The sequence below is a fragment of the Salinivibrio sp. PR932 genome, from assembly GCF_001996125.1.
Classification (GTDB): domain Bacteria; phylum Pseudomonadota; class Gammaproteobacteria; order Enterobacterales; family Vibrionaceae; genus Salinivibrio; species Salinivibrio proteolyticus.
Genome location: NZ_MUFM01000009.1, coordinates 1 through 115,343 on the forward strand (window position 1 = coordinate 1; position 115,343 = coordinate 115,343).

Here is a 115,343-nt window from a genome sequence, read left to right on the forward strand (position 1 = left end):
ATATTATTCTGAATTAATGGCTTAATTGTGGATTAAAAGACCAAATTATTACCAATGTTTAGATTGATTGGATTGYTTGCAAAATGATGTAACTACCACATTTTCGTTCATGGCATGTTGACATATTGTTACTCCAAGAATCACATTTTTGATGATATCTTTTTCATCTGTTACATACCTCACCCAGCCAATCTCAATAGAACGAGCTAGCTCACAGTCACCAGTCGAAATCACACGTAGCGTGATCAAATCATGAAATGAGCGGCTGGCCCCAATCAGCACAATCACTGCCAACGCCAGACCGCAAAACGCCGCAACCGAACACACAATAAAAAGGAGTGTGCAATGGGTGAACCTATTATCATTGATTGCGATCCGGGACACGATGATGCCATCGCGCTGGTGATGGCTTGTGCACTCGATCAGCTCACTATTAAGGCCATTACCACCTGTGCCGGCAATCAGACGCTGGATAAGACGCTTTACAACGCTAGACGGATCCTCACCTTATTAAATCGCCACGACATTCCTGTCGCAGGGGGAGCCCATAAGCCTCTGCTGCGTGACCTTGTGGTGGCGAATAATGTCCACGGTGAGTCAGGGCTTGATGGCCCTGAACTCCCTGCACCCGCGATGGACGCTCAACCCGATAATGCCATCAGTGTGATGGCACGCGTGTTAGAAGCTAGCCATCAACCGATAACGGTCGTCGCCACCGGTCCACTAACCAATGTCGCACTGCTGCTTGCGACTTATCCGCACCTAGCCAATCGCATCAAGCGTATCGTTCTCATGGGTGGAGGGGCCACATTGGGGAATTGGACCCCCGCTGCAGAGTTTAATATTTATGTTGACCCTGAAGCCGCTCACCGTGTGTTTCATTCAGGGATCCCTATCACCATGTTTGGCTTGGATGTGACCCATCAAGCCTTGGTCAAAGATGCCGACGTTGCCACTATCCGCGCCATTGATAACCCCGTGGCACAGACCGTCGCGGGGTGGCTGGAATTCTTTATGCGTTATCACCGCGATCCCAAGTGGCAACTCGACGGCTCGCCCCTCCACGATCCTTGTACGATTGCTTGGCTTATCAAGCCTGAGTTGTTCGATTGTGAATCCGTATGGGTGGATATAGAAACACAAGGCAAACTCACCACCGGAATGACTGTGGTTGATCGCTATCGAGTGACCGGTCATGCCGCTAACGCTGATGTGGCGATGAAGATCAACCGTGAAGGCTTTATCTCGTTACTGTGTGATTGTCTAACCCAATACAGCCAATAGGCGTACACAAAAAAGCGCGGCAATCGCCGCGCTGTCTATTCGGTATAAGTCATCATGGTCGCGCCAACCGCGCGCATCGACGACTAATATCGTGCCGTAACGCTCACGCCGCTAAAGGCGGTATAACCATTTAGCATGACATGATAACGACCCTTCTGGGTGCTCTGCACGGTGCACACTTCACTGTTACCATAGTTGTATGGACGACAGTCCCAGCTCGATAGCGTAGGTTTGGCGCCATAGCGAACATATAAGTCTGCATCACCCGACCCTCCGCTGATATTCACGCTAAGGCGCTGACCGGCTTCTACATCCACGTAGAAAAAGCGTTGCGCACCTTGCCCACCAGAGATGCCCGTGACCGGCTGACCATTTTTAAGCTTATCTTTAGGATCCGGCGTTGGACCACAATCTGGCTCACAGCTACTGTCAGCTTGGCTATAGAGCAATTTGTTAACCGTTCCGCGCGTGTCACTAATCTTACCCACACTGGCACGGTTGCTAATCAAGCTTGCTACTTGTGCAGGAGATAGGTTGCTGTTTTCTTGCAAATATAAAGCCGCCACGCCCGCAACATGAGGGGTCGCCATCGAAGTCCCGCTGATGGTGCGGTAGCCACCGTCATACCACGCTGACTTGATTTGAGAGCCCGGTGCGAACACATCGACACAGCTGCCCCAGTTTGAGAAGCTTGAGCGGCTATCGCTGCTGGTGGTAGAGCCCACGGTGACACCGCTTGGCTCACGGGCCGGTGAGCTGTTACATGCATCGGCATTGGAATTCCCTGCTGCCAACATAAAGCTCACACCCGATTGCACGGCACTGGCAACCGCTCTATCCAGTGCGGTTGATACACCGCCACCCAAGCTCATATTTGCCACTGACGGTCCACTGGCATTGGCTGCCACCCAGTCAACCCCGCCAATCACGCCGGACGTTGAACCTGAGCCGCTACAACTAAGGACTCTCACCCCAACGATGTCGACATTTTTGGCGACACCATATTGGCTTCCCCCGATAGTACCGGCCACATGGGTACCATGACCGTTACAGTCTGAGGCGTCATTGTCGTTATCAACAAAATCATAGCCAGAGCGAGCACGACCGCCGAACTCAACATGTGACGTTGTCACGCCAGTATCAATGACATACGCCGTCACACCTGTACCATCAAAGTTGGTACTGTAATTATTATCCAAAGGCAAGTTACGTTGATCAATGCGATCCAACCCCCAAACTGGATTGCTCTGGTTCGCGTTTGGGGTGATTACCGGGTCCAAGGAAATCGTTTTATCTTGTTCGATAAAATCAACTTGTGAATCCATGCGTAGCGCACGCAATTGCTCTGGTGTTAATTTGGCCACGAAACCACTCAGCGAGCGATCAAACACTTTCTCAACCTTAACCGCATGTTGGTTGACCATGCTGGAAACCGTTTGCTGTGTGAAGGTTTTTAACGCTTGTGGATCATCACTGAGTGTCATTGGTTGCTTAAACACCACAATGTATTGGTCCTCAATACCCTGCTTGTCTGATGCAACCACTAATGGAGCTAGCGTTTGCTGCTGAGCAATCGCTTGTTTACCGTCCTCTTGTTTTGCGAGCACAGAGGGTGAAGCAGTCACGAGTGCAGATGCGATACAGCAGCTAAGAACATGCTTTAACATATTGTATTCCTTACAATGGTTAAACGTAGAAAGTCATAATTGCCTACAAAAAACAACAAGCACGCTTATAAAGCTATGCATCAAAAAGCATTTTTTCTGCAGTGGGATTTGCTTTATTTGAGTAATCAATCAGCATTATTGACTATATTATTATTTACAATTTATTTAACTTTTTGTTTACAGTGAAAATTCGCACGCTCGATGCAGATCTTTATGTCTCACATGTCAGACAAATTAGATCTATTATTTTTGACATGATGCACAAATGAGATGAAATCTGATTCATTCTCGTATACAGAGAGTGAGCATTACCCAACAAAAAAGCCAGCGGCTAAGCGCTGGCGAAGAAAAAGGTAACAACTTGATTTAGAGAGGGTTAGTTTGGTTCTTCATGAATTAATACGCCGCCTTCGAGCGCGCCCACAAGAACATTGGGGACACTTGCGTCTTCAGACGTCACTGCAACACGTGTACCGGGACCAATCGCAGAGATAGGAGCTGCCATCATAAGAGGACCCAGCTCCTTGTCGTAGCACAACTTCCATGATGGTGCAGCGGCGGCGTGATCATTGGCGTAAAGTCGACATTTGTTTCTGTCCGGATCAATTAAACAATCCAGCCCATACTCAATGTCATCATAAAAAAACGACCATTGATAGTAGCCTGCATTAACACTGCAGGGCGTCTTGATAAAGCTTAAGGCCTCATTGGTGTCTTGAGTCAGCGTCAGGAAACGCTGCGCATCCGGCACCATCGCTAAATAGCCTAACGATTGTCCGTTAACATCGGCCACGGCGAGCTTTACTTCCTGCTCAACCATCGCGCGCTCATGATCGCCAATGTCTGGCAACATGGAATCGGGTTGTACTGAAAACGCCATTGTGTCGCTCCTTTGGTTGCTTCGCACCACTTTTAACAGTTATGTAACAACCAAAGATATAGATCAATTTCTCAGAAAAGTTTAGGCCGCTGCGCGGACAAACGATACTCCAAGCCATATCCTTCGAGACATCGCTCATTTCTCAAATAACGGCTTACACCTTGGTACAACAACGATTGCAGCCAATAAGAGACAGTATCCTGTCGCGCACAAAGCAATTAACAGCAGCAATGTCCAGTCTGCAACACCATTAAGCATGGAAAGTGATGAACCGGTTAGAGGTGGCGCACTGAGAGCAACAACAACACCAATGACACCACAAAAAAAGAGGGAACGCTTAGCGCTATCTAACGAAAACCGACGGAAAACGATCGCCGCCAGGACAGGCATAGCCACCAGTAATAGCAACCACATCCAGTAAGGAGAAAGAGAGTATAAGAATACAGTAATTACGGCATCAAGCGTCATGACGTGCACCTCCGTTATATTTTACCATCAAGCATTGCTTGATAGGCCGGTAGCAACATTTGCTCTTTCATTACCCAAGCCATCCAGGTTTCTTCTGTTGGACTAATAAAAGGAAACGAAGGCAGCAATGTCCCGCCATAACCAAATTCGGCTAATATTGCTTTACCAAACCCCGTGATAAGTGGGCAGGATGTGTAACCATTAAATTCAGCCTCCAAGGGCTTATCGTTTAGATAACTAATAATATTGGCTTCAACAACCGGTACTTGCTTTTTCACACTCGCGGCCGTTTTCGATAGCGGAATACCGGTCACATCACCAACCCCAAAGACGTAAGGAAACCTTGGGTGCTGCAACGTATATTGATCCGCCGCCATCCACTCGCCTTGATGAGGACCTTGGTCCCAAATAAGGTCGCTATGCTTAACCACATCAGGAGCACTCATTGGTGGGACAACGTGAATGTAATCATATTCTTCTTCTATCGTCTGGCCCGTGCCTAAAAGCGAGAAACGTGCTTGTTTATGCTCAGCATCAATTCCAATTAACTTCTTCTCGTCAGCAATCTCGACACCCTGCTCGCTAAAGCGTTTCATCACAAAGTCGTTATAAACAGGAATAGAGAACAAACGCTCTTTAAACGGTGTGGTAAAGCTCACATCAAACGCCTGACGGTGACCGCTTTGTTCAAGACGAGCAAGCGAGGTAAACGTCATTTTGAGTGGAGCACCTGCACACTTAATAGGTGTATCCGCCAATGTGAAAATGGCTTTGCCCTCTCCCTTATCCATAAACTGCTTAAAAGCCATATCAGTGGCTTGTGCACCTGCCGGGCCGGGATAAACGCTCCCAATACCACGCTGACCCACGAGAGACTCCTCCATCCCCTCTATGAGGTGATAGTTCAACTGCGTACCCATAGCGACAACTAGTATGTCGAAGCTGAGCTTGACACCATCCTCGAGTTCAACTTGCTTCTCATGTGGCATCAGGGATACAGCATTCTGTTGATGCCAGCGAATACCTGTTGAGAGCCACTCCTCCGTCGTGGAGATAAGCTGTGACGCTTTCCAAAGGCCGGAAGCGACCAACGTTTGTCCAGGTTGATACAAGTGCTGTTTTCTTGCGCCTACTAGACTGATGTTTCTTGCCGGGAGACGCTGCGCTAATCGATTAGCGAGTGCGATACCTGCCGCGCCATTTCCCACAATGATAATCTTGGCTTGGCTTTGTGCGCGAGAAGGTACGCTGACAGGAAGCATGGTGAGGGCGCCGGCTCCCGCCAGTAATTTAAGAAAATGACGGCGTTCTGAAATAGAATTCGAACGTACCATAAGCTAACCAACATTAAGTAAGTAATAACTTAATTAGTAGTTAACAAATAATGTATGCGCAATATCTCCAAGCATAAATTTGAAACCAATAGGCTATTACCGCATCAGCCACCAGCGCATTAAGCGTTTGTACCAGCGGTTGTACGGCGGTTTGACTAAAAAGCTGGTGTCCCATTTATCGCGGGTGAGGACGGTTTTACTGTGGCTAAAGGTGTAAAAGCCTTCAATACCGTGGTAATGCCCCATGCCGGAATCGCCAATGCCGCCAAAAGGCGCATCTTCGGCAGCAACATGAAACAAGGTTTCATTAATCCCCATCCCGCCGGCGTGAAGCTGTGTGGTGACTTGCGTGCGTTTCTTCGCATCATTGCTCATCAAATACAAAGCGAGCGGTCGCGGGCGCGCCTGAATATAACTCAACGCCTCAGAGAAATCTTGATAGGTAACCACAGGCAGAAGCGGACCAAAAATCTCTTCTTGCATCACCCGCATATCATCGGTGACTTGGGTCAACAACTGGGTCGGCCAACGTCTTTTTTCTGCGGTCGGCATGGTTTGCTGGTCGAGTGCACACCAACGACGCGCTCCCTTATCAAGGGCATCTTGGAGCGTTTCTTGTAGCCGTGTCGCTTGAGTTTGATTAATGATCTGGCTGTAATCCGGATTGGTTTCAAAGTCAGGGTATAGAGCTCGAAATGCCCGTTGATAGGCGTGGATAAAGGCCTCTTGGCGATGCTCAGGGCAAAGCACATAATCGGGAGCAACACATATCTGCCCGGCGTTTAAACACTTACCATAAATGAGCCGCGACACAGCGATATCCATGTCAATCTGATCATCAATAATCACCGGTGACTTGCCTCCCAATTCGAGGGTCACTGGTGTCAAATTATCGGCTGCAGACAGCATGACTTGTCTTCCAACCTGGGTTGAGCCGGTAAAAAAGAGGTGGTCGAACTCTAACTCGGTAAAACGGCGTGATACTTCAACTTCCCCTTCAATCACAGCCACTTCAGTTGGGCTAAACACCTCAGCGATTAACGCGCGTAATACTCGATTGGTGTTAGGCGTGAACTCCGAAAGCTTAAGCATTACGCGATTGCCGGCCGCCACCGCGCAAATCAGCGGACTCACGGCCAGCATGATCGGAAAATTCCAAGGCACGATAATCCCAACTACGCCTTTGGGTTGTTGATGCACCACTAATTGCGTTCCCAGCAGAGTTATCCCGGTACGCCGCTTTTGCGGCTTCATCCATCGTTTTAAACGACGACGGGTGTAATCAATCTGGTGTAGCAGAGGCAGAATGTCGGCTATTTCCGTATCAACGGGCGCTCGATAGCCATAATCATCACTCAAGGCTTGTTGTAACGCAGACGATTTTTGCTTGATGGCCTGACGCAAGCGCAGTAGCGCATCTCGCCGATGAGGGTAATCTAAAAATGGTACTTGAGAGGCCTGCGCTTTCTGCGCGTCGAACGTCTCGCGCATCGTTCTCACATCTTCCAACCATTGAGATCCTGACTCCGTCATTCGTGTCTCCTGATTATCAACATTACTGCCCTCATCACTCATTGATGACACAGCCAACCCTTTCACGCAATAGCACGTGCTCCTCCATAACGAGTGTTCACTTTCACATCACTCAATAAAACAGATCGATATCATGATAATGATCACAATAGATCTTATTTTTCCTTATTTTTTGTGAGGGATAACGAAAACGCAACAAAAAGTAACACGCATTTCACGACTCGGCTATAACATACGCCTCGCCTAATAAATAAGACAATAAGGTCCACTCACTTAAACAGCCTGAGTGGGAGTCATCACTGTCCCGACAACATACCAATGAGCCAATTAAAACGATGAAACGATCCCAAGACATTACCGATGCAGTTGGCAAAACCTTCTCGATCCGTGTCAATGGCGAGACGGTTCCTGCCATCGCTGGAGAAAGCGTGCTAAGCACCTTGCTTGCGAGCAATATCCGTGCGCTATCTAAAAATGATTATGGCCGATTAGCGAGTGCCTATTGCGGCATGGGCGTGTGTCATTGCTGCACGCTGGAAATCAACGGCCGCCATAAACAACGTGCGTGCCAAGTCGCCGTTCAGCCGGATATGGATGTCCGCACTGAAGCCAACATTGTAGTTGAGAGCAAGGATCTTGAACGCAGTACCGTCGAGCAAGGAGAAACCCATGTCTAAACCTGTTGTTATTGTTGGTGCTGGACCTGCCGGCTTGTCTGCCGCGGTCACACTGGCCAAGCACAAGGTTGCCAGTATTATTGTTGATGAAGCGCCCAAACCCGGTGGCGTCGTCTACCGTGGTCCGTGGCGAGATGCTGACGCGCTGCCTCACTTGGATGACAAATGGAAGGCCACTTCACAATCCCTGCGCGAACAATATCGCCAGCATCAGGATTTGATTGACCTACGTAGTTTGACACGGGTACTGGGGCCAATGGCGGATCAACACCTCCTCACTGCTCATGAAGACACGCTATCAACGATTGACTATGAGCAGTTGATCCTCGCCACCGGTTGCCAAGAGCGCAGCATTCCCTTTCCCGGCTGGGATATGCCTGGGGTGATGCTTCTCGGGGGTATCCAACTTCAAATAAAAAGCGGCTTGGTGCGTCCCGGTCACCGCTGCGTGATCACCGGCACAGGGCCTTTGCTCGTCTTGGTTGCTTGTCAGCTTCACAAAGCCGGTTGTGATATCGCGGGTATCTATGAAGCGGCGCCATTCAAAGACTTGGCACGTGAAACACTCGCCCTCCTCAACCGTCCACAGCTCGCGCTAGATGGCCTCTCGATGATGATGTATCTCAAACGCCACCATATCCCGATGCATTACGGTTGGGGCGTAGTCAAAGCCTCGGGTGACCCCCAAGTCGAGCACGTCACGGTAGCCCCCTACAGTAAAGACTGGCACCCAGATGTTAGCCGTGCTGAAACCATAAATGCTGATTTGCTTGGTGTGGGTTACGGCTTTGCGGCACGCTCTCAGCTTGCGCAACTAATGGGACTAGATATGCAGTACGATCACATGAGCGGGGCGATCCCCGTGGTGGACGAGTGGCAACGAGCCAGTGTCGACAATGTTTACTGCGCCGGTGATACCGTGAAATTTGCCGGCGCAGAAGCCGCCATGTTGGAAGGAAAGATTGCGGCGTACTCCGCACTGAAGGCACGCAATATTTCAATGCCTAATCTTGACAATGAGTTTAAGGCTCTACGTCATCAGCTCGAAAAGAGCTACCGTTTCCGTAAAGGCTTTGATACGGCAGGCTACCGTCGCCCAGGCCTGCTCAGTTTGCCGGAAAAAGACACAGTGATCTGTCGCTGCGAGCAAGTGAAAAAGGCGGACATTGATAACGCCATCAATCAAGGCGTCAAGGATGTGATTACGTTGAAAATGCGTACCCGCGTTACCATGGGTGACTGCCAAGGAAAAACCTGTGCGCACTACTGCTACGACCGACTCAATGAGAGCACGACGTCGCCTCAGCCTTTGATTCGCCCTCGATTCCCACTCGACCCTATTCCTTTTGCTGCGTTGGAGGATGACGCATGAAACAGTACGACATCGTAATTTGTGGCGGCGGCGTGATCGGCGCATCGGTGGCTTACCATTTAAGCCGCGAGCGCGACTTATCCATCGCGGTTGTCGATTATAAATACCCCGGAAACGCCTCACGTGCGTCAGCCGGTGGCCTATGGGCGATGGGCGAGTCAACCGGCCTTGGTTGCGGCGTTATCCTGTTTAAAACCCTTTCTAAGCAGATGCAAGAAAGCGGCGAAGGTGGATCACCAGAGATCAAACCGCACATTATGCCCAAACCCTTCTTCGATATGGCGATGCTGTCTAACCAGCTCTATCCGGCATTGTATGATGACCTGATGACGCATCACGGTGTGGACTTTAAGTTTGAGCGTACCGGTCTGAAGTTTGTCATGTTTGATAAATACGACAAACTCTATGCCGAGCACATTGCGGCAGCCATACCTGATCGCCAAGAGCATGTCCGCTGGGTGTCTCAAGAAGACCTTCACGCACAAGAGCCTAACGTGTCGCGCGCTGCCATTGGTGCGATGGAGTTTGAGGGGGATCACCAAATCAACCCCTATCGCCTCAACGAGGCCTATTTGGAAGCAGCACGGCAAAACGGTGTCGAGCTATATCTCAATACCAAAGTTACGGGTGTGGTGAGACAAGGTAACCGCGTTGTCGCGGTTGAAACAGAAAACGGCAAGCTAGGTTGTGGCACCATGATTAACGCGGGTGGCGCATGGGCGGAAAAACTTAGCTTGTGGGCGACGGGCATGCCAATGCCTGTCTTCCCAGTCAAAGGCCAAGTGATCGTCTCCGAGAAGCTACCGAAGCTTTTAAATGGTTGTTTAACCACCAGTGATTGTTACATCGCTCAAAAAGATAACGGCGAAGTCTTGATTGGCTCAACCACCGAAGAGCGTGGTTTTGATACCACCACAGACATCAAGTACATCAAGCAGCTGGCACAAGGCGCCATGAAGTCTATCCCCGAGCTGAAAAAGATGAATATCAAGCGCTGCTGGGCAGGCTTGCGTCCGGGCTCACCTGATGAACTGCCAATTCTTGGTGCAGTGCCGGGTATTGACGGTTACCTCAATGCATGTGGGCATTTCCGTACCGGTATGTTGACCTCTGCCATCACCGGAAAGGTGATGAACGAAGTGGTACGTGGTCTACCAACGACCATTGATCTTGAACCCTTCTCCTACACGCGCTTCTTGAATGACCAAGGAAAAATGATCGGTAACTATCATCTTGAAGTCGCGTTACCTTAATTCCAATTACATGGACCCAACCACTAAAGCCTGCCTCAGTGCAGGCTTTTTTTGTTACTAAGCTGTAACTTAGCGCTGATTTCCAAGCCGAATTTAGCGTGATAGACCACAGAACGCCGTTCGATTATTTGGCAAATATTGTCGCTTTATTGATCACAGGCTTATACTGGATTTATCGCTGTGTTTGTCAGCAATCTTCGCTGTTATCGATAGGAAATGTGGTAGGCATGAACGACGAGCCATCAAAAAACGCAATACTGACGGAAAGTGGCACTAACGAGCTCGAGATCATCGAGTTTCACCTTATGAAACAACTTCCGGACGGCAGTACAAAAACCTGTTACTACGGGATTAACGTCGCCAAAGTCCGTGAAGTTATTCAAGTGCCTGAAACAACCGATTATCCCAATGCACAGCCTCACATGATTGGCGTGTTTTCTTCTCGTGAAAAACTCACTCCCTTGATTGATCTCGCAGGCTGGCTAGGGGTGCCAACCCGCCCAGAAAAAGACAACAAGTTTGTGATTGTCACCGACTTTAACAACATGACGAATGGGTTTTTGATCGACAGTATTAGTCGCATTCACCGTATCTCGTGGGAAGCGGTGGAGTCACCCAGTCAATTCCTAGAAGCTGGAGAACAAGACTGTGTGGTTGCGGTGGTTCGCAAAAACAACAACCTCATCATGATTCTTGACTTTGAAAAAATCATCGCCGACATCAACCCCGAGTTGAGCATGGAAAAATATGACGTGACCCAAGACCGCAGCGTCAATATTTCCGAAACCAGTGCGAAAAAGCGAGAAGCAAAAACCGTATTGGTGGTTGATGATTCTGCCTTTATCCGCAGCCTGATCGAAAATACGCTACGTTCAGCGGGCTACAATATTTTGTCTGCGAAAGACGGTGGCGAAGCCTTTGAGAAGCTGATGGAGTTTGAGAAAATTGCGAAAGAAGAAGGTGTGGCGATCACTGAATTTGTGGATGCCATTATCTCAGATGTCGAAATGCCACGCATGGATGGTATGCACTTGGTCAAGCGCTTGCGTGAACAAGACACCTACAAAACCATGCCTATCGTGATGTTCTCCTCCATCATGAGTGAAGACAACCGCGCTAAAGCCTTACAGCTTGGTGCCAATGACACCATTACCAAGCCAGAAATTGGTCGCATGGTCGGACTGGCAGATAAGTATATCTTTGGTGCCCCACTCGACGATTGATAACGCGAGTACTCGCCTACCACGCCCGTGGCTCTCACCGCAACAAAAAAAGGCTGCCGTCAAGGCAGCCTTTTGATTATTCAATTAATTCAAAGGTTAGTGGCTTGTGATCCGCTATGCGACTGATAACGTCGGCCATTGAAATAGGCCTTTGCGGCTTGGTTTACCTTCGGCGCCAACAGTAGGCCAGAGACCATGGTCGGCACCGCCATCAATCCGTACGCTCCGATCAAGAACAAGAACACCACATCTAGCGACACCACTGCCCCCAGCACGACCAGTGAGAGATACAGATACTTGTAGTACTGGCCGGCTTTTTCACCGAACAAATACACAAAGCACTTATAGCCGTAATACCAGAAGGTAAAGACGGTGGTAAAAGAGAGGATCAGCACTTGTGCCGCTAGCAACCACGCGCCTGGTGCACCAAACGCCGCTTTGAAAGCCGCCATGGTCAAACTCACGCCTTGCATGCCCTCAGCTTGATCGAGCACACCAGTGACGAGAATGACTAAGGCGGTACAGCTACAAACAATTAAGGTATCGATGATAGGACCCAAGCTCGCCACCAAACCTTCACGCACAGGCTCATTGGTTTTCGCCGCACTGTGTGCCATGACTTCAGTGCCAATCCCTGCCTCATTAGAAAAGGCACCACGACTCACACCGATGATGATCACACTTAGTACTCCACCAAACATCGCATCCGGTGAAAACGCACTGGTAAATATAGACTGGAACACACCGGGTACACGTTCCGCATTGAGCGCCAACGCGGCTATCGCCATGACCATATAGCTTCCCGCCATCAAAGGCACCAAAGCCCCAGCGACGTCAGCGACACGCTTAAGGCCACCCCAAATCACCATGCCGACGAACACGGCGAGAACAATGCCCATTCCCCACGAGAAGGCACTGCTCTCTAACCAAGCGACCCCCGGAAACAGTTGAGTTTGCACCACAGCGCCGAGTTGGTTGATCTGAAATGACGGCACAAATCCCATCAAACCTGCAATGGCAAACATCACCGCCAACCATTTAAACTTCGGGCCCAACCCATGCTGAACCGTATACATGGGGCCACCGTGTACATTTCCCTTGGCGTCTTTGTGGCGGTACATGACTCCCAGTGTGCAGGTGTAGAACTTAGTCGATACCCCCAGTAACGCGGTAAGCCACATCCAAAAAACCGCCCCCGGTCCCCCCGCACTCAGCGCCAACGCGACACCCGCGATATTGCCAAGACCTAGCGTACCGGACAGTGCTGCCGCTAAGGCTTTGCGATGAGATAAATCACCATGACCGCTGCCATCATCCACTTTACCGGTTAATAGCTTGACGCTATGCGCCATATAACGAAAAGGTGTGAGCTTTCCGTATAGGGTGAAAAACAATCCGCCACCGACCAGTAAGATCAGCATCGGTTTTCCCCAAATAAAGCCTACAAAGGCATTAATCCATTCTTCAATCATGTCTCGCATCCTTTCTTGATGCTTGGCTAATTACTTTGCTCTCTAGACTCCGGCCTAGTCGATGCACGCCAACCAGCAAAATAATTAGACCATAAAGCAATAAATTCTTACTGGCGTGACTAAAAACCCATCCAAACTACGGCGAAATCCGTAATTTCGCGACAAAAACCCGGCCAATACGTGACTTATATCTCATTAGCAATGCACTGAGGTGAATAATTACCGTAGCACTTTGATTTGAACACAAATAAATAAACCGACCCGCACCTAACCAAAGCAACACGGGCACAAAACGTTTAACCTTACTTTTCGCCGGTGTTTAGCCCCAGTGCCATTCGCTATACTTCGCGCGTCTTTTGAACCCACAATCCATGCACTGGATTTACGCTCCAGCCAGCAAGAGGAAACAACATGTCCGCCTACGTTATTTGTGCGCTTTATAAGTTCGTCACCCTTGATGACTACCAAGATCTTCGTACCCCGCTGCAAGAGGTGATGGAAAAAAACCAAGTGCGCGGCACGCTACTGCTCGCTAAAGAAGGGATTAACGGCACCGTCGCCGCCCGCCGCGAAGGCATTGATGCCCTGTTTGCTTGGTTTAAAAACGATGCTCGCCTTGCGGACATTGACTACAAAGAGTCTTTTGAAGACAGCCAACCTTTCAATCGCACCAAGGTAAAGCTGAAAAAAGAAATCGTCACCATGGGTGTTGAGGGGATTGATCCTCGCCATACAGTCGGTACCTACGTGAAGCCGACGGAATGGAACGATCTGATTAGCGATCCTGAGGTGCTGGTCATTGATACACGGAACGACTACGAAATTGAAATCGGGACCTTTGAGCGCGCGGTTAACCCTCACACCGAAAGCTTCCGTGATTTTCCCGATTATGTAGAAAAGCACCTCGATCCAAGCAAGCATAAAAAAGTCGCCATGTTCTGTACCGGTGGCATTCGGTGCGAAAAATCAACGGCCTTTTTGAAGGAAAAAGGCTTTGACGAGGTCTATCACTTAGAAGGTGGGATCCTAAAATACCTCGAAGAAGTGCCTGAGAGTAAGAGTCTTTGGAATGGCGAGTGCTATGTGTTTGATGGCCGCGTGGCGGTAAATCATTCGCTCGAGAAAGGATCGTACGCCATGTGTAATGCATGCCGCCTACCGATCACCAAAGCCGATATGGAAAGCGAACACTATGAGCAAGGCGTATCCTGTCCGAAATGCTATGACAAACACACCGAGGAGCAGAAAGCGCGTTTTCGTGAGCGCGAACGCCAAGTGCAACTGGCTCGCGAGCGTGGAGAGCAACATGTGGGCGGCGAAGCAAAACATATCATCGAAGCGCGGCGTGCGATGAGAAAGCAAAAGAAACAAGCACAGAAGAAAGACGTTTAATCAGTCCATAACTGATACGAGACTTTACACGGCACGCAATGGTAGCGTGCCGTTTTCGTTTCTATCTCCTCTCCTGCTAAGCTATAGTCGTCATTGGCGATACCTAAGCGAATCATACCGATACGCACACGGATGGCCTGCAAGGAGAACATGTGATCGTTGGCCCACTCTACGCGCTCATCGGCGCTGCGCTCGTTTTAGTGACGGTTTGGACACCTTGGCTTGCTCTCGATGTGCTGCTGCTTTGGAGTGGCATCGCCTTTATTGCCGTCAGTTTTGCATACTGGCGTAATCAACCGCGCCTTTTTCGCAAGCGATACACTGGCCAACTCCCAACCCTCATCCATGGACTATTTGCGCCATTTTTCGTTTGCACGCACCTTTATAATCGCTGGGCACGTCATCGTGATACCGAGCCTGCTATTCAAAAAATTGCATCCGGGCTTTATGTTGGCGCGCGGCTGACGCGTCACGATCTGAACTACATTCAAACTCAAGGCATTGGCGGCATTTTGGACGTGACCGCTGAATTCGAGAGCTTAAACAGTTTTAGCGAGACCCGTGAAATCAGTTACCTCTCGGTGCCTGTCCTCGATCATGCGTATCCTTCCCGTAGCCAATTGATGCGAGCGTTGCAGTGGATCCATCAGCAACGCATGCGTGGCGAGACCGTGGTGGTGCACTGTGCGTTAGGCCGTGGTCGCTCTGTGATGGTGGCTGCGGCATATTTATGGGCCCTAGAGCCGGACAAAAACCTCAACAGCGTACTAAACAGCATCCGCTCAATACGTCCCAAAGCTCAGCTTAATCGGCGCCAATTTCGGGCACTATCACGCTTCCAGCAAGACGGTGCATTAAGACTTGATCGACCCATTGCTTGGATTATCGCCAACCCAGCAGCGGGTGGTGGTAAGTGGCAAAAGCACAAACGGTATATTCAAGACTATTTAGGCGAAGGCTATCGCGTGGTGGTCCATCATACTCGCCACAATCGACGTACCTATCAACTTGCGTGTCGCGCCGTGGCACACCATGCCGATGTCGTGATTGCCGCAGGCGGGGATGGCACAGTCAATGCGGTAGCGCGTGCGCTGGTCAACACCGACACGCCGCTCGGGGTACTGCCCCTTGGCACCGCCAATGCGCTTTGTCATGCACTTTGGGGGATCAAATCGAAATTCCTCAGCATTGATGCCGCTTGTGAGGTGATTCTCGATGGCATCCCTAATCGCATCGACACCGCACGTTGCAATGGCCGTGTCGCGTTATTGGTTGTAGGTGTTGGCTTTGAGCAACAAATGATCCGCTATGCGGCGCGTGAACAAAAAAACCAAAGTGGGCAATGGGCCTATTTGCAAGGGTTACTGGGTGCGGCAAACCAAAATGCCAAAATGACCTTATCGATTCGTATCGATAAGCAGCCGTCTCAAACCATTGAAACCACCAGCATGGTCATTGCCAATGCCGCCCCAATGACAACCTTACTTGCCCAAGGCCGTGGTCAACCGAATCACGCGGATGGCAAGCTCGACGTCACTTGGTTGACCCCATCGGCAACCAAGACTGGTGCGGTTCTCTCGCTCGCTGAGCTCGCCCTTACCAGCTTACTCGATACACCCGTCGGTCGCTTCACACATCACCAACAGGCGACCCATGTCGCCGTGCGCTTTCCGCATACCACCGACTATGTCATCGATGGGGAAATTTATCGCGACCGCAAGCTCGACATTCGTATTCAGCCGCGATCGCTATCGATCCTTTCTCCCGCTGTTGAGGACGAAGAGACTGAGTGATACTGATTCAGTTTGTTGTATAGCGTTTTCGGACTAATGCCAAGCACTTCAGCCGTGCGCGTTTTATTGCCATCACAACGTGCCAAGGTTTGGGTAATCGCTATACGCTCTAGCGCGTCTAACGTCAGCGATTCGGGTAACATGATCGCCGTCGATGAGTTGGTAGGCGTGATCACCGCTTGCGGTAAGTCATCGGGCAAAATCGTCTCAGCACAAAGCAAATAGCCATGCTCAATCGCATGCTTGAGTTCGCGAACATTGCCGGGCCAACGGTGGGCATTTAAGCGTTTTATCGCTTGAGGGTCGATCCCCTTCTGGGTGTGGAATTGATGATTGAGTTCGGCCAAAAAATGGGTCGTCAGTGCTTCAATGTCTCCCTCTCTCTCCCGAAGGGGTGGCACATTGACCACAAACTGAGCTAAGCGATAGTAGATATCTTCACGCAATCGTGAGGATGCGATTGCTTGTTGTGGGTCGCGGTTAGTCGCCGCGACAAGACGAACATTGGCGCGTTGATTGTGTGTCGAGCCCACTGGGCGATATTCTCCGGACTCCAACACACGTAGCAACTTTACCTGTAGCGCTTGTGGCATTTCGGTGATTTCATCAAGAAAGACGGTGCCGCCTTCCGCTTGATGAAAAATACCCGCGTGATCTTGGTGTGCCCCTGTAAATGCGCCTTTCACATGACCAAACAACTCGCTCTCTATCAACTCAGGGCTTAGTGCCCCGCAGTTAATCGCCATAAAGGGGGCGTTAGGGTCACAACCTAATCGATGTAAGGTTTTCGCAACATGCTCTTTACCCACCCCACTCTCGCCAACAATCAATACGTTAGCACCGGTTGGACCCAGCCGTTTTAAGACTCGATACAAATGCCGCATGGGCGATGAACTGCCGAGCAAGTATCCGAACTGGTTCGCTTGACTCGTCAATATCGGTTTAGTCGCTCGACAAGATTGTCCTTGCTGCATCAGCGTGTCATCGATGAACGCCTGAATCAACTCGGGATCCACGGGCCGCCGAAAAACCGTCGCGACACATTGTTGCGCCTTGGCATTCCAGTCGGGATGCGGGTCCCCGCGGCTGAGTAAAAGCCACTCGGTGTCAGGCGATTGTTCCATCCGTTGCCAGATAAGCTCCGCATCGTCTCCCAATTCATCAAGATCACACACCACCAGATCCGCAGGCGCGGCTTGCCACGCCCGAACTCCCTGCTTAACGTCCGTAACTCGTGTGGTGTCGGCATCTGCCTGACGCAATATGTCGCTCATCCAGTTTATATCTTGCTCGCTTAACAAAAGAGCGACAGAAATCCGAGACATCACCGAGCCTCCTTGATGGGTGTTTGGTTACCGTGCCATAGGCGGACGGCTCTCTCAACAATGAAAGTCATTTTTACAGGTTTATCTGTAAAAATTACAGATCCATTGACTTGAATCTCAGCAAGCAAAAACAAAAACTATTTATTTTTCAGGTAATTGAAATGTTGGCATGGCCTTCGCAATAGATTCTTTCAGCAACACCACGAGGTTGCTCAAATTCATCAAATAAGGAGGGTTCAATGAAGACGACTCTGCAAGGTCGATTTCATCCTTTATTTGTCGCAATGGGGTTTGCACTTGCACTGGGTGCCACCAGCGCGCATGCAATCAGCAACAATCAATGGCAAGATCAAGCCAAAGACGCTTGGATTGACGGTAAAGCTGAAACCATGCTGTTGGTAAACACAAACCTCAATAATTTCGATATCGACACAGATGTAGAGCAAGGTGTGGTGATACTCACAGGTCAAGTGGATACTGAACTGGATAAAAGCTTGGCCAGTGGATTGGTCGAAAAAATAGACGGCGTGTCCGGGGTTAAAAACGAACTCACTGTCTCGCAACAAGCAAGCCAAGCCGCCGATCTCGGCCAGACCGTGGTCGATACCAAAATTGCGGCGTCACTGAAGACAAGTTTGCTACTCGACCCAGACATCAGCGGCACCAACATCGAAGTGTCTGTTGATGATGGCGTTGCCACACTCTCTGGCGAGGTGAGAAGCGATGCGGCCCGCGATTTAGCCATATTAATGGCGGAAAACGCACAAGACGTGGAACGTGTCGTTGATAATCTTGAAATTACCGGAAATGCATAAGCAATGACGTTAAGCGTCATCAAATGCCACTGACTTAACCGAGGAGGTGTTATGCGCCGCCAAGAGATGATTGATAAGTTCCATGAACGCTTACACAGCTGGAACCAAGAAATTGATAAACTTGAAGCAAAAGCTGATGTTGCCTCCGCGCATGCAAAAGCGGAATATCGCGAAACCATAGAGCATTTACGCGCCCGCAAAGCACAAGCGAAAACGCGCATCGATGAATTGCAAGATGCGAGCGATGAAGCATGGGATGAAATAAAACAAGGGGCAGAGCAAGCTCTCGGTTCGCTGAAAAGCGCCTATGACTCTGCCAAGCAGAAATTCTAATCTGCCATGAAAGCAATAAACGCCGCTCCTCGGGGGCGGCTTTTTTATGTCGCTATGTTAAGGTGAGCCTTGTTGAGGGCAAGGAGGAACAATCATGCAGGCTCCCGCACTGTTCATAGCGATTTTAAGCGTATTTGGCGCAATGTGTGCCATTCAATTTGGCGCTTCGTTTGCCAAACAGCTATTTCCTCTAGTGGGTCCTGTGGGCACATCAGCATTACGTGTCGGCTTTTCGGCATTGCTACTCTGCCTCGTCTTTCGGCCTTGGCGCCAATGGCCGCGAGGCCGACATTGGCGAGCCATCATCGTCTACGGCAGTTGTCTTGGCGGCATGATGTTACTGCTCTATCTAGCCATCGAACGGATCCCGCTTGGCATTGCGGTAGCACTTGAATTTACCGGCCCGTTGCTCGTGGCGTTGCTGTCCATTCGACGGGCGCGAGATAGTCTGTGGGTTATCTTAGCGGTGGGCGGGGTCATCACCCTCTTACCCGATCTTTCTGGTGTGGATGCACTTGATCCGATTGGCGTCGCCTACGCGCTTGCTGCGGGTGGCTGCTGGGCAGGCTACATCCTTTTTGGCCAAAAAGCAGGCAACCTTGCACCCGGTGGTGGTACGGTGGCATTGGGTATGAGTATTGCCGCTTTGTATCTGGTGCCAGCCGGTTATATCGCGACCGATGGCGCCATTTTGCAATGGCATTTATTGCCTTTAGGGATTGCTGTCGCGTTGATCTCTAGCGCCATCCCTTATTCGTTAGAGATGATTGCCCTTCGTAATATGCCAAAGCAAACCTTTAGTGTCATGATGAGCTTAGAGCCTGCCGTGGCAGCGATGGCGGGCTTGTTGGTGCTCGACGAACAGCTTGCGCTTCGTCAGTGGCTCGCCATTGGTATGGTGATCACCGCATCACTCGGCAGCACATTATCGGCAAGACGCTCACGCACCCATTAAACAAATAGGCCAGCCGACAGGTGCGTAAACTAAAAAAGGTGCCGCCATGGCACCTTTTTCATCTTAGTTCGAGTCTTGTTGCAATCCAGCCGTGTTAGCTCGCTGCACTGAGCGGCACGGTACGCACACTGCCTCGCTGTTGCTCAATATAATCCGCAATCGCGGCTTGTTGTTCTTCGGAGAGATACAAGCCAAGTTTGGTACGACGCCATAATGCATCTTCGGCATGCTGAACAAACTCATACTTAATCAGATAGTTGAGCTCAGCCTGATACACACCGTCTGCAAATCGACGACCCATGTCCGCTTCGCTTTGACACCCAGCGAGCATTTGGTGTGTACGTGTGCCATAAGTATCTGCAAAACGTTGTGCCGTCACTTGCGCTAACCAAGGATAACGCTGCATAAACGATGCTGCCAACTGTTCGCGTGTGCAGCTAAAGTCGCCGCCCGGTAGCGCACCATTTGCGGTCCAAGGCTGACCCATCTTGTCAAAGAAAGGCGCCAGTTTGCGCATGGCTGACTCTGCCAACTTCCGATAAGTGGTGAGTTTACCACCGAAAATCGACACGAGCGGCGCTTGATTGCCCTGTTGCTCCAATTCAATGGTGTAATCTCGCGTGATCGCCTGCGGTGAATCAGACTCATCATCACACAATGGACGCACACCGCTATAGCTCCAAACGACATCGTCTCGAGATAACTGTTTGGTAAAGTGCTGGTTAACCACATCGACCAAGTAATCCACTTCGGCATCATCAATTTTCGCCGCACGCGGATCGGCTTTGTGCTCCACATCCGTGGTACCAATCAGCGAGAATTTATCCAGATAAGGGATCACAAACACAATGCGACCATCGTTGTTCTGCAAGATGTACGCCTGTGGGTCTTGATGAATGCGTGGCACCACAATGTGTGATCCTTTGATCATACGAATACCACGCGGTGATTTCTCGTGCAGGCTATCATCATAAAACTGCTTAACCCACGGGCCTGTCGCATTCACCAAGGCTTTCGCTTTACGCTCGAATCGCTCTCCCGTGTGGGTATCTTCTAAGGTGACACGCCAAATCGTATTCTCACGCTCTGCCGCGACCACTTGGCAATAGTTACGGACTTCGCCGCCTTTCTCGCGGGTGTATTGTGCATTTAGCAATGTCAGGCGCGCATCATCCACCCATGCATCCGAGTATTCGAAACCAATCTTCATTTCGTCTTTCATATACCCAGTTTTGGCCAGATTCACTTTATGGCTGCTGGGCAACGTAGAGCGTTTACCAAGATGGTCATAGAGAAACAGACCACAACGAATCATCCACGCGGGACGTAAATAGGAGCGGTGCGGCAAACGAAAGCGCATTGGGAAAGCAATGTGCGGCGCTTTGTTGATCAAGACTTCACGTTCGGCCAAGGCTTCAGACACAAGGCGAAACTCGTAGTGCTCTAGATAGCGCAAACCACCGTGGATTAGCTTAGAGCTTGCAGAAGACGTCGCTGACGCAAAATCTTTTGCGTCGTACAGGCCGACGTTCAGACCACGGCCTGCTGCATCGGCTGCGATACCCGCACCATTGATGCCTCCTCCGACGACCAGAATATCGAGTAAAGTTTCGTTATGAGTAGTTGGCGTAGTCATTGTTAGTCGACCTTGTTCCTTTTTGAGCGAACGAACATTTATTTATGGGTTTAACTGTATATCAACTTTCGTTTTCGGTCACTAAAAATGTTCGAAAAAAACCTATCGTCTGTGACTAATGTAGAATAATAGTTAACAGCCTGAATGATATGTAAACTAAATACCGGCCTATTACGTAGCGTCGAACGCATTTTGACGGGAAGGTTGTCTATATCAGTCTGTTTTTGTAGACGTTAAGGCATGCATGAGAATAGCGAATGAAATGATAAAAAAAGGGCGCGAATGCGCGCCCTTGAGGAGAGGTGACGAGGATTAATCTTCGTCTTCGTTGTGCAGCGACGCCCAAGCTTGCGCACATTTCACCGCGCGTTTCCAGCCACGATAGCGACGGTTACGTTTTTCTTCGTCTTGATGAGGCTCAAAGCTTCGATTCAGTTTCGCTTTGTCTTTTAGCTCGTCCAAGCCGTCCCAGAAGCCTACAGCCATACCGGCAAGATAAGCGGCACCCAGTGCGGTGACTTCAGTCACTTCAGGGCGATGCACTTCGGTATCCAAGACATCGGCTTGGAATTGCATCAGAAAGTCATTCGCCACCGCACCGCCATCAACGCGCAGTGCTGCAAGCTTGATCCCCGAATCTGCTTGCATCGCATCCAACACATCGCGTGTTTGATAAGCAATACTTTCCAAGGTAGCTCGGATAATATGGTTAGAGTTAACACCACGAGTTAAGCCAACGATAGTCCCTCGGGCATATGCGTCCCAGTATGGCGCGCCAAGACCGGTGAACGCAGGCACAACATAGACACCGTTTGACGTATCGACTTTGGTCGCGAAGTATTCAGAGTCATGAGCGTCTTCTAACACTTTTAGCTCATCACGGAGCCACTGAATCGAGGCACCGCCCATAAACACCGCCCCTTCTAACGCATAAGCAGGTTCGCCTTGTGGACCACATGCAACCGTCGTCAGCAAGCCGTGATTGGAAGTGACTTTTTCTTGACCAGTATTCATCAGCAAGAAACAGCCCGTCCCGTAGGTGTTTTTCGCTTGGCCAGCCTCAACGCACATCTGACCAAACAAGGCCGCTTGTTGGTCACCTGCAATGCCTGCAATCGGGATCCGCGTACCGCCTTTACCCCCGATGTTGGTTTGACCGTACACTTCGGAAGAGCGGCGTACTTCTGGCATCATTGATGCGGGAATACCCAGCTCATCCAACATTTTTTGGTCCCAACACATGTCGTTGATGTTAAACAACATGGTTCGAGAGGCGTTGGTATAGTCGGTAACATGAACACGGCCTTGCGTCATCTTCCAGACCAGCCAGGTATCAACGGTACCAAACAGCAACTTACCGGCTTCAGCGTCTTCACGGGCTCCTTCAACGTTGTCCAAGATCCACTTCACCTTGGTACCAGAGAAGTAAGGGTCAAGCACCAACCCCGTATTATCACGGATATAGGACTCAAGCCCACGACCACGCAACTCTTCGCAGATCTCAGCGGTACGACGACACTGCCAAACGATGGCGTTGTAGATAGGCTTGCCCGTTTCCTTATTCCATACCACCGTGGTCTCACGCTGGTTAGTAATACCGATACCGGCGATTTCATCACTGCGGATCCCGGTCTTACCTAAAACTTCAATCAGCGTTGAACTTTGCGTCGCGTAGATCTCCATTGGGTCGTGCTCAACCCAACCTGCTTGCGGGTAAATTTGGGTAAACTCGCGCTGAGAGACACCGACAATGTTCGCATCATGATCCATCACTACAGCGCGGGAGCTAGTGGTGCCTTGATCAAGGGCGACGATGTACTTTTGCTCAGACATAATATGATCCTTTTGTTCTCTGTTATTTTAGTCGGTTTGGCGCCAATCGGCGCCATCCGTATTATTTATGCATTCACTTCACGGGCGTCAGTTTCTTTCGCCTGCACCAGTGCTTCTTCATCGTCTTCACACTGATTTGGAATCGTGCAGCCGTGACCCGCTTGAGGTAGATAAGGCGCGATCGCTTTTGGATACAACCAGCCACCGAAGCAAGCACCTAGGATTGGCGCAACGATGGGAACAATAAAGTAAGGAATATCACGCGCACCGGTTAGGGCGTAATCCCATCCAGCTAGGTAAGCAAAGAATTTCGGACCGAAATCACGCGCGGGGTTCATGGCAAACCCGGTCAATGGACCCAGTGAGCCACCAATAACCGCAATCAGGATACCAATCAGCAATGGGTTCATGGGCCCACGCGCGGCACCGTTGTTTTCATCACCTAACGCCAAGATGCCGAACATCAACACGGCGGTAATCACAAATTCGACGGCCATCGCGCCCATAAAGGAAATGGCAGGATGTGCATAGGTTGAAAAAATCCCCGCAGTGGCTAGCGCTTCAGGGCTACTGCGTACAATGTTATTGGCCAGCTCATACTCGACAAAGAGGTTGCTATAAAGGCTGTAGACCAGTGCCGCCGAGGCAAAGGCACCGAGCATTTGTGAAACGATATAAGGCACGACCTTGCTTTTTTCAAAGCCGTGAAAAGCAGCCAGTGCAATGGTGACAGCCGGGTTGATGTGCGCGCCCGACACCCCTGCGGTACAGTAAATGGCAATCGCCACCCCGAAGCCCCACACAATACTGATTTCCCATTGGCCGAAGTCGGCGCCTGTCAGTACCAGGGCGGCGACACAGCCCACACCAAAGAAGATGAGCAAGCCCGTGCCGATAAACTCGGCGACGCACTCTCCTAATAAAGTCGACGCTTTTCTGTTCATGATGATTATCCTTGTCACTGTTAGTAGGGTTACACGTTCAAAACCACACTAACATTTTGCACACTCTCATCATCTCGAAAACAAAATAACAACAAAAATGAGCGTTCGAGCATATATCGATGAATTGTTGCTGACATTTTTGTTAAGCACATCATCATTTGAGCAGGTTCGCGCACAATTTGAGCAGATCGGAGGAGTGGGTAATGTTAACGCCACGTAAAATCAGTCAACATCTCACCAAAAGAAAAGGAGAGCCGAGGCTCTCCTACTCACGGTGCTGAAAACACCATGGTTTATTGATCGTCCGATTTGGACAAGGCTTGCTGCGCCGCATGGCCAATCGCATCGATATCGGCATTGTGCGAGGCTAAAAATCGCTCAAACAAAGGCATCAACGCGCCCATCTTTTCGTCAATGGCATCTCGCACGGTATCAACCACCACTTGCGTGCCGCGTTCAATTTCAACATTGATCGCTGTTCCCGCCTGTTTGGCCTCGAAGGTTGTCATCCTGCGCGTCTCTGGGATCAGCCACACCTCGAACCAACCATCGTTTTTATTGACGTCAGATACCGTCAAACTGGCCCCGTTGAGCGCAATGTAGCCTTTCGGGAAGATGTACTTCATCCATTCATGAGGCACAGAGACGCGAATGCGATAGTTATCGTCAATCTGTTGAACGTCTAGAACGGTAGTATTGAAATCAATATGGCCAGATAACGGGTGCCCGCCCACTTCTGCCCCTTCTTTGGCCGCGCGTTCAGCATTAACCATGTCGCCCACGTCTACCGCTTTTAATGTGGTGACGGCAAGGCTTTGCAACATCACATCAAACCGTACCAAGGTTTCATCAAGCTGCTCAGTAACCGTTAAACACACACCATCGATAGCGATGCTTGCACCAATTTCAAGCCCCTCGCAAAATCCAGCGGGGAAGCGGATATCCAGAGTTCGTAATCCACCCTGATCGCGGCAGCGCTCAATGGTCGCGACCGCTTGAATAATCCCAGTAAACATAGCCGTTCCTATCGTTAATTTTGGCTCATCATACTGCGAAGTCGCTGTATTCGCCACTCACTCAATAAGTGATAATCACTATCATTAGCATTGCCAGATTGACGAGTTAGGCGTATAGTGCGCGCTTTTATGCGTCAGTAAAGTTTTATGAGCATGCAGTATCCTCTTTTACGTTTTGCCATCTTGGCAGCGCTTTCCATGAGTGCCCAAGCCGCGAGTACCGACGGCACATCTGTTCCCAAAGAGATTGAGACCGTCAAAGTACAAGGCGAGCAGCTAAAGCACCCAATTACCCTTATCTCCCCGGGAAAATCCACGTTAGAGCTGGATGATATTCAACGCGAACAAGCCCACAACATCGGTGAGCTGGTAATGAAAATGCCGGGCGTATCACTTGATGGTGGCGCGCGCCCGGGTAGTGAACGCATTAATGTCTGGGGATTCTCACACCCTTCCGCGCTCTCGATCCGTGTCGATGGCGCCCCCGTCGGCTTTCAACAATATCGCTATGGTAGCTTTTTTCTTGACCCTCAACTGCTACGTTCGGTACGCCTTATCAAAGGCGACCATAACGTTCGCGCCAGCCTTGGCGCTTTCGCGGGCAGTTTTGTGATGGAAACGAAAGAGGCCACTGACTTTCTTGATCCAGATTCGTCGATTGGCGCCATGGCGCAAGCGGGTTTCAACAGTGTGAACCATCAATGGAAGCGCAGTGTCACCACCTATGGTGCGTCTGACTCTGGGTGGTCCGTGCTATTGCATGGCTCTCGACGTGATGCCGATGATATCGAACTAGGCAACGGTGATGTCTTTACCTTCTCTGGCTACCGTCAACACAGTTTGCTGGGTAAAGTTCGCTACCAATCCGACGCGCACAATATGATGTTCAGCCATACGCGCTATGATGACCAAGGGCGAAAACCGTGGGCAAACCGACGGGGAGCCATGCCATCGGTAACGCCCTACAAAATTAAAAAGTATGGTAGCTACGATGCCGCGCTATTTGCCGCCTCAGTGGACAATCATTATCGCGAATACACCAGCACCTTAAATTACCACTACCAGCCTTATAATGATTACATTGATACCAGTGTCGTCATTGCACACTCACAGAATCATCGCTATTGGGAACGCCCGGATAGTACCTATCACTCTTACATCACAACAGGCCAATATGGCCACCAAGTCTGGTTATCTTATGAGCGCTGGTTTGCCGAGCTAACCAATACCAGTCACTTCGGTGATCACGAAGTCATGGTGGGGGCGCAGTACCAGAACCAGGACAGAAACTCGCACGTTTACAACCATACTTATCGCAAAAAGCCAGAAAAGAACTATGGCTACTTTACGCCATCCTTTGAGCCCTCGGGCGAGCAACAAACCGCCAGTGTGTTCGTTCAAGATAAGTACTTTATTACCCCAGATCTCGAACTCACCGCATCACTGCGCTACAGCCATATTCGTTCTCAAGGGGTACCAAACGCCGCGCCAGACTATAATGACCCATCCGTTGGACACGATTACAGTGCGGTCTCACACCAAGGTTGGGAGCCGCGTATTGCATTAACCTACGATCTGAGTCCAGCCACGCAAATAAAAGCGGCTTATGCCTATGGTTTGAAGGCACCGACCATTGATGAGCTCTACACAGTGCAGTTTTCGAGAGCGTCTAAGCGCGCTGCCACCAGCCGCGATCTCTCAGTCACACGTATCAATGCCTATTTATTGGGCGTATCTGATAAGCGTCAGAATGCCTTGTTCGAAGGGGATCACCTAGCAACAGAGGTGACACTGTTTTGGAATGATGTCATTCATGACGTTGCGCAGCGTCGTGGGGTCAATGCGACCAAACAAAAAGAAGGCTACTACACCAATCTCGACGGACTCTATACTTACGGGTTTGATGCGCAAGTGCAGTATCGTCTCAACGATTGGTTTACAGATGCCTCTGTCTCTATGGTGCGCGGCAAACACAAAGGCTCGCTACGTGACAGTACCGGCGACGACGAGTATTGGTATGACAACCCGCCCCTCAGCGCCTCACTCGGCGTGGGCCATCAACTAACCGATACGATTGAAGTTGCATGGCAAGGCCAATACTGGGATGAGCAAGACCGTATCCCAGAGAACCCCTCACTGCATACCGCCAATGTAGAGAGCGACGCCTACTTCTTCCAAAACCTCTATGGAGAATGGACACCGCGTGACGACTTTACGCTACGCGCCACCATCGCTAACCTGACCAATCAGTATTACACACCCTACCTGTCTGCCGGTGTGCCCGCTGCGGGACGCGATGTACGCATAAACGCCACCATTAAGTTCTAGCCTATCCTTCACCGCGAGATAACCGAATAAAAGCCGCCTGCGTGGCTTTTATTCGGTTGGACCAACATCAACGCCTTTAACCTGATAAACCTCATGGTTTATTTTGGCTCCAAATCACGGTATTTATAACGCTTCTTTACCTCCCCCGACTTATTCGGAGGCAACACATGACGACCATTGCCGTATTTAGTGCCAAATCTTATGACAAGGCCGCCTTTGCTCATGCTAACCAAGCGTTTGGTTACACACTCGACTTTCATGATTTTCAGCTCACCGCCAAAACCGCCAAAATGGCTCAAGGGGCGGAGGCGATTTGCGCGTTTGTTAATGATGATCTTTCCCGCCCTGTGCTAGAGATTTTAAGTGACGCCAATATCAAACTGGTGGCGTTGCGATGTGCTGGCTACGATCGCGTCGATCTGGAGGCTGCAAAATCGTTGGGGATCACCGTCGTTCGCGTGCCCGCCTATTCTCCCGAATCGGTCGCAGAGCACACGGTGGGCATGATGATGTGCTTGAACCGACGCTTTCATAAAGCCTACCAACGCACACGCGATGCCAACTTTGAACTCGATGGCTTAGTCGGGTTTAACTTTCACGGTAAAACGGCTGGGATCATTGGTACGGGTAAAATTGGGATCGCAACGCTGCGGATCCTAAAAGGGCTTGGTATGCGTTTGTTGTGCCACGATCCATATCCTAACCCCCTTGCGATTGAGCTCGGTGGCGAATACGTCTCGAAAGAAACACTGTTTGCCGAAAGTGATGTGATTTCTCTGCATTGCCCGATGTCCAAAGACAACTATCATCTACTCGGCGAGCGTGCTTTTGCTCAAATGAAAAAGGGAGTGATGGTGATTAATACCAGTCGCGGTGAATTGCTCGATTCGGTAGCCGCTATTGAAGCCCTCAAACAAGGCCGTATCGGTGCGCTTGGTCTTGACGTGTATGACAATGAACGGGAGCTATTTTTCCAGGACAAGTCTAATGATGTGATTGTTGATGATGTATTCCGTCGCCTCTCTGCATGCCATAACGTGTTATTTACCGGACACCAAGCGTTTCTCACCAAAGAAGCACTGCACAATATCGCAGATACCACGCTCACTAATATTCATACCGTCCTGAACGGCGAGTGCTGCGAGAATCAAATTGCAGACGTCGAAGATCGCAGTGACTAACTTGCGCTGAGAACTCAACCTCATGAAAAAATAAAGGCCTGAATCATCAGGCCTTTTTAGAGTTGCTGTGATATCTAGGAAACTACATCGCTTCCATAAAGATTTTGGCGATTTCCTCATGCGTCGCTTGCTTCGGATTGGTGAAACCACACGCGTCATTCAAGGCGTTTTTGGTCAACACATCAATGTCTTCTTCTTTGGCGCCGAGTTCGCGCAAACCAGCAGGGATCCCAACATCGGTCGCCAATGCTTGAATGGCTTGAATGGCGGCTTTCGCACCTTCCTCCGCATTCATACTCTCTGTATCGACGCCCATTGCCGTGGCAACATCCCGTAAGCGCTCGGCACACACTTGCGCGTTGTAGCGTTGCACATGGGGTAATAGAACGGCGTTACACACCCCGTGCGGCAAGTCATAAAATCCACCTAATTGGTGCGCCATCGCATGCACATAGCCCAAAGACGCATTGTTAAATGCCATACCCGCCATAAACTGTGCGTAGGCCATCTGCTCCCGCGCCTCTAGGTTTTGGCCGTCAGCCACTGCGGTGCGCAGGTTTTCTTGAATCAGTGTCATTGCTTTCAGTGCAACTGCGTCAGTGATCGGCGTAGCGGCGGTCGATACGTAAGCTTCAATCGCATGGGTTAATGCATCCATGCCGGTCGCCGCCGTTAATGACGCCGGTTTAGCCAGCATCAGCTCAGGATCGTTGACGGAAATAATCGGGGTGGTGTGTTTATCAACAATCGCCATCTTAATGTGGCGCGCTTCGTCTGTGATAATACAAAAACGCGTCATTTCTGATGCGGTACCCGCCGTCGTATTGATCGCAATCAGCGGAAGTTGTGGCTTAGCAGACTGGTCCACGCCTTCATAATCACTGATATGACCGCCATTGGCTGCCACCAAAGCAATACCTTTGGCGCAGTCGTGCGGCGATCCACCCCCTAAAGAGATCACACAGTCACATTGGTTCGCTTGTAAAAGCGCTAACCCTTGTGCCACGTTTTCAGTAGTTGGGTTGGGCTGTGTGCCATCATAGACCACACAATCGACTTCTCGGCTATCAAGCAAAGCGGCGATTTGCTTTACCACACCAATTTGATTAAGGACTTTATCTGTAACGATAAGGGCTTTTTTAAATCCATGTGATTGAATCGCGTCTGCGGCTTCAGAAAGGCAACCTGCGCCCATAAGGTTAACAGCAGGGATAAAGAACGTGCTCGACATGACCATTTGCTCCTTTAGTCGGGATCATTGCGGCCCAGACATGACAGGGCCTTTTATGGGTTTTGTTGTAACACGCTGTTTGCTCATCACATTTTGATCCAGCGCAATTTGCACGGCAGGTTGCAGGGAAAAGAAGACAAAACTGAGAACTCTGTCAGTGGTCTTCTGTTAAGTGTTTAAAACACCGTCACTAATTCATAAATTTGACACTTTCTTGAAGAAGAGTGTCTAAGCTGAAGTAAATTAAACTGACCACCGTTTGGTTATAGTGAGAAAACAATGGGAATGAAATGCAAACTAACTGCGGTTGCCGTACTGACCGCATCACTGGCCCTCACTGGTTGTGAGTCGATGTCGAACACCCAAAAAGGCGCGACAATTGGCGCGATCACTGGGGCCATCGTGGGCAAATCGACATCGAACCATAAAGGCAAACGTGCCTTTATTGGCGCAGCTATCGGTGCCATTGGCGGTGCAGCTGTCGGTAATTATATGGATCAGCAAGAGCAAGCATTCCGTGAAGAATTGGCGGGCTCGGGCATTCAGGTAGTGCGTGAAGGCGACAATATTCGCTTGATCATGCCCTCAAACATTACGTTCGGGTTAGATCAGGATGCAATTGCGGCCGATTTTTATCCTAAGCTCAATGCCATTGCTAATGTGATGCGCAAGTACGACAAAACCTTCTTGAGCATTGAGGGTCACACAGACGACACGGGCGCAGCGGCCTATAACCAGCGTTTGTCGGAGCGCCGTGCCATGAGCGTCAAACGCTACCTCGCCAGTCAGTCGATCGACAATGCACGTTTGTACACGTCCGGTTTTGGTGAGACACGTCCACTGGTTGCGAACAACAGCGCGGCAAACCGTGCGCTCAACCGCCGTGTTGAGATTCAGATTGTGCCAAACACGCAATAAGCGCGACGCGATTTATGACCGCCCTCACGCTCCAGTTGAGGGCGGTCATAACGGCATCAAAGCGCATCAAGATTGGCAAGCAATTCATCCGCATGCGCCAAAATCTGGCTTTGCTGCGTCTCTGACATCTTATCCCAATTTCGATACGGCATGGCTGTGCGTGGGTTACGGGCAAACTTGTCGCGATGACGCGCCATGAAATGCCAATATAGCGCGTTGAATGGACACGCCTTAGGACCAGCTTTCTCTTTCACATCGTATTCACACCCAGCGCAATAGTCACTCATCCGGTTGATATAGGCGCCACTGGCCGCATAAGGTTTCGTCCCCACAATGCCATTATCGGCGAACTGCGTCATTCCGCGCGTATTCGGCATTTCGACCCACTCGATCGCGTCAACATAGATTGAGAGATACCAATCATCCACTTCATCTGGGTCGACGCCCGCAAGCAGACAGAAGTTTCCTGTCACCATGAGTCGCTGAATGTGATGGGCATACGCTGTCTCTAACGATTGCGTAATCGCATGCGAGAGACAACGCATTTTGGTCTTTCCATCCCAGAAAAATGCCGGCAATTGACCTTGCGCACCCAGTGCATTTTTTTGTGCATAATCAGGCATGTTCGCCCAGTACACACCGCGAACATATTCGCGCCAGCCTAAGATCTGTCGGACAAACCCTTCAATCTGAGCAAGGTTGATATCATCATTTTGGCGGTAATGATCAATCGCAGCTTGGATCACTTGCATGGGGTGAAGCAGCTTGGCATTTAACGCAAAAGAGAGGCGGCTGTGGTACAAGCTCCACTGATGAGGGCTTTGCCCTGTCATCGCATCTTGAAACTGGCCAAACAGCGGCAGGCAGTAGGTGCAGAAATGGTTAAGGAGCGCTTTCGCCTGCTGGCGCGTCACCGGCCACATTAATGCTGGCGCCGAACATCCGATGGTTTTAACCTGATGGCGCTCAATACGGGTGAGAATATCGCTGACATCATTGGCGAAAATCAATGGCGCAGGAATCGCATCAAGATCCGCTTTTTTTAGCTTATTACGATTTTGCTGATCATAATTCCACTTCCCGCCCTCAGGCTTATCCCCCTCCATTAAGACATCAAACTGCCGACGCATATCGCGGTAGAAAAACTCCATTTTTCGGTGCTTACCGGCGGTGAACTGGGTGGCAATCTGTGAAAAGGGTAAGAGAAAGTGTTCCGTCTCGACACACTGGGATTCAACCTCATTGGGTAAACGTAATTGTTCGAGTTGCATCGCGAGCCGATACTCATCAGGACGCTGATATTCGAATCGATCGACTTGATAGTGCTCACAAAGAGCGCACAGCAAGGCGGGCAAGTCTGGATAGGCTTGCGTGTCATCCAGTGTGAGGTAGTTAACATCATGCCCAGCCTTTTCAAGCGCACTAGCAAACTGCGCCATTGCAGCAAAGAACGCACAAACCTTTTGAACATGATGGGTAACGTAATCGGTTTCTTGTTTAAGCTCGGCAATGACATACAACACTCCCTGATCGTGCTGCTTAAACCATGAGTGGCTGGCATTCAGTTGATCACCGAGAACCAAACGCAAGGTGTGATAACGAGATTGAAGCACAGGTACCTCAGTCAGTACTGATTGAAATAATGGCTAACATACGTAGAAGATAACGTTTTCGATGACAGAAAACCGAGCTAGGCTTGAATATTCGCCGAAACGCTCTACATTGAAGCAGACGTTGTGACCACGCAGACCTTTTCATGCCAAAAGCCATCATTCAACTTTGGATTCTTGTCGGCTATTTTATGATGGCAGTGCCCACGCATGCGATGAATGAACCTCTCAATACATTCGTGCAAGACTTACGTTTTCACGGCTATGTGGACAACTACGGCAATGTAAAACTCCGCTTTTCCCCCATCACGACCTTACCCGCGGGGTTAAAAACGCAAGGGTACTTAGATATTGAAGCTAGTGATATTTCGCGACTGCCTCGCGGGCTGGATATCGGCGGTTACTTAAATGCGGCAAATACGCCACTAACACGGCTACCGCGACTTAAAGTCGGTGGCTATATCAACCTCACCAATACCGCTGTAACCGCATTACCGCCAAACCTCGTCGTGCGTGGCGACCTCAGTCTGGTCAATACGCCTCTCACCACCTTGCCAAGACGCTTGTACGTTGAGGGCAACCTTTATCTTACTAACTCGCCAATTAGCGCATTACCCGACGATATTTACGTGGGAGGCAATGTATACATTCGCGGTACAAATATTTCATCCGTGGATCCGGAGTTGCGCATTCAAGGCCGAGTACTCCCACCACCAAATCAATGAATTGAACCAACAGGACTGATCGAAATAGCAAGGTTATCGTATCGATAGCTGAGCCTTTTTAAACTTACAGTCAAAGATATTCCTTATGATTATTATTCATCACCTTGAACAATCGCGTTCTCAGCGTATTGTTTGGTTGCTTGAGGCACTGGGTGTGCCCTATCAAATCAAGACCTACTCGCGTGACCCCAACACCAAGTTGGCGCCCCCCGAGCTCAAACGCGTTCACCCTCTGGGCAAAGCACCTGTGATTGAGGATGAAGGGACGATCATTGCAGAGTCGGGCGCGATCATTGAGTACATTTTGGAAAAGTATGGTGACGGGCGCTTACAGCCACAAACGCCAGAGCAGAAAGGTCACTATCGCTACTGGATGCACTATGCCGAAGGGTCTTTGATGCCAATATTGGTCATGTCATTGATTTTCAGCAAAATCCCAGAGGCACCGATGCCCTTTTTTGTGCGTCCCTTGGCAAAAAAGCTGATGAAAGGCGTCACCGACCAGTTTATTGCACCCCAGCTGCGAGACCATCTTGCCATGATCGAACACCACTTAACGACGCATGATTGGTTGTGTGGTGACATACTCACAGCGGCAGATATTCAAATGAGTTTCCCATTAATCGCAATGCGTCCTCGTCTAGACCCACAGCAACACGGTCACATTGTTGCGTATCTTGAGCGCATTGAACAACAGCCTGGCTATCAAAGCGCCCTGTGTGTTGTGGGGCCGCTAAAAACGCTTTAAGCCCGCTAATGCGGGCTTAATCTTAATAAAAATCATGGTTACGCAGGTTGGGTGTGACGAGCCTGAACGACCCAGCGTTGATATCCTGATGATGATTTCAGTTGCTGATACCATTGCGACACGTGCGGCGGCAAAGTCATTGATGGCGTCAAGGCAAGAGAATGGACCACAGTGCCAATCGCAATATCAGCGAGCGTCATCATATCAGAGATTAAATAGCGACGCTCAGCAAGCTCTTCGTTCAGCTTCTCTAAATCGTAGCGGCACTGCTCAAGGGCCGACTCTCTCACCTTGGGATCGCTCGATGCTTCCAAGCAAGCAGTTTTAACCGTAGGCTGAAACGAAGATAGGCACCAATCCATCCAACGTTCGTAGCGCGAGCGTTGAAACGCGCAATCTGGGTACCACATTTTATTGCCATAGCAGGCAACCAGATAGCGCAAAATGGTGTGCGATTCCCACACACTGTTTGGGCCGTCTTCTAATACCGGCACCTGACGCATCGGACATTTTTGTGCCAGTGCATCAGCGTCTTGGGCATTATGATGAATATCGACCTCATCCAGTTCGATACTTAAATCTAACTCATCAATCAGCCACATCACTTTTTGAACATTAATGGCAGAAGGGTGGCCATAAATCTTCATGATTACTCTCCTTGTTAAACGCAATACCTCAACGACTCAACGCGTTTTTTTGGCCGATGAATGTCACTTTTCATCCCACCACAACGCCAGTCGTATCGAGATCAACCGCCAAGCATGATCCCTGCTTATTAGTGATTTATTTGAGCGTCGCATAATCCTTCTTTTTTAGCAAGTCATCGCGGGTTTAACCCACACCACCATCCGGACTGACTTTGTTATCGATTTTTTTCAACATAATATGCTGCGGACCTGCACTACCACCATGATACAACTCGCCCGTATCAGTGAAGCCTGCGCGTTGGTAGCACACAATCGCGCCCGCATTTTTGCAATTAACGGTCAGGATAAGACGCTGCGTCCACGGATAGCGTGGTTTGACATAATCCGCCAAGGCCATCATCGCGCGGCGACCCAGTGCGTTACCTTGGTGGTGCTGATCGATAAACACCGCACGAACTCCCATATCACCTGAATGGGCAAAGTCGTATTGCGACGCGTAACCAGTATCAAGAATAAACCCGCCCACAATCACGGTCTCTACCTCAATCAGGTGTAGATGAGCAAATTCATTGGCCGCCGCCAAGATTTCCTCTGGGCGTCCGACAAAAGGCAGCTGCTCATGCGTGATAGAAAGAGACAAAAATGAGGCTAAGTCAGTGGGAGAAAATGGACGTAACAGCACGGGAGATCATCCTTGAGTCTATGAAAAACGGCTAATTTATCATAAAACCGCCTAAGCTGTCCGAGGGGATTATGCCGTATGAATACGCCGCGATCGGCAACCGCCATGCAGGATTAAATCGATATAAAAATAGAGGTCACGATTTCACGCTTTTCCTGTCGTCGATTTGTCATCTTTTTATCACATCGCTTTTCTTCGCTTACCATTTGTGGTTAATCTATTGATTAACAAGGCTTATTAACAAATTACTCAACCAAGGAATGGAAAGATGAAATTAAAACTATTAGCAGGTTCATTGGCACTCGCATTGTGTAGCTCAGCGTTTGCAGCTCACGTCCCAGAAGGCGTGGAGCTTGCCGAGCAACAGACTCTTATTTGGGGGGTTTCTGGCGAAGTGCCTACGCTGGATCCGACCAAGTCCAGTGATACCGCCAGTAACAAAATTATCTCAGATTTGTTCGAAGGCATTACATCGCGCACGCCAAGTGGCGATATTGCACCAGGTTTAGCAAAAAACTGGGAAGTCAGTGAAGATGGGTTAACGTACACATTCCATTTACGCGAGGCGACATGGTCTGACGGTGAGCCCATTACAGCGGAAGATGTTGTCTATACACTACAACGTGCCGTCGACCCAGCAACCGCTGCACCATACGCTTGGTATTTAGGCACCGCGAACATTCTCAATGCAACCGAAATCACCGATGGACATAAGCCAGCAAGTGCGTTAGGCGTGAAGGCGGTGGACGACCATACCATCGAGTTTACATTGGTGCGACGTACTCCTTATTTCCCCAATATGCTCACCCATTCTTCGACCTACCCTGTACCAAAACATACGGTAGAAAAGTATGGTGATAACTGGACACGCCCCGAAAACATGGTCAACTCCGGCGCCTATAACTTAACCAACTGGGTGATTAATGAGCGCATCGATCTTGAGCGTAACCCCATGTACTGGAACGATAAAGAAACGGTGATTAATAAAACATCGTATGTAACCTCCAGCGATGCTAACGCGGAATATAACCGCTATCGCACCGGTGAGATCGACGTGACCTTTAGCTTCCCGCTTGAATCCTATAAGAAAATCAAGCAAGAGCGTCCCGATGAATTCCTAACCATGCCATCGCTTGCAACTTATTACTATTTATTCAACACAGAGCGCGAACCGTTTAACGACGTGCGCGTACGCAAAGCACTCGCCTATGCCATTGATCGTAATGTCGTCACCGACATAATTCTTGGTCAAGGACAACAACCTGCCTACAGTGCAACACCACCAGCCATCAATAACTTCGAACCGCCGAAATTGGCTTGGGCGGAAATGACCCAAGAAGAACGTTATCAAAAAGCAAAAGAACTCTTGGCCGAAGCGGGATACAGCAAAGACAACCCTCTGGAGTTTGAATTGGTGTATAACACCATGGAATCCCACAAAAAACTTGCATTGACAGTAACGTCTATGTGGAAACGCCATCTCCCGGTTAAAGTCAGCTTAGCCAACCAAGAGTGGAAAACCTTTTTGCAAAAAGTGCTACAAAAAGACTTTGATGTGGCTCGCGATGGATGGAATGGTGACTACAATGAGGCTTCAACTTTCCTAAGCTATTTCAGTAGTAAAGGTATGAATAAGTCCAATTGGAGCAACCCTGAATACGACAAGCTGCTTGACCAAGCCCTCTCCGTTGTCGACCCAGAAAAGCGTAAGGCCTATTATCAGGAAGCGGAGCGCATTTTCGCCAAGGAGATGCCTGCCATTCCAATGTACTTTTACACGCGTAGTGTGATCAAAAGCCCTAAAGTAGGCGGCTATAATACGGAAAACCCGAACGACCTACGTTACACTCGGAACCTTTATATCACTAAAAACTAATCGATAGTGATAGGAAAAAGCGTCACGCATTGCGCGTGGCGTTTTTGTTTGACGCGAGCAAAAAGAGGGAGACGATCCGCATTCAAACTGGTCAAGCACGCGCTTCGAACCCAAGAACGATAGATATAAAAAAAGCGCCAACCTCTCGGCTAGCGCTTTTTCTGAATTTGGCTCCCCCAACTGGACTCGAACCAGTGACATACGGATTAACAGTCCGCCGTTCTACCAACTGAACTATGGGGGAAATGTGTTTCGTAACAACGAGAAGGATGGTAGGCGATTGCCGCAAAGGGTGCAACCCCTTTTACGGTGATTTATCGCTTTTCATGTTCAAATGGCTAAAAATACGCCAAAACAAGCGATTATCACATACGTTTTGCATCCTTCCCCCAAAAAATGCCAAGATGACAAACAGACAGAAAAAGGAAACAAACATTGAATCCGGACGCCTCTTCCCTGCCCCGTTTTATTGCTGGCCCCATGCTACGGCGAACTACTCAACATGAAGTCGTCGTATGGGCGGTATTATCAACGCCGCCAGACCAAGGCACATTGTCCGTTTTTGATGATCAGACTCTCCTCGCCGCGATGCCACTCTCCTCGGCGCAGCAATTTCGCGCTGGTAAGCACGCATGGGTGGTACTGGCTCATCTCCGATGTGCGCACGGCTTTCCGCTCGATGTGCCATTGCGTTACGACATCTTACTCGATCAAAAGCCCTTGTCCGAATGGATCCCGGATTTACTCTATGACGGTGAACGTTCACCGCACTTTGTGATCCCCTCCCAAGCGAACCATTTAGCGCATGGCTCATGTCGGCACCCGCACCATCAGTGTGATGATGCACTGGTCACACTCGACGATAAACTCGCCAATGAGGAGATCTCACAATGGCCGGACATGCTCATTATGAGCGGAGATCAGATTTACGCCGATGATGTCGCCACACCAATGTTGCAGCGGATCAAAGCCTTGATTGCTCGGCTGGAGCTCAAAAATGAATACTTTGACGCCGCACCGATTGCACATTGCCGGGAACTCGATACGCATCCAGATGGCTACCTCAACCGAACAAAATTGTTGCCCGCACAGCGCGCACGGTATGGTTCTCTGTTCGAACGGTTAAAAGGACGTGCGCTGCCGATCTTCACCTCTCAGACAACCAGCAATCACCTGATTAGCTTTGCCGAACATTTCGCCATGTATTTACTGGTGTGGTCGCCAGAAGCTTGGCGCATCACAAATACAGCCTCAGTCGCACTCAATCGCGTGTTAACGCCACAGCAACAGTCACGGTATCAGCGTGAAGAGCAAGCCCTGACTAAGTTTCAACACGGTCTGCCCCAAGTTAGGCGTCTGTTCGCCCATCTCGCCACCTATATGATTTTTGATGACCACGACATCACCGATGACTGGAACATCACCGTAGGCTGGGAGCAAGCAGCCTATCAACAGCCCTTTTCACGGCGCATTATCGGCAATGGTCTGTTTGCCTACTGGCTATGCCAAGGTTGGGGAAATGACCCTAAACAATTTGATTCCTCGTTTGTTGCGCTTGCGACGGCTAGCCAGTTTGGACAGTCTGGCGATGACCCGAATGATAGTGCGCACGACGCAATGATTGAGACGCTACTTCGCTTTGAGCATTGGCATTACAACGTACCGACGACCCCCTGTGTAGTGGTACTCGATACTCGAACTCGTCGGTGGCGCTCGGAGTCCAGCATGAACCGCCCATCCGGCTTGATGGACTGGGAAGCTCTGATGGATTTTCAGCATGACCTACTCAAGCATGACAGTGCGGTCATTGTCTCGGCCGCACCCATGTTCGGGGTAAAGTTTATTGAAGTATTACAACGTATCGCAATTTGGCTCGGCAAGCCCACCATTGTCGATGCTGAGAACTGGATGGCTCATCCGGGCAGTGCCAATACCTTACTGAGTATTTTCCGCCACCAGCGTACGCCAACCAACTACGTGATCCTATCGGGTGATGTGCACTATTCATTTGCCTACGACATTCGTATTCGTTTTCGTACCAATAGCCCGCGCTTATGGCAAATTACCGCGAGCGGCTTTAAAAACAATTTCCCAGAGCCGCTGCTGAGTATTTGTGAATGGTGCGATCGTATTTTGTTCAGTCCTCGCTCACCATTTAATTGGCTCACCAAGCGAAAGCGCATGCGGATTGATAGGCGTGATCCCGACACCGCAGGCCCTAAGCGCTTAGTGAACGCCAGTGCTGTCGGACTGGTCACCTTACAACCGGACGGTTCGCCACATACCATCAGCTTATTGACAGCTGACGGCAAAACCATCCATTTCCCCGATAAAAAAGCAGCGAAAGCCGTCGAGCCCAGCATCCCGCCACTCGACCCGAATCAAGCAGACTGAAACTGGAGAGATCGGCAAAGCACGCCTAGCCTTAATAGCATCACAAGGTGAGAAGGAGGTGTTTATGCAAGGCGAAAATCATGCGCTTATCTTTGAGTTCCCAGAGTACCGTGAACGCATTCATGATTTGAAGGCGAACGATCCTGACTTCCAACTTGATGCCAAACGTTATCATCAGCTCGATCATCATATTCGTGGTCTGGAAATGAAGCAGATCCCAACCAGCGACGACATTTTTACCGCGATGAAAAAGCAACGTGCACACCTTAAAGATCGCCTCTATCGTAAACTCAGCGTCCACTGATCAAGGAGGTCGTCATGCACCGGATATCGTCGATTTTTTTGTTGATGTTCGTATTGTGCGCCCCATTGAGCGCGCACGGGGTGACTGTCGAGACTGAAACAGTCACTGTGAATGTTGAGGAAGTGAAAAGCGGCTTCGACCACCCATGGGGGATGGCCGAGCTACCTAATGGCGATATCCTGATCACCGAACGGAACGGCACTTTAAAACGCCTAACGCCTAATGGGCTAACGGTGAACATATTAGGAGTACCCAAAGGCGTCTATCAGCAGGGACAAGGAGGGCTATTTGATATTGCGTTAGCGCCGGATTTCCCCGCGACCGGCACCCTATACCTTTCTTATGCTGCAGAAGATGAACGCGGTCAAGCGGGAACAGAAGTGCTCAAAGCAACGCTGTCACAAGATGTTCTCATCAATAGCAAGGTCATTTTTACTGCATTGCCCAAACGCGGCGGAACCCGTCACTTTGGCAGTCGCCTATTGGTGACCCAAGAGCACCTTTACATCACGCTGGGCGACCGCGGCCACCGTGACCGCGCCCAGTTTATTACCGATCATTTGGGGAGTTTAGTGCGTTTAAACCTTGATGGCAGTTTGCCGGTCGACAATCCGTTCTCTGCTCATGATGCAAAAAAGCCCGAGATTTTTAGTTACGGTCATCGCAATGTGCAAGGTATCACACTCGATAATAATGGCAGCACTGTCTGGGCGCATGAACACGGCCCTCAAGGTGGCGATGAACTCAATATCATCGAAAAAGGGGTTAACTATGGCTGGCCTATCATCACTTATGGGGTAAATTACGGATTGGGCACACAAATTGGTGAAGGCACCGCGAAAGAAGGTATGCAGCAACCTGTCTATTATTGGGATCCGTCAATTGCACCATCAGGCATGATCATGGTGAACAGTGATCGCTTCCCGATGTGGCAAGGCAACCTACTACTTGGATCATTAAAATTTGGTCTGTTGGTGCGCCTAACCCTCGAAGACGGTACCGTAGTGAGCGAAGAGCGGCTATTTGATGGTCAGTTCGGGCGTATCCGTGACGTGATTCAAGCCAGTGATGGCAGCATTCTACTTCTCACAGATAAACGAAACGGGAGCTTACTGAAAATCACCCCGCGCATGTAAAAAGATGACGACTAATTCAGAGCCGTCTCACCTTTATTATCGGACACAGCTAATCGGTAATAGGTGCCATCGAAGGCAAGATTGGTGATTAACCACGTACTGCGTGCCTTGCTACGATCGTCAAACTGAAAGCCACACAAGTAATCATCGCTGAGTAATCGATGTGAGAGTATCGAACCATTAAGCGTAAGATCTTGATTCGGGGCGATATGGTCAAGGTTTAGCGCCGCTTTTTTTTCTGGTGCTAATTTGGCGCCCATTGAACGGTAAGCGAATAAACATCCGCCAACCGACAAATCGCGTACCTCCACCTCAATCTTGCTCATTCCCTCTGTGGCAAGCGTCGCTGATAGTGCCACTGGAAAGCGCTTGTCTTGTCGCAACGGCGTGGCTGTCGCGCCCTCACGGAGCAGCTCAATGCACACAATACTGCAGTGGCTCTCGAGCACGCCTTGCACCTTGCCACTGAATCGGACTAGCGACCCATCCGCGGCCACACCATGCAATCGCACTTGAAAGCCTGGGTTTAAATATTGCCCTTTTTGCTGCGCAGATAGAGACGGGATTTGGGTGTAGCAATAACGTTTGCCGTCTGTACCAAGCATAATGGCATTAAAGCGAAATAACCCTTTCATCGGCGTGTGCACATGCATACGCACTAAGGCTGCGCTTCCTAGCTTTAAAGCCGCTTGAGATCCAGACAGGGCGATTAAATCATCTTGTTGTTCAATGGCATTAAGTTGATCTTGGCGAGGCATGTGCAATTCCTAGACAGTCATCAAAACCAAGGTGCAACGGCAACGCGCTCAGCAGCTTGTACGAAGGCGTACCGATAGTGATTATAACGAGCGTTGTTAGCCTAAAGATCAAAAAATATGTTTTTAAATTGTGATTCAGCACCTTGCGCTTCATCGAGTATAGACCTTGTATCAGACGCATGGTACGTTTTGGTTTTGACTTAACACTAGCGACTTTCAAGGACGATCTATGCGACCCCGACTCTGTGCGCTCCTACTTTCTCCATTATTTATCTTGACGCCAAACGCCTATGCCGATGAGCCAGCCTGCGGCGATGTCACCATTGCGGATATGAATTGGAATTCAGCCACCCTAATGGCACATGTTGACCAATTTATCCTTGCTAACGGCTATGGCTGCGACGTTCGTTTGGTCCCCGGTGACACCATGCCAACAGGCGTATCGATGACAGAAAAGGGTGAGCCGGATATTGCGCCTGAGTTCTGGACCAACTCGCATAAAGCAATGCTCGATAAAGGTGTGGCTGATGGGCGGCTCAGATACGCCGGCAATGCATTTAGCCAAGGCGGGAACGAAGGCTTTTGGGTGCCAAAATACATGGTGGACCAACATCCAGAGCTTGCTACTATCGACGGTATTAAGTCACATCCAGAATTATTTCCACACCCCGAAGACCCCGACAAAGCGGCGTTTATGGGCTGCCCCGCCGGATGGACGTGCCAAATTTCCGCTAAGCACCTTTTTGACGCACTTCAACTGGGTGAAGCCGGTTTTGAGATGATCGATCCCGGCTCCGCCGCTGGTCTGGCTGGAACCATTGCTCGTGCCAATGATCGTCGTGATGCGTGGTTTGGTTATTACTGGGCACCGACGCCAGTGATGGGCAAATATGAAATGGTCGAAGTGGACCTTGGCGCAGACGTTGATCTTGAGCACTATAAAAGCTGCATCACTCAAGCGGAATGCCAGACTCCAAAAGTCACTGCGTTTCCCACCTCTCCCGTGCATACACTCACCACAGCGTCATTTGCGGAACAATCGCCGATCGCCTTTCGCTACGTTCAGCAACGTGAATACGATAATAGCGTCATGAGTGACATGCTCGCATGGATGGATGATTATCAAGCTGATGGCGAGATCGCCGCCGATGAGTTCTTACGCCGCTATCGCGACCTTTGGCATCAATGGGTCAGTGAGGAGGCTGCCGCGCGCATCGAAGAAGCCTTGGGGGATGACGCCTAACTTGCAATACACGAAACGGGTCTAAATAAAAAGCCGAGGGACATATCACCTCGGCTTTTCTTTTCGCTTACAGAACGCCTAATTCACGTAAACGCTCAGTCAAATAACTTTTCGCCGTATAGCGAGAAGACAGCACCACATCCGGTTTCGGATGCAAAAACAGCGGTAACGAGATCCGTGCTTTGGTTTTATCTGCGCCTTCAGGATTAATCACGCGATGGGTGGTTGAGGGGAAGTAGCCACCCGATGCTTCTTGTAGCATATCGCCAATATTGACGATTAAGTTACCGAAGTCACACGGCACATCTAGCCAACGCCCGTCTTTCGCTTTCACTTGCAAGCCCGGCTCATTCGCTGCAGGCAGGATGGTCAACAGATTAATATCTTCATGGGCCGCGGCACGGATAGCACCTAGCTCTTCATCGCCTTTTAACGGCGGGTAATGTAATACGCGTAACAATGTCTGCTCACTCCCTGCAATCATGCTAGAAAGTGATTGTGAGTAGTGCTCACTGACGCTGTCCGGTGACTGACGCTCCACCCATGACAGCAAGGTCTCAGCCAAGCTAGTCGCTTGTTGATAGTAAGATTGCAGATTATCACGGAGGGCTGAAGGACACTGCCCCCAAGGGTAGTAATGAAAAAATTCCTTTAAATCGCGCTTGGTGTGGCCTTTCGCCGTTTCCGCAATTTTAGAGGGGAAAAACCCATCTTGGGTATCGGGCTTAAAGGTAAATGTATGTTTTTCCTCGGTGTTAAAAAAACCTTCCCATTGGTTGTAAATATCAGCCACGAGCTGCTGCTGTAGTGGGTGGTTTTTAAGCACGCCAAATCCCGTTTCACGTAAGGATTCAACAAAGGCTTGCTCCGCATTGGGCGCTTGAAAGTCAATGGCTTGCAGTGTCATAGGGTACCTGTAATCGTTTGCTTATTATCGTGAGGTTGCAGGACGGTTAGTTTACCAGCCAAAAGGCGCCATACAACGTAACCGTGTTTCACACCAGAAACACATTGTCACCATTTAGAAACAAACCCTGATATAGGGTCACGTGCGCTGTCGTGTTAAACTCTGCACTTTGATACACACAGGGAGTGAAAATGGGTGTTATTCGTTGGATCCTTGGCCGGATCATTCTCGTTGTTGAAGCGCTCACTAAGCCTAAGCCACCAAAGCTGAACGCGGATCAGCACCAAGCCATGGTCGCGTTTTCAAAGCAAGTGACCTTATACCAATTTCAAGCATGTCCATTTTGCGTCAAAGTTCGCCAAGCAAGCCGAAAGCTCGGACTGCCGCTGGCGGCAAAAGACGCCAAACGCGATATGACCGCCCGACGTGAGCTGGAACAGGGAGGCGGAAAGATTAAAGTTCCCTGTTTACGTATTCAACAGGGCGACGAGGTGCAATGGATGTATGAGTCAGACGACATTATTGCATATCTCAATCAAGCCACGACTCCTATTACACAAGCTGATTGAATGCTTAGTTAGACAATAAAAGACTCGGCGTCTACATTTTATTAGACAACGAGATCAACCTTCGCTTGCCCCTTTTGCCCGCAAAGACTGACTCCATGGACTTGGGCATTAACAGACTGTCCTTGCTGACTCGCAAGGACAGTTTATTTTTTCAACCGAGCCTGCGTTTAAGCACTTCCCAATATCGCAAACAAGACCGCGGTCACCACCCCTACCGCAAAGACATAAGGGAATTGCGTACGGATATGATCGACGTGATCGTTACCCGTTGCCATCGACGCGACAATGCCAGTATCACTGATTGGTGAGGTCATATCGCCAAAAATGGCCCCAGATATCGATGCGCCAATCATTAAGTGCGGGTCAATACCTGTCGCAGCGCCAATCTGAATACCAATCGGGATCATGATTGCAAACGTGCCCCACGAGGTTCCGGTCGCCAGTGACATAATAGCGGCAATCACAAAGACAAAAGCGGCTGATAATCCTGCTGGCAGAATGCCATCAATCACCTGAGTGATATAGTGTCCCGTGTGTAAGTCTGCCGATAAGTCCCCCATTAAAAATGCCAGCGACATAATTGCCCCGAGAGGCATCATATTTGCGTATCCGGCTAACAGGTGGCGGAAAAAGGTATCTAACGATAAGACACGCGTGCCGATAAAGAAAGCCATCGCAACCGCAGTCCCTGCCATCACCGCCCAAAAGACAGCGGTTGAGCCCGATCCAGAGGCAATATCGCCATTACCGGTAATAAACAGGCCCACCGGCACCATTAAAATGGTGCTGAGTAATGGCAGAACAAAATAGCTCACTTTGCCTAGCGGCTCATCATCGCGCTGATGATCGCCGGCAATCGGAAAGGCGCCTTCACGTAGTACTTGCCCGGCTGCCGCGCGTTGGTCCGCTTTCGCCATTGGCCCCCAACTCGCCCCAGTGAGCACATAAAACAGCACCGCCAGCAAGGAGAGCCATGCCATTAGATTGTATGGGATGGCGTGCAATAGAATGGTGAAGGGCTCGCCTTCAACATAACCTTTGCTGACTTGTACGCCGATAATTGCCATCATCGCAGCGCCCCAACCATTGATCATCACGCTGGAGCAAGTCGCAACGCAGGATGACTGGATCACATAGGCGAGCTTCTCTCGAGAAACGCGATAGTGATCGGCTAAATCACGACTCACCGTCCCCGCTGACATAATGGAAATCGAACTCTCAATAAAAATCAGCATGGTGGTAACTATCGCGAGCAACTGCACCGCAACCGGATTTTTCACCAATTGAGCACGCTCAGTGAGCGCATGAATCACAGCCCGGGTGCCGCCTGTGACTTGGATAAGACGTATTAACCCGCCCACCATAAAGCAAAACAAAATGGTGCGCGTGTTCCCCGCACTGGCAAACACACCAATATAACTATCCAATGCCTTCGCCGCGCCTGCGAATGGATTGAAATTCGCAATCACGGTATAACCCACCATCGCCCCTGCTAGTAGCGACAGAATCACCTGACGCGTGACCACAGCAAGTACAATAGTGACCAGTGGCGTCACCACCGTCCAGACGCCATAATCGGTCATGACGCCTCCTGATCGAGTGCGTGCAGAAGATCCTCAATTAAGTCACGGCTATCTTCAATGCCGACTGAAAGCCGGAAGGTGGTATCGAAAACCCCCATCGCCTCGCGTGCCTCTTCACTCATGGAACCGTGAGACATGGACGCTGAATGGTTGATCATACTCTCCACACCACCGAGCGATTCAGCCAAGATAAAGTAGCGTAAGCGGCTTAAAAATCGCTCGCTTTCCACTCGCGTGCCTTTTAGCTGAACGGTAACCACTGCTCCCCCTGAGCGCATTTGCGTCTGACAAAGCGCATGTTGCGGGTGTGACGGTAAGCCAGGATAGAAAACCGCTTCAATGGCAGGGTGGTTTTCCAGCGCGGTCGCAACTTTTAGCGCATTATCGCATTGGCGCTGCATACGCAGATCGAGCGTTTTTAATCCGCGTAACGCGAGATAGGCATCAAATGGCGAGGCAATCGCGCCGACCGTGGTTTTCGCAAAATCAATTTTTTTCGCCAACGCTTCATCAGCGGTAACCAGCGCGCCGCCAATCATGTCAGAATGCCCGCCAATGTATTTGCTGGTCGACAACATCACAATATCTGCCCCTAAACGCAACGGCGTTTGGTTCCACGCAGTCGCAAAAGTGTTATCCACACAGGTTAATAACGCATGCTCGCGGGCAAACTGGCAAATCGCGGTAATATCGACGAGTTCCAATAACGGGTTGGTTGGGGTTTCAACCCAGATCATCGCCGTGTTCGGCTTGACCGCGGCTGCTACGGCATTGAGATCATTGAGATCAACATAATCGACACTGAGTCCATTATTGGCGGCGCGGAGTTTGTCGAACAAGCGATGCGTCCCCCCATACACACCGCGCATCGCAATAATGTGCGCGCCTACCGGCAGTAGCTCTAAGGCCAAGGCTGTCGCTGCCATCCCCGAGGCCGTCGCCGTCGCATAACAACCTTGCTCGAGCGCCGCCAACGCACTCTCGTAAGCTGATCGGGTTGGATTCGCAACCCGCGAGTAACCAAAGTCGGCCTGATGGCTAAGGTCAGATTGAATAAAACTACTGGCGGTGTATATCGGCGGGAAAGCCGCATTGTGCCCCTTGTCCGTTTGATCACCACCGTGGACAGCTAACGTAGAAAAGTGGGGTTGTTTCATATTTTCACCCATTAAAAGAATATTGGTTTAATAATTGTTTTTATTTTAGCCATTATGACGACTCACAAACAAACTGACATGATATTGTATGACTATAATGACTGATAAATAGAATTATCTTCTAGCATATAAGAACAAGTTACTTTGCTAAGCCTACCGAATGCGCCCTCCACGCCCACACTTGAGTAAGCCAGTGCGTACAGCTACGTTTAATAGGGAGCTCTTGAGAAGGCGTATATCATGGCACATTGCACCACACCTAGAAGGTCGAAGCACAGCCACCTCTTTCACTTGATATTGCTAGTTGGATGGGTGATCGCAATGACTGTCAGTCGCACAGTCACTGCCAGCCCGATGCTCACGATTACCAGTAAAAAAGGGACAGAAGCTTTTACACGTGAACAACTCGTCGCGATGGCCGATCGTACCATTGAAACAGCCACTCCGTGGACCGATGGCCAACAACGGTTTTTAGGCGTATCAGCGCAAAAGCTACTCGCTCAACTCGATATTCCGCCCAAAACACTCAAAGTTTATGCGCTAAATGATTATTGGGCCCAGATTACGGTTGAGGATATTGAGCGGTATAACCCCATATTTGCGATAAAAAAGAACGGACAGTGGATGCGTGTTCGCGATAAAGGGCCAATCTGGGTCATCTATCCGTTATCGGAAAATAATTTAATGGATAACGAAATAATACATAGCCGTATGGTGTGGCAAGCGAACCGTGTGGAGGTGATGGATGAGTAGCGGTGTAACACGCTTATGATGCTTAAGCGCCCAGTCACTTGGTTCATTGTTTTTGTGTTTGCGATCCTCATCTTCGCGGTTGTGACGCTTTACCAGTTCAATCAAAGCTACTCTCGCCATGCAGTGCGTACCCAGCTGTCAGCATGGGCATTGGCCCAAATGGAATTAGAAACCCTTGAGTTTCGCCATGAACTCGCCTTGTATCTCCGCACTCAACGTCAAGACCGCAGTGCACTCATTTTAAAGTACGACATTCTCTGGAGTCGCTACGACACCTTTTTACGAAGCAGCGAGACAGAGGAGTTGAGACAAGCCTTTAGTGCCACTCCTCTTGTGACACGCGCATTTCAAATCATAAGACGTTATGAACAAGCGGTACTAGAAGGTCAGACGACACGCTTACAGCAATTGCTTAGCGAAATGGACACCCTACTCCCTGCGCTGCGAGATTTGATGATCAATAATTTAACAGGCCCTGCCGCTATCAAACAACGCGAGTATCTCGCCAACCAATTGAAACATATCTATCTCGCCGTCGGGCTTATCCTTACCCTATTAGGGTATTTCTCTTGGCGTATGTATCGGGACAGCCTGAAGCAACAGCAAATGGCATGGATGGACAGCGTCACACAACTTCCAAATCGCAATTATTTACTGGATGCCTTACAAAAAGCCGCAACCAAGAAAGCGATACACACCTTACTTGTCATTGATATTCGCCGTTTCAAAGACATTAATGACTTGCTGGGGTATGAACAGGGTGATCATGCTCTCACTAAACTCGCGCAAAGGCTTAATAATATCTGCTCACCTTATGGCTATACTTGCGCGCGTTTAAGCGGCAACAGATTTGCCGTTTTAGCCGCGGTCGATGGCCATTATTTGAGCTTTTTCACCCAACCACTTCGCGATACGTTGCGAAACGCCCTCGACGATATCTATCCGGATATCCAACTCACCGTTGCGCTTGGGATCGCCAAAAGTGCGGATCTTGACACGGCACTTCGTAAAGATCCGGAGGTCTTTGCCAATACGCTATTGAATAATGCTGATCTTGCCTTACTCAAAGCTAAAGATGCTTTACCCTCGAAAGACAGTATCGTAGTCTTCAAACCTAAGTTCGAGGCCGATGCCCGTCAGCGCCGACAATTAAAAGATGATTTAAATGTACTGCTTGTTGATGAAAGCCAGGATGAGCTATCTCTTGTCTATCAACCAATTATATCGTCTGAGCCCGACAAACTTGGTTGTGAAGCATTAATTCGCTGGCAACATCCAACCTTGGGACCAATCCGCCCTCAGTTATTAATCGATGTAGCGGAAGAAGCTGGCCTTGGACAGCGACTTGGCACTTGGATCCTACGGCAAGTTTATGCGGCGATGAATACCGAATGGCAAACCATCAACCAGCATATCGATGTGGCGGTCAATTTATCTGACTCTTTCTTTAGTGAGGCGTTGCTCTCAGACGTAGTGAATATTTTTATCCATCACCCTGAACAACGTAAACGGTTGGTGTTTGAAATCACCGAGACCATGACCATTGATGATATTGGTAGATTCAGCCTAATAATGAATCAGTTACGAGACATAGGCATCAGGCTTGCCTTGGATGATTTTGGCACAGGTTGGTCATCGATGGCGGTACTGAATCACTTGAGCTTTGACAAAGTGAAAATTGATCGTAGCTTTATCGAGCATATGGCCACCGTTTCTCGGCAGCAAATACTGGTCGATACCATTTGTTATATGTCGCATCAACTTGGGATCCGTGTGGTCGCAGAGGGTGTAGAAACGCAGGAGCAATTGATCAACTTACAGCAAATGGGGGTCGATGAATTCCAAGGCTACTATTTTTCTAAGCCGCTTAACGCTATTGATTTTTATGCCTTTTGTATCGACCACCTTAGCAAGCAAAATACGTTTTCACTGAAAAATTAATCGAGAATTTCTTCAATATCGACGACTTTCGACCGGTTTACGGTGATTTTCCAACGCTGGTAAACCGTAGGCTGGTCTTTGATTTTTTGACAGCTTACCAAGTTAAATTGGTGGCGCTTTTCAACCGAATCTTTTAAAACCTGTCCATCGTTTAGTCGATACAAACGCTGACTTCCACGATCCATTAAACGTGAGAAAGAACGAAAATCGAGCTTCCAGACATCTCGGGTCGTGTCATAGCCAGACAAAAAGCGGGTAGTCTCTAGCTGGGTTTTGACCTTTAGGCGCACCACGGCCTCTTCTTGTTGACGCAGCTTGCCACGACGCAGCTTTTTGACTTCATCGGGCAGCGCAGTAAAGTCGATGTAATCGAGCCATTCCAACTGCCGACCAATCTGTCTATTCGAGGTAGGATCGATAAAGCGCTTGCGCCATTTGGGCCGCCCTTTACGAATCCATCGCCACAGCGCATCACGCAAATCATCTTTAAAAATTTCACGCAACGCATAGATCCCGGCCATCGCCAAGACAAACGACAAGGTAATTTCACCCAAATACTGCCGAGCCTGCACAATCACGGTGGTGACAAACAACATCACAAACGCCGTCGCCGAGGCTTTCGCGAGTTTATTAAGGTTCTTACCCAAAGCTTCCGGTTTTTGGCGAATGGTGACAGGAAATTCAATCAAACGACGTAGCAAGCGCATTTTGTTAACCATGCGGGTCGGATCGCTGATCGCTTTGTCGGAATTGTAGCGATTGACCAAACGATGAGCTTCTTCCGCTTCACAAAGCTCCACAAGTTGTTGGCGGATAGTTTTATACACCGAGCCGCGCGGCATATGCGCTAAAAGCGACAAGAACCGTTGCTCGGTCAGCCATGACAGATAATTATCAATATTGTTGTAATACTTTACTAGCTTGGTATCTTGCGGCTGGTAACGGCGCAAACGGCGTAAGATTTCCACCGCCATTTCGATGGTATCTTCCAATTGCTCGAGTGCTTCTTCGTCTTCCAATCCTGAGACCGACTCAAAAAAGTCGTGCGTCGCTTTTTCTAATGAAAGCGCGTACTGATACGCATACAAACTCAAGCTGACTCGATATTGCTCAGTGGGTAATTTTTCTCGGCTGGCAAGACGCGAGTGTACCAAAGGTAAGTGGTAGCGAGAGGTAAAATAGGTGCGGCTATTCGACAGCACGCGGTGGTAGAATTCATCCTCGTTCAGAACATGTTTACCAAACTTCAGCTCTCCCGGGACAAACAAGTAGAAATCGACTTCTTGTGCACTGATTTCCTCGTTCAGAATGGCAACGCGAACCGATAAGCCTTCATGTTTATCTACCGTGATCAATCCTACTCTCCTACTACTCAATGGAATGCTGATGCGACAGTGCTCAAGGGCTGCCTCATGGCGGCACTATTATTCCACACCATCGATCGATTGCGTCATCATAATGACAAATATATGACACATTATTGATGGTTAATATATCGCCACTTTTTTGTTTTTCCTGCTCATCCCTGATGAGTACAGGGCTCAGAAGAAAGGTAACAAAGAAATTAACGGGGTTATCCACAGTTTTAGTAGATAACTTTTTCTCCTTTAATCTAAATGTAGTTTGTCTTCAACTAGATATAGTGCCTATTATGGCTTAACTTACTTGACGCTTTGGCCAGTCGAGGTAAATCAGCTGCGCATCCACCTCGTTGATCGCTTGCCATGATGTCGTCTCAAACGCTACCACGGCTACTCCAGACGTGGGTAAATTCTCTTTGCGCATACCCATCTGTTGGAGATAAAGGTTCAACGCTGGATTATGGCCAATTACCATCGCGGTTTGCTGACGCTCATCCAACTGTTTCGCTGCGGTAGTAATCGCACCGCTGTGCTCGGTATATAAGGCAGTGTCCACGATAATAGGCGGTTTGTCATTAAGGGTCTCCGCCACCAATACCGCGGTATCTTTCGCTCGCTGCGCTGAGCTGGTTACAATGGTTTGAGGTTGCAATACCCAAGCATTCAGGCGCTCAGCCATCAAAGGCGCTTGACGAAAGCCTCTTGGGTTCAAAGGCCGATCGTGATCGTCTAAGCTAGGGTCATCCCAACTGGATTTCGCATGTCGCATCAAAAATAGGTATTTCATGTTGCCTCCCTAGATTATGTTCTCCTTTCTCGTCAACATGATTACTGTTATCCAAGCTCGACATTCAACAAAAAAGCGAGCCAAGGCTCGCTTCAAAAGGCACATTGCTGTCACGCATTGCCTTAGCTTGCCACCACTTCACGTAGCCGCTCTTGGACAACGTTCACGAGCAAATCAGGTTGAAACTTAGAGATAAACTGGTTACAGCCGACTTTCTCAACCATGGCCTCATTAAAACTACCACTCAATGAGGTGTTAAGTGCGATGTAAAGGTTACTCATTCGGCTATCAGAACGCACCTCATGCGTTAATTTGTAGCCATCCATCTCAGGCATCTCAGCGTCGGTGATCATCAATAGGATCTCATCGCTGACATTTTTGCCTTCATCACACCAACTTTTAAGTAATTGCAGCGCCTCGGCACCGTTTTTTTTCATGATGCATTCGACACCAAACTGAGACAGAGTATCACTGACTTGTGCACGTGCTGTTGACGAATCATCCACCACCAAGACACGCTGCCCTGCCATATAAGGTGTGAGTTGCGGATCGAGCACATCTTCTGATATCCCAATTTCGTACGCGACAATCTCAGCCAAAATTTTCTCAACGTCGACGATTTCCACGAGGCGAGTTTGGCCATCGAAGTCTTGGCGAGTGATCGCGGTCAGGTAGTTATTGCGCCCAGTGCCTTTGGGCGGCTCCATAATCTCATCCCAGCCCATGTTTTTGATATTGATGACTTGGCCAACTAAGAACGCCTGAATCGTCCGGTTGTACTCGGTCACGATCACGTTGCAATCATCCGACACCCCAATCGAGCCCATGCCAATCGACTGACGCAGGTCAATCACAGGAATTGACTTTCCTCGGATCATCGCCACGCCACGCACATTCGGATGCGAACCTGGCATTTGGTTGAGCCGGGGCACTTTAATGACTTCACGCACTTTAAAAACGTTGATGGCAAAAGGTTGCGTGGTGCCAAGATAAAACATTAAAAGCTCTAGGCGGTTCTCCCCCACCAGCCGCGTACGCGAATCTACCGAATCTAAAATATTGGTCATAGTTTGCTCAACCGTTGGTTTACTTCTTAAAAGGCGTATATCCGATGCGCGTGATAGCTCGAGGACGAGCACCTAATCATGCACTTTTGTCATTGATGTAACACGGTGACAAAAAAGCTATTACCTTTATTTTAGGTAAGAAATGACGACAGGCAACCTATTGCGCTGTGTCTGGCTCTGTCTTCGTGTGTTTCTGCGTCATTAGCCTAGCATGACTGCTGACCGGAAAGCGTGCGAAATCGCGCATTTAATTCACACTATCAATAAGTTTCAAATATGAGACAATAGTACGGAAAAATTTTATGTTCTGTCTAATCCCCCCTATCATAATGGGGAGATGTGTCTTACGCATAATGCTGATAAAATACACACCGTTATTACGATTACACGTAGAGTGATGCTATGAAGAGCAAAGCCAATCAATCACAAGGCATGTTGATGTTCCGCCTGACCCCGACGCAATCTTTTGCGATTGGGACCCTTAAGGTGCGGGAGATCATCCCTTTTCAGCCGCTAACGGATTTGCCCGGCTCTCACCCCACAGTGATAGGAACCACTAGTTTCCGTGGCATCGCCACTCCCGTCATTGATATGGCCAAAGCGATTGGTTACAAGCCAGTCGACAAGTCAGAATGGGAGTCGTGTTACATTATCGTCACTGACTGTCAGCGTCGTGTAATGGGCTTTTTGGTGCGCGGCATTGAAAAGATCAGCGAGTGTGACTGGCGCTCGATCGCCGAGCCACCTCAAACACTGGGTACTCGTGCGTTTTTAACTGGCGTAATGAAAATCGACGAAAAGCTGGTTCAGCTGCTGGATGTCGAATACATCATGGAACATATTTTCCCATCCGATCCGGATAAACTGCACCCTGTTTTGTCGGATGTCGATCGTGAAAAGCTCAAGCCGATGAACATCTTGCTTGTTGATGATTCCTTAACCGCAAGACGGCAACTTTCTGAAGCGTTAGACAGTATTAATATTCCCTATTACGTCACCAACAACGGTTCAGAAGCACTGCAAATGATGAAAAACGCGGCGTCCGCCGGTAAACCGTTTGACATTATTGTTAGCGATATCGAAATGCCCGGTATTGACGGTTATGAGCTCGCCTTTGAAATTCGTAGCGATGACAAACTGGCCGAAGCGTACCTGATCCTCCATACATCGCTGTCGAGTGATATTAGTGTGGATCGCGCCAAACAAGTCGGTGCACACGAAGCGCTGACAAAATTTGATGCCACCGAGCTCGTTCAAGCCATGTTACGTGGCGCGATGCTAAAAACCTCTGGCTCCTCAGTGAAACTTGAGGGGACGCCAACCAACTACTGATCGCTGTCTCGAGCAGGCTGGCTTTGATATGTGTCATACCACTGTCAAGGCGAGTCTGCTATCTTTGCCAACATCACGTTCTAATCGGGTATAAGGTGATTTGGGCATGTCTTTCGCCAGTCTCTCCCCAATGGCACATTTCTGTGTATCCCAAATCAGATCCTTTATCGGTTCAATTGATGAAAAACTCCTCACTTCAAGCGCGAAAAGGCTGGGTTTGGCCGAGCGCTTGTGGTTTAATTTTTTCATACTTCAAAAAATAGAAGGCGACTATAATGACCAGTGTATTTGAGATCGTTAAGCACTCACGACAAAAGAATAAGCTAAAACGCGAAATCCAAGACAACGACAAGAAGATCCGCGACAATCAAAAACGCGTTGTGCTGCTAGAAAATTTGCTCGATTATATCCAGCCTGAGATGTCCTATGAAGACATTGTCGAAATCATCAAGAATATGAAAGGTGATTACGAGGACCGCGTTGATGATCACATCATCAAGAATGCGGAGATTTCTAAACAGCGCCGTGAAATCAGCCGTACTATCAAAGAGCTCACCAAGCAAAGTAAAAGCGGTAAGTAAGCCCAACTACTTGCACTGATTTGAGTGTTAATACCCGCCTATTGCGGGTATTTTTCGTTAAGTATCCGCATTACGCCTCAGCCAGAGGGTTACGAATCGCCTCACCAAACATGGGAACAGGCCGTTCGTTGCTATCATCGTAGCCAATGTTAAACCTTACACGATTGATACAAATCTTCTCTTTCGTCTCACTCAGCACGTCAAACAATCCAAAGCGTTCATTCAGCTGCGGTTGTGCCTGTTGATAACGACGAAGGGTGTCACCTAACTGACGATAAAATTCAGTCTCGCTCACCCCAAGGGACACAAACCACGGCGAAATAAAACGTAGTGTGGTCACAAAATGCCCCGTATATAAATCATGCACCAGATAGTTTGGCGGCAAGTGCTTGATCGCCGCTCGCACGCGTTTATCTAAGCTGTCCAACTCTGGAAACGGCTGATCGACAAAGCGTAAATCACCATGAAAATCTTTGATCATGCAACCCACAGGGATATCGTCTTCCAGCACCAAGGTAATGTTTTGCCCATGCGCCACTAGCCCAATCCCGTATTGGCATAGCAAGTGATAAAGGGGGACCACAACATGATCAAACAAACGCTGCAACCATTCCCTAGGTGTTAGTAGGGTGCGCGCAATCAGCGCTTCGACACAGCTGACCCCATCACCACCCGCTTGCATCAGGGTCGCCATAATCATAGGTCGCTGATGAGACGGTAACAGGCTTTCGGCACGCTCACGCCAAACGCATCCCAACATTTCGTGATATTTGTAACAGCTGTCTATTTGCGCCTGATAAGGCTGCGGGCAGTACACACCGGCGACTTCCTGCTGTACATGCATACCAAGACGCGACAATAACGCATCCTGACGTACACAGGTTGACAGCCATTTTGACAGCACTGGGCCATGGGCAATAAAGCTCCCGGGTACGCCGCGATAGCAGGAGGTATTGAGAATGGTTAACGCTGTTTTTACGTCGTATGCGGCTTGCCCATCCGCTCGGCTCAAGGTACGAATCGACTGCTGTGGACGCCACTGTTCTGTACTCGCACCCAGGTCAATGATGTCACCTGAAGCGAATAATGACGCATATTGGCTGTAAATATAACGCTGCATCTGCCACGGATGCACCGCCATAATCAGGTAATCATCCCGTTCATCGACCGCTAAGCGCGTCATGAGTGCGTCATAAGCGGCTGGTGATAGGGTCTCAGTGAGCAAAGAGGCCTGATCGAATCCATCCCCAAAGCCATAACGCGCGCACGCTCGATGCACAGCGAGATAATGCAACGCAAACGTGTTGCCATATTCAGGCGCATATTGTTGACGATCCTGCTGGCCCCAGCCCAATCGCCCTTTATTGGCGAGCGCCTTGGGGTGAGCATCCAAATAGGGCTGACGATCGGTTTCTGATAACGTTACGAGTTTATCGGCTGGTAGGGTGCTAAGCATCGCGAGATGCTGTTGTTCCGCAATGAGTGTTTCTTGATACTCCTCGATAAAACCACCAAGGTGCAAGGGATCCATATTGATAACAGATTGCAAGTCCATCACTAATTCAATCAGCTCTGGATGATAGTTGTCGCCCCGTGACACGCTGCCACTATCTACCATCACCATTCCCCAAATGCTCATCGTGCCCGTAAACCGCCATTCTGCATCAGGCAGTGTCAACCTAAACTGGCGCCCGTCAAGGTGGTCAACCGTAATCGCATTTTCGAAGTGAAGCTCACTGATCGCTTTTGTGAGCAGTTTTTGATTGGCTGCTTGCCAATAATTCCCCTGCATTTGTTACGTCCTTTATCTATTTGATTTCACCCATTTAAAGTAAATGTGGCAATTCGGTTATCAATGTATTGACAACAAGGGCAAATATCAATAATCATAATGATATCTATTATCATTTAATGATAAGTGATTAGGTAGTGACGTAGACGTATCTGCAGGGACGCAGGCTCGCTGAGCCCTGCAGCTTTATGTTGTATAAGGATAATTATGAAGTCTAAAAAAGTAGTTGGCCTCTCACTGACCCCACTGGCCATAGTGATTGGCGCACACCTTGCCCATGCCGCCCCTTCTGCGGCCAATACCGAAACCATCATCGTAACTGGCAGTAAAATTCAGACCACGATCGCCGATTCCGCTAGCACCAACTGGGTGATCACCAATGAAGAACTAACCCGTGAAATTCAAGGCGGTGAGTCATTAAAAGGCGCGCTCGGGAAGCTGATCCCAAGCTTTGACTTTGGCAGCACTAACGCGCGTACCAATGCCTCACAGAATCTGCGTGGCCGCAGCGCACAAATCATGATTGATGGCGTGGCGTTGAATGCCGCTCGCACCATCAGCCGCCAACTGGATAGTATCGACCCCTTTAATGTCGCACGCGTTGAGGTACTATCAGGCGCGACCTCCATTTATGGCGCGGGGGCAACCGGCGGTATTATCAATATCATCACTAAACGTGGTGAAGCGGGCGATGCGCAACTTGAGGTTCACACCGGCGTCACCTCTGGGTTTAACAACAGCGACGACCTGACCAAAAAAGCCGCGATTGCGGTATCCGGCGGCAGTGATAGCTTGCAAGGGCGCTTATCCGTGGCGTATGAAGGCAAAGGTGCGGCCTACGACGGCAATGGCGATCCTATTTTGCCCGATGTCACCCAAACCGATACCCAATTCAATGACAGCATTGATGTGATGGGTAGCTTAGATTACAGCCCTGACGACGAACAGCACCTCTCCCTGACTGCTCAATACTATGACAGTCAACAAGACAGTGATTACGGGATCTGGTTTGAAGATACGACCGATCTAAAAAGTGATGTTGAGCGTCGTAAAGGGCTCAAACTTGATGAGCAACCATTCACTGAACGTTTGATGCTCAACACCCAATATAGCCATACCAATGTGCTAAATCATGCCTTACTCGCGCAAGCCTATTATCGAGAAGAAACCTTCGGCTATTTCCCGTTTCCGCGTAACGGTCTATTTAGCGGCTCAGAGCAAAGCAACGATGTTTACGGCCTAAAAGTCTTACTGGAGAAAAACTGGGATAACCTCACGCTGAACTATGGGTTGGATTACAGCAAGGAAGAGTTCCGCGCCAAGCAATACGTCTATGATTCAACAACCAGTGCAACAAGTCATGGTTTAGAGTTTGAGAAAAAGGGCACGATCGGTCGTTATCCTGACTTTGATACCCAAAATGCCGGTGTGTTTGCTCAAGCAGACTGGGCCGTTAACGATAAGTTAAATGCCTTTGCCGGATTGCGCTACCAGTACACCAAGTACAAAGGCAGTGATTTTATCGGCTTCACCCAGCAAGCCTATATTCTACTCGGCTTATTACCAGATGCGGATGCCATCCCAGGCGGCACCACAGACAAGGATATTTGGCTTGCGAATGCGGGGCTAAAGTACGACCTAACCGACAACCAACAAGTTTGGGCTAACTTTAGTCAAGGCTTTAATATGCCGGACCCAGGCAAATTCTACGGCAAAGGCAAATATTCAGGCGGTACCCTCACCAACAGCGTGAGTGTTCAAAACACGGAATTGGACGGTGTAAAAACCAACTCCTTTGAGCTAGGCTGGCGCACTCAGCAACAAGACTACAATGCGCAAGTCGCCGCGTACTACTCGATTTCAGACAAGTCGTACAAGTACAACAACGATCTCGATGTCACCTTAGATAGTGACAAACAGCGTATCTATGGCCTCGAAGGGCAAATCAAATACTACCTCACTGACACTTGGTATAGCCGCGCACAGGGCCACTTAGTGCAGAGCGAAATCAAGAATAGTGGCCATTGGGATGAGCTGAGTATCTACAATGCGAGCCCTTCTACCGCGATGGCGGCAGTGGGTTACGATAACTTCGATTGGGGTACAGAGCTCAACCTCCAACACGTTGGCGATCTGTCTGATGAAGATGGCGACCGCCTTGAGGGCTATGAGCTTGTCGGCCTCAATGGTTACTACACGTTGCCGGTCGGCCAAATTAATTTCGGCATCCAAAACTTGTTTGATAAAGACTATCAAACGATTTGGAGCCAAAAAGCCCAGAAAGTCTATAGCGGCCTCGCTAGCGCCGACATGTTTGACTACGCCGGTGTGGGGCGCACCTTTAGCTTAAGCTACAGCGCCACGTTTTAATTGTATTCCTTTTCGCGCCCAACCCTCGTTGGGCGCCTTTTCTCCCAATTTTTTTAGCCCATATTTGCACAACAACATTGCCCCAATAAGCCCGTGTCTGTAAGGAGTTGTCATGACACACCCCCTGAGTTTGAATGCGTTTTTCAATGCGTTGTTTGTCGAGCACCCGCACACGCGGGTGATAAAAGGTCAGCCTGACCACGCCAGTTTCCCGTGTGAGCAGGGCGAATTATTATTACCGCTCACCTACACCTCAGCAGCCGGCCGTCATCGTTATCAAGGTGACATACTGTGGCGCGGTAGCGACGGTGAAACTGCCCCTACTACCTTTGCCGATGCGGTTTACCGTATAGCGCAATCAGTGCCTGAGGTCAGTGGCGAACGTCTCGACCGCTTTGCATCACGTGTTAGCCAGTCTGACGCCTATGTACAGCGAGCAGAAGCACATTGGCAACACAGGTTCGCTGACCGCTGGCCACAGCGTTTTATCGAATCGGAGCAGTCTCTGACCGGCGGTCATAGCATGCACCCTGTCCCCAAGAGCAATGAACCACTGACGCCCGAACAGCAAGAGGCGTATCTACCCGAATTTGCGCAGTCATTTGCGATTGAATGGTTTGCGGTTGCGCCGGGGCAATGGACAGGTGAAGGGGTTAACCATGATGTACGCGACACCTTGCAGTCGCTGTTTGTAGATAGCGTGGGCTTAACCCATGCGGCCAATTTGCCACGAGGCTGGCTTCCCTTGCCCATGCATCCTTTACAGGCGCAAGCGTGGCGTGACAGTGACGACGCACACACACTCAAAAACAGCGTGATTGATTTAGCCTTGACCAGTAGCGGCTGGCTGGCCACCTCATCGTCACGCGCCATCTATCATCCCGACCATCAGTGGATGTTAAAAGTCTCTCTGCCTGTCAAGCTCACTAACTCGGTACGACTATTAACCGCCACTGAAGCCAAGCGTGGTACCTTACTGAGTAAAATGCTCAACGCAGCCCCCGGAAAAACGCTGCAGCAGCGAACCCCCACGACGACCTTTATCGAGGAGCCGGTCTGGTGCACCATTTTGTCCGAGCAAGGTGAGCCTTTATCACTACCTTTGGTGAGCTTGCGCGACAATATTTTCGCCCACCAAGCCGATCAAGATGTCCACCTGCTCGCCAGTATCAACCAGCCACATGGGCAAGGCAGCCAAATTGGCGCACTGATCGCGCAAGCCGCACAACATCATCAATGGACACAGCACGACGCCGCACATCATTGGTTAGCCGCCTTCTTGGAACATATTTTGTATCCCCTGTGTTTGGCGCGCAGCGATTATGGCATCTTGCTACTGGCCCACCAGCAAAATATCTTGCTGCGTACCGCGCACGGTTTGCCTAATGCCATGATGTACAGAGACTGCCAAGGTATTTGGGTCACCGACCCGGCCCCGACGCTGTTCCCCGACGCATTCAGTGAGGGGTTACCAAGCTGTTACGTCCCCGCCGACAAGGTTGATCCGTATCTGAGTTACTATCTGATTGGTAATACGCTAATCAATACACTTTCCGCGATCAGCGAAGCCACCGGTGTCACGGAGCAACGTTTGTGGCAGGTCTGCCGTCAAGCTTTCGCAACTTGGCGAGCGAGCCATCCTGTGGATAGCCGCCTGTATGACTATCTTCTCGACTCGCCGACCCTACACTGGAAACGGAACTTCCACACTTTCCTCGCCGATCACAACGAAGCGACACTGGCCGATCCCAGTCAAATTTACACGGATATCGATAACCCATTTTATGGTGATAACGCACTGGGCTCATGGATATTTAAACCGGTCAATCTTGATCGCACCGTGGGACTTCGCAGCCACTTGCTCGACGCGTCTTATCACCTCATCGACGTGATGGAGCATGGTCAAGCCAAAGCGACCTTCGTACTGCACCAACCGGACAATGACACCGCGACACTAACCACGCGCTATTGCAATGATGAATCACTCTGGTGGTCGGCCGTTGAACACGCCTTTTATCAGCATCAGTGCCAAGCACTGCATGCCAGTGATTACCCTCACGCTCTGCAATCAGTCGTCTCCCCCGGCACTCCACTGACGCTGTCGCAGTTTAAACAGCACTGCCCGATTTGGCACCAAGCTCAGGCCCCCTCCAATGAGGGATACCAAACCGCAGACAACGGCTTAACCCACCCAACGCGGCCTGAAAAGCCACAAGGTGTGTTCTATCGTCGCTACTTTTATCACCTCAAACGCACCCTGACGCTGCGTCCGGTAGAAACAGAACGTGATCTTGCATGCTTTCACGCCTGGCATAACCATCCGGATATTGCCCCGATTTGGGAATTAGAGGGCTCGCTCGACTTTCATCGCCAATATCTACAAAAGGCGCACCATGACGCACATCTTATCCCCGTGATTGGCGAGTTTGATGGACAGCCTTTCGGCTACTTTGAAATTTATTGGGTCGCCGAAGACCGACTTGGGCCTTACTACGATGTCGATGCTTTCGATCGTGGTATCCATATGCTGGTCGGCAACCCTCACTTTTTGGGACGTCAGTTTTTTAGTACTTGGGCGCAATCGCTCATCCACTACTGCTTTTTAGCCGAATCTCGCACCTTAAATGTGATGGGAGAGCCGAATGCGGCCAATTGGCGTGTGGTACGCATTAGCCGTGGCGTAGGCATGAAAAAACAAAAAGAATTCGATTTCCCGCATAAGCGCGCCGCGCTATTGCAATGTGAGCGTCACGACTTTTTCGCGCAGTACGCGCAATAAGGATGTAGTTATGACAAGGCATTATTCTGTTTTAGGTATCGGGCTTGGCCCCTTTAATCTCAGTGCGGCGGCACTGCTGGCTCCCCACACTCAAACGATTTCAAGTTTGTTTGTTGAGCAAAAGCCACGCTTTGCATGGCATCCCGGTTTATTGCTCGATGATGCAAAAATGCAAACCTCGTACCTGAAAGACATGGTAACGGCGGTTGATCCAACCAGCCCTTATACGTTTATTAATTATCTGGTTAAAACCAAGAAATTCTATCCTTTTACGGCGCGGGGCGAACAGACGGTCTCGCGGTTAGAGTTTTCAGATTATATGGCTTGGGTGGCTCACCAGCYTCCCAATACCCAATTTGACACACCCGTCGTTAACATTACGCCACACGGCTCAGGCTTCGCGGTGAATACACAACACGGACAATTGACCTGTGATCATTTGATCCTTGGTACCGGTATCCAGCCGTTTATGCCTGACTGTGCTGAGCCATTTATGGGTGAGCAGGTCTTTCACGCCAGCGAACTGGCACTTCGACAACCAGACTTAAGGGGTAAAAAAGTCGCCATTGTTGGTGGTGGCCAAACCGGTGCCGATGTTTTTCAGCACGTCTTTGATGGTGAATTTGGCAAAGTTGCGCATATTGATTGGGTCTCTCGTCGCCCTAACCTCCAAGGATTAGATGAGAACCCATTTACTGATCAGTACTTTATGCCTGATTATGCAGAGCAGTTTCACGGTCTCGACCCCAAAGTCAAACACACTCAACTTGCACAACAAAAGCTGGCCAGTGATGGGATCACCGAGAATTGCTTACAAGGGCTATACCAACGCCTCTATCATGATAAATATGTACGCCGGTCACCGTCATGGTGGCGACTGCTTCCGGGACAAACACTCACGGGTATGCAATCGCACCCATCTGGTTACCAGTTAACCACAACAGCAACGTTGACCAGTGACATCGCAACAATCGATGCAGACGTGGTTATCTTGTGTACCGGATTTTCTCGTGCCCTGCCTCAGTGTCTCGATACCCTGCGCGATTGTCTCGAACTCGATGACAAAGGTCGGCCTAGTGTGAATGCGCACTACCGAGTAAAGATGCGTGAAGGCTACTCACAGGCATTGTATATGATGAATGTCGGCACGCATTGTCACGGCATTATTGAGCCGCAACTGAGTCTTGCGGCATGGCGAGCCGCCACCATTATCAATGCAATTAATGGTACACCGATGTACGATATTGCCCATCACCACGGCCTGCTTGATTGGACACTGGCGGCATCCTCCCCTGCCACACCTAAAATGCAAAAAGTAGCAGGTTGGTAATGGCCCACGCACACACACAAGCGGCGAGACAAACCGCCAGATGGCAACCGCTCACCTTGACCTTGATTGCTGCCTTGATGGGCATCGGTCAGAATGGACTCTTGGTCTCGCTCCCTCTGCTGGTAGCACAAGGTGGCTTTTCACTGTCAACATGGGCAGTGATTATTGCCGTGGGAAGCGTGTTGTTTCTCCCCGCCGCGCCATTTTGGGGACGAATGAGCGACCAACATGGTCCTAAGTTTGTGGTCCTGCAAGCGCTAACCGGCATGGCGATTAGCTTCGCGTTATTGCTTACTGCAACATTGGGCGCGCAAAGCAGCGCTACCCAATGGCCTTGGTTAGCGCTTGCGGTACTGGCACGGGTGATCTACGGCTTAACGGTCGCAGGGATGGTGCCGGCCAATCAGCATTGGGCCGTGTTACTCGCCGGTGAGGCACGCCGTATGCAAGCAATTACCTCCATCAGTATTGGCTTAAGCCTCGGCCGATTAGCTGGCCCGTTGATTGCCTCGGCAGTGCTAGTGATCAGCCCCTACGCGTCACTGACGCTGATGCTATTACTGCCACTATTAGGCGCAATCGCTATCAGCATGATGCCTCACTGCGCCGGTAAAAAGGACGAACCTCATTCATCCGCCAGTCTATGGCTCGCGCCAAAAGCCATTTGGCCCTACATGGGTTACGGCCTTGCCGTGTGTGCAGCGATTGCCCTGTTGCAATACAATCTCACCCCCATGCTCAATCACCTCACCGAATGGTCCGCCGATAAAGTTAGCCAAGCCATCGGCTATTTGCTGACATTAAGCGGTATCGCCACCTTAGCCGTACAAGTGTTAGTGGTAAAAAGACAGCGTCTGAGCACCGAGCGTATGCTAAGCCTTGGCGCAATCAGTATGGTGACAGGTTATGCCCTGCTATTAGTGCAACATTTTGCTGTGTTAGTGATGGCAATGGTGGTGATATCAGCTGCCTGTGCACTTCTTATCCCCGCCTATACCAGCCAAGCGATGCAACGGCTCGACCATGAACCGGGGAAAGTCAGTGGTTATATCGCGATGGCGCATACGCTGGGTTATGGGTTCGCGTCCCTGTTAGCAACGCTCACGCTAAATTATCCGCCCCTGCCTACGTTAACCTGCCTGCTGCTTTCCTGCGCCGTTGTCATTGGGGTACTGGTAATCAAACCTACGGCTTCGCCTCGTTAACTCACTCATAGAGCAGAGACACTGCCACTGCGCACACCTCCTGCCACTTTTCTCGCCCTCGGACGCGAACATCAGCTTATCACCGAGGGCGAACAATGCTTTGAGATTAGAAAGAAGACAAAGGTTCTCAGGTTACAACCTGATTTCATTGAGTTAATCACACGGAGTGGCGTGGCAAGGATAGATGCAGCTAACTACACTGTCTAATAGATCGTCAGCTACTGAGTGAGAGATGCGCAAATGAAAGGAATCTTGTTGTCACTGATACTGGGCATTGCTTTTACCAGCCATGCACACGCGAAAGACATTACCTTTGGTATCGTGCCACAGCAATCTGCGATTACATTGGCCAATAACTGGGGCCCGATTTTAGAATACGTCTCTCAACAATCAGGTTACAACCTTGTCTTTCGCACTGCCAAAGACATTCCCGAATTCGAAGGACGTGTGCTCACCGGTGAATACGATGTCGCTTATATGAATCCTTATCACTACACCGTTTTCCACCAAAAGCCTGGCTACCAAGCATTTGCGAAACAAAAAGATAAACGGATTCACGGTATTTTAGTCGTCAAAAAAGAGGCGTCCATTACCTCCCTTGACGAGCTTGATGGCAAGCGCTTAGCGTTTCCCTCCCCCGCCGCGTTTGCCGCCAGTGTGGTGCCACGTGCCGCGCTGAAGAATCAAGGTATCAGCATTACGCCACAATATGTCTCGTCCCATGACTCGGTATATTTGAACGTTGCACGAGATTTCTTTATTGCCGGCGGCGGCATTGAGCGCACCTTTAACAATACCAATGCTGAAGTGAGCGAGCAGTTACGCGTGTTATGGAAAACGCCCGGCTATACGCCTCATGCATTCGCGTTTCATCCCGACCTTGACCCTCAAGTAGCCGACGCGATTAAAGCCGCCTTCCTCTCCATGAATGACAGTGAAAAAGGCCGAACGCTGCTGGGTAATATCAGCTTCAAAGGGATAGAATCCGCGCAAGATGAGGATTGGGACGATGTGAGAGCGTTAAACATTACGCTGTTGCAACACTTGCTGAGTGAATAACCCATGTCCTTGCGATTAAAGACCATCTTAGGTGTCGCCCTGATTGAGGCGATCCTGTTGGCGATTCTGCTGACATTAACTCTCAATTATTTAGAAACCACCAACTATCAAGGGCTCAATCAACGCGCGAGTTCCACCACGCAGTTGTTCGCCTCCACGGTAAAAAATGCGGTGTTATCGTTCGATCTCGCCACCGTCGATTCTTTTACTCAAGAGCTACTCCATAACAGCGATATTATGTATGTCGCGGTTTTAGGCGATAACGGGAGAGTCTTATCATCGGCCGGTAACCTTCCTGATTCTTTCAATACAGCCATTCTTGAGATAAATGCCCAGTCCGTCACGGATGGGCTGTATGATGTACGCGCGACCATTTCTGAGTCTGGCATTGAGTTTGGGTCGGTCTGGATTGGCTTTGATCTGACCGGCCTGCTTGGCCAGATTAAAGACGCAAAAAATTGGAGCATGCTGATTGTACTGGGCGAGATGCTATTAGTAGCGTTGTTTTCTTACCTATTGGGAAGCTATCTCACCCAGCGCTTATCAGAACTTAAAAATGCTGCCGATACCATCGCCAGTGGCGAGCGAGACGTACACATTTCAACCCACGGGAAGGATGAACTGGCCAGCGTGGCCGCCGCGTTTAGCAATATGATTCAAGCATTACGTGACTCCGAGAACAAAACTGCGACCTACCAAAAACGACTAGAAGAAGCCAACCAGACACTGGAAAGTAAAGTGGCGCGACGCACGGCCGACTTAGTGCGGTCCAATGATCAACTCCGTGAGATAAATCATCAACTCAAGAAAACGCAGGAAAAGCTAGTCGAAAGCGAGAAAATGGCCTCTATTGGGACCATGGCGGCAGGGGTTGCCCATGAAATCAATAACCCCATCGGCGCAGTGAAAAGTAACCTAAAAATGTGTCAAGAATATCTCGACACCTACCAAAAGTGGACAGACATTGCCGAGCGCGTCATTCACCAATCAGAGCAGCTCGAAACCCTCACGCACTGGAAAAAGCGTCACTATGCCGATGACCTTTATGATGATTTTAGTGATAGCCTTGTCGATGCCAACGACTGTGTGCAACGCGTGATCAATATTGTTTCCGCCTTACAGCAGTACTCCAGCTACAGCCAACAAACACGACAACACTTTCAAAGCATTGAGATCTTTACGGTGATTGATGAGGCGCTGAATACTCTCTCACCACCGACGAGCCTCAAGATATCGATCGCCGCTAACGTATATCAACTGCCTCCAGTCATGGGACGCTATGAGGAGCTGGTGATGCTGTTTAAAGAAGTGCTCAAAAATGCGTTGCAAGCCTGTGAGCGGGGCAATCCAGACGTTGCACACCGTATTGATGTGGAGGGGGAAAACAAGGGTGACTCGTGCACCATCACCGTGAAAGACTCTGGACCAGGATTACCGCGTGATCAGGCTCATCGTGTCTACGACCCCTTCTTTACCACCTTACCGGTTGGACAAGGTATGGGGCTCGGGTTGACGTATGTTTATGATATTGTTCGTCATCACCAAGGAGAAATACAACTCACCTCATCAACTCACGGCACTATAGTCGCTGTCACCCTCCTCCATCAGCGGGATCACGCTGTTGCGAATCACGCCTCATAACGACCGTCCGATTTAGGAAGGTGTTTTAAAATTCGCTAAAAATTCGAAAATATTATCTAGACTCAACGGTGCGCCAATGCCATAACCTTGCACACGCGTACACCCTTTTTCTCTCAAAAAGTCGATTTGGTTTTGATTCTCGACCCACTCAGCCACCACCTCGACGTTCATCAGCCGCGCACTCTGACCCACTGAAGTCAGGATCACTTCATCCATCTCACTCTGACCAATATTACGAACAAAGCGGCCATCTATTTTTATCACATCAAAGGGGAGGTCGCACATGGACTCAAACCCCGCAAAACCAGTCCCAAAGTCATCTAACGCACAGGAGATCCCAAGGGATTTCAAACGTTCCATTTGCTGGCGCGTTAATGAAAAGTCATCAATCCGATCAGTTTCTACCAACTCGACTTCAAGATATGCAATCTCATCGGGGTAGTACGGCGAAAGGTGCTGAATAACATCAACCACAAACCCAGTCTCTAATTGTTTTGCAGTGACGTTAACACTCACCGTTTTCGCGTAACCCGCCTGACGTAGTCGTCCAATCGCTTCCAGCGCTTGCTCAAACATCGAGGTGGTTAGCACATCTTCAAGTCGATACTGACTCAATAATGGCAAAAACTCCGCAGGGCTTTGGTAGTGTCCCGATGCGAGTCGACGCCTCACTAGCGCTTCAAAACCATCAATTTCATCGGTCACAATATTTAACTGAGGTTGAAAGAACGCCTCGAAGTGCTTGGCCTCAATATCGCGAATCAAGCTAACCAAACTGGCATCGTCTTGATGATCCTCAGGGCAAGGTAGCCAATAGAGCGCATCGTAGAGCGGTACTTTGTCGGCTTTACGCGCCTGAATGACCTCGAAAGACAATTCCTGCCAAGAGCGAAGCGCACTGAGCATTAATTGCATTGAAAGGTCTTTTTCCTCTTTTGCAGCATGCAAATGTTCAATCAGTTCGCTTAATAACCGGTGGCCTTCTGATGAATACTCAAACAGAGCAATAAATTTGTCGGCGATCCGATACCATTCGAATACCTCCAACTCATGCACGTGTTCACTCACCCTTTGCAGACGTTGATTCCCCAGCATCACCGACCCGGTGTCATTAAGATTGCTCGTGCCTTGGTTATCAATGATCGCCACAAGCCACGGTGTTTTTGCGTCTACCGCCATACCTTGAATTTTCTGGTTGAGCGCCTCTTTTGATAAGCAAGTAGTCAGGGTGTCGTTGGGCAAAGACGCGTGTTTATGGGTCAAAATGGTTTTCACCGTGTCACACAACACATCGCGATCCCACGGTTTGCTCACATACTGGCTCAACGCACCAGCATTAATCGCTCGAGACACACCCGGTAGATCGGCTTGGCCGGACAACATAATGGTGGCGATATCGGGATAACGCTGATGGATGTTAATCAGTAACTCTGCGCCATCCATATTCGGCATGCGGTAATCGGAAATCACAAGGCCAATGTGATGTTTGGATAAAATATCGAGTGCCTGCTGGCCCGACTCTGCGGTATGAATATGCGCCACAAAACGACGTAACTCTCGCTTTAACGCACGCAAAATATGTGGCTCATCATCAACCAATAGAATTTCCGTGTACGCCATCATGCGCTATGGCCTCCTCTTATCGCTTGTTCATCAGACGAGGCAATCTCGTCGGCGCAGTTATCTGAACACGGCAACACAATGGTAAACGTGGTCCCTTTTCCCAGCTCACTTTTAACCGTAATCTGGCCACCATGAGCAGCGATAATATCGCGTGACACCGACAACCCAAGCCCCGTTCCCTGCCCCACAGGCTTGGTGGTATAAAACGGTTCGAAAATCGTCGTCAGCGCCTCATCAGGGATCCCCTGCCCGTTATCTTTAATTTTTATCATTAAGTGCTCATCATCAAGAGGCGCAACAAGGATGTTTATTTTTCCCTCGCCCTCAATCGCTTGAGCGGCATTAATCAACAGATTGAGAAAAACCTGATTCAATTGCATAGGCTGACAAATAATGTCGGGCGTCTGTGGCGAATAGTTTCTCTCGATCTCAATGGCATACTTAATTTCGTTGTGGATAATCTTCAGTGTCGAGTCGATACCGCGACGAACATCGGTTGACACCCATTCGCCATTATCAGCACGGGAAAACTCTTTGAGATCTTTGACAATCGTCATCACTCTCGAGATACCCTCTAACGACTCTTCAATGAGATCGCTGGCATCTTCGAGTAAATAATCTAACTGAATCTTATCTTTTAGCGCCTGCCTATCAGCGCTCAACACCTTGTTCGCCGTAGCATCAATCTTTTCATCCAACTGATGGACATAAGCGGAATATTTCTCTAAGTAGTCATACAAGGTGCGGATGTTAGACGAGATAAAAGCGATAGGGTTATTGATTTCATGGGCAACCCCCGCCGATATTTGCCCAATCGACGCCATTTTCTCAGACTGAAGCAATTGGCTTTGCAGCTGCTTAAGCTCTGAAACCACTTCTTGATAGGCATCCGAGCTTCGTTTGAGTCGCTGACTATCCGACATGGTGGTGACTGAGTCTTGCTTCGGGGCCGCCAACATTGTGGGTCGGTAAAAACAAATCGCAACCTGTGTTACCACACCACACGCTGACGGGATGGGAAGAAACTCAATGTCTTGCCACTTATGTGCGGCGTCGCTCCCCACTTCCAAAGATGTATCAACGATGACAGAGCCGGAGGAAAGTAATGGCGTTCGCGTCAAGAAAACCGAATCGATGTTTTGCTGTAAAAATTGACGATGGACTGGAAAGCATGCCAATAGTGAGCGTCCGACTACTGTACTTTGGTTTGCTGGTAAGCGATCAAGGAAGCTCGCGTTTGCACTCTCAATGGTGTACTCATGATCGACGATACATATCGCTATTGATAGTTGATTGAACAATGCTAGTGACATGTCGCTATTCTTCACGTTTTCCCTCCCTATTCAGTCGACAGGGAAAACCTATAGTAACGTCGAATACCAACCAGTACACTCAGATCGTCTCCTGATACGATTGAGTAAAAAACGCGCCAATATTCGCCGACCAAGACTGTAAAAGTTTCGCTTTCTCGATATCGTTCGCCCGAATCCACTGACGGCAGTAATGTAGGAGTGCACCATCACTAGCCTGCTCACTGTCAGATAGCAAAGACGCCTCACCGCTAGCTAAAACAATTTCTGCCAATTCATAATCATAGCCCCACAAAATAATGATATAGCTGGAGACCACGAGCGCGGCATCAAAGCGAGATGGCAAATCACAGATGGGGTTTTTGCCACTGCCACGACAACCGAGTTCTCGTGCCATTAGCTCGCCCAGCGACGACAAGACAGAAGCAAGGTATAAGCGCTCAGCATGTGCTTTGTCATGGCCTAAAAAAGCACCCAGTGATTTGCTTAAATTAGCCAGTTCGATATGTTCATCGACCACCGCATAGTGCTCTTTGGTCGACAAGTGCTGAAACGCATTGTGCCCAACCATAGTGGCCGCAATGGATTCCACTGATTGAATACCCAATCGATTGATCGCCGTTTCTATGGACCAAGTTCGGTTGCGAAAGCCCAGATAGGCCGAGTTAGCCAGCTGCAAAAGTCGAGCAACCAGCGGCGGCTCTTCACTCACCACCCGCGCAATTTTTTCCATGTCAGAGTTTGGATTATTAATCGTGGCACGCAGTCGGCGGACACAATCAGGCAGAACGGGAAAATCCTCGATACCAATGAGGCGATTTCGTGTTTCACTATCAATCGGTAATTTGTAGAGACGCTCAACACTATTAAGCACATTAGCAAAGTCGTCTTCAGAAAACGGCTTGGGCAAGACAAAATGCACGCTGGGGGTTGCCAGCTCAGTGATCTTTTGCCGTGTATCTCCGGTGATCAGTGCTCGCACCGTCCCCGGATAGTGCTGACGAACCTGTTCTAGAAGTGCATCGCCCTTCAGTTCTGGCATCAGTAAGTCACTGATAACTAAAGACAGCGATTGATTCTTTAATACCCCTTTCTCCCACTGGATAGGATTTTTTACCAGACTAATCGTCCAGTCAGGTTTCAAGCGACGAATAACCCGACCAATTGCCTTCAATGTGAGTTCGTCATCATCAACATAAATGATGTGGAAACGCGGCTTATCCATGTTTTCCTCGCATTTATCCTCAAACTGCTTATCGTGACAGTCAGGCGGCAAATGGACGCATCACCAACGCAGCAATTCTGCTCCTCGGAAGACTATCCAAGGCCGGGAGTGCTATCGAATCCTCCCTTAAGCGTAGCGCATAATGCCAAATTTTCTTGGTACACAAAGAGAAATCAATCGTCTATTAATGGAAGGGAGGATAAGGAGCAAGATGATGGGGGCTCAATATGATTGAGCCCTATATGGCAGTGAATTACCGAGAGTCTATTTACTCAAATTCAAACTGTACCATCACCGGATAATGGTCGGAGAGCGCATTGTAATAACCATCATGGTAGGTTTGTCCGGCTTCTTCTGGCCACTCACCCTCAAGGTAATCCCAGTACCATTGATCCTTTGCGGTTAATTGCACCACCTTCATCTCAGGTTCATTAGCTGGCATGGCATGATCGCGACTCCACAAAATATAATCTAACGTGGTGTTGTAGTTAAGATCATAGTCAAAGTAATAAGCGTTCGCTTTCGTAAACCAATTGTGTTTGGCAGAAAAAGACGTTACTTCCGGTTCGGTGAAGCGCAGGGCACCATTTAAGGTCGCTTTCATGTCTTTAATTTCATCTTGGCGACTCCACTCCACATTCATGTCACCACCAATGATCACAGGCTCGTCAGCGGAAATCGCTGCTTGGTCGATAAAGTGTTTGATTTCCCCTAGCTGACCCAGACGCACTTGATGTTCTTCGTCGGACATCCCATCATGCGTGGCTTGTAAATGGGTGCCGATCAGGTGAAAGATCTCCCCATTTTTATCAATCTTGGCATACGCAAAACCTTTGTTAGCTTGATAGTCCCAACTGCCCTTTAAACTGTGATGATAAATATGGGCCTTTTGGGTCAAAATGGGGTATTTAGACAAGATTGTCACGCCACCACGTACGACAAATACTGAGTTGGAACAATCCCCGGTGAGAGCGTCCCAGCCTTCGCCACTGCAGTCTTGCCCAACGTTGGGAGTTTGATAAGGGTACAAACTTGCAAGCTGATTCATCGCTTGCTCGGCCTCTGCATTGAAGGCTTCACTAATCAGAATCACATCTGGTTGAGTGTCCATCGCTGCAATGGCTTTTGGCAACCGGGCCGCACGCTCTGCTTGATCCCAATCTTGAAGGTTACTCAGCTGCATAATGTTGTACGCCATGACATTGAGCTGGCCCGCTTGAGCGCTAAGGCTTAGCAGCAACGCCGCTGCCGCTGAGAGCATTTTTTTTATTTTCATGTTTCCTCTTTTCGTTTTGCTTTCTAATTATTACGGAACAAGATTCCGATAAAACATTAGAAGCCTAACGAATAGAGGTTAGACCACTCTAAAAATCCGTATGATTTTTTGATAGTTTTGTAACTAAGATCACAATTGCGACTCCCTTCTCAGTTTTTTTAGGGTTATGACTTAGTAAGAAGTTGAGTCTCGCTGGTAAAGGTATGTTTTTTAAGCATTGTTGCGAGATCGTCTTTACGAACCGGCTTAGCAATATAGTCATCCATGCCCGCTTCTAGGCACGCATCTTTATCCTCTGCAGTCGCATTGGCTGTCAGGGCCACAATAGGGGTTCGATTAAAGCGTGTTTCCTGCTCACGGATACGTCTCGAGGCTTGGTAACCATCCATAACGGGCATTTGACAATCCATAAAGATCAAATCAAACGGCTGCTTTTGCCAATAGTCCAAAGCCTGTTGGCCATTTTCTGCCACGGTGACGCGCACACCCAGCTTGGTGAGCATTGCCTCAGTCACCCGCTGATTCACTTTGGTATCTTCGACTACCAAAACGTGCAACCCGGCTAACGACGAACTTTGTCCTGTGGACCGTACGACGCCCAATGTTGGTTGACGCTGCTGCAGAATACGCACAAGGTGGCTCTTCAAATCATTGAACTGATAAGGACGCCCTAGGTAGCCTTCAATACCAGCACGTTCAATGCGCGGTTTGTCGAGGCCATCGGGCGCAGCAGTTAACATCATGATGGCTGGACTTTCCTTTCCAAACTGCGCCCTGATCTTGGTCGCCAGTGAAAAACCATCCGTTTTGGGCATCAACTTATCTAAAATCACCACTTTGAATGGATACTGACTACTGATGCGCTCTTCAATCAGCGACATCGCATCGTCTGGATGCATACAGCAAGTGACTTGACAACCCAAGTTACTGAGCTGTGCCGTGGTTATGCGCATATTTAAACGGCTATCGTCTACCAGCAGCATAGGCGCTCCGGCAAATAAATAGGCCTCTACCGGCGTGGCGAGGGGGACGTTGCTTTTGCTAAATCGAACGGTGAAAAAGAAACGGCTACCTTTGCCCGGTTCACTCTCCAATCGCAGTGTCCCACCCATCAGATGCACAATTTGCTGAGATATCGCGAGACCGAGTCCCGTTCCTTGGCTCTGTGCCGTTGGGTCATCGCCTTGCTCAAATTTATTAAAGATGCGACTTTGCTGCTCAAACGGCACGCCTGGCCCGGTGTCTTTGACTTCAAAGCGTAAAACACAGCTATCATCGCTCTCGCTGACACTCGACACCACCACCTCTACCTCACCGCTCTCGGTGAATTTCACCGCGTTACCGACAAGGTTAATCATCACTTGTCGAAGCCGAGGTGCGTCGCCGATCAGCAAAGGAGATATATCCTTGTCGATATCACAGTGAAACTGCAGACCTTTCTCTTTGACACGTAACGTGAACAAATTTTCTAAGTCTTTTCCCAACTCAAAAATATTGAGCTCTAAAGGTTCTAACTCTAACTTTCCAGCTTCAATTTTAGAGAAATCGAGAATGTCATTGATAATATCAAGCAATGAGATTGAGGAAGTCTCAAGCATCTCAATGAATTCTTGCTGCTCGTCATTGAGATCCGTGCCTTTTAACAGTGATGCCATGCCGATAATGCCGTTCATGGGTGTGCGGATCTCATGGCTCATATTGGCCAGAAACTCACTTTTTTTCTGACTCGCCTGCTCCGCATACCGGCGGTCGTCATCCATGCAGCTCAAGCGCTCTCGGCAACGCGCAATCATGGTGTTGTAACGCGTTTCTAAATCACTCCACGCGTGTCGATTCTTGGGCGTGGTGAGAAAAGTCGGTTTATTGTCAGCATCCCAAACATTAATTTGGTGGCGCATTTTCGCTAGTGGGGTGGTAAGTTCTCGGCTAATGATCCAAAGCGATATGGCAATACCGGATGCGCATAGGCACAGCCATGCTGCCACTGTCCACATTAGATGTTCACTCATACTCGCTTTTGTTGCCGTATAGTTCGAGGCAATGTTTAAACTCCCCAGCGTATACTCGTTGCCCGCATCGCGATAAACCAAAGGCCATGAATACTCGAGAGCTTGGTCTGAAGGGGCAACACCAAGCTCTACTCGGGTCCCGTCGCTATCAAAAACGCGCAAATAATCGATGTGAGGTTGCGCAATCAAGCGCTCAACTTGCCGCTCAAAGGCAGTGCTCTCTTCCCACCAAAGATGAGAGGCCATCACACTCAAGTCTTTTTCTCCAATCATCAACAAAGCACGCTTCACATCCGCTTTATGCTCTTGATAGTCGACATACAGTAGCAGCGCAGCAACCATCGCGGTTAACAGTGCCCAACACAGGGTTAGTTTGGTGATCAGCGCAACCGATAAAGAGCTACGAGCAACGGCGGTATCTGCCTTCATAGTCACCTAGTCCGTTTAAATCTCCATTAAAATTAAGCATAGAGGCATTTTCCGCTTTCAGCGAAAATTGTCATGATAAGTAGACAAAAAAGGCGCTCTCAAAGAGCGCCTACAAGACGATAGATTCAAATCAACTGTCTGGTTAATCCAACACGCCACGACGCATTTGATCTAGCTCAATAGATTCGAACAAGGCTTTAAAGTTACCCTCACCAAAGCCTTGATTACCCTTGCGCTGGATGATTTCAAAGAATACAGGACCAATGACCGTGTTGGTGAAAATCTGCAGCAAGATACCACTATCCACATCGCCATCAATCAATACTCGCGTATCACGGAGCTCGTCGATGCTTTCTTCGTGACCTTTAACACGTTCATTAATCTTTTCATAGTAGGTATCTGGCGTGTCCATAAATGCCATACCTCGTTGACGCAACGTACGGACTGTCTCGTAAATATTGTCTGTCGACAGTGCGATATGTTGAATGCCTTCACCGTTATACTCTTTTAAGTATTCCGCAATTTGCGATTTATCATCGCTTGATTCGTTGATGGGAATACGGATTTTTCCACATGGTGCGGTGAGAGCTCGTGATTTCAATCCTGTCTTTTTCCCTTCAATATCGAAGAAGCGGATTTCTTTAAAGTTCGCGATACGGTCATAAAAGTCGGCCCAGACATCCATATTGCCGATGTCAACATTATGGGTTAGGTGATCAATCACTTTTAAGCCAGCGTCAGCCTCTTTGAGACGTGATTGCCAGTCGTTGTAAAAATCAAAATCGACTTCATAGATGCTTTGATCGCCATAGCGATCAACAAAGTAAAGCAGCGAGTCACCAATGCCATAGACTGCTGGAATGCTTAACTCCATTGGACCAATGCTTGGTTCAACCACTTTGGCGCCTTGCTTCGCAGCATAGGCAATCGCATGCACGGCATCTTGGACACGAAATGCCATCGCATTGACACTCGCACCGTGCTTTTTGGCAAAGCTCTGTGCTTGTGACTCGGGCTCACCATTGACAATAAAGTTGGTGTCGCCTTGACGATACAACCAAACCTGCTTGTGCTTGTGTTTGGCGATTTCCGCAAAACCCATCAATGAAAACAGATTCTTCAGTGCATCAATGCCCGCTTGATCCGGCGCCGTGTACTCAACAAACTCAAATCCGTCCGTGCCCAGTGGGTTAATGGTTTTGACGGGCGCTTGCATAGTGGTCGTCATAATTGCTTCCTCCTTGTTCATGCCAATAGGAATAGCACCGTCAAAGAGGAAGCACTAGCATGACACCACCGACAAGAGGTTACTTAAATGTTAACCAAAGTTGTCATCTTTTATGAACAGTCATGCGCCAATGCGATAATTAGCGGTTTATCTGGGTGATACACTCTCTTTAAAGTGTAAAGAAACCCACCCACGCAAACATTTCATTTACATTTATGCAAACTAAAACGCAAACACCGCTGTCCTAAAAAGCAAAAAGGCCGCTCATGTAGCGGCCTTTGACAGCAGAAAAGAGATGAAGAGTGTCACACTTTCAAACTGTAGCTTGTTTGTTGCGCGTTCGGCGTGATCGTCTTTTCAACTTGCTCCATTAGCGCTTGCTGACGCTGGTTGTAAGCGTCCATTTTTGACTTTTGTGCTTCTTGCTCAGCAACGCGATCGATCAGCGACTGATAATCACGTTTTTCTTCGCGTTGCTCGCCGGATGCAGCGGCTTCTTTTTGTTCTTCACGCTCTTTGCGGATCAGTTCAGCACGCTCTTGCACGCTCATTGAGTTATTGAGACCGCCATTGACCTGATCGTCCTGACGATCGCGCTGACGCTGCATATATTGCTGCGCCAAAGGTTGCGAATTGATTGACGTCGGCATAGGTCCTCTCTCAAACAAGGTGACATCTTGATTAAATTTTAGCCTATCCGCCCACAAATTGATATGCCAATTTATCATAGACAGAGAAGTGCATGGCCTAGTTGTTGCAAGCTTATCGAATGTAAGCATGGCCTTAGGCAATACAGACGCCCAAGAAATTACTGATCGATGCCTCACCGCTTTGCGTTGTTGTTATAGAAGGCGTGGGGTACCACTAAAAAGGAGCACACAGATGCTAGCAGGAAAACATTGTGTCATTACCGGCGCTGCCCAAGGAATTGGTCGCGCGATTGTTGAAACCTTCATTGCACAAGGTGCGGAGAAAATCTACGCCATCGATCTCAACATGGATGCAATGACCGATTGGCAAGACCATGCAATTATTCAGCCCATCGCGCTCAATGTGTGTGATCGTGACGCTGTTTCCAGTTGGGTGCAAACATTGCACCAACAAAATGCGCCTGTCGATGTGTTGGTGAATAACGCTGGGATTACCCGCGATAACCTACTCACCAAAATGACAGAAGGTGATTGGGATGCCGTCATTGATGTCAATCTTAAAGGGGTATTCTCCATCACCCAAGCCATTGCTCCGCTGATGCTAGAGCAAGAAAAAGGCGCGATTGTGACGCTATCATCTGTGGTGGGGACGGACGGCAACATCGGCCAAACCAATTATGCGGCCTCCAAAGGGGGTGTGATCGCCATGACTAAAACATGGTCCAAAGAGCTCGCCCGCCACGGTGCAAAAATACGCGCCAACTGTGTCGCGCCTGGTTTTATCGAGACACCAATGACAGCCAACCTGCCCGAGAAGGTGATTGATATGATGAAAGCCAAGACACCATTGGGCCGAATGGGAACGGCGCAAGATATTGCTGATGCTATCTGCTTTTTAGCCAGCGATAAGGCAAGCTTTATTACCGGTCAAACACTTAAAGTCGATGGCGGATTAGTCATATAATGGTGGCAACGCCAACTATTTAGAGGTATGCATGACGCCAACACTTTTCATTACGGGCGCAAACCGGGGAATAGGACTCGCGTTAACAGAGTTGTACCTAGAGCACGGCTGGCAAGTGATTGCTTGCTGCCGTTTTCCCGGCTCTGCCCCTCATTTAATGACACTTAAAAATCGCTACACCGCGCTCTCAACCCATGCACTCGACGTGACAGACCACACCGCCGTACAGCAGCTCGCATCAGAGCTGAGCGACGTCCCCATCCATTTGTTGATCAACAATGCTGGGCTCTATGGTCCCAAAGGCTACGCATTCGGTGAAGTCGACACGGCCGCATGGCGCGATGTTTTAGAAGTGAACACCATAGCACCACTCGTCATCGCCGAGCATTTTACGCCACATCTCACAAAGGCTCGTCACAGTGGTCACACGCCCATTTTTGCTTTTCTTTCCTCCAAAGTAGGTAGCATGAGCGACAATCAATCGGGGGGCGGTTACATCTACCGGAGTTCAAAAGCAGCGCTGAATGCAGTGATCAAAAGTCTTTCCATCGATCTTCGCGACCAAGGTATCCGTGCGGTTGCGTTGCACCCTGGCTGGGTACAAACACAGATGGGCGGACCCAATGCGCTGATTAACGCTCAAGAGTCCGCTCAGGGATTGAAGCAGGTGCTGGATACCCTTACCGATAGCCAAAACGGCAGTTTTATCGATTATCAAGGCAAAGAGATTGGCTGGTAAGGCTTTAGGCGGCGCCAAAGCCGCCTTAGACAATCCCATTAAATCGGGAAGAAAGTCATCGATGCCATGCTATGCACGACTTGATTGATATGGCGATTGGTACTGTCGGCGACCATGACCGCCATCATGTCCTGAATGAGGATCATCTGACTAAACAAGCGCTCATAGCTGTAATTGGGCACACCATTTTTACCCACACCGTTACTCAGTAAAAGCTGCTCGCCATTATCATCTTTCTCGTTGTTCAATAACCAAGCCACTTTTTCGAGATTGCGTGCACAGTTGTAAAGCTTTTGCTGATCAATATCGTCAAGTAAGAAAAATTCCAGCTGATGATTGTAACTCGCACTGATCATGCCAGTAACACCCGCCATCAACGCAAATACTCGATCGCCTCTAAACTCGCTAGAGAACGCCAGTGGTAACAGCGCAATCCCATCCATGCCTCCCAGTTCACGAAAGCCGTTTTCGGGACGTTTCTCAGCCATGAGCTGAGCAACACGCTTTTCGATCGTCATTCCCGGTACTTTTCTAAGCTCTCGCGGATTACGCTTGTAGAGTTTTACGATCAATTGCTCTGTCAGATCGCGAATTTCCGCTATATGGATATCCGTGATCAGATCCATGTCCGACTTGGCGAGATTCTTAATATCGAAGGGCCTGCCCAGTTTTTGCGCACACCCTGTGAGGCTGAGCACCACTAAGCCCATCCATACCCAGCGCATCATAAAAAACATCCTTGCGTTCTGTGTCCGGCGATAGAATACCGATTTAATTTTACACGGTGCGCATCAACAAAAAATCTTGTATGCAATGTCACACTTTGGTGTGTCTTGCTGACCCAGTTTTGATTAAATCATGTAAAAACAACTAATTAATCAACGCGCCAATGCAGTCATCGGTGAGGAATACCAACTCGATTATTTGGTTAGTCGCCTCGATACCAATCGCGTGCTCGAAAAGCAGCCACTCCTCTTTTCTGAGCCGATTAACGCCTACATAGTGCTATCAAAAAAATCTCACCATGCGGAGGCAGTCGCTCAGCTCAGTAACACAATTGCACAGATGATGGATTCTGGGCAGATTGAATCGATGAAGCGTGATTATTTACGCCCTAATGAGTGAGCGTCTTTTGATACATGGTAAGGCAGTCTTCTGCGATCACTTGCTCTTCATCGGTCGGGATCACCCAGACCCCGACTCGACTCGTGGTGCTCGAAATACAGGATTGGCTGGCTTGATTCGCCTCGCCATCTAAATCCACTCCCAGCCACTGGCAATGGGCCGCTACCTGCTCTCGTACTGGCGCGGCGTGCTCGCCAATCCCAGCAGTAAAGACAATATGATCTAACCCACCTAACGCTGCCGATAAACTGCCAATTTCACGCGCAATACGATAGCAATAATGTGTGACCGCTTGCTGCGCTCTGGGTCGGTCACTATTCAGCAAGGCACGCATATCACTGCTAATGCCAGACAAGCCTAGAAGCCCTGATTCCTTGTAGAGCAACGTCGTCACCTCGTCAGTCGTCATTCCCTCTTGCGCAATCAAATGTAGCACCAAGCCCGCATCGATTGATCCGCAACGTGTCCCCATCGGTAAACCTTCCAGCGCCGTAAATCCCATGGTAGAAGCAAGGCTAGTTCCGGCTTGAATTGCACATAAGCTCGCTCCATTCCCCAAATGCGCCACAACCACACGCGCGTCATGGTTAAAATCAGGGATAATGGTTGGCAAGCGCCGCGTGATATAGTCGTAAGAAAGGCCATGAAATCCGTAACGCTGAAAGCCTCGATCGAACATCGCGTAAGGTAAAGCGAATTGTTTTGCTTCGAGCGGCTGATGAGCATGAAACGCCGTATCAAAACACGCAATCTGCACCAGATCAGGCAATCGCTCGCCAAGTATCTTAATTGGGGCAAGGCTGTAAGGTTGATGCAAAGGTGCAAGCGGCGTTAACGCTTCCAACAAAGCCACTTTTTGCTCATCCAGCTGAGTCGCTTGATGGAAGTGCTGACCGCCATGCACGACTCGATGCCCAACGGCGATAATCTCGTCCAACAGCCCTTGGCGCTCTAACCAGATGAGTAACGACGCGACAGCAGCATGATGATCTGGCGCAGAGCCCGGGGAGACCGCACTGATCCCCGACTTATGACGGGTCATGGATACATCATAGCGATCGGTCCCAAGCCCTGAAAACTGCCCCTTCACTAAAACATGAACCGATGAACTGGGCCCCGAATCCACGGGGCCCGCTGTATCAAACAATGCAAACTTTAAGCTCGATGAGCCACTATTAATCACTAGTATTTTACCCATTGCACCGCCTAGACTCGGGTCTGTAATGTCTTTCTTTGATGCTCAGCCAATAATAAAGCTAACGCACTTGATGCAATTCGGGTGAGTGCATCATCCGCACGGCTGGTGAGCATAATGGGCACGCGTGCGCCCACGACAACACCCGCGCCGGTAGCATCAGCAAGATAGCTCAACTGTTTCATCAACATATTGGCCGCTTCGAGGTCGGGTGCGACGAGAATGTCAGCACAGCCTGCCACGGTGGAGTGAATATTCTTGGTCGCACGGGACACTTCAGACACTGCACTGTCAAACGCCAGCGGCCCGTCTAATTCGCCCCCAATAATTTGGCCGCGCTCTGCCATCTTGCACAGCGCCGCCGCGTCCAGGGTGGAATTAATTTTCGGATTGATGGTTTCAACCGCCGAGAGAATAGCCACTTTGGGGTTGGTGTTGCCAATCGCATGGGCTAGCTCAATCGCGTTTTGAATAATATCTCGCTTTTGGGCAAGGCCTGGGTAAATATTAATCGCCGCATCGGTAATAAAGAGAGGGCGCGGGTAGGTCGGCACATCAAATGCCATCACATGACTCAGGCAGCGTTCTGTTCTCAGTCCACCTTCACGCTTGACCACTTCATGAAGTAACTCGTCAGTATGCAATGCGCCTTTCATTAAGGCTTCAATCTCACCAGAGCGTGCCATCGCAACAGCTTTTTCAGCTGCTGCATGGCTGTGCGGTGCGTCGACAATGTCAAACTCACTGATATCCAGCTCGGCTTTGTCCGCGGCGGCCATGATTTTGTCGTGAGGTCCCACCAAGGTAGGAATGATTAATTGCTGTTTTGCCGAAGCCACTGCGCCACGGATAGCACTGTCATCCACCGGGTGAACCACGGCCGTGCGCATAGGATCCGGATGATCTGCCGCGGTTAAGATAGCGTGCAGTTGTCCGCGTTCCGTTAAACGGATTTCGGGGAGCACAGCTCGCTGGCGCCGGACCTTCTTTGTGGGCGCAAGCACACGTGCCTCGCCATCAATCACTATATCACCACGTTGGTTTTCACATCGGCAAGCGAACACAATGTGGTGACGTTTATCGTCCATTTGATCAACACGAACGGCAACGCGCAGCACGTCTCCCAGCATCACGGGTGCCTTAAAGGCTAGCGTTTGGCCAAGATATACGGTCCCCGGCCCCGGCAACTGTGTGCCGAGCACCGTTGAGATCAGAGCCCCGCCCCACATCCCATGAGCGATGATCTCTTGGAAGCGGCTACTTTTGGCAAAATCATCATCCACGTGGGCCGGATTGACATCCCCTGACATGATGGCAAACAGCTTAATGTCTTCCATGGTCAGGCGCTTTTCTAAAAAGGCTTCATCGCCTACAGAAATCTCATCGTACGTCTTATTCTCGATGACCTCCTCGTTACGTGTCCCTGTCATAGTGGACTCCTTCAATGAATCGAATCAGTCGGGTAGTAAACGCTAATTAAAAACGTAAGTGGTGTCCGGCGTCTACGTAATGGGTGAGCCCGGTCAAAGCACGTCCCGCATCTGAGGCAAGGTAAACCACCGCACTCCCTACATCTTGCACCGTGGCTAAACGACGCAATGGTGATCGCGTTTCACCGTCGACGGCTAAGGCCTCGAATTCTTTAAGTCCAGATGCTGCACGGGTACGAATCGGCCCCGGTGAAATGGCGTGGACACGTATACCCTGCGGCCCCAACTCAGCCGCCAAATAGCGGGTAGCAGACTCTAAGGCAGCTTTTACCGGCCCCATCATGTTGTAGTTATCCACCGCCTTATCGGCCCCATAGTAGGACATATTAAAGAGTGCGCCGCCTTCTGACATCAAAGGCTCCGCACGCTTCGCCATCCGAATAAATGAGTGACAAGAAATATCCATTGCCAGTGAAAAGCCATCGCGCGAGCAATCCACCACACGACCGTGTAAGTCCTCGAGCGGTGCGAAGGCGATAGAGTGAACCACAAAATCTATCCGCCCCCATTTTTGTTTAGCGCGCTCAAATAAGGCATCGAGTTGGTCATCGTCTTGGACGTCACAAAGCATCAACTCCGGATCCCCCATCTCGCCGCGTAACGGTTCAACGAAACGCTCCGCTTTCGGTGTACCATAGCTCACCAGCACCTCTGCGCCAGCTTGCTGTAATGCTTTTGCACAGCCAAACGCGATACTGTTCTCATTGGCAAGCCCAGCAACAATGCCGACTTTACCTTCAAGTGAGAATAGATTGGTCACAGCATTCTCCCTACCTTTGTGTTGCAAGATTGGTTTAGTGCCCACCTAGTGTTGAGTGATTGCACTAAACGGACTGAAAAATATTATCTCAGTCGCAAGCTTTCAATTTAGACCCAAATCAGCGGATGTAGCAAAAGTCACGAAGAGAATAAGACGCATTTTACGCCAAAAAGGCAGACAGGTTTGCTAATTTTTGATGACAACCCCAAACGACCACGCATCAAAACAGAGTCAATGCTCTAGTCTGGTCAGCGGTACACCATGGACTAAATACAAAAACGCCACCGACAAGGCGGTGGCGTAATAAGGATTTGCTTAACAGAATTTAGGCTAGTTCTGCTATCACACATTTAGCGAGATCGGCAGGACGGTAGTAAACCGACTTCATGACCTTACCTTCACGGATTAATTTACCTTCGACCGTGACATCTTTGGCACACTTGGCAATAATGCCATCGGCCTTAGGGCTGGCGACCACATCAATGCCTTTGTTGGCATAAAATGCTTGGGTATCTGCAAATTCACCTTCGTTACGGCAGACTTTACTCATGTTGCTGCTGTGCACTTCATCCCAACAGGTCACAAAGTCAATACCGAGACGATTAGCGATTTGCAATAATATATCAATGAGGTAGCTCACCTCTAACTGGTCACGGTATCCGCGTGAGCCCATCTGTACTGCACGGCCCATCAGTACATACACGCTATCAACAATGGCATCTACCTGTTCAACCAATGAGTCTGCTTCCGCGAGCTCTGTCATTTCTTCCACCGCTAACGCCGTGTGCAGATCGTCCGCTTTCTCGTCCAATGACGCAGCATCGTTACAAGGAAGATCAAACGTGTTACGAAACGCTTCGATATCACGATAAAGGTGGTCGTATAGCGCTTGATCAAGAACAGCAAATTTCATTTCTCGGACCCTTTGATAAACAAATACGCATGATAGCCATGCCCGTACACAAGGGGCCATACAATAGCACTGCTTGCGGATGGATAAAATCGCTTGATCGGAAACTTTACGTTCGTCCTCACCTAGCGCACAAAATTCATTCAAGGTTTCGATACGATTGCCGTTAGCTTCTTATAATGGTGACAATCAGGCTTAGGCTTGCAACCTGTTAAAAGGATCTGACGATGAAAAAACTGATGCCGCTTGCCGTGCTATGCACAAGCGCGCTGCTCGCAACCAGCGCAACCGCTCAAACCTCTCCGCTTAGCATTGGTGCGAGTGCCAGTACGACGAGTGTAAAATATGCAGGACAGACAGAAACCGGCCATACGTGGGAAGCGAACGGCACGCTCAGACTAACGGAGTACAGCAGCTTGTATACCGGGTACGGTCAAACCACCGCAGATTTTGAAGACAGTAATGGAATAGAGAGAACACTAAAGACATCATACATTCCTCTTAGTCTCCAGTTCACCGTACCAGGCGAAATGGGCAGCTTCTATTTGCGTGGTGGTGCCAACTACTACCGCACGGAGTTTGGCAGTGAAAAAGACATTGGCTGGGGAGCGACAGGAACGGTTGGGGTCAAGCTCAATACAACCACAGGGCCAGGGCTAGCCTTCGAACTGACCTATGCCGACCGCGGTGATGCTGAAACCAGTTCAGTGACCGTCGGTACCAGTATTGGCTTTTAAATCATAGTTTCTCGCAAGCGGTAGATACGCCGCTTGCGGTGTCTCAACTAGACATGGCGCTCCGTCGTAGTAATACATGGTGATACCATCGGCGCCGATGTGTACATGCGTCAAACTCACTGTGCTAGCATCCTCCCGGTGCATGCACACTGACGTACTACCGCGCTCGGGAAAATGGCTGCGGTGATACGCCAATAGTTGCTGTCGGGTCGGTACTGTGCCACTCATTTGCCTTAAATAGTAGGTTCGCGTGTTGGTAGTGGTTTCAATATCAATTGCAGAGGAAACTACCGGCGGCTGACAGTCAACACACCGCAACGTCTGACCGTTCCATCGCCAAGCCCGAGGAACAACCTCCGAGCCGTCTGTCTTATCTGATAGGCCATCGACTGCAAAACCGAGCAGCAAAAAGGGAGCAAAGTCGCACAACGCATCGATTGGCAGCGCGTTCGCCATGTCATCCAAACCGGTGCAAACCGCTAACGCTTTGACCAACTGCCCGCGGCTTAATCGTGGCGCAACCGTTTGGGCATGCTGGTAATCATTCAGTAGACAGACAATCACGCCAAACTCGTTGGCTGCAATCCATGTCCCCATACCGTCTGGGTCGATAGGCATCAATACCTGAGTCTGATCCAGTTGATAGGTCTTGGGCGGTAGCGCACGACTACGGCCTCGCGCTTCATCACGATTGAAGAACAGGTCTATCCCATCCTGTGAAGCCTGCCAAGTTAGCGTGCACATCGAAGCTGATCTCGCTCGTAGCTTGCGGTCGCAGCCGCGACACCAATATGTTCATCCAAGACTTCGCCGAGTTCATAGGCGGCACTGCGGATCATAGCAAAATGATGCGTGGCATGACTGGCGACCACAATAAGCTCGCGCATCACTGTGGTAGAAAGGCACACCGTATTGGTGGAATATAAGGTCACTTGGGTAGAAATATGCACGGGGCGATGCAGTTGTTGATGAGAGAGAGACTGTAACCACTCGGCAAGCCATTGCCACTCTTTGCGTGCCATCTGCCGGTCGTGCTCAACCAGATGCCCACGCCGACGCCTATCGGCATCGATATCACCACACGCTTCCCCTTGTTTGAGTGCCACATACACATCAAGCGCATGACGCATATGCTGACCAATGGTGCTAGTAAAGCCATCGGCCTTCTTTTGGCTGTACGTGGTATCTGAGAGGCTTTCGAGGAGCTTCTGCGCTTGGCCAATCACGTCTAAGTTGCCGCGAATCACGGCGCGATCTTCTTCGTTAAGAGAACAATGCATACTCATCACCTTAGTACAGTTTGACAGTCAGTGGGACCTGTCATCCTGCGCTTTCCTGATCCCATCCATACCTAGCAGAAGTCATGCCGTTTAATCAGTTTGTGGATAGCGCGCCATCCATTGTCGTTCCTCGTGCCAAGCATTCAGCAGTACCCGTAACGAGGGCGGTGTATAACCTTGCCGCCGCCACGCCGCGCCAATCCGGTAAAGGTGGCGATACTGGCTCATCAAGGCACGTACTGCTTCGCAATAACTGCTGTCACTGTCCCAGATATGCGCAGGCTCGCTACTGGCACCATTGATTTCCACGATGCACAACGTCTCTCCTTTCATTAGCGACGAAATGTCACGAAACTTGATATCAAAACGGCCAAAGTAAAAACCATCAATGTCGTTGGCAATCTCGTCCATCTTTGCCCGCAGTTCAGGTGTCACATAGTGCGCGCCCTGTTTAAATAAAGCACCTCGACAGTGGCTACCAGAAAATGCCAAGGTCACCCGCTCTCCCTTTGCGATCACCGTATCGAGTCGGTGTTGATGACGAGCATGGTATAAGTGGGCACGTGCACCAATATCCGCATGCTGTTCAATCAGCGTTTTTAGCGTAGACACCCCATCGCCTATCACTGACGGCAAATACTTTAACCCCAAAGAGATAATCTCACCGGTCGCTTCTCCGGGGTAACGCAGGTAAAAAATCCCCGCCTCAGCAGGATAAGGGGCAAGCGCTTGAAAAATAATCTTACGGTGGGTCGGGAAGGCCTCAATGTAACGATGCAGTTTGCGCTCACTATCGATGTATTGCACACCGGCGCCTCGGCATCCTTTATCCGGTTTAGCAACCAATGGAAAACTAATCGCTTGTTGCGCCAGCTTGTGCTGCAGTGACAACAGACTTGTTGAATCCACACCTTCAGGCTTCTGCCAACACACATAAGGGGCGATATATTGGTGCGCCACATCCCCTGCGAGTGCAAAAATATCTGATTTCGCCTCCCCCACCATGCCAGATAAAAAAATGCTGGGGTTGGCCAATAAAGGGACAGTCACACTGCGGTAGTAGGCAGCAAGTACGATAGATTGCGCGACGACAGGGGTATAAAACGCCCAAGCGGGTAAGAATTCAAACCACCCCGACGTGCGTACAACAGGATAATCTGGCATACCCGTTTGTCCGGTCAGTACCGATTTAGGCTTGGTCATACTGCCTCTTTGTTAATTTTGGCAATGCTCTGCGGCGTAAAAATCGGTTCACCAGCACCAGTCCAACGACTGCGACTAAAAACGCCCAGCCAGTCAGCTGCCGCTCTGCCAACCAAGGATTATGCTCAATCTCAAACGCTCCCCAGAAGATCAATCCGGTCCAGCACGCTGTCGCCACACCAATCGCGAGGGCAAATATCCCTACCGAAATGGAGAGGAAACCACTGAGGCTATAAGCGACGGTCCGTAAACCTGGGATAAAGCGGATTAGGAATAAGTTGAGGAACCGTTGACGGCGGAGTGCATGGCGCGCCTTTCTTACCCCTTTTTGCGTCAGTAAGCGAGCCCGTATACCTCGATACCGCCGCGCGTAAAGACCCAGTAAGTACAAAGCCATATCACCGCTGGCAATGCCAATAAAGATTGCCAATAACGCAGACGGCCACGGCAGCAAGCTCTGTACCGCAATATATGCCGCCAACCCGATAGCAGCGTCTTCTAGTAAGTATGACGTGGCAATAATAAGAAAAAATAAACCCAGCGGCGACCATGTCGCCAAACTGGGTATCAAACTCTCGATCATCGGCGAACTCCTCTCTATTAAACATAGACAGCAGATAGCCACACTCGCCGACAAATGATTAGAAAAACGTGATTACATACCGCCTGCAACATCAAAGAGGCTGCCGGTTGAGTATGAGGCGCTGTCCGACAACAGCCAAGCGATCATCTCGGCCACTTCCAATGTTGAGCCCCCTCGCCCCAATGGAATATTGTCCGCGACGCGGGCGACGCGATCAGGCTCACCGCCGGCGGCATGCATATTGGTATCAATCGGGCCCGGGCGCACAGCATTAACACGAATACCTTCGCGTCCAACTTCTTTCGCCAAGCCAATGGTTAACGTATCAAGTGCAGCTTTCGTCGCCGCGTAATCAACATACTCGTTTGGCGAGCCAGTTTTTACCGCAGCAGACGATACATTAACAATCGCCCCGCCACGTCCACCACGCGATTGCGACATACGCAAGACGGCTTCACGGCAACACAAAAACGCACTGGTCACGTTGGCCTGAAACATCGCGTTGATACGCGCCGCATCCATCCCACTGACTGCAGACTGAGGCTGCATAATACCCGCGTTATTGACCAGCGCTGTGACATTACCCAAGCGGTTATCCGCTTCGCTGAACAAACGTGTTACGCCTTCCTCGGTCGAGACATCGGCTTGAACCGCAATTGCGTTTACACCAATGGCTTGGAGTTCATCAACCAACTCAAATGCGGATTCACTGTTGCTTAGATAGTTAATACAGATGGCATAGCCACGCTGTGCTAACAACTTTGCGGTTTCTCGGCCGATGCCGCCACTTGCCCCGGTTACAATCGCAACTGGATTCATTGCTACTCCTTTTCGCTTAATCCGCAGACACAGGCGGATGATACCCCATTCTCACCGCTCCCCAGTGTCGACCACCGACAAAAAGAGGAACAGACAAGTCATGCATCACTTCACCTGTGTCACGTTTATAGGTCTGCAACAGCATGGTATCAGTATGTTGCCCACAACGCCTACCTGTTCGGTCATCAAATAAGCGTTTTGTACGGTTACCGGCGATATCTTGCGCATAATCACCGGTAAGAGGCTGACAAAATCGCTGATTATGTGTAGGTACATAGCCATTGGTATCATTCGCAATCACATAAACAATGTGGTCATCTTGCTCTAAAATCGGCTCTTGAATGGGGGGTAAGAGGCGATCACAAAAGGCATCAAAACGCGTGGTATATTTTTGCGGATCCGTATTGGCAATGGGTTGATACTGACGGTCAAACAGATCGGATTGGCTAATCGTGCCACTGCGAACCGCCTCCTCAAAGGCCTCTTGAATACGATCACGACACGCACAGGCGGCAGCAAAGAAACGCTGGTGAGGGCTGGCATCCGATAGTTCTGCAAATACTGCATTGGTCATCTCGGCAGTATCCATCAAGCTCTCCGCTTCTTTGGTCAATGCACTCACTTGCTGATCACTACTCTCCAATCCGCTTCGCACTTGCGTGAGTGATGCAGCGATTTGCTCTAAGCTAGCACTGTTAGTGCTCGCCCCCTCAGCAATTTGTTTTACCGCCCCTTCTACGGTATCGGCACTGCTAGAAAGCTGCTGTAATAGCTGACCCACCTTTTCGACATTACTGGTTCCGGTATCCACATCTGTTGAAAGCGCTTGAATATACTCCATCACCTCACCAGATTCTGTCATGATCTGACGAATGATACTTGCAACTTCCGTAGTACTTTCAGAAGTTCGTTGCGCAAGTTGGCGGACCTCATCGGCGACTACGGCAAAGCCTCGCCCCTGCTCGCCGGCACGTGCGGCTTCAATAGCCGCATTGAGCGCCAACAGATTGGTCTGCTCTGCAATTGCATCAATAACGTTGGCGACATCACTGACCTTATTCACGTTGGCATCTAACGCTTGAATGCGAGTAAGTGTGGTCGCTGTTTTTTGGTTGATTTGGCGCATTTCATCAATCGACGCGCTCAACTGATGGTATCCCTGCACGCTTTGCTCACGCATTGCGCTAACTTGTTCCACCGCATCGGTTTGCGCTTGGCAATTTTGTGCTAAGGTTTGCTCGATATGCTGTGCTGTATCAGTAATTTCCACCACAGCCGCGTACTGCTCTGCAAGGCGGGTATTGAGAATATCAACCGAATGCGACACTTCCGCCGCTGCCATCGCATTGGTCGTGGCACGATTGGCTAAACGTCCGACGGTTTCCACCGGTAAGGCATGCGTTTCAGGCTCTTTCTCATCATCCATTACCTTTTGGCCATGCCGTCTTTCCAACCAAACCACCAGCATGCTGAGCAATGTTTGTAACCCCAAGGCAACGAGCATCATTGCGGTGGAGATTGGCGCCGTGAGCCAGAGTCCAAACGCAATGATCACCGTTATCATCGCCATCGGGACGATCATCTTTATCAGCGGAACTGTATCCTTGTTTGTCATTCGTCACCTATCCCTGTTAAGTCATTCGCCATCTGTGGCTATATTCTGTTGCCATAACTAAAACATCTGACTATGTCTCACCTTACTTTTGTACATAATTTCATACTAATTACATGCTTTTTTTGGCAAATTCGGTGAATGAGATCAAATTTAGACCAAAGCCGTATAGGCCAAAAATAACTGAGCCCTCACACAGTTGTAAAAACCTTGTGTTCCCATCTTAATCACGTAAAAGTGGTCTAAGCTGACCATAGGTTGTTGTTATTAACGAGAGACTCATGATTTTTAGTCGGCGAGTACGTCATTCCACCCATGCATTTTTGGCGCTTGCAGTCACTGGCTTTACCCTCGTGTGGTTTTCACTTGCCGTCCTCCCCGACAGCGAGCAATTCGCCATCATCTGGTACGCCTCCGCAGCCGGTGCTTTTGTGCTCACCTGCTATCCTCGCTATGCGTGGCCGATTGGTCTGCTTGGCTTCGTTGTTGGCATCTATTATGCCGATACCTTAATGGGCATCCCCCCTTCACTGAGTGTTAGTCTGGCCTTGGTCAACGGCTCGACTGCCTTGTTGGGGTGTTTTCTATACCGCACCATGCGGGTGCGTTTTGGCAATGCCTTGGAAGGTATGTGGCCGTTTATTCGCGGTATCGGGCCCACTATCGTGCTGTCACCATTGCTCGGTGCGGTTTTAGGTGCCAGCGTACTCTCCTTTCACGACGCGATGCATGTCGACTACGCCCTAGGACGCTGGTATCTAAGCGAATTGATCGGCTTTGTTGCCCTCTTTCCACTCTTGTTAGTGATCAATGCCGAACGCCGTTCTAAACGACAAAATGCACTGATTGTTCACACATCTCCCAGCTATTTATTAGCCAGCTGTGTGGCCTTATTCGCACTGATCACTGCGGTGCTCTACGCTATTCCTTATCCATTTATCGCATTGACTGGGCTCTTTTTCCTCGCCGCCACCTTACAAAGCCGCTTGATTGGCCTGAGTACGATCGCGTTGGCGGTATTAAGCTTTGACGTGCTGAGTGCAATGGGGGTATTGACCTTTCACCTAGAAAGTAGCTACCAAGCCTCCATCCCCATGCTGGCCACTGCTGCGAGCACGCTCGTTATTGGGGTATGCATGACACAACTGGCTTATAGCTATCGCCAGCATCAACGCCAACATACTCAGCAACACTCCTTATTGACTCAGGCCATGCACAATTCATTAATTGGGATGGCGATTCTCGACTCTCGCGGCTATATCCAAGATATCAACCAGAGCCTTGCAACCTTTTGGGGCTACCGACAGCCCAAACTGCGCGGCGTCCATGTTTCTCGCTTTACCCGAGAGGAAGATCAAGATGAGTTGAAAGCCTATTTAAACGAGCTGATCATTGGAAACATTGACAACAAACGGATGGAGAAGCGCTTTGTCCGCAGCGATGGCTATGTTGTTTGGGGGCGGCTCTCTGTCACTGCAGTGCGTGACAAACACGCCGGACACGTTACCCACCTGATCAGCCAAGTGGAAGACATCAACCAACTGAAAGCAGCACAGCGCGAACAAAAACGTTGGCTTGCGCGCTGGCGGTTTGCACTTGATATCAACAAACTCGCGGTGTTCGAATTAAACACCCAAACTGGCTTACTGATCTTTTCTGATTGGTCTGCCCCATTGCTCGGCATCCAAGCCAAGAAAATTCGCACCTATCCCGCTTGGCTCGCACGCATTCATCCCGAAGACCGCCCTGCACTTGAACAAGCTATGAAGCTGCTTGTTGATGGGCATACCGAGCGTGTTATTGAAGTATTCCGCTTTCAAAATGCATCAGGTGAGTATCGTTACCTTCGCCAATCATCCGCGCGCCAAGACGATGATCCTCAAACCGTACTCAGCACTGCAATTGATATTACCGAACAGTACTTAGCAAATGTGCAAAACGATACGCTAAGACGACGGCTAGAAGCCGCCACACAAGCAGCCAACATCGGGATTTGGGAATATCACGTACAAGAAGACCGCCTCGAGTGGGATTCACAAATGTATCAGCTCTACGACATTGCGACAGGCGCCGGCTGTGAAACACTCGCTACCTGGCAACAACATATGCATGGTGACGACTTGCCACGCGTTCAGGATGAACTCGCGCAAGCCTTAGCCAATCTGGCACAGCTTGATACGCAATTTCGTATCATCGATCGGCAAGGGCACACGCGGTATTTGCGTGCCTTAGCGACGACGCAATTTGATGATAACGGCCAGCCCATCCGCATGATTGGTGCCAATTGGGATAATACCGAAATTAATGAACTGAACGCCACGCTTGCCACCGAGCGTGAACAACTCAATGTGGTGATGAACTCCATCAACGATGGCGTGATCACAATGGATGAGAAAGGGCATGTGGTCTATCTCAATAATACCGCCCTAAAACTTGCCAATTATCGTGAGCAAGCTCCGATTGGCCAATCGGTCGATGATGTGTTTTATCTTTTCCATCATGGAGAGCCCGTTCGCTTATCGTACCTTAGTGAACAACAGCTCAAAACGCATTTCGAAACCCATATTCAAGATGCCTACCGACTCGTGCTCAATGATACCAAACAAGTGTATATTTCTGTCGCCATCTCACCCTTGTTAGGTGATAACGAGCAACAATCACATCGAGGTTATGTGGTGGTATTGCGAGATGTGTCAGAGCAGCACGCCTTAATGGCACAGCTCGATTACAATGCCAACCACGATCCTTTAACCCAACTACCCAATCGACGCGCATTTGAAACCATGATGGAACAGCATCTGGTGCAGGCGAGAACGCTGAACATACCCTCTGTCTTGGCGTTTATCGATCTCGATTTATTTAAAATTATTAATGACTCGGTGGGCCACCACGCGGGAGACGAAGTGCTGTGCCAAGTCTCCCAAGCCTTAGCCGATAATATTCGTAGTGACGATGCGGTCGCACGGCTAGGCGGGGATGAGTTTGCGATACTGCTGACCAATTGCAATATGCATGATGCTAAACGCACGATCAAGGCGCTTATCCATCGCTTAGAACAATTATCCTTCCCATATGGGGAGCGTATTTTCTCTATCAGTGCCAGCGTTGGACTTGTCAATGTCACCGATAATGCATTGTCCCTTTCTGATTTGATGAGTCGCGCGGATGTGGCGATGTATTCAGCCAAATCCGCAGGCCGCGGCCAGATCGTGGAGTACGATGATATTTCAGGCTCAGCACAAGGGCGACATAATGATATGCAAATGGTCGGTAAAATTACCCGAGCGTTAGCGGAAGACCGATTTACACTCTATGGCCAGCAAGTTGCTCCCGTTGAAGGGCCAACAGTCGAACACTGGTACGAGTTACTGGTCCGTATGGTGGATACCGATGGTAGCATCGTCAGCCCTGGGGAATTTATTCCCGCCGCAGAAGCCTTTGGCCATATTCGCGAGATTGATGAATGGGTAGCGAATTATGTCCTGACTACTCGCGCAAAAGAGCTCGCAGATTCTGGGCTAAGATTCAATATCAACCTGTCTGCCCATTCGATCAGTGACCCCAATTTCCAAGCCCGACTCAAGCAATTGGTCGCCGAGTCCATCTTCCCCACCGATAGGCTATGTTTTGAGATCACGGAATCGGCGCTGATCAGCCACCTTAACTCTGCGATTTCTTTCGTTGACGAGCTACGTGCCTATGGCGCCCATGTGGCGCTTGACGATTTCGGATCAGGACTATGCTCCTTCCACTATCTCAAACTGTTTAACGTCGATGTGGTCAAAGTTGATGGCCAATTTGTGGCAAATTTGGCCGACAAGGAAAATAGAATTGATCGCGTGATTATCGAATCTATCGTCAGTATCTGTAAGACGATGCAATATAAAACCGTGGCTGAATGGGTCTCTGATGAAGAAAAACTCGCCTTGGTCAAAGACATTGGCATCGATTATGTTCAGGGATTCTTAATCGATCACCCTACGCCACTCGATACATTACTTGCCAAACAAGCATTGCAGAAACAAAAAGATGTTTGATGGGGTTGCGTGATGCCGAAAAGATAGGCAATTTAAGCGTTTTTGCTTGGACTGCCTGTTATGAATCAATACACGCTTGCGGGGTGTGGCGCGATCCTACTGTGGAGCAGCAATGTCGCCCTGATTCGCCACGTGACCGAACTGCTTGGCCCTTTGGGTGGCGCTGCTGCTATTTACTCTATCGCAGCGCTCTGCTTAGTACTTTTTGTCGGGACACCTAAACTCAGTGACTTTCCGCGTCGCTACTTGATTGTTGGCGGCGTGTTATTCGTGGTCTACGAATTATGCCTTTCGTTGTCGTTAGCGTGGGCCAATACGCGGACACAAGCGATCGAAATGGGCGTGATTAACTATTTGTGGCCATGTCTAACCGTGTTTTTTTCCGTGCTCATCACGCGTCAAAAAGTCAGTCTTTGGCTTTACCCTGCCTTGATGGTCGCCTTTTTAGGCGTCGTTTGGACCGTCGGTGGCAAACAGGGGGTGTCTTGGCAACATTTAGTCGCCAATATTCACTCTAATCCATTGAGCTACACACTGGCGTTCAGTGGTGCCATCATTTGGGCCATATACTGTAATCTGACTCGCATGAGTGCGCAGGGAAAAAATGGCATCACGTGGTTCTTTATCGCCACCGCCATCACACTCTGGATCGGTTTCGCGCTCTCCGACGCGCCAGCATTTTCCGCTGCTTGGTCAGACGTCGGTTATGTCCTATTAGCCGGTGCGGCAATGGGGGGCGGTTACGGATTATGGAACCTTGGCATCCTTAAAGGCAACTTGGTGTTTTTGGCGACCTTGTCTTATTTCATCCCGATTTTATCGACATTTTTGTCCGCCATTCTTTTGTCGACCGAACTAACGCTCACCTTCTGGCAAGGCGTGACGATGGTGACACTCGGCTCACTGGCCAGTTGGTGGCTGACTCGTGCACCAACCAGCCACAACACACCGAGTACCGCAAAATCGCACTAGTCACACGGTAGTCTCCAGTCGCGTTCGTGACTGGAGACCGTTTACTGAGCCAGCGCCAACGCCGGTGTCGGGGCGCCGTAATAAAGGCAAATACGTTGACCATTGATGTCTTTCACATCAAATTCAATCTCATAAATGCTTTCCATCACCGGCTTCGTCACCACCTCGTTCACCGAACCACTGGCAACCACTTCGCCGTTTTTCATCGCGACCATATTGTCGGCGTAACAGGCGCTAAAGTTGATGTCATGCATCACCACCACCACGGCTTTATTATGGCGATGTGCCAAGTCACGAACCGTCTGCATAATGGCGACAGAGTGGCGAATATCGAGGTTATTTAACGGCTCATCCAAAAAGATGTAGTCAGTATTTTGCGCTACAACCATCGCAATGAAGGCCATCTGGCGCTGGCCCCCACTCAGCTCATCGATAAAGCGGTCTTGAAGCTCCTCCAAACCAAGCTGCGCGATAGCATCATCGATGATCCGATTATCGTCGTCACTTAAACGGCCTTTTGAGTGAGGAAAACGACCAAACGCGACCAATTCACGAATACGAAAGCGCATATTGATATTATTGGACTGGCGCAACACCGCAAGACGTTTCGCCAATGATTCATTGCTCCACTCGGCCAACGGCTTCTCACCAATTAAAACCTGCCCCGCATCACTGTCAGTCAACCGACTTGCCATCGATAACAAGGTACTTTTCCCAGCGCCATTGGGCCCTATGATTGCAGTCACTTTTCCCGGTGGAAACAGCACGCTGGCTTGGTCAACTACCTTGGTTTGCCCATAGGATTTAGAGAGTTCGATCAGTTCAATCATAATGGTTAAAACTTATTTTTGGTCAGCAGGTACAGGAAGTAACTCCCGCCAACAAAGTTGATAATGACGCTGACAGTGGTTTCAAAGCCAAACCACTGCTCAACAACAAACTGACCGGTTAGCAACAAGAACACGGCCAAAATACTGGTAGCGATAATCAAGAAACGGTGCTGATAGCTGATGAACATTTGTCGCGCAAGGCTAACCACAATCAAGCCAAAAAATAGCACTGGGCCGACAAGCGCGGTTGAGACTGCAATCATCACCGCGATGATCATCATCACTTTAAGGGTAAGGCGACGAATATCGACGCCAAGACTAATCGCGTTGTCTTCTCCTAGCCAGCACACATCCAACTGATTGGCATAGCGATATAGCGCGAGCAAGCACAATGCGAGCACCGGAACACTCATATACACCAAATCACGGTTCGCATTGTTAAAGCTTGCGAACATCGCATCTTGCAGCACCGCAAACTCACTCGGGTCGACCAGCAAAGTAAAAAACTGACTGATGCTGCCAAACACACTCCCCAGCACGATACCAATCAAGAGTAAGGTGTAAATGTTCGCGCGTCGGCGTCGAAAATACAGCGTAAATAAAACCGTGGCGCTAATCGTCATTAAGATCACGCATACCACAAAATTTAAGTACGGATTAATCAGCAATACGCTGGATGCGCCAAACACCACCAATAAGGTTGTTTGCAACAACATGTACAAGCTATCGAAGCCAAGAATCGACGGTGTAAGAATGCGATTATTGGTAATGGTTTGGAACACTAACGATGACGCCGAAATAGCCACTGCTGCGAGGGCGATCGCCAATACTTTCGGGGTACGACGCGAAAGAAAATAAGCGTAGTTATCCGCAGTAAGGCCATGACCCAAAAAGTATCCAGCGACGGCCAAGGCACCAAGAAGAACAAGAGAGAGTTTAACCACATCACGCATTGGCTTTATCCCTCATGACTAAATAAATAAAGACCGCGCCCCCAAGGATGGAAATGATCATCGCGATCGGCACTTCGTAAGGGAAAATCAACACTCGACCTAAAATGTCACAGCTCAACACCAGCACAACGCCCCAGAATGCAGTCCATGGCAGGTTGCGTTTAATGTTATCGCCCATAAATAAGGACACCACGTTGGGAACAATCAGACCCAAGAAAGGGATCACCCCGACAATCATCACCACAGCCGAAGACAAAAGCGCTACGACCATCACGCCAAACAACACCACTTTTTGGTAGTCCAAGCCAATATTTTTAGCGAAGCTTTCGCCAATACTGGCGGCGCTGAATTGGCTGGCATAGGCGTAAGCAATGGCACAAACAGGCACAGCGACAAATAAGATTTCGTAGTTACCCGACAGCACGGAGGAAAAGTTAGCGACCGTCCACGCCTGCAAGGTCTGAATCAGGTCGTATTTGTAAGCAAGAAACTGAGTGAGCGAAGACACCACGTTGCCGTACATGATGCCAATCAGTGGCACCAGTACCGTATTTTTAAATTTGAGGCGCTGCAGAAAACGAACGAATAACCATGTGCCCGCCATGGCGGTCCCGACAATCATGGCCAAGTCCAGCCACTGGCTCGCGCCGGCAAATACCACCAGCGTCAACACATAACCCAGCAACGCACAATCAATGGTGCCGGTGGTATCAGGTGAGGCAAATCGGTTTTGACAAATCTGCTGCATGATTAAGCCGGCAACACTGAGGCCGGCACCCGCCAAACAGATGGCCAATAATCGCGGAATTCGACTGGTGGTAAAAATGGTCCACGCTTGCGCATCGCCTGCGAGTAGATTTTCAATCGATACGTGCGCCACCCCTATCGAAATCGATAACAGCGCAAGAATCACGAGGACGGGTATAGAAAGGTATTTCACAACACAACTACCGTTGAGACGCTTACAATCACAAAGACCCGGGGAATGCCCGGGTCAATATTAGCCAGTTATTTAGCGGTTAGAGAACGCGATTTACATCGTCGATCATCTTATCCATCGCCGTCATGCCCGCCATGGTGATGTACCACGCCGTTGGGTCTAGATAGCTAATGCGATTATTCTGGTGGGCTGGCGTTTTGTTAACGAGTGGATTATCAAAGCGCGCTTTCGCTTTTCCTACACCTTCCCCGATGGCTTGCTCACGGTCTAGCACGAGCAGTACATCCGGATTGGCATCGGCAATATACTCGAAAGAAATCAAGTTGCCATGAGAGCCGGCGACCTCTACATCGTCGCTTTTCGCAGGTTTTAGGCCGAGCTCATCAAACACCATACCAAAGCGGCTTTTCTCGCCGAACATTGCCACTTTGCTACCGTTGCTCATCACCATCAACGCATTAAAGTTATCCGCAGCGGCTTTGTTACGTGTGCTAGCAATTTTGGCATCCATCTTTGCGATGATTGCTTCCACTTTGTCTTGTTTGTCGAAGACTTGACCTAGCATACGCCAGTTTTTCTGCACGCTCTGCCAGTATTGGTTGTAGTCTGCTTGGAACATAATCGTCGGGGCGATTTCTTCCAACTCTTTCATCAGGGAGGCCATACGTGCTTCAGCAATAATCAGGTCCGGCTTGGCCATGAAAATAGCCTCATAGTCCGGCTCTTTTACCGTACCCACGGCGACGTACTTTTCATCTTGGTACTTGTCCGCAAGATAGTCGGGCATCAGTGACTTGACCACACCCACAGGCTCAACACCAATACGATCTAACACGTCTAAGCTACCTTGGCCCAACACGACCACACGTTGTGGCACACCATCTATCTCGATTGTTCCCATCGCATGCTCAATGGTTTTTGCCGCGACTTGGCTACCAAATAGTAAAGATGTCGTTAAGATAACAAGTTGAAAAATTGAACGAAAAGCTCGCATCGCTAGTTCCTCATCAAGGTTGATGGCAGCATGCTAGCGCAATTAAAAAACGAAGTCACGAATAGAAGTGAGAATCGTTCATATTTATAATTATATTGATATTGCGCAAGATAAGAGACATCAATCTGTGTTTGCTATCCGAGCAGCGATCAACAGCAAAAGTGACTCAGTGAAGGCTGATGCCTACCTTGATCTGGCGCAAAAGAACTGTTTTTGTTTGCGCCACTATCCCCTCACACACCATCGAAAATGCCTACGTGATCACACGCCATGCTCTGAATGACCAAAAAGCAAGCGATTGCATCGACACTATCAACATATTTGGTAACCATTAGGGGGTATTCGCGGTAATATGCAGATAGTTGTGATCGGGATCGCGCGTTACTAGGGCGTTGTTACATACACTGAGTCCATCTCATCCGGCGCTAGAGCAAAGACAATAAAGACAGTTAGAACTGTCGCAAAATCGGCACCGACATGAGTTTGACTGCATCTAATAAGTTGTTTGAGGGTTACAATGAACGAGATTTTACTTGCGGTCGTCGCTGGTGCCATCGTTGGCTTTTTCTTCAGCGCGATCAAGCTACCACTGCCTGCTCCCCCAGTACTATCGGGGATCATGGGCATTGTTGGTATCTACCTTGGCGGCATGGCCTATCAGGCCGTGATCGAACGCTTTTTCTCTTAACTTAAGATAATTGGAGCACATTATGGCTACCCCACATATCAATGCCGCAGATGGCGCCTTTGCTGAAACCGTCCTGATGCCAGGTGATCCACTTCGTGCGCAATACATTGCCGAGAACTTCTTGGAAAACGCAGAGCGTGTCACTGACGTACGTAACATGTTTGGCTACACCGGCACCTACAAAGGGAAAAAAGTGTCAGTGATGGGCCACGGTATGGGTATTCCATCTTGCTCAATCTACGTGCATGAGCTGATCAAAGACTACGGCGTGAAGAATATCATTCGCGTTGGTAGCTGTGGCGCTGTGAAAGACGATGTAAAACTGATGGATGTGATTGTTGCACAAGGTGCATCAACCGACTCTAAAGTGAACCGCACGCGTTTCGCGAACCACGATTTTGCTGCGATCTCTGACTTCCACCTACTGGAAACTGCCGTGGGTGAAGCGCGTAAACAAAACGTTTCTGTTCGTGTGGGTAACGTCTTCTCTGCGGACTTGTTCTACAGCCCAGAAGCGGATCTGTTCAACACCATGGACAAGCTTGGCATCCTTGCGGTTGATATGGAAGCGGCAGGCATCTACGGTGTGGCCGCTGAGCTGGGCGCGCGCGCACTGACCATTTTGACTGTGTCTGACCACATCATCCGTGGTGAAGCCTTGAGCTCAGACGAGCGTCAGAAATCATTTAACGAAATGATGACTGTATCGCTTGAAACAGCGATCAACCTGTAAGTGTTGATCGGAGGAAACGTGTCTAGCGGCAAACTGCCCCCAGCTGCCGGTGACTTGCAGCTGAACTTTTGTAAAACGCTCACTTGCCCAAATTTTGGGTCCACTGATGAGCAGCATTACTTGGTTCAGCACACCAATCCGGCACGCCCAACCTTGGTATGCCGCGAGTGTGGTGCGTTTCCTCCATTGCTTAACAACCATCAAGTGCATGCAGAGCTGATCACTCAGCGCCAACTGCATGCCGATGGTTTATGCGCCTGCACCAACCCAGATTGCGAGCACCTGGGCAAACCCGTACTCACCCACCGAGCCTGCTACCATGCGTTTGGCTACAGCGGTGATAAACAACGCTATCGCTGTAAAGGGTGTCAAAGCACCTTCGTCGATCGCTGGTCGGGGGTGAATAAAAAAAGTGAGTTACAGCAAAAGTTGTTGGCTTACCTTTTCACAGGCCACACGGTGCGAGAGATTTGCCGCCGTCTAACGCTAAACCCCAAAACCTTTTACGATCATCTCAACCATATCGCCGCTCGCTGTCGGCAAAAACTTGCAGCTTATGATACGCGCTTTTTAGGCGAAACCACCCAAGGCCATCTTGCCAGCGTACACGCGCCCTTGCAGCCACACAGTCAAAATGGCGTGCAATGGCTCGCTACGGGGGAAGCACATAGCGGTTATGTGTTGCTGCAAGACGTGAATTATCATTCGTACGATCACCCAGTGGTCAATGCTCAGCACGATCCCTATCAAGATCATTGTCGATTTATCGCCAGTGCGCCTGATGTCGACCGAAGCGAAATACTCGCGACACCCGAGGGATTACTCGGTCGCGTGGATGCAAAATATCGCGCGGTTTTCGCCCGCTCGAATGTGGAAGACCCGTATACCCAGCCACTACATTTTATCTATCCCAACCGTGGCACCTTGATACGTCCACAGTACACAACCTATGCCCACTACCTAAACCTCAAGCCATTATTGGCGCATTGGCAAAACATTGTGGTGTTTTCACCGCAAGAGCCTTTGCTCCGCTCCGCCTGCTTATCAGTCTTTGAAGCTGACATTCGGGATAAACGTGTCAGTCATGTATACGTTGAACAGGACGCATACTGGCAACCCGGTGCAGAGCCTGAGAAAATCGATATCGTATTACTCAGTTGGTGGCGCGATCGCTGGGCGTTTACGCGCAGTGGTGAAGGCACAAAAGCCATTTGCGATCATGGCCAAGCAAAAGGTAAAGAAGCCTACTGGTTAACCCATGCTAGCTGCGATACATTGAAGAAATATCAGCAACATTTTCATCAGCAATTTGCGCTGTTAGTCAATGAGCCTCGTCGACGTTTACGTCCCGGCGGCCTACTTCCCCTGCTTGATATTTACCGCGCGTGGCACAATTTGTGTTGGCAAGACAAGCAGCATCAAACACCGGCTCAGCACCTTGGTTTGACCGACCGACCGCTGACGTTGGCCGATTTGCTCCTTTAACCGCGGTTTCCTTTCCATTCCCTTGATAAATAGAACTGTGTGACTTGACGCGTATCGCTTTTTGTTGCCTAAATAAGGCTGTGATTTGTTTGCAGGGTGTTTTATTTGGATATTCAACTTCTTCGTACCTTTATCGAGGTCAGTAAAACACGTCATTTTGGCCACGCGGCCGATAATCTCTATTTGACGCAATCGGCAGTTAGTTTTCGAATTCGTCAGCTCGAAACCCAACTCGGTGCCCCTTTATTCATTCGTCAACGCGGGAATGTTCGGCTCACAAGTGCCGGAGAACGCATGCTGCCTTATGCGGAAACCTTGTTACAGACGTGGCAACGGGCTCAGCAAGATGTCACCTTGACGCAAGCCGCCAACGAGCAGCTCACTATTGGCGCGTCCCCAACACTTTGGGAATTAGAAGGGGTCAGTGACTGGATTAATCGTATATGTGCCAATCAACCTGATTGGGTGATCCGCGCTGAAGCTACGCCTCGACAAATGCTGGCGCGTCAATTGATTGAAAAGCGCATTGATGCCGGTCTGACGTCTGAATTACCCAAACTCGAAGGATTGCACTCCCATCACCTCGGCGATTATCAATTGCAATTGGTCAGCCACCTGCCCGATGTGACCATGGCAGATATCCAAGACTTAGCGATCGTCTATTTGGATTGGGGAACCCGCTTTGCTGTCGAGCAAAGTCGTATTGAGGCATTGCAACGTCCACCCGTCCTCCACACTCAATCATGTCACCTTGCGCTTAATTATTTACTCACCCACGGCGGCATAGCATTTCTACCGTCTCTGGCTATTCAACCATACATCGACCGTGGACAACTGCATCTGGTAGGCACCAGCCCAGCATTGGTTCATCAGCTTTATYTTGTCTGGTTAGATGGCAGCGATAAATCACATTTAATCAATGATTTACAAAACTCTACTGGCCAGCTTATCCCAGAGTAAAAAAAACACGTTTGCAATGATAATTTCACTAGTCGGCGGTGAATTTTTGGGCTATCTTAACCTTTAAGGGTGACGCGCGCGTTGCCTGAATATCCGGCTGCACACACAGCCACGTAAATACATTAGCGTTAGGAAAGCACCACCATGGCACAGTGGGATCAATGGTTAAAACATGGCTCTCAACACAAAGAGAAGTTCAAGTCCCGACACCACGATTATTTTGATGACGAGGCACCACGCGGTAAAAAAGGTAAGAAACGTCAGCAGAATAAGTCACGCCGTCAACAACACGATGATGGCTTTTTCGGAGATGACCGTTGACAAACAGTCGCTAGCCCCCAAACAGATTGCATGACACGGTGGTCACACCGCCCTGCAGCAACAAAACGGGTTGAGGCGCATAGCGAGATAGCACACGCACAGCTAAATAGAATACAAGTAAAAGGGCAACGTCTTTCGGCGTTGCCCTTTTGTGTACTGCAAGTCACAACGGCCATCAATGGCGTACTGAAGGATATGTATTACGCCGTTGCCGCCTCCCAATTGGCCTGATGAGCAGTGACCTGAGCTCGGGCTGATTTCCAACGCGTATCAAGCTGCAAATCTACCCAGTTGATCGTTTTTGCTACACGCAATTGGCTGGCCGCGGGGACATCGGTGATAGGCAAGGTATCGAGAACGGCAACCGCGCTATCCCGGTCGTTACAGACCAACACCATATCACAGCCTGCTTCCAAGGCTGCGCGGGCGCGAGCCGGTGCATCGCCTAATACATGTGCCCCACCCATACTGAGATCATCAGAGAAAATCAGTCCTTTAAAGCCCAGCTGCTGGCGCAAGATCTGGGTCAACCAGAACGCGGACGCACTGGCGGGCCGCGCATCATGATGTGGATACACCACATGAGCCGGCATCATGGCATCCAGTAAGCCTTCCTCGATGAACGCTTTGAAGATGGCGAAATCCGACGAGTGCAACATCTCACGCGGATCATTCGGCGTCACCAGATGGGAGTCTTCCTGTACCCCTCCGTGACCCGGAAAATGCTTGCCCGTACTGGCCATACCCACCGTACGCATTCCTTGGGTGAAGGCGCGCGCATAACGAATAGCCTCCGCGGAATTGTCACCAAAGGCGCGATCTTTAATCGCTGCGCAGGCAAATCCTAAGTCCAATACTGGTGCAAAGCTTAAATCAATCCCATGCGCGATAAGCTCGGCGGCCATCAACCATCCGGCTTGCTCGGCAACGCTGACATCCGCCTTGAGGGCCCCATAAGACTGCGCCGCAGGAATACGCGTGAACGGCGCTTTAAAACGCTGTACACGCCCCCCTTCTTGATCGACACCAATCAGAATGTCGCGCCCCGCTGCTGCACGGATCTCCGTAGTGAGCGCCTGCAATTGCTCACTGTCATGATAATTGCATGCAAACAGGATGACACCGCCCACGCTAGGGTGCGCTAAGATCTCTTTTTCTTCACTGTCGATACGCTCTGCGTGAACATCCAACCATACTGGCCCCATCATATCTCCTTCATTCTGTTGTCAACCGACTGCCACGCAGGCACGTTATAGTGGCGCAAAGGCATTACCGGAACGTGAATGACTTGGCAATTGAAAACTTTATGACGTATTCATGCTGTGCGTCTGCCACGCTGACAGCCATTATCACAACAGAATAATCAAGCACTTTGCCTAGATTCGCAATCTGTTTATACTCGTGCCATGAAAAGGGAGTTCGATAAAGTAGCGCCCTATCAGGGATCCCCTAATCTGTCCGCGCAGGGTGTCAATAACGCCCAGTGGTTGCGCAATTTGTGCATTGATAAGGAACACACATGCCTCAACCCGCAGCAGATATATACATCGGTGTGATGTCTGGCACCAGTTTAGATAACATTGATGTCGTGGCAGTACGCTTTACACAAGCTGGGCACGTTGAGCCCATTGCGCGCCATAGTGAAGCCATGCCGCAAGACATTAAAGCAACCGTGATCAGTTTAAGTCGCGGCCATCCAGTTGCAATCACTGCGATTGGGCAGTTAGATCGCCGCCTTGGCGAGTGCTACGCCAATGCCATCAACACCTTGCTAGAAATCGCAAGCTTGCGCCCCAAACATGTCGCTGCAATCGGTTGTCACGGACAAACTGTGTATCACCAACCCAGTGGTGATTATCCGTTTACCATGCAACTGGGTGACGCCAATGTGATCGCAGCGCGAACAGGCATTACCACGGTTGCCGACTTTCGCCGCAAAGATATGGCATTTGGCGGCCAAGGCGCGCCACTCGTACCCGCATTCCATAACGATTTATTTTCCGATGCCAAGCAGCCAACCGCAGTGGTCAATATTGGCGGTATTGCCAATGTCTCCATGATATGTCCCGACCAACCCTTATACGGTTATGACACGGGGCCGGGAAATATGCTTATGGACGCGTGGATACAACGTCATAAAGGTCAAGCTTATGATAAAGACGGCGCCTGGGCTGCCAGCTGCTCCGCCTACCAGCCATTACTACAGCGTTTGCTCTCTGACCCTTATTTTTCACGCCCCGCGCCAAAAAGCACTGGGCGAGAATACTTCAACCTTGACTGGCTGGATCGCCACTTACTGGCGTTTTCACTCTCCCCGTCACAGGTGCAAGCCACACTACTTGCACTGACGGCACAAAGCATTGCCATGGCGATACAGCCTCATGAGCAAGGTCGCGTGTTTATCTGTGGTGGCGGCGCACACAACCAAGCGTTGATGGCAGCACTGCAGGCGGCGCTGCCTCAGTGGCATATTGCGCGCTCAGATGACGTGGGGATCAGTTGCGACGACATGGAAGCCATCGCGTTTGCATGGTTAGCCCGCCAAACCCTCTATAATCAGCCGGGCAACGTGCCCGCTGTCACCGGTGCTAGTCAGGCCTGCTGTTTGGGTGCCATTTATTTGCCCTTTTAGAAGGGGTATGAAGGAAATAGAGTGAGGCTTATCCGGCTGTATATGGTTAGCCGGATGAGCTTAAGCGACCTTGCCGTAAAATAGTGACAGGTTGGACATTGTCCATACGCTGAACATAAGCCTGATACTGATTGAACGGTAAGGGACGCGAGTAGTAAAAGCCTTGGCCAACATCCACGCCATAGCGTCGCAATAGCGCTTCCGCTTCTTCACACTCCACCCCTTCAGCAACCACCATGACCCCAAGTGAGCGCGCCATATCTGTCGTCGCACGTACAATGCTTTGATGGCGACCACTTTGGGGTAAATTGCGTACAAAGCTGCGGTCAATTTTCAACTCAGTAAATGGCAGCTGTGAGAGAAAATACAGCGATGAATAGCCGGTGCCGTAGTCATCAATCGATACCTCAATACCACTAGCCGACAGCTCACTGATCAAACGCTTCAGCCAATCGTAGTCTTCAACCATCACCGATTCAGTTAGTTCAAGAGAAACCAGATTCGTTGGTACATCGTATTGGCTTGCCAGATCAACCACTCGCGCCGCTAAGTTCGGGATATAAATGTCGGACGCACTGATATTGATGGACAGGCGCCGACAGTGACCGCTAGCAATTAACTGTTGCTGCTGTTGGAAAGCACGTCGAATCACCCATAAGGTCAAGTTGTTGATAATACCCACATCCTCAGCCATGCGCACAAAGACATCGGGGGAAATCTGCCCAAAGCGTGGATGCATCCAGCGTGCGAGTACTTCAGAACCATGAATGGAGCCTGTTCGTAAATCAATTTGAGGCTGGTGATAGAGTTCCAGCCCATCGTTTTCAATTGCCTCACGCAGATCTGCTACTAACGAAACATGAAGCTCGTGATACTTGTGTTCGTGGTTGTTAAAGTGGGTATATCCTCCGAGCACGGAACGATGTTGCTGCAGTGCTTGCATGGCGCGATTGATCAACAGGCTTGGGTGCGCGCCATCAGACGGATAATGACACACGCCGATTCGCGCATTGATGTGGGTAATAAAAGACCCGATGGCAAGTTCACCGTTAAGTCCCTCAATGACGGACTCTAAAATATGGTTACATGTCTCTAAGTCCGCCTCCTGAATCAAGAAGGTAAATACCCCCTCTTTGAGGCATCCGAGTTGTTGGAAAGGGGTGTCTGATTCCGTATCAATCTGATAAATCTGTTCAACATCCAAGGCTTCTAGAATTCGATCAACGATCGTATTGATATACGACTGGCGCGTATCTTCATCAAGGTAGGGCAATAGATTATTGTAGTTGTCAATGGTTACACAACATAGGTTAAAGCTAATATTACGAGCAATGAGCTCATTGATCGCAATGTGAACCACATTGGTATTAGGCAAGCCGCTTAATTTATCATGCGTTAAGGAGTCCATGGCGTTCATTCGCTGGAACCGGAAACGCTCGGCTAAGGCAACCGAAAACAACATCATGGTGAGGCCCATGGAAAGCATCAACGCATAACGGCTCATTAAGGTGTATTCGCTGTAGCCGAGCAGCAGCGCATAAAACGCTAATCCACCCGCCATTGCAGGTAGCCACGACAACCCAAATAACAGCAACCAAAATTTACCCGGTTGCCACTGTTTGATTAAAAAATAGATGACTAACCCATAAATCGGCACTTGAGACAGTAACACTAACGACGCGGAAATATACGGTGGAGTGATAAATGTAAGCAGCGCCAAGCCAGCTAAAGCACCTGTCGCCATCAAGAACATGGAACGGACACGTTGGTAGCCGCGACTGCGCTCAAAATCGAGGAAGAAGTAGGTGAACCACAGCGCAATGGTCAGCAAGCATACAGCAAATGCTAGGATATGGTTACTGACAAAAACTTGGGCCCAATCCGGTAAAAAATAGCGACTGAAACCATGATTAGCGCTAATCAAAACCGTCGCCATCAATGTGTTTAAAACATAAATCAAGTACACACGCTGTCGGCTGTAAACGTAAACTCCAACGCTATAAAGCGTGACTAACAACATAAAAGTGATAAAACCGCCCCACAAAAGATGAATAGCTTTGGCGAGTTGGTCGTAGGCTTGATGTGACATCACCCAAAGTGGCATGGTTGGCATATCACTCGATGTCACTTTGATTAGCAATGTATTCGCTTTATCAGGTAGGAGCGTGACCGGTACTGAGGCAGGAAGAGACATATTTGCTAATCGCGATTGAGTAACATCGCCTCCCTCATACTTAGTCACGATCTGATCGCCATCAACCAGGTGATACGCATCCAAGTAATCAATCGTCGTATTATCGGTCAGAATATGGAGATGACGCTCAGTTAACCCTTTATAGTCAAACTCCACTTGTATCCAAAAGGTCTGATATTCTAGCTTCCAGGGGATTGCTTCAGGGTTTTGTACAGTGGCAAACGGCGCGTGCTCAATCACGTAATCGAGCGGTAACTCGTTAGTCTCGTCAATAAAGTAACGGTATTCCACATCGAGCAAGGGATCATTGAGCTGTGAGACACGGGTTAGGCTAGCGATACCATAAAAAACAGACGCCACAAACCCAACGGCGAGTGCAATAGTGGTCCAGATGAGTGCCTGTCGCGATTGCAGAGCCTGCATTTGCATCTTCACTCCAAATTTTATAGTGATTGACCCAGCAGACCAGTCCAACCCTGCCAATCTGTCATGGTTTTTACGACACCGTGAATAATTTTCAAGGCTATCATTTGTAAATCTAGATAGACATGGCTAATTTTTCAAACACAGATCTCATCTTTATTACCTCGTCAGCCCACAGCGAGTGAACACTTAACTTATCTTTGAACATTTGTTCATTACAATGTTCGCCGCTATACTGCAATCAATTCCATTCAGGGCAGCGCCCTAGTAGCCAATGAGTACACCGATAATGACGATGCCAACCTCACCAGACGCGTTGCAAGAAGACACCGATTTATTGACTGAAATCGCTATTCTTTACTACCAACAAAGCGCCACACAAGAGGAGATCGCACGTAAGTACAAGATCAGCCGCCCCAAGGTCAGTCGGTTGCTGCGACGAGCGCGAGAGGAAGGGATCGTCGAAATCACAGTGAAGTTTCACCCCGTCCATAGTGCGCAGCTTGAGCAGCGTTTAATGGACAGGTTTAATTTAAAGCGCGCACTTATCTCTCTCGATCAACCCAGTGCCCAAGAGCAACGTATGCAGGTAGCAACACTCGTCTCAGCTTACTTGGATGCCAACCTGAACGACGGTATGGTCGTCGCTGTTGGTCAAGGACAAAATGTCGCGGCAGTCGCAGACCACCCAGGTGTGGTGTCTCATCGCCAAGCACGCTTTGTCTGCGCCATTGGTGGTACGCACCGCAGTGGTGATGCATTTAACGCTGACCATATTTGTCGGCGTCTAGCCAAAAAGTTTGGTGGAAGCAGCGAAACCCTCTACGCTCCTGCCTATGTCGACAACGAAACCATTCAACAAGTCTTTGTTTCTCACCCCAACATCAGCGAAACCTTGAACCAAGCCAGAAAAGCAGAGTTTGCGCTGGTGGGAATTGGCGATATGGATGAAAATAGCCACATGGTAAAACTTGGCTGTTTTAGCGCCCGAGAATTTGTAGAAGCACGGGTTAACGATGGTATTGTCGGTGACATTGGCGGCTTTGATTTTTTCCGCATGGACGGTCAACCGACCGATAATCTGATGCGAGGCCGTGTAGTGGGTCTCGCTATGCCAGATTTGGCGCGTATTCCTAATGTGATTGCCATGGCAAGCGAAAGCCGCAAAGCGTTGTCCATCTTAGGTGCACTGCGTACAGGTGTCATTGACGTGTTAGCAACCAGTGCCAGTTGCGCCATGGCGCTATTGAATATGTCAGAACCAGCACCGAACGAGAAACGGATCACATTTCAACAGCCAGAGTAAACCACATACAAAGAAGTGAGATGTATCGCGGGTTTATTTCGCAATACAATTGACAATCGACGTTAAAAACACAAAGATCGTCACATCATTTGCTCAGGCGCGTTGCATCTGTTCATATTCAGAGCAGGCGCTAACCCGCAAACGTGGCGTCTGAGCCTATCACGCAGAAAAGGTGAGTGAAGATGAGCAACAAACTGGACCAACTCCGCGCCCTGACCACCGTTGTCGCTGACACTGGTGACATCGAAGCGATCAAAAAGTACCAACCACAAGATGCAACGACAAACCCGTCGCTGATCCTGAAAGCCGCGCAAATCAAAGAATATGCGCCGCTCATCGAAGAAGCGATTGCTTACGCCAAATCACACAGCAACGACGCCGATCAACAAGTGGCAGATACTTGCGACCGTCTTGCCGTGAATATCGGTAAAGAAATCCTCAACGCTATCCCTGGCCGTATTTCAACCGAAGTGGATGCACGCCTATCTTACGACACTGACGCCAGTGTGGCGAAAGCTCGTAAATTGATCAGCATGTACAACGAGGCTGGGATCAGCAACGACCGTATCTTGATCAAACTCGCCTCAACCTGGGAAGGTATTCGCGCTGCAGAGATCTTAGAAAAAGAAGGGATCAACTGTAACCTGACGCTACTATTCTCTTTCGCGCAAGCGCGCGCCTGTGCCGAGGCTGGTGTTTACTTGATCTCACCATTCGTTGGCCGCATCATGGACTGGTACAAAGCGAAGGAAGGCCGTGATTTCACACCAGCAGAAGACCCGGGCGTGAAATCCGTCACCACCATCTACAACTATTACAAGTCACATGGCTACAATACTGTGGTCATGGGCGCAAGCTTCCGTAACACCGGCGAAATCTTGGAACTGGCAGGCTGTGACCGTCTAACCATTAGCCCACAACTGCTGCAAGAGCTCAGTGACGCAGAGGGTGACGTGCCAGTGAAATTGCAAGATACTGGCGCCACAGAGCAGCGCCCAGCGCGTATGACCCATGCTGAGTTTATGTGGGAACATAACCAAGACGCGATGGCCGTTGAAAAACTGGCTGAAGGCATCCGCAATTTCGCGGTTGACCAAGGCAAGCTCGAAGCCATGATTCGCGAGCAACTGTGATTTAACACAATAAAAGCGGCTTAGGCCGCTTTTATGATTAACGTCGATACCGTATTCAACCTGTTCAATCTGTAGGTATACACATGGAACGCAAAATGCTAGCCAACGCCATTCGCGCCCTTGCGATGGACGGAGTTCAACAAGCTAACTCGGGACACCCAGGTGCCCCAATGGGTATGGCTGATATCGCCGAGGTTTTGTGGCGCGACCACATGAACCACAACCCACAAAATCCAGACTGGGCAAACCGCGATCGCTTTGTGCTATCAAACGGCCACGGCTCAATGCTGATTTACTCACTGCTGCACCTTACGGGTTATGACCTTGCCATTGACGATCTGAAGCAATTCCGTCAATTGCACTCAAAAACACCGGGTCACCCAGAGTACGGTTATGCTCCTGGCATCGAGACCACGACCGGTCCGCTTGGCCAAGGTATTACTAACGCCGTCGGTATGGCCGTGGCTGAGAAAGCACTGGCTGCTCAATTCAACCGTGACGGCCATGATATTGTCGATCATCACACATACGCGTTCCTTGGTGATGGCTGCCTGATGGAAGGTATTTCTCACGAAGCCTGCTCGCTAGCCGGTACCTTGGGCCTAGGTAAATTGATTGCGTTTTGGGATGACAACGGCATCTCAATCGACGGTCACGTTGAAGGTTGGTTCTCTGACGATACGCCAAAACGTTTTGAATCTTATGGCTGGCAGGTTATCCCTGCGGTCGACGGCCACGATCCTGCTGCGATTCAAGCAGCTATCGAAGCGGCAAAAGCTGAAACCGGCAAACCAACGCTTATTTGTACCAAAACCACCATTGGTTACGGTTCGCCAAACAAAGCCGGTAGCCATGACTGCCACGGCGCACCGTTAGGCGAAGACGAAATCAAAGCGGCACGCGAATTCCTTGGTTGGGAGCACGGTCCGTTTGAGATCCCACAAGACATTTATGCACAATGGGATGCAAAAGAAGCCGGTGCCGCCAAAGAAGCGGCATGGAACGAAAAATTCGCTGCCTATCAGGCGCAGTATCCAGAACTCGCGGCGGAATTTACCCGTCGAATGAACGGTGACCTGCCTTCAAACTGGGACAGCGAAACCCAAAAGCTCATCAAAGACCTACAGGCTAACCCTGCGAAAATTGCTTCACGTAAAGCGTCGCAAAACGTACTAGAAGCCTTCGGCAAACTGCTACCTGAACTGCTTGGCGGTTCGGCGGATCTGGCGCCATCAAACCTCACCATGTGGTCTGGGTCAAAAGCCATTACCGCTGACGATGCAAGCGGTAACTACCTACACTACGGTGTTCGTGAGTTTGGTATGACGGCCATCATTAACGGTATTGCATTGCATGGCGGCTTTGTACCTTACGGTGCGACCTTCTTGATGTTTATGGAATACGCGCGTAACGCGATGCGTATGGCGGCCCTGATGAAGGTGCAAAACATTCAGGTTTATACTCACGATTCCATCGGCTTGGGCGAAGACGGCCCAACTCACCAGCCGGTCGAGCAAATGGCTAACCTGCGCCAGACACCAAACATGAGCACTTGGCGTCCATGTGATCAGGTAGAATCAGCCGTTGCGTGGAAGGCAGCCGTTGAGCGTAAAGACGGCCCAAGCGCGTTGATCTTCTCGCGTCAAGGCCTTGCCCAACAAGAGCGTGATGATGCACAGCTTGCTAACATTGCCAAAGGCGGCTACATCCTGAAAGATTGCGCGGGCAAGCCAGAGCTTATCTTGATTGCAACTGGCTCTGAGGTTGAGCTAGCCGTTGATGCGGCGGCACAACTGAGTGAGTCAGGCAAGCAAGTACGTGTGGTTTCCATGCCAAGCACGGATCTGTTTGACAAGCAAGATGCAGCCTATCGCGAATCTGTATTGCCATCAGACGTGACAGCGCGTATCGCGATCGAAGCCGGCATTGCCGACTACTGGTACAAGTACGTGGGTCTAGACGGTCGTATCATTGGCATGACGTCTTTTGGTGAATCAGCACCGGCTGGTGAGCTATTTAAGATGTTTGGTTTCACCGTTGAAAACGTTGTGGAAACCGCCAACGAACTACTCGCCTAGTTCCTTATAGCCAGCGATTAGCACGCTAACGCGCACAAAGGCCAGTCTTAGACTGGCCTTTTTTATGTCCTTTCGCCACGGTTCAGTAAAGTCAGTAAAGAAAGCGACTGGCTGATGGACGACGATGATACGCAGCTCTCACACCGAGATCGTGGCGAAGATGTTCAGAGAGCTCATCTGTTGAACAAACGTTCAACATTTTATTAGATCGCGTAATGCCAACCGTGATAGTGACAACCTTCATCACAGTGATGGTAAAACCTTGTTTCGTAATTGCCATCAGTGACTTTCCTCTCATTATTTTTTCAACATACTCGCCATCATAAAACCTCAAGTTATATTGAGGTAAATGAAAATCACAGCTACGGGAGCAAAAAATGACCATGAGTGTCGGGCAAGTGGCTAAGCGTGCGGGGGTAAAGGTCTCTACCCTGCATTTTTACGAACAAAAGGGGCTAATTATGAGTCAACGCAACGCGGGTAACCAACGTCGTTACGACCGTGCAGTGCTGCGTCGCCTCGCCGTGATCAAAGCGGCGCAAAATGTTGGCCTGTCACTGGATGCGATTGGCAAAGCACTCAGCGAACTTCCTTCACACCAAGCTCCCACTCAAGCGCAATGGCGTAAAATGGCAGAGCACTGGGATCAGACCCTGAACGACCAAATTGCGCGGCTTCAACAGCTACAGTCAAGCCTCAGTGGCTGCATCGGCTGCGGCTGCCTCTCTATGAAATCATGTGCGCTCTATAATCCCAATGACGCGGTGGGCGAAGCCACCAAAGATGACAACGTGCTCAACCACCCAAAAACCAATGTGTCTGATCTTTTAAAACACTGGGGACAAAATAAGTAATAAACGCTTTACATGAACTGGGATTGCTGTATGGTGGACACAGCTCTGGAACATGGAGCATCAATGATTCATCAAGTAAAAGTCGACATAAGCTACGCTATTATCAATATTATAGAGTTTCTAACGTTACCCACTTTCGCTTTTAGACATTTCATCGACTCCGTTCAAAGCTACCCTATTTATTTTAATTTAAGAGAGAATGATTATGTCTAATCAATCAACTGGTATCGTAAAGTGGTTTAACGAAGAGAAAGGTTTTGGTTTCATCACTCAAGACAGCGGCGAAAAAGACGTGTTTGTACACTTCCGCGCGATTGTTGGTGAAGGCTTTAAAACCCTTACCGAAGGCCAACGTGTAAACTTTACCGTTGAGCAAGGCCAAAAAGGCCCACAGGCATCTAACGTTTCTGTTGCATAAGAAACCTTGTCTGACTGATTGTAGGGCGCCGTTGGCGCCCTTTTTTGTGCCTGTCGTTCAGATACCCGCGATAATAAAAAGGCCCCACAAGCACTTGCTGTGGGGCCTTTTGTAACCTTGACCATCAATTAACATTGATTAGCTTTGCATTGATTAGCTTTGTTGCATCTTCTGACGTTTTTTCAAAAAGGAGAGCCAGCTTTCGACGGCTTCATCCGGCGAAATACGTTGCGCGACTTTGGCTTGCTCAAGGGCATGATCAAACTGATTCAATTTGTAATACGCTTGTACTTTCGCTAGCGCAATATCCTTCTTAGAAGCCCCTTTTTCAGCCCTATCCAGCGAAGTGAGTGCTTGCTGATAGTCACCCTGCTGAATTTGCATCAAGGCCAGCTGCCAGTGATATTGGCTCTCTTTCTTAGCGGCCAGTTGCCAAGCTGAAATGGCCTGAGGCCATTCACGCGCTTGTTGCCAAAGGCTGGCTTGCTGAGCAAGTGTTTGCGCATCTTGCTCGCTCTCAGGCAGTCCCTTCAGCCACTTGGCTGCGCGCTCAGGAACACCGACATTGGCGTAAAGCTGTGCCACTGTCCGTTGCTCACTCGGCTCTAGAGCTATCCCTTTGCGCTTGGCAAGTAAATAGGTGCTAATCGCATTTTTCGGCTGTTCTAAGCGCACATAGTTGGCCGCCAATTGACGCCACCACTGTTTATTATCTGGCTCAAGGGCAATCAAGGCTTTTAAAGTGGGGGTCGCCCCGCGCCATTGCTCCAATTGCAATTGCGCCCCAAGCTTGAGTGACAATGCCGACACGGTGGCCGTGTTATTCATGGCGCGCTCATAATCCGGATACGCAGCCAACACTTTCTGCCATTGCTCGCGTTGATAATGCGCTTGCATGATACGCAGCCACACATCTTCGGCCTGCTCGGCTTTCTCTTTGGGCACCGAGCGGGCAAGCGGATAATAATATTGCAATGCCGCCGCATATTGCCCATCAATCAGCAGTAAATCGGCTAACATACGCT

General features: G+C 49.5%; 97 protein-coding genes and 1 tRNA gene (1 of these 98 running past the window's edge). 47 read left to right on the top strand and 51 right to left on the bottom strand.

The genetic code is table 11. From position 1 onward, the window contains the following. Positions 1-345 precede the first annotated feature (345 nt). Complete coding sequence (gene rihA, locus BZG84_RS06275) at positions 346-1,284, top strand: pyrimidine-specific ribonucleoside hydrolase RihA (protein ID WP_077479595.1); 939 nt, start codon at positions 346-348, stop codon at positions 1,282-1,284. A gap of 83 nt (positions 1,285-1,367) precedes the next feature. Here rihA and BZG84_RS06280 read toward each other — a convergent pair whose 3' ends face one another. The 5 genes from BZG84_RS06280 to BZG84_RS06295 all read right to left on the bottom strand — a co-directional run bounded on the left by BZG84_RS06280 (position 1,368) and on the right by BZG84_RS06295 (position 7,166). Further along, positions 1,368-2,951 (bottom strand): S8 family peptidase, encoded by a 1,584-nt coding sequence (locus BZG84_RS06280; RefSeq protein WP_077678058.1) that lies wholly within the window; start codon positions 2,949-2,951, stop codon positions 1,368-1,370. Positions 2,952-3,327: 376 nt separating this feature from the next. Further along, positions 3,328-3,831 (bottom strand): hypothetical protein, encoded by a 504-nt coding sequence (locus BZG84_RS06285; RefSeq protein ID WP_077479593.1) that lies wholly within the window; start codon positions 3,829-3,831, stop codon positions 3,328-3,330. A 135-nt stretch (positions 3,832-3,966) separates the two neighbouring features. After that, positions 3,967-4,299: a hypothetical protein gene (locus BZG84_RS16285; protein ID WP_131825050.1), complete on the bottom strand. Its 333-nt coding sequence runs from the start codon at positions 4,297-4,299 to the stop codon at positions 3,967-3,969. Positions 4,300-4,313: 14 nt separating this feature from the next. Next, the gene (locus tag BZG84_RS06290) at positions 4,314-5,633 is read right to left on the bottom strand and encodes an NAD(P)/FAD-dependent oxidoreductase (protein ID WP_077479592.1); all 1,320 of its coding nucleotides are present in this window, start codon (positions 5,631-5,633) and stop codon (positions 4,314-4,316) included. Positions 5,634-5,729: 96 nt separating this feature from the next. Then, positions 5,730-7,166 carry a coniferyl aldehyde dehydrogenase gene (locus BZG84_RS06295; protein WP_077678059.1) on the bottom strand — a complete coding sequence of 479 codons (1,437 nt, stop codon included), beginning with the start codon at positions 7,164-7,166 and terminating at the stop codon, positions 5,730-5,732. A 335-nt stretch (positions 7,167-7,501) separates the two neighbouring features. Between BZG84_RS06295 and BZG84_RS06300 the strand changes: the two genes are divergently transcribed. The 4 genes from BZG84_RS06300 to BZG84_RS06315 all read left to right on the top strand — a co-directional run bounded on the left by BZG84_RS06300 (position 7,502) and on the right by BZG84_RS06315 (position 11,691). After that, positions 7,502-7,843 (top strand): (2Fe-2S)-binding protein, encoded by a 342-nt coding sequence (locus tag BZG84_RS06300; RefSeq protein ID WP_077479590.1) that lies wholly within the window; start codon positions 7,502-7,504, stop codon positions 7,841-7,843. Beyond that, entirely contained in the window at positions 7,836-9,215 is a 1,380-nt protein-coding gene (locus tag BZG84_RS06305; RefSeq protein WP_077479589.1) for an FAD/NAD(P)-dependent oxidoreductase, read from the top strand. Before BZG84_RS06300 ends, BZG84_RS06305 begins: the two co-directional genes overlap by 8 nt. Beyond that, positions 9,212-10,468 (top strand): NAD(P)/FAD-dependent oxidoreductase, encoded by a 1,257-nt coding sequence (locus BZG84_RS06310; protein ID WP_069587500.1) that lies wholly within the window; start codon positions 9,212-9,214, stop codon positions 10,466-10,468. The genes BZG84_RS06305 and BZG84_RS06310 overlap by 4 nt, the downstream gene beginning before the upstream one ends. A gap of 227 nt (positions 10,469-10,695) precedes the next feature. Then, a complete protein-coding gene (locus tag BZG84_RS06315) occupies positions 10,696-11,691 on the top strand; it encodes a chemotaxis protein CheV (RefSeq protein WP_077479587.1) in 996 nt (331 codons plus the stop codon). Positions 11,692-11,780: 89 nt separating this feature from the next. On the opposite strand, the gene BZG84_RS06320 is transcribed toward BZG84_RS06315, so the two are convergent. Then, positions 11,781-13,163: an alanine/glycine:cation symporter family protein gene (locus BZG84_RS06320; RefSeq protein WP_198536715.1), complete on the bottom strand. Its 1,383-nt coding sequence runs from the start codon at positions 13,161-13,163 to the stop codon at positions 11,781-11,783. A 411-nt stretch (positions 13,164-13,574) separates the two neighbouring features. On the opposite strand from BZG84_RS06320, the gene trhO reads away from it, so the two are divergent. Beyond that, positions 13,575-14,555, top strand: a complete 981-nt coding sequence (gene trhO / locus BZG84_RS06325; protein ID WP_077479586.1) for an oxygen-dependent tRNA uridine(34) hydroxylase TrhO — start codon at positions 13,575-13,577, stop codon at positions 14,553-14,555. Here the strand turns inward: trhO and BZG84_RS16320 are convergent. Continuing rightward, positions 14,552-14,707 (bottom strand): hypothetical protein, encoded by a 156-nt coding sequence (locus BZG84_RS16320; protein WP_158011471.1) that lies wholly within the window; start codon positions 14,705-14,707, stop codon positions 14,552-14,554. The genes trhO and BZG84_RS16320 overlap by 4 nt on opposite strands. Between BZG84_RS16320 and BZG84_RS06330 the strand changes: the two genes are divergently transcribed. After that, positions 14,708-16,348, top strand: coding sequence for a diacylglycerol kinase family protein (locus tag BZG84_RS06330; RefSeq protein ID WP_158011472.1), 1,641 nt, complete (start codon positions 14,708-14,710; stop codon positions 16,346-16,348). On the opposite strand, the gene BZG84_RS06335 is transcribed toward BZG84_RS06330, so the two are convergent. Next, positions 16,291-17,673, bottom strand: a complete 1,383-nt coding sequence (locus BZG84_RS06335) for a sigma-54 interaction domain-containing protein (RefSeq protein ID WP_108743601.1) — start codon at positions 17,671-17,673, stop codon at positions 16,291-16,293. The genes BZG84_RS06330 and BZG84_RS06335 overlap by 58 nt on opposite strands. Positions 17,674-17,912: 239 nt before the next feature. On the opposite strand from BZG84_RS06335, the gene BZG84_RS06340 reads away from it, so the two are divergent. The 3 genes from BZG84_RS06340 to BZG84_RS06350 all read left to right on the top strand — a co-directional run bounded on the left by BZG84_RS06340 (position 17,913) and on the right by BZG84_RS06350 (position 19,776). Next, complete coding sequence (locus BZG84_RS06340; RefSeq protein WP_108743602.1) at positions 17,913-18,488, top strand: BON domain-containing protein; 576 nt, start codon at positions 17,913-17,915, stop codon at positions 18,486-18,488. Positions 18,489-18,539: 51 nt separating this feature from the next. Next, positions 18,540-18,821 carry a hypothetical protein gene (locus BZG84_RS06345; protein WP_069587494.1) on the top strand — a complete coding sequence of 94 codons (282 nt, stop codon included), beginning with the start codon at positions 18,540-18,542 and terminating at the stop codon, positions 18,819-18,821. A gap of 94 nt (positions 18,822-18,915) precedes the next feature. After that, positions 18,916-19,776, top strand: coding sequence for an EamA family transporter (locus BZG84_RS06350; protein WP_069587493.1), 861 nt, complete (start codon positions 18,916-18,918; stop codon positions 19,774-19,776). Positions 19,777-19,870: 94 nt separating this feature from the next. On the opposite strand, the gene glpD is transcribed toward BZG84_RS06350, so the two are convergent. The 4 genes from glpD to BZG84_RS06370 form a co-directional block, all read right to left on the bottom strand. Next, positions 19,871-21,412: a glycerol-3-phosphate dehydrogenase gene (glpD, locus tag BZG84_RS06355; RefSeq protein ID WP_077479584.1), complete on the bottom strand. Its 1,542-nt coding sequence runs from the start codon at positions 21,410-21,412 to the stop codon at positions 19,871-19,873. Positions 21,413-21,724: 312 nt separating this feature from the next. Further along, the gene (glpK, locus tag BZG84_RS06360) at positions 21,725-23,245 is read right to left on the bottom strand and encodes a glycerol kinase GlpK (protein WP_069587491.1); all 1,521 of its coding nucleotides are present in this window, start codon (positions 23,243-23,245) and stop codon (positions 21,725-21,727) included. Between the two features lie 65 nt (positions 23,246-23,310). Beyond that, positions 23,311-24,189 carry an MIP/aquaporin family protein gene (locus BZG84_RS06365; RefSeq protein ID WP_077482021.1) on the bottom strand — a complete coding sequence of 293 codons (879 nt, stop codon included), beginning with the start codon at positions 24,187-24,189 and terminating at the stop codon, positions 23,311-23,313. Between the two features lie 293 nt (positions 24,190-24,482). Further along, entirely contained in the window at positions 24,483-25,205 is a 723-nt protein-coding gene (locus BZG84_RS06370) for a riboflavin synthase subunit alpha (protein ID WP_077678061.1), read from the bottom strand. A gap of 153 nt (positions 25,206-25,358) precedes the next feature. Here BZG84_RS06370 and BZG84_RS06375 point away from each other — a divergent pair, with 153 nt between their 5' ends. After that, complete coding sequence (locus tag BZG84_RS06375) at positions 25,359-27,533, top strand: TonB-dependent receptor domain-containing protein (protein WP_198536716.1); 2,175 nt, start codon at positions 25,359-25,361, stop codon at positions 27,531-27,533. 167 nt (positions 27,534-27,700) lie between these two features. After that, positions 27,701-28,714, top strand: a complete 1,014-nt coding sequence (locus BZG84_RS06380; protein WP_077481487.1) for a 2-hydroxyacid dehydrogenase — start codon at positions 27,701-27,703, stop codon at positions 28,712-28,714. Positions 28,715-28,796: 82 nt separating this feature from the next. Here BZG84_RS06380 and yiaY read toward each other — a convergent pair whose 3' ends face one another. Then, entirely contained in the window at positions 28,797-29,945 is a 1,149-nt protein-coding gene (gene yiaY, locus BZG84_RS06385) for an L-threonine dehydrogenase (protein WP_077481489.1), read from the bottom strand. A 285-nt stretch (positions 29,946-30,230) separates the two neighbouring features. Between yiaY and BZG84_RS06390 the strand changes: the two genes are divergently transcribed. Beyond that, complete coding sequence (locus tag BZG84_RS06390; protein WP_069586537.1) at positions 30,231-30,863, top strand: OmpA family protein; 633 nt, start codon at positions 30,231-30,233, stop codon at positions 30,861-30,863. 56 nt (positions 30,864-30,919) lie between these two features. On the opposite strand, the gene BZG84_RS06395 is transcribed toward BZG84_RS06390, so the two are convergent. Then, the gene (locus tag BZG84_RS06395; protein ID WP_077678063.1) at positions 30,920-32,476 is read right to left on the bottom strand and encodes a cryptochrome/photolyase family protein; all 1,557 of its coding nucleotides are present in this window, start codon (positions 32,474-32,476) and stop codon (positions 30,920-30,922) included. A gap of 143 nt (positions 32,477-32,619) precedes the next feature. On the opposite strand from BZG84_RS06395, the gene BZG84_RS06400 reads away from it, so the two are divergent. Beyond that, on the top strand, positions 32,620-33,198 hold the full coding sequence (locus tag BZG84_RS06400) for a hypothetical protein (protein WP_235608121.1): 579 nt from the start codon (positions 32,620-32,622) through the stop codon (positions 33,196-33,198). Positions 33,199-33,283: 85 nt separating this feature from the next. Beyond that, the gene (locus BZG84_RS06405; RefSeq protein ID WP_077481494.1) at positions 33,284-33,946 is read left to right on the top strand and encodes a glutathione S-transferase family protein; all 663 of its coding nucleotides are present in this window, start codon (positions 33,284-33,286) and stop codon (positions 33,944-33,946) included. A gap of 38 nt (positions 33,947-33,984) precedes the next feature. On the opposite strand, the gene BZG84_RS06410 is transcribed toward BZG84_RS06405, so the two are convergent. Next, the gene (locus BZG84_RS06410; protein ID WP_077481496.1) at positions 33,985-34,593 is read right to left on the bottom strand and encodes a glutathione S-transferase family protein; all 609 of its coding nucleotides are present in this window, start codon (positions 34,591-34,593) and stop codon (positions 33,985-33,987) included. A 184-nt stretch (positions 34,594-34,777) separates the two neighbouring features. Then, complete coding sequence (locus tag BZG84_RS06415; protein WP_077481498.1) at positions 34,778-35,275, bottom strand: GNAT family N-acetyltransferase; 498 nt, start codon at positions 35,273-35,275, stop codon at positions 34,778-34,780. Positions 35,276-35,543: 268 nt separating this feature from the next. Between BZG84_RS06415 and BZG84_RS06420 the strand changes: the two genes are divergently transcribed. Next, positions 35,544-37,151 carry a peptide ABC transporter substrate-binding protein gene (locus tag BZG84_RS06420; protein ID WP_077481500.1) on the top strand — a complete coding sequence of 536 codons (1,608 nt, stop codon included), beginning with the start codon at positions 35,544-35,546 and terminating at the stop codon, positions 37,149-37,151. Positions 37,152-37,319: 168 nt separating this feature from the next. Here the strand turns inward: BZG84_RS06420 and BZG84_RS06425 are convergent. Beyond that, a tRNA-Asn gene (locus BZG84_RS06425) sits at positions 37,320-37,395 on the bottom strand. Between the two features lie 236 nt (positions 37,396-37,631). On the opposite strand from BZG84_RS06425, the gene BZG84_RS06430 reads away from it, so the two are divergent. The 3 genes from BZG84_RS06430 (at position 37,632) to BZG84_RS06440 (ending at position 40,985) form a co-directional block, all read left to right on the top strand. Further along, positions 37,632-39,545 (top strand): hypothetical protein, encoded by a 1,914-nt coding sequence (locus BZG84_RS06430; RefSeq protein WP_077678084.1) that lies wholly within the window; start codon positions 37,632-37,634, stop codon positions 39,543-39,545. Between the two features lie 64 nt (positions 39,546-39,609). Beyond that, on the top strand, positions 39,610-39,849 hold the full coding sequence (locus tag BZG84_RS06435) for a YdcH family protein (protein ID WP_069586641.1): 240 nt from the start codon (positions 39,610-39,612) through the stop codon (positions 39,847-39,849). 14 nt (positions 39,850-39,863) lie between these two features. Next, complete coding sequence (locus tag BZG84_RS06440; RefSeq protein WP_077678064.1) at positions 39,864-40,985, top strand: PQQ-dependent sugar dehydrogenase; 1,122 nt, start codon at positions 39,864-39,866, stop codon at positions 40,983-40,985. A gap of 11 nt (positions 40,986-40,996) precedes the next feature. Here BZG84_RS06440 and BZG84_RS06445 read toward each other — a convergent pair whose 3' ends face one another. Beyond that, entirely contained in the window at positions 40,997-41,743 is a 747-nt protein-coding gene (locus BZG84_RS06445; protein WP_077481393.1) for a PilZ domain-containing protein, read from the bottom strand. Positions 41,744-41,972: 229 nt separating this feature from the next. Here BZG84_RS06445 and BZG84_RS06450 point away from each other — a divergent pair, with 229 nt between their 5' ends. Then, positions 41,973-42,986 (top strand): glycine betaine ABC transporter substrate-binding protein, encoded by a 1,014-nt coding sequence (locus BZG84_RS06450; RefSeq protein WP_077481391.1) that lies wholly within the window; start codon positions 41,973-41,975, stop codon positions 42,984-42,986. Between the two features lie 67 nt (positions 42,987-43,053). Here the strand turns inward: BZG84_RS06450 and BZG84_RS06455 are convergent, their stop codons facing one another. Continuing rightward, positions 43,054-43,893 (bottom strand): isopenicillin N synthase family dioxygenase, encoded by an 840-nt coding sequence (locus BZG84_RS06455; protein WP_077481389.1) that lies wholly within the window; start codon positions 43,891-43,893, stop codon positions 43,054-43,056. Positions 43,894-44,084: 191 nt separating this feature from the next. Between BZG84_RS06455 and BZG84_RS06460 the strand changes: the two genes are divergently transcribed. Then, positions 44,085-44,462, top strand: coding sequence for a glutaredoxin family protein (locus tag BZG84_RS06460; protein WP_077481387.1), 378 nt, complete (start codon positions 44,085-44,087; stop codon positions 44,460-44,462). A gap of 167 nt (positions 44,463-44,629) precedes the next feature. Here BZG84_RS06460 and BZG84_RS06465 read toward each other — a convergent pair whose 3' ends face one another. Together BZG84_RS06465 and BZG84_RS06470 are read right to left on the bottom strand one after the other, a co-directional pair. Beyond that, positions 44,630-46,045 carry a Na+/H+ antiporter NhaC family protein gene (locus BZG84_RS06465; protein ID WP_077481385.1) on the bottom strand — a complete coding sequence of 472 codons (1,416 nt, stop codon included), beginning with the start codon at positions 46,043-46,045 and terminating at the stop codon, positions 44,630-44,632. Next, positions 46,042-47,202 (bottom strand): trans-sulfuration enzyme family protein, encoded by a 1,161-nt coding sequence (locus tag BZG84_RS06470; RefSeq protein WP_077481383.1) that lies wholly within the window; start codon positions 47,200-47,202, stop codon positions 46,042-46,044. The genes BZG84_RS06465 and BZG84_RS06470 overlap by 4 nt, the downstream gene beginning before the upstream one ends. Before the next feature lie 321 nt (positions 47,203-47,523). On the opposite strand from BZG84_RS06470, the gene BZG84_RS06475 reads away from it, so the two are divergent. Together BZG84_RS06475 and BZG84_RS06480 are read left to right on the top strand one after the other, a co-directional pair. Continuing rightward, on the top strand, positions 47,524-47,955 hold the full coding sequence (locus BZG84_RS06475; RefSeq protein WP_108743604.1) for an oxidoreductase: 432 nt from the start codon (positions 47,524-47,526) through the stop codon (positions 47,953-47,955). A gap of 15 nt (positions 47,956-47,970) precedes the next feature. After that, positions 47,971-49,896: a putative bifunctional diguanylate cyclase/phosphodiesterase gene (locus tag BZG84_RS06480; protein ID WP_077481379.1), complete on the top strand. Its 1,926-nt coding sequence runs from the start codon at positions 47,971-47,973 to the stop codon at positions 49,894-49,896. On the opposite strand, the gene BZG84_RS06485 is transcribed toward BZG84_RS06480, so the two are convergent. The 3 genes from BZG84_RS06485 to BZG84_RS06495 all read right to left on the bottom strand — a co-directional run bounded on the left by BZG84_RS06485 (position 49,893) and on the right by BZG84_RS06495 (position 53,111). Then, a complete protein-coding gene (locus BZG84_RS06485; protein WP_077662651.1) occupies positions 49,893-51,251 on the bottom strand; it encodes a hypothetical protein in 1,359 nt (452 codons plus the stop codon). The genes BZG84_RS06480 and BZG84_RS06485 overlap by 4 nt on opposite strands. Positions 51,252-51,552: 301 nt before the next feature. Further along, a complete protein-coding gene (locus BZG84_RS06490; protein ID WP_077481966.1) occupies positions 51,553-52,044 on the bottom strand; it encodes a SixA phosphatase family protein in 492 nt (163 codons plus the stop codon). A gap of 122 nt (positions 52,045-52,166) precedes the next feature. Continuing rightward, on the bottom strand, positions 52,167-53,111 hold the full coding sequence (locus BZG84_RS06495) for a chemotaxis protein CheV (RefSeq protein ID WP_077454907.1): 945 nt from the start codon (positions 53,109-53,111) through the stop codon (positions 52,167-52,169). A 402-nt stretch (positions 53,112-53,513) separates the two neighbouring features. Here BZG84_RS06495 and BZG84_RS06500 point away from each other — a divergent pair, with 402 nt between their 5' ends. Continuing rightward, complete coding sequence (locus BZG84_RS06500) at positions 53,514-54,443, top strand: chemotaxis protein (protein WP_069586694.1); 930 nt, start codon at positions 53,514-53,516, stop codon at positions 54,441-54,443. 275 nt (positions 54,444-54,718) lie between these two features. Then, the gene (locus BZG84_RS06505) at positions 54,719-55,024 is read left to right on the top strand and encodes a DUF496 family protein (protein ID WP_077481972.1); all 306 of its coding nucleotides are present in this window, start codon (positions 54,719-54,721) and stop codon (positions 55,022-55,024) included. 70 nt (positions 55,025-55,094) lie between these two features. On the opposite strand, the gene BZG84_RS06510 is transcribed toward BZG84_RS06505, so the two are convergent. Next, entirely contained in the window at positions 55,095-56,816 is a 1,722-nt protein-coding gene (locus tag BZG84_RS06510; protein ID WP_077678065.1) for an IucA/IucC family protein, read from the bottom strand. Between the two features lie 207 nt (positions 56,817-57,023). Here BZG84_RS06510 and BZG84_RS06515 point away from each other — a divergent pair, with 207 nt between their 5' ends. From BZG84_RS06515 to BZG84_RS06540, 6 genes are all read left to right on the top strand, one after another. After that, positions 57,024-59,186, top strand: a complete 2,163-nt coding sequence (locus tag BZG84_RS06515; RefSeq protein WP_077678066.1) for a TonB-dependent receptor — start codon at positions 57,024-57,026, stop codon at positions 59,184-59,186. Between the two features lie 112 nt (positions 59,187-59,298). Further along, positions 59,299-61,965 carry a GNAT family N-acetyltransferase gene (locus BZG84_RS06520; RefSeq protein ID WP_077678067.1) on the top strand — a complete coding sequence of 889 codons (2,667 nt, stop codon included), beginning with the start codon at positions 59,299-59,301 and terminating at the stop codon, positions 61,963-61,965. 10 nt (positions 61,966-61,975) lie between these two features. Next, entirely contained in the window at positions 61,976-63,295 is a 1,320-nt protein-coding gene (locus BZG84_RS06525) for a lysine N(6)-hydroxylase/L-ornithine N(5)-oxygenase family protein (RefSeq protein WP_077678068.1), read from the top strand. After that, positions 63,295-64,500, top strand: a complete 1,206-nt coding sequence (locus BZG84_RS06530) for an MFS transporter (protein WP_077480986.1) — start codon at positions 63,295-63,297, stop codon at positions 64,498-64,500. The genes BZG84_RS06525 and BZG84_RS06530 overlap by 1 nt, the downstream gene beginning before the upstream one ends. Positions 64,501-64,740: 240 nt before the next feature. Then, positions 64,741-65,559 (top strand): phosphate/phosphite/phosphonate ABC transporter substrate-binding protein, encoded by an 819-nt coding sequence (locus BZG84_RS06535; protein WP_077662659.1) that lies wholly within the window; start codon positions 64,741-64,743, stop codon positions 65,557-65,559. 3 nt (positions 65,560-65,562) lie between these two features. Then, entirely contained in the window at positions 65,563-67,200 is a 1,638-nt protein-coding gene (locus BZG84_RS06540) for a HAMP domain-containing sensor histidine kinase (RefSeq protein ID WP_077678069.1), read from the top strand. A gap of 12 nt (positions 67,201-67,212) precedes the next feature. Here BZG84_RS06540 and BZG84_RS06545 read toward each other — a convergent pair whose 3' ends face one another. The 7 genes from BZG84_RS06545 to BZG84_RS06575 form a co-directional block, all read right to left on the bottom strand. Next, positions 67,213-68,823 carry an EAL domain-containing response regulator gene (locus BZG84_RS06545; protein ID WP_077480992.1) on the bottom strand — a complete coding sequence of 537 codons (1,611 nt, stop codon included), beginning with the start codon at positions 68,821-68,823 and terminating at the stop codon, positions 67,213-67,215. Further along, on the bottom strand, positions 68,820-70,151 hold the full coding sequence (locus BZG84_RS06550) for an ATP-binding protein (protein WP_241825764.1): 1,332 nt from the start codon (positions 70,149-70,151) through the stop codon (positions 68,820-68,822). The genes BZG84_RS06545 and BZG84_RS06550 overlap by 4 nt, the downstream gene beginning before the upstream one ends. Positions 70,152-70,215: 64 nt before the next feature. Continuing rightward, positions 70,216-71,358 (bottom strand): HDOD domain-containing protein, encoded by a 1,143-nt coding sequence (locus BZG84_RS06555; RefSeq protein WP_077678070.1) that lies wholly within the window; start codon positions 71,356-71,358, stop codon positions 70,216-70,218. A 268-nt stretch (positions 71,359-71,626) separates the two neighbouring features. Further along, positions 71,627-72,634 (bottom strand): sphingomyelin phosphodiesterase, encoded by a 1,008-nt coding sequence (locus tag BZG84_RS06560; protein ID WP_077480998.1) that lies wholly within the window; start codon positions 72,632-72,634, stop codon positions 71,627-71,629. A gap of 164 nt (positions 72,635-72,798) precedes the next feature. After that, positions 72,799-75,072, bottom strand: coding sequence for a response regulator (locus BZG84_RS06565; protein WP_077678071.1), 2,274 nt, complete (start codon positions 75,070-75,072; stop codon positions 72,799-72,801). A 142-nt stretch (positions 75,073-75,214) separates the two neighbouring features. Then, on the bottom strand, positions 75,215-76,300 hold the full coding sequence (gene hppD, locus BZG84_RS06570; RefSeq protein WP_077481002.1) for a 4-hydroxyphenylpyruvate dioxygenase: 1,086 nt from the start codon (positions 76,298-76,300) through the stop codon (positions 75,215-75,217). A 305-nt stretch (positions 76,301-76,605) separates the two neighbouring features. After that, entirely contained in the window at positions 76,606-76,950 is a 345-nt protein-coding gene (locus BZG84_RS06575) for a hypothetical protein (RefSeq protein ID WP_069586709.1), read from the bottom strand. A gap of 232 nt (positions 76,951-77,182) precedes the next feature. Between BZG84_RS06575 and fabG the strand changes: the two genes are divergently transcribed. Further along, positions 77,183-77,914 (top strand): 3-oxoacyl-ACP reductase FabG, encoded by a 732-nt coding sequence (gene fabG, locus BZG84_RS06580; RefSeq protein ID WP_077481004.1) that lies wholly within the window; start codon positions 77,183-77,185, stop codon positions 77,912-77,914. Between the two features lie 31 nt (positions 77,915-77,945). Beyond that, positions 77,946-78,653 (top strand): SDR family oxidoreductase, encoded by a 708-nt coding sequence (locus BZG84_RS06585; protein WP_077481006.1) that lies wholly within the window; start codon positions 77,946-77,948, stop codon positions 78,651-78,653. A gap of 38 nt (positions 78,654-78,691) precedes the next feature. Here the strand turns inward: BZG84_RS06585 and BZG84_RS06590 are convergent, their stop codons facing one another. The 5 genes from BZG84_RS06590 to BZG84_RS06615 all read right to left on the bottom strand — a co-directional run bounded on the left by BZG84_RS06590 (position 78,692) and on the right by BZG84_RS06615 (position 84,136). Then, entirely contained in the window at positions 78,692-79,381 is a 690-nt protein-coding gene (locus BZG84_RS06590) for a hypothetical protein (protein WP_077481008.1), read from the bottom strand. A 386-nt stretch (positions 79,382-79,767) separates the two neighbouring features. Next, the gene (locus BZG84_RS06600; protein ID WP_077678072.1) at positions 79,768-80,976 is read right to left on the bottom strand and encodes an acetate/propionate family kinase; all 1,209 of its coding nucleotides are present in this window, start codon (positions 80,974-80,976) and stop codon (positions 79,768-79,770) included. A gap of 8 nt (positions 80,977-80,984) precedes the next feature. Next, positions 80,985-82,403 (bottom strand): bifunctional enoyl-CoA hydratase/phosphate acetyltransferase, encoded by a 1,419-nt coding sequence (locus BZG84_RS06605; protein WP_077678073.1) that lies wholly within the window; start codon positions 82,401-82,403, stop codon positions 80,985-80,987. A gap of 46 nt (positions 82,404-82,449) precedes the next feature. Beyond that, positions 82,450-83,223 carry an enoyl-ACP reductase FabI gene (fabI, locus tag BZG84_RS06610; protein ID WP_077480334.1) on the bottom strand — a complete coding sequence of 258 codons (774 nt, stop codon included), beginning with the start codon at positions 83,221-83,223 and terminating at the stop codon, positions 82,450-82,452. A gap of 325 nt (positions 83,224-83,548) precedes the next feature. Then, on the bottom strand, positions 83,549-84,136 hold the full coding sequence (locus tag BZG84_RS06615) for a nucleoside triphosphate pyrophosphohydrolase family protein (protein ID WP_077480335.1): 588 nt from the start codon (positions 84,134-84,136) through the stop codon (positions 83,549-83,551). Positions 84,137-84,360: 224 nt separating this feature from the next. Here BZG84_RS06615 and BZG84_RS06620 point away from each other — a divergent pair, with 224 nt between their 5' ends. Continuing rightward, the gene (locus tag BZG84_RS06620) at positions 84,361-84,870 is read left to right on the top strand and encodes an outer membrane beta-barrel protein (protein WP_077480336.1); all 510 of its coding nucleotides are present in this window, start codon (positions 84,361-84,363) and stop codon (positions 84,868-84,870) included. Here BZG84_RS06620 and BZG84_RS06625 read toward each other — a convergent pair. From BZG84_RS06625 to BZG84_RS06650, 6 genes are all read right to left on the bottom strand, one after another. After that, positions 84,838-85,614, bottom strand: a complete 777-nt coding sequence (locus tag BZG84_RS06625; protein ID WP_077480337.1) for an NRDE family protein — start codon at positions 85,612-85,614, stop codon at positions 84,838-84,840. The genes BZG84_RS06620 and BZG84_RS06625 overlap by 33 nt on opposite strands. Then, positions 85,602-86,150: a hypothetical protein gene (locus tag BZG84_RS06630; RefSeq protein WP_077480338.1), complete on the bottom strand. Its 549-nt coding sequence runs from the start codon at positions 86,148-86,150 to the stop codon at positions 85,602-85,604. The genes BZG84_RS06625 and BZG84_RS06630 overlap by 13 nt, the downstream gene beginning before the upstream one ends. A gap of 90 nt (positions 86,151-86,240) precedes the next feature. Continuing rightward, the gene (locus tag BZG84_RS06635) at positions 86,241-87,353 is read right to left on the bottom strand and encodes a hypothetical protein (RefSeq protein WP_077480339.1); all 1,113 of its coding nucleotides are present in this window, start codon (positions 87,351-87,353) and stop codon (positions 86,241-86,243) included. Continuing rightward, positions 87,340-87,936 (bottom strand): DedA family protein, encoded by a 597-nt coding sequence (locus BZG84_RS06640; protein WP_077480340.1) that lies wholly within the window; start codon positions 87,934-87,936, stop codon positions 87,340-87,342. The genes BZG84_RS06635 and BZG84_RS06640 overlap by 14 nt, the downstream gene beginning before the upstream one ends. A gap of 72 nt (positions 87,937-88,008) precedes the next feature. Then, the gene (locus tag BZG84_RS06645) at positions 88,009-88,755 is read right to left on the bottom strand and encodes an SDR family oxidoreductase (protein WP_077480341.1); all 747 of its coding nucleotides are present in this window, start codon (positions 88,753-88,755) and stop codon (positions 88,009-88,011) included. A gap of 16 nt (positions 88,756-88,771) precedes the next feature. Beyond that, positions 88,772-90,370, bottom strand: a complete 1,599-nt coding sequence (locus tag BZG84_RS06650) for a methyl-accepting chemotaxis protein (protein WP_077480342.1) — start codon at positions 90,368-90,370, stop codon at positions 88,772-88,774. A 278-nt stretch (positions 90,371-90,648) separates the two neighbouring features. On the opposite strand from BZG84_RS06650, the gene BZG84_RS06655 reads away from it, so the two are divergent. Both BZG84_RS06655 and yddG read left to right on the top strand, forming a co-directional pair. Then, a complete protein-coding gene (locus BZG84_RS06655; RefSeq protein WP_077678074.1) occupies positions 90,649-94,404 on the top strand; it encodes an EAL domain-containing protein in 3,756 nt (1,251 codons plus the stop codon). Positions 94,405-94,464: 60 nt separating this feature from the next. After that, positions 94,465-95,376 (top strand): aromatic amino acid DMT transporter YddG, encoded by a 912-nt coding sequence (gene yddG, locus BZG84_RS06660; RefSeq protein WP_077678075.1) that lies wholly within the window; start codon positions 94,465-94,467, stop codon positions 95,374-95,376. 41 nt (positions 95,377-95,417) lie between these two features. Here the strand turns inward: yddG and BZG84_RS06665 are convergent, their stop codons facing one another. The 4 genes from BZG84_RS06665 to BZG84_RS06680 all read right to left on the bottom strand — a co-directional run bounded on the left by BZG84_RS06665 (position 95,418) and on the right by BZG84_RS06680 (position 99,093). After that, positions 95,418-96,206, bottom strand: coding sequence for an iron ABC transporter ATP-binding protein (locus tag BZG84_RS06665; protein ID WP_077480345.1), 789 nt, complete (start codon positions 96,204-96,206; stop codon positions 95,418-95,420). Positions 96,207-96,211: 5 nt separating this feature from the next. After that, positions 96,212-97,159 carry an iron chelate uptake ABC transporter family permease subunit gene (locus tag BZG84_RS06670; RefSeq protein ID WP_077480346.1) on the bottom strand — a complete coding sequence of 316 codons (948 nt, stop codon included), beginning with the start codon at positions 97,157-97,159 and terminating at the stop codon, positions 96,212-96,214. Further along, positions 97,152-98,099 carry an ABC transporter permease gene (locus BZG84_RS06675; protein ID WP_069586726.1) on the bottom strand — a complete coding sequence of 316 codons (948 nt, stop codon included), beginning with the start codon at positions 98,097-98,099 and terminating at the stop codon, positions 97,152-97,154. Before BZG84_RS06675 ends, BZG84_RS06670 begins: the two co-directional genes overlap by 8 nt. Before the next feature lie 79 nt (positions 98,100-98,178). Then, positions 98,179-99,093 carry a siderophore ABC transporter substrate-binding protein gene (locus BZG84_RS06680; protein ID WP_205907452.1) on the bottom strand — a complete coding sequence of 305 codons (915 nt, stop codon included), beginning with the start codon at positions 99,091-99,093 and terminating at the stop codon, positions 98,179-98,181. Between the two features lie 517 nt (positions 99,094-99,610). Here BZG84_RS06680 and BZG84_RS06685 point away from each other — a divergent pair. From BZG84_RS06685 to BZG84_RS16325, 5 genes are all read left to right on the top strand, one after another. After that, entirely contained in the window at positions 99,611-99,781 is a 171-nt protein-coding gene (locus BZG84_RS06685) for a XapX domain-containing protein (protein WP_069586728.1), read from the top strand. 22 nt (positions 99,782-99,803) lie between these two features. Continuing rightward, positions 99,804-100,514 carry a purine-nucleoside phosphorylase gene (gene deoD, locus BZG84_RS06690; RefSeq protein ID WP_069586729.1) on the top strand — a complete coding sequence of 237 codons (711 nt, stop codon included), beginning with the start codon at positions 99,804-99,806 and terminating at the stop codon, positions 100,512-100,514. 18 nt (positions 100,515-100,532) lie between these two features. Further along, the gene (locus tag BZG84_RS06695; protein ID WP_077480350.1) at positions 100,533-101,999 is read left to right on the top strand and encodes a lactate dehydrogenase; all 1,467 of its coding nucleotides are present in this window, start codon (positions 100,533-100,535) and stop codon (positions 101,997-101,999) included. Between the two features lie 105 nt (positions 102,000-102,104). Beyond that, positions 102,105-102,959 (top strand): HTH-type transcriptional regulator HdfR, encoded by an 855-nt coding sequence (gene hdfR, locus BZG84_RS06700; RefSeq protein ID WP_077678085.1) that lies wholly within the window; start codon positions 102,105-102,107, stop codon positions 102,957-102,959. Between the two features lie 144 nt (positions 102,960-103,103). Next, positions 103,104-103,280: a hypothetical protein gene (locus BZG84_RS16325; RefSeq protein WP_157893189.1), complete on the top strand. Its 177-nt coding sequence runs from the start codon at positions 103,104-103,106 to the stop codon at positions 103,278-103,280. A gap of 200 nt (positions 103,281-103,480) precedes the next feature. Here the strand turns inward: BZG84_RS16325 and nagZ are convergent, their stop codons facing one another. Continuing rightward, positions 103,481-104,485: a beta-N-acetylhexosaminidase gene (gene nagZ, locus BZG84_RS06705; protein WP_077480347.1), complete on the bottom strand. Its 1,005-nt coding sequence runs from the start codon at positions 104,483-104,485 to the stop codon at positions 103,481-103,483. A gap of 314 nt (positions 104,486-104,799) precedes the next feature. Here nagZ and BZG84_RS06710 point away from each other — a divergent pair, with 314 nt between their 5' ends. Then, the gene (locus BZG84_RS06710; protein WP_077678076.1) at positions 104,800-105,912 is read left to right on the top strand and encodes an anhydro-N-acetylmuramic acid kinase; all 1,113 of its coding nucleotides are present in this window, start codon (positions 104,800-104,802) and stop codon (positions 105,910-105,912) included. 46 nt (positions 105,913-105,958) lie between these two features. Here BZG84_RS06710 and BZG84_RS06715 read toward each other — a convergent pair whose 3' ends face one another. Next, a complete protein-coding gene (locus BZG84_RS06715; protein ID WP_077678077.1) occupies positions 105,959-108,535 on the bottom strand; it encodes an EAL domain-containing protein in 2,577 nt (858 codons plus the stop codon). A gap of 283 nt (positions 108,536-108,818) precedes the next feature. Here BZG84_RS06715 and BZG84_RS06720 point away from each other — a divergent pair, with 283 nt between their 5' ends. From BZG84_RS06720 to tkt, 3 genes are all read left to right on the top strand, one after another. Then, positions 108,819-109,835: a sugar-binding transcriptional regulator gene (locus tag BZG84_RS06720; protein WP_443216378.1), complete on the top strand. Its 1,017-nt coding sequence runs from the start codon at positions 108,819-108,821 to the stop codon at positions 109,833-109,835. A gap of 182 nt (positions 109,836-110,017) precedes the next feature. Then, the gene (gene tal, locus BZG84_RS06725) at positions 110,018-110,968 is read left to right on the top strand and encodes a transaldolase (protein WP_069586735.1); all 951 of its coding nucleotides are present in this window, start codon (positions 110,018-110,020) and stop codon (positions 110,966-110,968) included. Between the two features lie 83 nt (positions 110,969-111,051). Then, on the top strand, positions 111,052-113,046 hold the full coding sequence (gene tkt, locus BZG84_RS06730; RefSeq protein WP_077640904.1) for a transketolase: 1,995 nt from the start codon (positions 111,052-111,054) through the stop codon (positions 113,044-113,046). Between the two features lie 91 nt (positions 113,047-113,137). Here tkt and BZG84_RS06735 read toward each other — a convergent pair whose 3' ends face one another. Beyond that, entirely contained in the window at positions 113,138-113,326 is a 189-nt protein-coding gene (locus BZG84_RS06735) for a hypothetical protein (protein WP_077662684.1), read from the bottom strand. A 97-nt stretch (positions 113,327-113,423) separates the two neighbouring features. Here BZG84_RS06735 and soxR point away from each other — a divergent pair, with 97 nt between their 5' ends. Together soxR and cspE are read left to right on the top strand one after the other, a co-directional pair. Next, positions 113,424-113,900 (top strand): redox-sensitive transcriptional activator SoxR, encoded by a 477-nt coding sequence (gene soxR / locus BZG84_RS06740; RefSeq protein ID WP_077678078.1) that lies wholly within the window; start codon positions 113,424-113,426, stop codon positions 113,898-113,900. A gap of 205 nt (positions 113,901-114,105) precedes the next feature. Beyond that, a complete protein-coding gene (gene cspE / locus BZG84_RS06745; RefSeq protein WP_069586739.1) occupies positions 114,106-114,318 on the top strand; it encodes a transcription antiterminator/RNA stability regulator CspE in 213 nt (70 codons plus the stop codon). A 153-nt stretch (positions 114,319-114,471) separates the two neighbouring features. Here cspE and BZG84_RS06750 read toward each other — a convergent pair whose 3' ends face one another. Continuing rightward, positions 114,472-115,343 carry the 3' portion of a tetratricopeptide repeat protein gene (locus BZG84_RS06750; RefSeq protein ID WP_077678079.1) on the bottom strand. It continues 301 nt past the right edge of the window, so only the last 872 of its 1,173 coding nucleotides appear in the window; the start codon falls outside the window, past its right edge; the stop codon is at positions 114,472-114,474.

Excerpts from the sequence above, each read along its gene's own strand:
- BZG84_RS06435 (WP_069586641.1), top strand. The coding sequence starts at position 39,610 with ATGCAAGGCGAAAATCATGCGCTTATCTTTGAGTTCCCAGAGTACCGT.
- BZG84_RS06370 (WP_077678061.1), bottom strand. The coding sequence starts at position 25,205 with ATGTTTACTGGGATTATTCAAGCGGTCGCGACCATTGAGCGCTGCCGC.
- glpD (WP_077479584.1), bottom strand. The coding sequence starts at position 21,412 with ATGACTACGCCAACTACTCATAACGAAACTTTACTCGATATTCTGGTC.
- BZG84_RS06520 (WP_077678067.1), top strand. The coding sequence starts at position 59,299 with ATGACACACCCCCTGAGTTTGAATGCGTTTTTCAATGCGTTGTTTGTC.
- nagZ (WP_077480347.1), bottom strand. The coding sequence starts at position 104,485 with ATGGGGCCAGTATGGTTGGATGTTCACGCAGAGCGTATCGACAGTGAA.
- BZG84_RS06640 (WP_077480340.1), bottom strand. The coding sequence starts at position 87,936 with ATGATCGAGAGTTTGATACCCAGTTTGGCGACATGGTCGCCGCTGGGT.
- BZG84_RS06285 (WP_077479593.1), bottom strand. The coding sequence starts at position 3,831 with ATGGCGTTTTCAGTACAACCCGATTCCATGTTGCCAGACATTGGCGAT.
- BZG84_RS06560 (WP_077480998.1), bottom strand. The coding sequence starts at position 72,634 with ATGAAAATAAAAAAAATGCTCTCAGCGGCAGCGGCGTTGCTGCTAAGC.
- BZG84_RS06685 (WP_069586728.1), top strand. The coding sequence starts at position 99,611 with ATGAACGAGATTTTACTTGCGGTCGTCGCTGGTGCCATCGTTGGCTTT.
- BZG84_RS06490 (WP_077481966.1), bottom strand. The coding sequence starts at position 52,044 with ATGAAATACCTATTTTTGATGCGACATGCGAAATCCAGTTGGGATGAC.
- BZG84_RS06500 (WP_069586694.1), top strand. The coding sequence starts at position 53,514 with ATGAAGAGCAAAGCCAATCAATCACAAGGCATGTTGATGTTCCGCCTG.
- BZG84_RS06420 (WP_077481500.1), top strand. The coding sequence starts at position 35,544 with ATGAAATTAAAACTATTAGCAGGTTCATTGGCACTCGCATTGTGTAGC.
- BZG84_RS06575 (WP_069586709.1), bottom strand. The coding sequence starts at position 76,950 with ATGCCGACGTCAATCAATTCGCAACCTTTGGCGCAGCAATATATGCAG.
- BZG84_RS06505 (WP_077481972.1), top strand. The coding sequence starts at position 54,719 with ATGACCAGTGTATTTGAGATCGTTAAGCACTCACGACAAAAGAATAAG.
- BZG84_RS06545 (WP_077480992.1), bottom strand. The coding sequence starts at position 68,823 with ATGATGGCGTACACGGAAATTCTATTGGTTGATGATGAGCCACATATT.
- BZG84_RS06450 (WP_077481391.1), top strand. The coding sequence starts at position 41,973 with ATGCGACCCCGACTCTGTGCGCTCCTACTTTCTCCATTATTTATCTTG.
- BZG84_RS06645 (WP_077480341.1), bottom strand. The coding sequence starts at position 88,755 with ATGAATCCAGTTGCGATTGTAACCGGGGCAAGTGGCGGCATCGGCCGA.
- BZG84_RS06470 (WP_077481383.1), bottom strand. The coding sequence starts at position 47,202 with ATGAAACAACCCCACTTTTCTACGTTAGCTGTCCACGGTGGTGATCAA.
- BZG84_RS06635 (WP_077480339.1), bottom strand. The coding sequence starts at position 87,353 with ATGACCAAGCCTAAATCGGTACTGACCGGACAAACGGGTATGCCAGAT.
- BZG84_RS16325 (WP_157893189.1), top strand. The coding sequence starts at position 103,104 with ATGGCACAGTGGGATCAATGGTTAAAACATGGCTCTCAACACAAAGAG.
- BZG84_RS06410 (WP_077481496.1), bottom strand. The coding sequence starts at position 34,593 with ATGAAGATTTATGGCCACCCTTCTGCCATTAATGTTCAAAAAGTGATG.
- BZG84_RS06375 (WP_198536716.1), top strand. The coding sequence starts at position 25,359 with ATGCAGTATCCTCTTTTACGTTTTGCCATCTTGGCAGCGCTTTCCATG.
- BZG84_RS06310 (WP_069587500.1), top strand. The coding sequence starts at position 9,212 with ATGAAACAGTACGACATCGTAATTTGTGGCGGCGGCGTGATCGGCGCA.
- BZG84_RS06350 (WP_069587493.1), top strand. The coding sequence starts at position 18,916 with ATGCAGGCTCCCGCACTGTTCATAGCGATTTTAAGCGTATTTGGCGCA.
- BZG84_RS06345 (WP_069587494.1), top strand. The coding sequence starts at position 18,540 with ATGCGCCGCCAAGAGATGATTGATAAGTTCCATGAACGCTTACACAGC.
- BZG84_RS06680 (WP_205907452.1), bottom strand. The coding sequence starts at position 99,093 with ATGCGAGCTTTTCGTTCAATTTTTCAACTTGTTATCTTAACGACATCT.
- yddG (WP_077678075.1), top strand. The coding sequence starts at position 94,465 with ATGAATCAATACACGCTTGCGGGGTGTGGCGCGATCCTACTGTGGAGC.
- tkt (WP_077640904.1), top strand. The coding sequence starts at position 111,052 with ATGGAACGCAAAATGCTAGCCAACGCCATTCGCGCCCTTGCGATGGAC.
- BZG84_RS06585 (WP_077481006.1), top strand. The coding sequence starts at position 77,946 with ATGACGCCAACACTTTTCATTACGGGCGCAAACCGGGGAATAGGACTC.
- BZG84_RS06605 (WP_077678073.1), bottom strand. The coding sequence starts at position 82,403 with ATGACAGGGACACGTAACGAGGAGGTCATCGAGAATAAGACGTACGAT.
- BZG84_RS06720 (WP_443216378.1), top strand. The coding sequence starts at position 108,819 with ATGACGATGCCAACCTCACCAGACGCGTTGCAAGAAGACACCGATTTA.
- BZG84_RS06445 (WP_077481393.1), bottom strand. The coding sequence starts at position 41,743 with ATGCCTCGCCAAGATCAACTTAATGCCATTGAACAACAAGATGATTTA.
- BZG84_RS06335 (WP_108743601.1), bottom strand. The coding sequence starts at position 17,673 with ATGTCTCGGATTTCTGTCGCTCTTTTGTTAAGCGAGCAAGATATAAAC.
- BZG84_RS06535 (WP_077662659.1), top strand. The coding sequence starts at position 64,741 with ATGAAAGGAATCTTGTTGTCACTGATACTGGGCATTGCTTTTACCAGC.
- BZG84_RS06555 (WP_077678070.1), bottom strand. The coding sequence starts at position 71,358 with ATGGATAAGCCGCGTTTCCACATCATTTATGTTGATGATGACGAACTC.
- BZG84_RS06460 (WP_077481387.1), top strand. The coding sequence starts at position 44,085 with ATGGGTGTTATTCGTTGGATCCTTGGCCGGATCATTCTCGTTGTTGAA.
- BZG84_RS06735 (WP_077662684.1), bottom strand. The coding sequence starts at position 113,326 with ATGGCAATTACGAAACAAGGTTTTACCATCACTGTGATGAAGGTTGTC.
- BZG84_RS06540 (WP_077678069.1), top strand. The coding sequence starts at position 65,563 with ATGTCCTTGCGATTAAAGACCATCTTAGGTGTCGCCCTGATTGAGGCG.
- BZG84_RS06390 (WP_069586537.1), top strand. The coding sequence starts at position 30,231 with ATGAAATGCAAACTAACTGCGGTTGCCGTACTGACCGCATCACTGGCC.
- BZG84_RS06665 (WP_077480345.1), bottom strand. The coding sequence starts at position 96,206 with ATGATTGAACTGATCGAACTCTCTAAATCCTATGGGCAAACCAAGGTA.
- BZG84_RS06405 (WP_077481494.1), top strand. The coding sequence starts at position 33,284 with ATGATTATTATTCATCACCTTGAACAATCGCGTTCTCAGCGTATTGTT.
- BZG84_RS06590 (WP_077481008.1), bottom strand. The coding sequence starts at position 79,381 with ATGATGCGCTGGGTATGGATGGGCTTAGTGGTGCTCAGCCTCACAGGG.
- BZG84_RS06530 (WP_077480986.1), top strand. The coding sequence starts at position 63,295 with ATGGCCCACGCACACACACAAGCGGCGAGACAAACCGCCAGATGGCAA.
- BZG84_RS06295 (WP_077678059.1), bottom strand. The coding sequence starts at position 7,166 with ATGACGGAGTCAGGATCTCAATGGTTGGAAGATGTGAGAACGATGCGC.
- BZG84_RS06625 (WP_077480337.1), bottom strand. The coding sequence starts at position 85,614 with ATGTGCACGCTAACTTGGCAGGCTTCACAGGATGGGATAGACCTGTTC.
- BZG84_RS06600 (WP_077678072.1), bottom strand. The coding sequence starts at position 80,976 with ATGGGTAAAATACTAGTGATTAATAGTGGCTCATCGAGCTTAAAGTTT.
- BZG84_RS06495 (WP_077454907.1), bottom strand. The coding sequence starts at position 53,111 with ATGACCAATATTTTAGATTCGGTAGATTCGCGTACGCGGCTGGTGGGG.
- BZG84_RS06710 (WP_077678076.1), top strand. The coding sequence starts at position 104,800 with ATGCCTCAACCCGCAGCAGATATATACATCGGTGTGATGTCTGGCACC.
- BZG84_RS06430 (WP_077678084.1), top strand. The coding sequence starts at position 37,632 with ATGCTACGGCGAACTACTCAACATGAAGTCGTCGTATGGGCGGTATTA.
- BZG84_RS06475 (WP_108743604.1), top strand. The coding sequence starts at position 47,524 with ATGACTGTCAGTCGCACAGTCACTGCCAGCCCGATGCTCACGATTACC.
- BZG84_RS06380 (WP_077481487.1), top strand. The coding sequence starts at position 27,701 with ATGACGACCATTGCCGTATTTAGTGCCAAATCTTATGACAAGGCCGCC.
- BZG84_RS06650 (WP_077480342.1), bottom strand. The coding sequence starts at position 90,370 with ATGACAAACAAGGATACAGTTCCGCTGATAAAGATGATCGTCCCGATG.
- soxR (WP_077678078.1), top strand. The coding sequence starts at position 113,424 with ATGACCATGAGTGTCGGGCAAGTGGCTAAGCGTGCGGGGGTAAAGGTC.
- BZG84_RS06465 (WP_077481385.1), bottom strand. The coding sequence starts at position 46,045 with ATGACCGATTATGGCGTCTGGACGGTGGTGACGCCACTGGTCACTATT.
- BZG84_RS06670 (WP_077480346.1), bottom strand. The coding sequence starts at position 97,159 with ATGCGTGATGTGGTTAAACTCTCTCTTGTTCTTCTTGGTGCCTTGGCC.
- hppD (WP_077481002.1), bottom strand. The coding sequence starts at position 76,300 with ATGACGACCACTATGCAAGCGCCCGTCAAAACCATTAACCCACTGGGC.
- BZG84_RS06565 (WP_077678071.1), bottom strand. The coding sequence starts at position 75,072 with ATGAAGGCAGATACCGCCGTTGCTCGTAGCTCTTTATCGGTTGCGCTG.
- glpK (WP_069587491.1), bottom strand. The coding sequence starts at position 23,245 with ATGTCTGAGCAAAAGTACATCGTCGCCCTTGATCAAGGCACCACTAGC.
- BZG84_RS06440 (WP_077678064.1), top strand. The coding sequence starts at position 39,864 with ATGCACCGGATATCGTCGATTTTTTTGTTGATGTTCGTATTGTGCGCC.
- yiaY (WP_077481489.1), bottom strand. The coding sequence starts at position 29,945 with ATGTCGAGCACGTTCTTTATCCCTGCTGTTAACCTTATGGGCGCAGGT.
- BZG84_RS06340 (WP_108743602.1), top strand. The coding sequence starts at position 17,913 with ATGAAGACGACTCTGCAAGGTCGATTTCATCCTTTATTTGTCGCAATG.
- BZG84_RS06365 (WP_077482021.1), bottom strand. The coding sequence starts at position 24,189 with ATGAACAGAAAAGCGTCGACTTTATTAGGAGAGTGCGTCGCCGAGTTT.
- BZG84_RS06515 (WP_077678066.1), top strand. The coding sequence starts at position 57,024 with ATGAAGTCTAAAAAAGTAGTTGGCCTCTCACTGACCCCACTGGCCATA.
- BZG84_RS06315 (WP_077479587.1), top strand. The coding sequence starts at position 10,696 with ATGAACGACGAGCCATCAAAAAACGCAATACTGACGGAAAGTGGCACT.
- BZG84_RS06300 (WP_077479590.1), top strand. The coding sequence starts at position 7,502 with ATGAAACGATCCCAAGACATTACCGATGCAGTTGGCAAAACCTTCTCG.
- cspE (WP_069586739.1), top strand. The coding sequence starts at position 114,106 with ATGTCTAATCAATCAACTGGTATCGTAAAGTGGTTTAACGAAGAGAAA.
- BZG84_RS06510 (WP_077678065.1), bottom strand. The coding sequence starts at position 56,816 with ATGCAGGGGAATTATTGGCAAGCAGCCAATCAAAAACTGCTCACAAAA.
- deoD (WP_069586729.1), top strand. The coding sequence starts at position 99,804 with ATGGCTACCCCACATATCAATGCCGCAGATGGCGCCTTTGCTGAAACC.
- BZG84_RS06715 (WP_077678077.1), bottom strand. The coding sequence starts at position 108,535 with ATGCAAATGCAGGCTCTGCAATCGCGACAGGCACTCATCTGGACCACT.
- BZG84_RS16320 (WP_158011471.1), bottom strand. The coding sequence starts at position 14,707 with ATGTTCTCCTTGCAGGCCATCCGTGTGCGTATCGGTATGATTCGCTTA.
- rihA (WP_077479595.1), top strand. The coding sequence starts at position 346 with ATGGGTGAACCTATTATCATTGATTGCGATCCGGGACACGATGATGCC.
- tal (WP_069586735.1), top strand. The coding sequence starts at position 110,018 with ATGAGCAACAAACTGGACCAACTCCGCGCCCTGACCACCGTTGTCGCT.
- BZG84_RS06305 (WP_077479589.1), top strand. The coding sequence starts at position 7,836 with ATGTCTAAACCTGTTGTTATTGTTGGTGCTGGACCTGCCGGCTTGTCT.
- BZG84_RS06630 (WP_077480338.1), bottom strand. The coding sequence starts at position 86,150 with ATGCATTGTTCTCTTAACGAAGAAGATCGCGCCGTGATTCGCGGCAAC.
- BZG84_RS06615 (WP_077480335.1), bottom strand. The coding sequence starts at position 84,136 with ATGAAATTTGCTGTTCTTGATCAAGCGCTATACGACCACCTTTATCGT.
- BZG84_RS06455 (WP_077481389.1), bottom strand. The coding sequence starts at position 43,893 with ATGACACTGCAAGCCATTGACTTTCAAGCGCCCAATGCGGAGCAAGCC.
- BZG84_RS06320 (WP_198536715.1), bottom strand. The coding sequence starts at position 13,163 with ATGATTGAAGAATGGATTAATGCCTTTGTAGGCTTTATTTGGGGAAAA.
- BZG84_RS06620 (WP_077480336.1), top strand. The coding sequence starts at position 84,361 with ATGAAAAAACTGATGCCGCTTGCCGTGCTATGCACAAGCGCGCTGCTC.
- BZG84_RS06280 (WP_077678058.1), bottom strand. The coding sequence starts at position 2,951 with ATGTTAAAGCATGTTCTTAGCTGCTGTATCGCATCTGCACTCGTGACT.
- BZG84_RS06655 (WP_077678074.1), top strand. The coding sequence starts at position 90,649 with ATGATTTTTAGTCGGCGAGTACGTCATTCCACCCATGCATTTTTGGCG.
- trhO (WP_077479586.1), top strand. The coding sequence starts at position 13,575 with ATGTCCGCCTACGTTATTTGTGCGCTTTATAAGTTCGTCACCCTTGAT.
- fabG (WP_077481004.1), top strand. The coding sequence starts at position 77,183 with ATGCTAGCAGGAAAACATTGTGTCATTACCGGCGCTGCCCAAGGAATT.
- BZG84_RS06480 (WP_077481379.1), top strand. The coding sequence starts at position 47,971 with ATGATGCTTAAGCGCCCAGTCACTTGGTTCATTGTTTTTGTGTTTGCG.
- BZG84_RS06400 (WP_235608121.1), top strand. The coding sequence starts at position 32,620 with ATGCCAAAAGCCATCATTCAACTTTGGATTCTTGTCGGCTATTTTATG.
- BZG84_RS16285 (WP_131825050.1), bottom strand. The coding sequence starts at position 4,299 with ATGACGCTTGATGCCGTAATTACTGTATTCTTATACTCTCTTTCTCCT.
- BZG84_RS06290 (WP_077479592.1), bottom strand. The coding sequence starts at position 5,633 with ATGGTACGTTCGAATTCTATTTCAGAACGCCGTCATTTTCTTAAATTA.